We start from the raw sequence: 115,343 nt of genomic DNA, 5'->3' as shown, positions 1-115,343 counted from the left end.
GCCCTTGTCTGCAACAGCGTCCAGCTCAATCTCCTTGGCCTCTTCTATGAATGAGGATACGACCACGGGGTGTTTTTGGGAAACATTGGCAGCTAGTTTTAGGAAGCGGTGCAGCTCATCTTGGTTGGAGCAAACATTCATGGCGGCACCACTGAGTACATAGGATGGACGTACCAGGACAGGGTATCCTACCTCGTCTACAAATGCTGTGACGTCCTCCATGGTGGTGAGTTCGCGCCATGCCGGTTGGTTGATCCCCAGCTCGTCCAACATGGCTGAGAACTTGTGTCGATCCTCGCAGTGGTCGATATTGGTGGCTTGTGTGCCTAGGATAGGGATGCCTACTTGGTCCAGCTTGACGGCAAGGTTATTGGGGATCTGCCCTCCTGTGGAGAGTATGGTCCCAAAGGGTTGCTCAAGCTCCATGATGTCCTGTACACGCTCAAAGGTGAGCTCGTCGAAGTAGAGACGATCCGAGAGGTCGTAGTCGGTGGAGACGGTCTCGGGGTTGTAGTTGATCATGACGGACCTGTACCCCTCTTGGCGTATGGTCTGGAGTGCACTGACACCGCACCAATCAAACTCCACGGAGCTACCAATCCGGTAGGCACCGGAGCCAAGGACGACGACACTCTTGCCGTCTCGCTCAAAGGTGACATCGTGCTTTTGGCCGTCGTAGGTGAGGTAGAGGTAGTTGGTCTGTGCGGGGTACTCTGCGGCAAGTGTATCGATCTGTCGTACGACCGGAGTAATCCCCAGCTCTTTTCTCCTCCTCCGGACTTCTGCCTGGGCTTCGTCCAGATCATCCAGGGTGTGTTTGAAAATCGCACGTGCGATCTGGAAGTCGGAGAAGCCCTGTACTTTTGCCTGACGCATCAGGTCGGGTGTTATCTCGCTTATTTGGGACAAGGCTTCGAGGCTTTCGGCTGTCTCTACGATGTTGCGTAGCTTGTAGAGGAAGAATTTGTCGATCTTGGTTAGGTCGTGGATTTGATCCACGGTGTAGCCGGCTCGGAAGGCTTTGCTGATCACAAAAATACGATTGTCGGTAGGCTCTCGTAGAGCTTTGTCTATGTCGGGGATGACCAGCTCTTTGTTTTCGACAAATCCGTGCATGCCTTGGCCAATCATCCGGAGTCCTTTTTGGATTGCTTCCTCGATGGTGCGACCGATGGACATGATCTCGCCGACAGACTTCATGCTGGAGCCGATCTCTCGAGAGACGCCCTGAAACTTGCTGAGGTCCCATCTCGGAATCTTGCAGACTACGTAGTCCAGTGCCGGCTCAAAGAGAGCAGAGGTTGTCTGTGTCACGCTATTGTGCAGCTCGTGCAGACCATATCCCATACCGAGCTTTGCGGCCACAAAGGCAAGCGGGTATCCGGTTGCCTTGGAGGCGAGAGCCGAGGAGCGACTGAGGCGAGCGTTGACCTCGATGACCCGGTAGTCTTCGCTCTGGGTGTCAAGTGCGTATTGGACGTTGCACTCTCCCACAATACCGATGTGTCGGACGATACGTATAGCAATGTCTCGGAGTTTTTGGAATTCGGAGTTGGTAAGGGTCTGTGACGGTGCAATAACGATGCTCTCCCCGGTGTGTATACCCAGGGGGTCAAAGTTTTCCATGTTGCAGACGGTGATGCAGTTGTCGTAGGCATCTCGCACCACTTCGTACTCAATTTCTTTCCATCCCTTGAGGCTCTTTTCGACCAACACTTGTGGTGAGAAGGAGAAGGCTTTTTCGCACAGAGTGTTGAGCTCCTCTTCGTTGTCACAAAAGCCACTACCCATGCCCCCCAGTGCATAGGCGGCACGAATGATGACGGGGTAGCCTAGCTGCTTGGCGGCCCGTCTGGCGTGCTCGATATCCAAGCAGGCTTCGCTGGAGATGGTATGTACTCCGATTTCGTGCATTCGTTCGTTGAAGAGTTCGCGGTCTTCGGTGTCTTTGATTGCCTGAACGGGAGTCCCCAGCACTTCAATCCCGTATTTTTCAAAAATCCCCTTTTCGTACAATGCGACTCCGCAGTTGAGGGCCGTCTGTCCGCCAAAAGCGAGCATGATGCCATCGGGACGCTCTTTTTTGATGATCCGCTCAATGAAGTAGGGGGTTACGGGTAGGAAGTAAACGGTGTCGGCAATCCCCTCGGAGGTCTGTACTGTGGCGATGTTGGGGTTGACAAGTACGGTGTGGATCCCTTCTTCTTTGAGTGCTTTGAGAGCTTGTGATCCGGAGTAGTCAAACTCACCGGCTTCGCCGATTTTTAGTGCGCCGGAACCTAGTAGTAGGACTTTTTGGTATTTCTTGATATTCATGAGTTGAGGAGCTTGATGTAGTCGTCAAAAAAGAATTCTGTATCCATTGGGCCACCGTGGCACTCTGGGTGAAACTGTACCGCAAAGTACTTCCCGGACTCGTGTATGATGCCTTCGTTGGATCCGTCGTTTAGGTTTTCGAAATAGGGACGCCAGCCGGAAGGTAGGGTGTCACTGTCGACTGCAAAGCCGTGGTTTTGACTAGTGATGAAGCAATGATTGGTACCACATAGGCGTACCGGCTGATTGCTTGATCGGTGCCCAAATTTCATCTTTTTTACCTTGGCCCCTATTGCCAAGGCCATGATCTGGTTGCCCATGCAGATGCCTCCTATGGGCTTGATGCCTGCGTCAATGACTTGGCGTACACGGTCAATGAGTGTGGTACAGTGCATGGGATTGCCCGGACCATTGCTGATGAATACCCCATCATAGTCGAGGGTCGTGAAGTCGTAATCCCATGGTACTACAGTGAGGTCTACCTGGCGTTGGAGGAGCATCCGGATGATGTTTTCTTTGGCACCACAGTCCACCAGGACGACACGTTTGCCTCCCGGGTGGGGAAAGTGAAGCACCTCACGGGTAGAGACTTTTGCGACAAGATTTACTGTGTCGGGGTGAAAGAAGTCAACATCCCGGTCATCTACGATGATTTTCCCTACCATTGGCCCATGGTCGCGCAATTCTTTGGTGAGCTCTCTGGTGTCAATCCCGGAGAGTCCGACAACTCCGTGGCGTTTTAGTCCTTGGCTAAGGGACTCTACGGCATTCCAGTGGGAGTACGTGTCGGTGTAGTCGTGCACAATGAGCGCCAAGGGGTGTAGTGTGGGGCTCTCAAGGTAGAGGGGTAGGCCGGTGTCGGGATCTGCTTTTTCGGATGGCAGACCGTAGTTGCCAATGATGGGGTAGGTGCAGACAAGCATTTGACCCTCATATGATGGGTCAGAAAGCGACTCCGTATAGCCGGTCATGCTTGTATTAAACACCACTTCTCCACTTACGCATTTCTCGGTTTCTCCGAAGAGGACCCCTTCGTACACGCTTCCGTTTTGTAGGAGGAGCTTACCTTTCTTTTTCATGGTTATTAGTTTATGGTTGTGTTAGTATCTCTTTTTGGGGGTATAGTCCTGCTCAAAATAGTCGAGCAGGGCTTGGTTGACCAGGCGCACGCCTCCTCGTGTTGGGAAGTCGCCAGTAAAGTACCAGTCTCCGAGGTGGTGAGGAATTGCTTTGTGCAACCCCTCAATGCTCTGAAAGACTAGCTCGACGGGACAGCTGATGCCTTCGGGCTTCATGAGTTCTACCATCTTGACATTGAGATCCTCCACAGAAAATGGCTGGTAGACCTCTTTTACAAAGTTGGTTTCGTAGCACTCATCGGTGTTCATGGCGCATTTTGTCCGTTCGTATAGGTCGTTCAATCGCTCTTCCAGTCCTCTGTCCTGATGCAAAGCAATAGCTGCACGAAATGCCACAAACTCCTTCATCCGGCTCATATTGATCCCGTAATAGTCGGGGTAGCGAATCTGAGGACATGAGGATACGATTACGATCTTTTTGGGATGAAGGCGACTGAGAATCCCGATAATGCTCTCTTTGAGTGTCGTACCACGGACTATACTGTCATCAATGACGATCAGGTTGTCTACGTTCGGCTCGATAGTCCCATAGGTGATATCGTAGACGTGCTGGGCTAGATCCCGTCTCGTATCGTCCTCGGAGATGAATGTCCGGAGCTTGATGTCCTTGATGGCCACTTTTTCGAAGCGGACTCTTTTGCTCAGAATGTCTCGGATTTGTTCGTCCGTCAGATCTTTGTGGTTCCTCAGTTGATTGATCTTGATGCTGTTCATATAGTCCTCAAGACCATCAATCATACCAAAATATGCGACTTCGGCTGTGTTGGGGATGAAGGAGAATACGGAGTGCTCGAGGTCATCGCCTACCGCTTTCAAGATATTGGGTACGAGTTGTCTTCCCAGTGCTTTGCGCTCTTTGTAGATATCTTGGTCACTTCCTCTCGAGAAGTATATGCGCTCAAAGGAGCAAGCTTTCCGCTCTCTTGGTTCGCGGATTTGGCTGATACGTACTTCCTCACCTTGTCGACTCATCGACAGGGATTCGCCGGGCTCTAGTTCCGTGACACGATCGGCGGTGACATTCATGACGGTTTGGATCACCGGGCGCTCGGAGGCTACCACTACTATTTCGTCATCGTAGTAGTAAAAGGCAGGACGAATCCCCCACGGATCACGTGTGACGAACATTTCCCCGCTCCCGGTCATGCCACAGATTACATATCCTCCGTCCCAGAGTGGTGCGCAGTCTCGCAACGGTGCAGTGATGTCAATCCTCGACTCTATGTCGTTGGTGATATCCATTCCGGTTAGTCCGTTGGCTTTGCTCTCTCGGTATTTGTGCTCTATCTCTCGGTCTAGTCGGTGCCCCAGTTGCTCCAATAGTACTAGCATGTCCGACCGATCGCGCGGATGCTGTCCTTTGGAGACGATGTCGTCAAAGACCTCATTCATGTTGGTGAGGTTAAAGTTGCCACAGATTGCCAAGCTCTTTGCTCGCCAGTTGTCTCTTCGGAGTAGCGGGTGCACATACTGCAGTCCGCTTTTGCCGGTTGTACTGTAGCGTAGGTGCCCCATGTAGATTTCACCGGCAAAGGGCATGTACTTTTCGATCACCTCATCGGTCAGCTCTTCTGTTTTTAAAAAGTCATCGATCGTCCTTTTCACCATCGAAAAGTCCTCTGCGATGGCTGAGGTCCCCAGGGCACGTGCGCGAAAGAAATACTCCTTGCCCACCGGGGCATTCATCTTGAGCGAGATGAGTCCTGCCCCCTCTTGCCCACGGTTGTGCTGTTTTTCTAGGAGTAGATAGAGTTTGTTGAGTCCGTACTTCCAGGTCCCGTACTTTTGTCTGTAGTAGGAGAGGGGTTTGCGGAGACGAATCATGGCTACACCGCATTCGTGTTTGAGCTGTTCCATATCTTTCTGAGTCTTTGTGTTGTGAGTGAAAAAGCCAAGTAACATGCTGTTACCTGGCTTTTTGGGGGTTATTCGTTGCTGTCGTTTTCCTCTTCTTCAACAAAGAGTACCATACCTTTCTTCCGAAGGATAATGTACCACTTGACGAGCTTTCGGATATCGCTGTCATGGACCCGCTCCTGGTCATAGCTGGGCAAAACCTTGTCCATGAATGCTCGGAGTGTCTCATGGCTTTTGGCGATATCCTTCTCTTCCGGGATGGTATCACCGTATGCTTCGTGGATGCATTGAAAAACTTGTCCCAAGGGGAGGTCGCCTTCTTCTGTATACAGGGCTATCTCTGCCAGTGAGGAGACTTTTTCCCGGCCAAAGATAGGCACCTTGCGTCCTGTGGTGAGCTCCTCTACTATGTAGGGCATTTTGGCAAAGTTCACGATGCGGTACAGCCCGGGCTTGCCGGATATAGATATGATCTCTTTCAGCTTCATGAGTTTCGTGTTACCTGGTTATAGATAGTTTCTAGTTGAGTGATTATGGATTCTTTTTCGTTGTTGTATAGGTGGTAGTCTGCGTTTGTTTGGAGTAGGGTACGCTCTTCTGTCTGGAGACGATCTATTTGTGCAAAGTCCTTGTCGCTTAGGTCCGGATTGCGGCTCAGTACTCTCTCCATACGCTTGTTGTCATCGCATAGGACTGCTATTGTCCTAGTACAAAAGTGATAGAGTCCGGAGGTGAAGAGTAGGGCAGACTCTATCACCACAGTGGCGTATGGTTGTTGCTCTATCCAGTCGGTCAGGTGGGCGAAAAGGGCTGTGTGCACGATCTTTTCGATCCCCTCTTTGTCGGTTGCGAGGGCTTCTCGTAGCTTACACTTGTCCAGACTTCCATCCGGCCTAATCGGATCAAACCCTACAAGTGCCGTTATTTGTCGCCTTACGGTTGGCTCGTGGTATAGTTGCTTGGCTTGGTGGTCGCAGTCGTATGTGGGTACCTCCCACAGGACCTCTATGCACTTACGCACGAGGCTTTTGCCCGATCCTATAGCTCCGCAGAGGCCTATTACCTGTTTGCTATGGTCTCTCTTCGCCATTTTCTTCTTGCAGGATATAGCTGACTCGATCAGGATCAAGTTGTATGAGCTGTACCTCTTCCGGGAAGTTTTTCACCTTTACGGACAGGAGTTTTTGGTCCTGTGTCTTTATATCTCCCGCATCCACGTATAGTTGGATGTCCGGTAGCGCACTATCTCGTGCCGAGGTTTTGGCTATGAGGTAGGTGACCCTCACTTGCTCCGGTAGGAGGTGTAGGGTGTAGCCCGGCTTCAGCCCCTTTACGGCTATGTTTGTGGCGATAAATGTGCGACTGGTCAGCTCCTCTGTGGCCAGCGATACGATCACACTGTCCGGTTGCACGCGCGTATTTGCGGGAGGAATGAGGGCTATGGCAGTCCTTATTTTTCCGGGGTCTCCGATACGTACGGCCACCGTGTCTGTCCGGACGATGAGGTTGTGTGAGGCACTGAGTGAGTCTATTTGGCTTTTGGCGGCATAGAGCATGACCTTGTCGGGGGTCAGCTGTACCTCACCCACCAAGTTGAGGTTGGGCTTTTCTCCAAAGTCCACTTGGCTTGTGAAGATGACATCGGCCTCTGCACTGCTCAGGGGTTCGTAGGGGATCTTTAGGGTTGAGGGCTTGATGTTGACATTGAGGAGTGTATCGGTGAGTATGGCTTTGGCCATTGGCAGTATGTTGGTCAGTACCTGGCTCTTGAGCTGGCGGTCGGTGAGCTCCCAAGTCCCTCCATCGGTGTCGAGCGAGGAGGTGTTGACTATAGGGGTGTAGGTCGGAACCGATCGGAACAAGCTGTTCAATGTGTACCTCAATAGCCCAAATCCACTGCTGTGCAGCTCCACGGTCAAGTGCCTCGGGAATACCGTACTATCGGTAACCACATACTCGGCCGGCAGGGCAGGCCATTCTACCCGGACATCGACCTCCTTGGTGTAGCCTTGTGGGCTTGACAGTGCCAGCACAAACCACATGAGCGTCGACAGGAGAATGCACATCGCCAACCCCATCCAGCGTCTGCCACGCAGGATATAGGCCGTGAGTTTGCCCTCCTTCAGTATGTGCCTCAGCCCTCTCAATTTTAGATCCTATGGGTCTCCGTAGGCTCAGTCTCAGCCGGGGTTATCGGGTTGTTTTGTTGTCTGTGGGGATGGCATAAATGTTGCCAAAGTCAACCTTCATTTTCACCCCATCCCATACCTCTATGGTTACTTGGTTGGTTGTCGTATTGATCTCACGTACGATGCCGTAGATACCACCGCTAGTGATGATTTTGTCTCCGGGTTTCATCGCCTCGCGGGCCTTTTGTACCTCTTTTTGTCGCTTGGATTGTGGGCGGATCATGAAGAAGTAAAAGATGGCAATCATGAGGACGATCATGAGGATGTTCATCCAGCCTGCTCCGGGAGCTGTTGCTTGTAGTAGGGTCATTTTGTATTATCGTTGATGGTTATAGTTTAGTAGTTCTCTATTTACTGTTGGCTCTGTCAGTCGCCCAAGATCTTGCCGTCTGCCTTTAGGTCCTTGAATAGGTTGTGCAAGATCCCATTGATGTACTTGCTACTGATGGATGAGCTGTACACATGGGCTTGGTTGAGGTACTCGTTGATAATGATGGTCGTGGGAGTCTGTGGAAAGTAGAGTGCTTCTGCCAGTGCCATTTGGAGGATGATGGAGTCGATTCTGCTGATTCGGTCCGCATCCCAGTCTTTCAGGTACTTGGCTAGTAGCTCTCGCAGCTTGGTGCTGTTGTGGATGACTTTTGAAAACAACTCTGGGCCAAAGCTTTGATTGTCTTCATTGCTGTATTTCGGGCGGAGGCACTTGGTGTACTCTAGATCCTCCTCCATGGCGTTGAATGCTTTGGTGGCGAAGGTAAAGACAATGCCGATGTCATCGTTGAGGTAGATATTGTGTTCTTCCAGGCGTTCTCTGAAAGCGTCACTCATCTGGTACTCTTCTTTGTAGAGTTCTCTCCACCATTGTTTTACTGCTTCGAGGTTGGTCCAGCTCTCCGGCTCTTTTGTTGATTCGAGTGCTTGGGAGAGGACTCCGGTGTGGTACTCACTCAGCAGTGTGCTTGAGAATCCTTGTTCCTCATAGAGTTGCATGAATCTTTCGTCGGCGCGGATGATTGCCACCATGGGGTTATCCGCAATGTGCTTGAGGAGTGTGATCTTCTCTTCTTGTTTTCGGTACTTCTCCTCTTCTATGGCCAGCCGATCGTTGGCCGCATCGCTCAGAGCCAGCGGTAGTCCACACAGTGTGATGTATAGTCTGTATGATGCGTCTAGAGCATCCTCTAGGATCTGCAGAGCGCGTTGCTCGGTCATTTGCCCTGTAAAAGCGTAGTAGTTGTACAGAACCTGAAGTACTTTGATACGTATTAGCAGTCTATTGATCATATTTCCTCACACTCGGGTCTCCTATTTGTTTATTCTTTTTGGGCGATATTCACCTCGTACAAAGATACCATTTTCTCGCTACCCTTGCACTTTCGGAGCTCGTTTTCTCTCGGGGTGGGTGGATTGGAAATAACGGCTCTCTTTTGACCTATGGAAGGGCCGTAACAAAACCGCTTGTCCGAGCCTCTCTTTTTTCTTCTATCCGTCCAAGCGATCGCTTCTATCCGTGAAAAGTTTTGCTTCTATCCGTGAAACCGATCGCTTCTATCCGTGAAACTTTGGCCCCTCTGCAATTGCTTGGCTTTCTGTCGCTTGCAGAACTCTAAATTTGGCCCCCAAAAACAGGGCCGAATTGGTGGCGGTTGGGTGGATTTTCAGCCCCCTTTGGCGGGGTTGATGCGGAGGACCTCCTCGACAAGCTCGTGTACCATTTCTTTTAGCTCGTCGAGAAAGGTTTTGGGGCTGTATTTGTTTTGTTCGATCTGCCGTAGCTTGTATTCCCACTCTCCCGTGAGTTGTACGCTCTTGAGGAGTTCGTTTTGGATGGTGTGGATGAGGTTGATACCTAGCTCTGTAGGTACTAGACTTTTGCGTTGCTTGCGGACGTAGTCTCGTTGGAGGAGTGTCTGGATGATACTTGCTCGGGTGGAGGGGCGTCCGATCCCTTTTTGTTTCATGGCCTCGCGTAGGTCCTCGTTGTCTACGAGTTTGCCAGCTGTCTCCATGGCGTTGAGGAGGGTGCCCTCGGTGTATGGTTTGGGGGGTTGTGTTTGTTTCTCCAGTAGCTCGGGTTTGTGTGGTCCGTGCTCTCCGGGTACGAATGGGGGAAGGAGTGCCTTGTCTCCGGAGGGTTCGGCATCGTCGTCGTCCTGTTTGTTGTCGTTGCGGTAGACGAATCGCCATCCTTCGCTGGTTATGACCCGTCCCGAGGTCTTGAAGGAGTGTCCTGCTATATCTGCCATGACTGTGGTTTGCTCGTACTCCATGTCCGGGTAAAAGGCGGCTATGAATCGGCTGGTGATGAGGTCGTAGATGACTCCTTCTGAGACGGATAGGCCTTTGGCGAGCTCTCCGGTGGGGATGATGGCGTGGTGGTCGGTAATCTTTGAGTTGTCAAAGACTTTTTTGCTTTTGCGTATCTTTTTCTTGGCTATGGGATCGATGAGCTCCGGCACTCGTGCGTAGAGCTTATTCATGATATCCGGGATCTTGGGGTAGACGTCCTCCGGTAGGTAGGTGGTGTCGACGCGTGGATAGGTGACGAGCTTGCGTTCGTAGAGGTTTTGTAGGGTTTTCAGGGTGTCGTCGGCCGAGTAGCCGTATTTTTTGTTGACCTCTATCTGCAGACTGGTGAGATCAAAGAGTCGAGGTGGCCCTTCTTTGCCTTTTTTTTTCTCTACTTTGGTTACGGTTAGCTTCGCATCTTTGATTAGGTTGATGACAGCGGTGGCTGCTTCGATGTCGGTGTATCGTCCTTTTGTGGAGACAAAGGTGGCATCTCGGTACAGTGTTTTTATCTCCCAGTAGGGTTGGGGGCGAAAGTTTTGGATCTCCTCGTGACGATCTACGATGAGAGCCAGTGTCGGTGTCTGTACCCGTCCTATGGAGAGGATCTTGCCGAACTGCCCGGGGTGAAACTTGACTGTGTAGAGGCGCGTGGCGTTGATGCCAAGGAGCCAGTCACCCACGGCGCGTGTCATGCCGGCGTAGTACAGGTTGTCGTATTTTTCGGCCGGGTCTAGATTTGCAAATGCCTCTTTTATGGCTTCATTGGTCATGGATGAGAGCCATAGTCGCTTGACAGGGGCTGGATTCTTGGCGAGCTGCATGACCCACCTCTGGATGAGCTCTCCCTCTTGCCCGGCATCACCGCAATTGATGACCTCTTCTGCTTGGTGCATGAGGTTGCGGATGACTTCGAACTGTGCCCTGATCCCATCGTCGTTCTTGAGCTTGATCCCAAACTTTGGGGGAATCATGGGCAGGTGGACCAGCGACCATTTGCTCCATGCTGTGGTGTAGTCTTTGGGCTCTTTCAGTTCGCACAGATGTCCGTAGGTCCAAGTGACACAGTATCCGGCTCCTTCCATGTAGCCTTCACGCATATGCGTGGCCCCAATGACAGTGGCTATTTGTCGTGCCACTGATGGTTTCTCGGCGATGCACAGTTTCATTGTTCGTCTTTTGTTTTTGCTCCAAAAAAAAGGAGGTCGCTACTTGGACAATAGTGACCTCCATATTCTGTCCTGATCTGTATCAGAATGTCAAATGCCTATTTGTTGACGCAGCCGGTCTACACGCTCTGCACATTTTTCCTTGGCTTTGGCAAGCTCCTGGGCGTTGGTGGGGTTGGCGTGTACTTCTAGATAAAACTTGATCTTGGGCTCTGTCCCGGATGGGCGGATAGAGAGTTTTGTGCCATCTTCGGCTCGGTACTGTAGGACGTTGCTCGTCGTGGGCATCTCTAGGGTAAAGGTCTCACCCTCGTCGGTCAGGTACCCTTTTAGGTTGGAGTAGTCCAGTATCTCTACGACTCGTGATCCGGCAAGGTCTTTCAGCGGCTCGGACCTAAACTTGGTCATCATCTCCTCGATCTCCATGGCTCCGGTACGTCCGGGGCGGACTACCGATATGTTTTTTTCAAGCGAGTAGCCGTAGTCGAGGTAGATTTTGTCCAGCAACTGATAGAGGGTCAGCCCCTGCTCTTTGGCCCAGACGGAGATTTCGGCGAGTATCAGGCACGCTGAGGCGGAGTCTTTGTCTCTTACGAATGAATCCCAGAGGTATCCATAGCTCTCTTCTCCACCACCGAGGTATTCTTTTTTGCCTTCGTTTTTCCGAATGACGTCAGCTATCCACTTGAAGCCTGTGTAGGTGTCGTATAGCTGTACGTGGTTCTTTTCGGCAATGGTCCGAATCAGATCTGTGGTGACTATTGTCTTGACGAGGTATTGGTTTTCGGACAGTGTGTGTGCTTTTCTGCGCTGCTCGATCGCATAGTAGGCATAGAGTAGGCAGGTCTGGTTGCCATTGATGAGCACCCAGTTGCCATCATTGTCCTTGACTGCTGATCCTATACGGTCGGCATCGGGGTCACTTGCCAGTACTAGCTCTGCGCCTACTTGCTTGGCACGCTTTATGGCCAACTCGAGTGCAGCCGGTTCTTCGGGGTTGGGAGATACAACGGTCGGAAAGTCACCACTGACTACGTCTTGCTCAGGCACAGTGTAGAGGTTGGTGAACCCTGCTTCTCTGAAGAGCTTGGGGATTATCTGTCCGCCGGTGCCGTGTATAGGAGTATAGACGATCGGGAAGTCGTGGTGCTTTTTTATGAGCTCGGGGGACAACCGTGTCGCCAGGATGGCGGTGATGTAGTCTTCGTCCATTCGCTCATCCAGTGGGGTGATGAGGTCACTCGGACCATTTAGCCGCACCTCTTTCATTGAGCGGATCTTGTTGACCTCACTGATGACATTTTTGTCGTGTGGTGAGATCATCTGTGCTCCATCGTTCCAGTAGGCTTTGTATCCGTTGTATACCTTGGGGTTGTGTGAGGCTGTGATCATCACTCCGCTTTGGCATCCGAGTGTCCTGATGGCATAGGATACCATAGGTGTTGGACGTAGAGCGGAGTAGAGATAGACGTGGATACCATTAGCGGCAAAGACGTCTGCCGCTATGCGAGCAAAGTCTTTGCTGTTGTGCCGACAGTCATAGCCAATGGCAACTTTCAGTTCGGTCCCTGCTCCAAATTCTTTTTTGATGTAGTTGGCAAGTCCTTGTGTGGCTGTGGCTACGTTGTATTTATTCATGCGGTTGGTCCCGGGTCCCATGATACCGCGCATGCCACCGGTCCCAAACTCCAAGTCTTTGTAAAAAGCATCCACCAAAGGTGCCGGATCTGCAGAGTCGAGCATTTCCCTGACTTCTTGTTGGGTATCCTTGTCGTAGTCGTCCGTCAGCCATGCTTCGGCACGCTTGCGGATGTTTTGGAGTAGTTCTTCTGATAGTGCCATTGTATGATACGTTTATGCTTGTAGTGATACTGTACTCTGTGTACGCTAGTACCTCACAAAGGTAGTAAAAACCACTCTTACCCCCAAGTTTTACTCCCTGTTTTGGGAGTCGGAGATTGTATGGACCCGGCTATGCTTCGAGTCCTGTGCGTAGGATTTGGTTGATGTCTGAGGATAGCTGATCGACTCCCTCAGGAGTTTGGGGGTAGTCTGCCACATTTACTTCCGGGTAAAAGGTGAGGGTGAGAGGGTGCGGGGTAGGCCAGATGGCATCGCGACTAAGGGCTTCGTACCCTCCTTTGATGGTTACGGGCAGTACCGGGGTCTTTGTGTCGATCGCAATCCTAAAGGCCCCACGCTTTAGTTTCCTCATGGATCCGTCCATTGTGCGAGAGCCTTCGGGGAATATGATGATGCTGTAGCCGTCTTGGATGGCACGCTCTGAGGCAAGAACTACTTCTCGTGCCCCCATGGGGCTTTTGTGGTCTACAAAGACAAAGCCACACTTTTCGCAAGCCCAGCCTACGATTGGGATGTTTCGGATAGCTCCTTTCAGGACCCACTTGAAGGACTGACCAAAGTAGCCGTAGAGCAAAAAGATGTCCAAAGCACTGGTGTGGTTTGGGGTGACTACGTAGCACTTCCCTTGCTTGATGTTTTCTCGGCCGTTTACCTCTATGGGGCATTGGAGCAGTGCCAGGGTGATGCGACTCCAAATCATACCGGGGTACAGTGATCCAAACCTTTCTGCTCCAAGGAGAGAGGAGGCTGCAGCCGTCACTGCGCAGAGGACTGTCGCAACCAAAAACAGAGGGGTTACGAAAAGGATGTACAGCTTGTAGAGTGACTTTTTCATCGGATTCGGAGTGTAGTGGATAGGGTTATTTTACTAGGAAGCGTTTGATGCTCTGTTTTGGTGTTTTCTCAAACTCCTCTTCGCGCACCTCTATCTCTTGTATGCGTTCGTAGGCCGGTAGCATTTCGTTCAGTGTTGAGCGTATGCCTCTCAGGTGTTCGTCGATTGACTCTTTTGTCGTCAGTCCCTGTGTCTTGAAAAACTCCTCATCCAGTCTTACGACACCGACAAGGCGATTCCCATGTCGTTGGACCACGATCGACTCGGAGATACCGGGTAGCATATTGAGACGCTCTTCGATCTCTTCAGGGTAGATGTTTTGGCCGTTTGCCCCTAGGAGCATGGTCTTGATTCTTCCCTTTAGGTAGAGGTTGTGTTTTTTGTCCATGGCTCCGAGGTCTCCTGTGCGCAACCATCCGTCAGCACTAAATAGTTGCTGGGACTCCTCGGGGCGTTTGTAGTAGCCTTTGCAGACATTTTCACCTCGCACTTGCACCTCTCCGACCATCTGACCATCTATTTCTTGGGGTGAGGCGATGCGTACTTCGCAGATGCCTTCCAGGGGCTTGCCACAGGAGGTTGGGGTGTATCTGCTGGGGCGTTCGTAGGTGATGAGGGGGCCACACTCGGTCATGCCGTATCCCACGGTGTAGGGAAAGCGTATTTTGGTCAAAAACTTCCCGACTTCATCATTTAGTGGAGCCCCTCCGATGATGAATTGTGACAGATTACCCCCCATCGCTTCGATCAAGCCATCTTTGATCTTTTTGTAGATCAGTTGGTTGAGTCCGGGTATGCTTAGGGCGACTTTGGTCATGAGCTTGTTGAGCTTTGGCCGGAGGATATTCCGGTATATTTTTTCGATCACCAGCGGTACCGATAGGAGAAGCCTTGGGCGGACATCCCTAAAGGCTTTCAGTAGGATCTTGGGAGTGGGGGTCAGTCCCAGGATATACGAGTGGGCCCCGTCGGCCAGTGGCAGCAAAAAGTTGAAGGTACAGCTATAGGCGTGCGCATTGGGTAGAAAACAAAGGATGGGTTCGCCTCGGCCTAGGATCTTCTCTTGCTGAGCAAAGTGGAGGTTGGCCACAATGTTGTTGGAGGTCAAGATTACGCCCTTGCTGTAGCCGGTGGTTCCAGAGGTGTAGTTGATTAGGATGGTGTCGTTGTTGTCCATAGTCGGGTAGACTATGTCCTCTTTCCGAAACCCCATGGGGTAGTGCTCCGAGAAGAGTTGCTCTGCATCAAGTAGCTTGGCACTCTCTAGAGAGGTGAGGTCGGTGTAGGGCTTTAGTGTGTTGTAGTCGATGGCGCAGAGGACCTTGGGCATCTCTTCTTTGCACAGCTGATTGGCATGCCCCTTGTCCACAAAGACGGCTACGGAGTCACTGTGCTTGATGATGTTGCGGATGTCCTCTTGGTGAAAGTCCGGCAAGATGGGGACAATGACTGCCCCATAGGTGACCACTCCCATCCAGACTATGCACCACTCTGCCGAATCCTTGCCTATGATGGATACATGATCACCTTTTTGGATCCCCAGTCGGTCGAGCAATAGATGTACTTTGGCTATGCCTTTGGCAAACTCTGCATAGCTGTAGGTGCACCCGGAGCTGTAGTTGGTCATGGCCGGCAGTGACCAGTTGTCCCGAAAGCTGACTTGGTATATCTCGTTGAATGTTTGGTCCATCATGGCTGTTTATGCTTTTAGTTGTTGAGTTGGCTAGTATCTAAAAAAAAGATTTCACACTTTGTGTTTGTTTGAGCAAAAGTAACTATTTTCTTGCACATTCCCCAAAGATCTGTGCGGTGTTTGTCCGGCGGGATTGACTTTGGGAGCTTTGATAATCTCTGATCGGGAGTGGTTTTTCCCTTCCTGTTTTGTTCCTTGGTAGATGGCTCTTCAGGTGGACGGTCATGTCGTGCCAAAATTCACGGTTGTGATCGCACTCACTTTTCTCTATCCGTGAACCCTTTTGCTTCTATCCGTGAAAAGTTTCTCTTCTATCCGTGAAACCATTTGCTTCTATCCGTGAAAAAAACAGGGTGAGGTAATCTCGTGACACTCAATAGGGTAGGAGGACGTGCCTGGATAGGGGAAAAAGGTCGGACATCGTGGTCCAAAAAATACTTATCTTTGTTAGGACAAAGTCGAAATTTTATCCGAGCCACAATGCCCTATACAGACAAGCCACAGGAGGTGCTGAGAGCCATAGCACCTACTCAAAAGCCCTATCCCATCTATGTGTTGATGGGGGAGGAAGAGTACTTTACGGATCGGATAGAGCAGAAGATTTTGCGCACCTATATGCCGGAAGAGAGCGAGCGGGACTTCAACTACCGGCTGTTGTACGGGATGGATACTTCACCGGAGGAGATTGTGGCATCGTGTCGTCGCATTCCGCTTGGGGCTGAGCGGACGATCACGGTGGTGCGTGAGGCGCAGAACCTCATGCGCGGTACCGGAGACGGTGCCGGGAAGCAGCCACTAGATGCTTTGGTCCAGTTGGTCGATCATCCGGTTCCTTTTAGTGTCTTGGTTCTTTGTTTCAAGGGGCGTTCTCCGAGCCGACGCGCCAAGGTGCTCAAGGAGATCGAAAAGGTGGGGCTGGTGGTGAGCTCTCCAGCTGTCCGTGAATACAACTTGGATAACTACATACTGCCACTGGCACAGGAGTGCGGGCTCTCGCTCTCCATGGACGCTGTCCGTGCCATCCGTGAGCATATCGGAACGGATATCGGGCGTCTCAGTAGTGAGCTGGATAAGCTGGCTATGGCACTGGGACCTACGGAGCGACAACAGGTGACGACCGATATGGTCCTGAAATATACCGGGCTGAATAGGGAGTATTCTCCTTTTGACCTTAGGCGCGCCCTTGCGACCAAGGATGCAGGCAGAGCTATGGCCATAGCACGGTCGCTCGCAGAAGATGCCAAGCGGGTCCCGGTACAGGTGATTGTTCCGATCCTTTTTTCCTACTTCTCCAATCTGCTCATAGCCTTTTATGCCAGGAGCAAAAACCGGCAAGAGGTCATGAAGTATATTGGACTGGACAAGGAGTATCAAGTGAACGACTACATGCTGGGACTCCAAAACTACCGCCCTGGCAAGGTGTCTGCAATCATTACCTACCTACGCAAGATCGATGCTAGGAGCAAGGGTATGTACTCGGATGAGGGTGATCCGGATGCAATCCTCATCGACCTGGTCTTGATGATCCTAAACTAATCGTATGAAAGTCCTCTTTTTTATAACCAATAAATAAGTACCATGTCTACATCATCCAAACAATCCTCGGTGGTGACACATCCCTTGGCACAGTTTAAGTATTGTCCGAAGTGTGGCGGAACGGACTTTCGGATCATCAACGACAAGGCTCGTCGCTGTGATGCCTGTGACTTTACCTACTACTTCAATCCCTCTGCCGCTGTCGCATGCTTGGTGACCGACAAGATGCACAATATCTTGATCTCTGTCCGTGGCAAGGAACCGGCGCTAGGTACATATGACTTGCCGGGGGGCTTTGTGGATCTCAGCGAGTCGGCTGAGGAGGGAATGGCTCGCGAGCTACTCGAGGAGACCGGTATTCACTACTCTAGGGGAATGAATGAGGGGATTACTTCACCTCTCAAGTACCTTTTTAGCCTGCCAAATATCTATCCGTACTCGGGTTTTGAAGTCCATACATTGGACCTATTTTTTCACCTTGAACTGGAGACGGTCATGCCTTATGTGGGTGAGGGACAGGATGATGTGGCGGAGCTTGTGGCATTGCCGATAAAGCAATTGAGACCTGAGGACTTTGGGCTGGAGAGTATCCGTAATGCCGTGAGGCTGGTTTTGGCGGGCCACTATTTTTAGGCTATGACGACACCCCGTAGCTTTATCCTCCTCTGCCTATCGGTATCTCCATATGATCTGGCGATGGTTATGCCCCTTATCTATGATGCCGCTCAGCGTCAGTCGGGGTGTACTTTTGTGGCCGTGACCTCGCACAGCTTGGCCTATCTTTTTGTCGACCCTCCCGCCAATCTACAGGTGCTTTCGTATGATCGGCCGGGGCAGGGCGTTTGGCCGGTGGTGCGCGAACTGAAGCGGATTGCCCCCAAGGGCGTTGTGCTGGATCTTTTTCCCGGAAAAGCCTCCTGGACTATCCGAGGAGTGCTGTGGCTCCTCGGGTATCGTGTGACAAAGGCTCGTGGCTTGGCAAGCGTAAGGCGTAGAATCGAGAAGCAGTCACGAGTCTCCTCCGATGGCTCTACTCCCGGAATACACTTATTTTTCGCTCAGACGATGCGTCGTGTGGGGATGGATGTCGGTGCCGGTGCGATCCTTCTACGACCTCAGCCGACTAAGTGTGTGGGCATGGCGATGGGTAGGGATCCAAAAGGCCGACTCTGTCCATCGGATATGCAAATAAGAATCCTACGGGCTTTGCTTGTTGCGTTGCCGGAGTTTAGGGTTGTCTTTTATGCTTGTGCAGATAGCAAACTGCCGGAGGAGGGCTTGACGTCTGATGAGCGGAGCCGTATCGTGGTGTGCAGTGCGGTCGGAAGTGATGAGGAGATACACCACGTGGCTACCCTAGGATGTCTGATTGGTACAGACTGCCTCTCTTTGCAACTAGCGGCCATGGTCGGGGTGCCGGTAGTGGCCCTATATCTGGAGCCACAGCCTACTCTTGCTTGTAGGCCCTATCGTGTGCCTAGAGAAAACTGTATCGCTCTCCCCACGCTTGAGCCTGGACAATCGTCCGAAGCTCTCCCGTCTAGAGTGGTGGAGACAGTACGTCGAGCCCTTGCTAGGGAGTGAGCAAAGCTCCTATGTAGAGGTAGTAGGCGGGCACAGTGTCGGCCGTACCCCATAGCATGGGGACCCCTAGTAGCTCTGAGGCTGATCGCGAAAGGTCAAAACCCAACTGCTCCAGTGAGTGGCGTGCGTATGCCTTGTGTCTGCAGGGGCGTGGCGGTGTGGCTAGGCGTGTGCATTGCCCATCAGGGCATAAGTGGCACTTTCCCGGGAAGAAAGCTTCTGAGCCGGGGTGTTCTTTTTCTTTTGTCAGTAGGAGGGGGTCAACCCGCTTCCGAATGATCCGAGCCAATTGGTACGCTAGGTCATACTTTTCTGCCGCAGAATATCGTTTCTCCCTAAGGATGGTGGGCATCATCACTTGGAATCCGTACAGATGCACCATAGAGTAGGGTAGGAGGTGACGGATGGGATCAAACCCAAGAGGAGGACAGACCCACTGCTGACCGTAGTTGTGGCACGCTTTGCAGCAGTCGAGAAAGCGTGTGACGTCCTGAAACTCCGACTGATACCTGCTCAGGGCTATTGTGTGGGTGTGGTACTTGATGTCAAGCGACTCGAGTAGCCCTACCGGTCCTGTCTCTACACTCATTGTATCCTAAATAAAGATAGCCGAAGCGCACCGCATTTCAGGGTGTGCCTCGGCTATCATTGGTTTGGTTGAAAAAGGGTGTAAGCGCTTATTTGAGGTGAGGGTTGAGTGTGCCCCAATCTTTCACTTCAGGGATGAGCCCCATCTTGATCACTTGATCACGGAGATCTTTGAGGTGCTCATACGATGCGTCAAGCTCTGCAATCTCTTTTGCGGTACCCTTTACTTCTCCATAGTGTACACCGTTTTTGTCAATGGTGGTCTCCATAGCCATCATGATGTTTTGGTAGCGATCGTTCTTCACGAAGCAACCTGCCGGCCAACGGAATGCCTCTCCACCCATAGCCGCACGGATCATTTCGATAGAGCAGTATGCCGGGCTTTGGAATGAGGAGCGACCACGTAGCTTGATGATGTTGGCACCACCCTTGACCACTTTTTGGCGGATTTCAGCCCACTCCTCATCCGTAAGTTTGTCCGTTCCGATGAGGTCTGTGAGAGGTTTGCCATCTACCTTGGCAGTGGAAGCAAATACAGCCATTTGTTCACCGTGGCCACCATAGGTACGGGTGTTGGTCACTTCGCTTTGTTTGAGACCAAAGTGCTTGGCCAGCTCACTTTGCAGACGAATGCTATCCAGTGCTGCAAGTGTTGTTACGCGAGAAGGTTCGATGCCAGAGTGGATCAGGGTCACGAGACCGGTGATGTCAGCAGGGTTGAAAATAATGGTCACGTGCTTTACATCCGGGCAGTACTTCTTGATGTTGTCACCCAGCTCAGCAGCAATCTTGGCATTGCCGGCGAGTAGATCCTCGCGGGTCATCCCCTCTTTACGAGGTGCGCCACCGGAGGATACAATGTACTTGGCATCCTTGAAAGCCTCCTCGGGCTTGTCGGTGAAGGTGATGTTCATGCCCTCAAAGCCACAGTGTCTCAACTCCTCGACCACACCCTCCATTCCTGGTAGGTAAACATCGTATAGGCAGAGGTTGGGTGTTAGGCGCATCATGCATGCTGTCTGAGCCATATTGGAGCCAATCATTCCTCCGGCCCCAATGATCACTAGCTTTTCGTCTGTTAGAAAGTTCATAGGTTCTTATTTTTATTGAGGTTGAAAATAGTCATTTTCTTACCCACAAAGTTAATCAAGATCCAGGAGAATACATAATTATTTCTTTAGAAAATGGATCACTGAAATCAGTGGAATGTCTCTAGAGCTTGATCTGCCGGGAAGGGCAGTTGTATTGGACATTGTCCGAAATAAGATGAGGGTGTACCGAAACAGTTGTTGTCTCGGCACACCCTCTCTTGTCTAGATTATCGTCTGTGGAGTCGCCTCTGTAGACGATGCTGTGACTATTACTCAGCCGGAGTTTCCTCAGCTTGAGCGTTGCCTTCGGTTGCCTCTGCCTGTTCGGCCTCAGCTGCTTGACGGGCTTCTTCCTCTGCTGCTTTCTTTGCGGCTTCTTCTTCAGCCTTTTTTGCAGCAAGTTCTTCGGCACGTTTTTTGTTGGTCTCGCGCTCTGCTTCTAGGGCTTTTTTAGCTTCGTCACGCTTCTTAGCTTCGTCCTTGGAGTGGATTGCTTCTGTGGCAGCGTTTTTGTCCTTCAGCCATGCCTCAAAACGCTCCTTGGCCACTTCCTCTGTGAAAGCTCCTTTTCGGACACCACCTTGCAGGTGTTTCATGAGCATCACACCCTCCTTGCTGAGGATGCTACGTGCTGTATCGCTGGGCTGTGCACCCACGTTGACCCAATGCAGTGCGCGCTCAAAGTTGAGCTCCACAGTAGCGGGGTGGGTGTTGGGGTTGTAGGTTCCTAGCTTTTCGATGAAGCGACCATCACGTGGTGCACGACGATCGGTCACCACAATCTTGTAGAATGGATAGTGTCTGCGACCGTGTCTCTGGAGTCTGATAACTGTTGCCATGTTATTGTCTCTCTATTAGTAGTTTGATAAATAAAAAAGCTTGCGTCCCACGGTCTCTCCGTAGCGGTACACGACCTCAGGAGGTGAAACGCTTCGCAAAGGTACCACTTTATTTCCAAATAGACTGACTACGCCACTAAAAGATTATAGTCAATGCGGAGCCACATCAATCAATCCCACCAAAAGTACCAGACGGTAGACTCTCTCAGGGCTGCGGCTAAAGTGGTGAGGCTCCCCACGCCCTGGAAAACAATGTCGGAGCAATAGCTCGCCTGCTCCTCGGCGAGAGTGAAGTCGTCTTCGGTGACCGGATCGGGTACGTAGTACTCTATGGTGTCGTTTGATATTTTCGCGACAACAGCTCCGTACTGCTCGTACCAGTACTTGGCTACCGCCATATGCTCTTCCGCTGTCGGGCATTCATTCCATCCGCCCATCGGGAGGTAGGCAAAAACCTGCCACGGCTCTTTTACCGGGACTTCGACCAGCAAGAGCACTCCAGAGTCATCGTAGGTGAAGTGGTGATTTGCCTCAAAGTCATAGAGGTCTCCCACAACGTCGGACTCCCAGGAGCCATCTCGGCTGATCTCCTCTCTCAGCTCGTCCAGTCGTCTCCGGAGGATTTCCTTGCCACTATCGGGAGAAGACCGGAGGCACTCGGCTTGCCAGCTCCGAAATTCATCGTTGTCCATCCACTCCGACCACTCATCAAGGCGATCAAAGAACTCACCGGGCATAGCCTCTACCAGTACGGGACAAAACCCTTCGCGCCTGCCGCGCTCCAGCGAATCCAGCCAGAGTTGCTCGACTTCGTCGGCTGAGGCATCATCGGCGATGCGGTGGATGGTGCACCCGCTAAGCAGCGCCTCTATGCGAGACATGAACTCCTCGTCGGTAACCAACGGTTCAGTGTCTTCCTCGTGAAGCTTCAGATTATGGCAGGCCACCCTGTAGTTCTTTGCCAAGGTGAAGACCCGCCAGGCAAATACTCCGCAAATGATAGCGGTGGTATAGATCTGTCTGTGATCCATAACCCGGAAAACGAGAAGGGTGACTGCCAGTAGGAGCAGCGCGCCCCATAGGATCAGTTGGTTTCGCAATATACGACAAACCGTGTGCCAGTCGTTGGCTTGGATGCTTGCGTCAAGGTCGCCCCTCATCTTTTTCTCCAAGGTTTTGCGCCTGTATACCGAAACGAATAGAGCGATGAAGAAAACGGGGATGATGATGTTAATGAGTTGGGCTTGTTCCATGATCGGTGGTTTTTGCTGAGGATGATTGGTGGGTGGGAACAAAAAAAGGTCGCACGGCGCACGCCGAGCGACCTTTGGTGACCTCGGAGGGGCTCGAACCCTCGACCCACTGATTAAGAGTCAGTTGCTCTACCAACTGAGCTACGAAGTCATTCCTTTTCTGTTTTGCTCTGCAAAGGTACGCAAGAATATCGAAACTGCAAAGAATATTTGAGTTTTATTTTTCGATATCTGTCTAAGTCGTTCAGATAAAGTTTGTTATTCTCTCGTACTCTGCGACTCAGATATTGACACTCCTTTTTTGAGGGGCTTTGAATAATCCTGACAGCTTCTGTAGTTTTGACCCCGTTTTGGGACTGTTTTTTTTTGTTTCGTAAGCGGCAGAAGGTCTGTTGGTTGTGGGGCATGTTGAGTTTCACGGATAGAAGCGAAACTTTTCACGGATAGAAGCAAAAGGTTTCACGGATAGAAGCAAAAGCTTAGTTGGGGGTAAAAATTGATAGGATATGGTTGGGCTGATTTTTTTTTGCAATGATGGGTGGTTGGTTTTGGTCTGATTGGTTTTGGGTGCATGATGGCCGATTGAGGGGGGCTGACTCTTGTACAAGTTGTCTGTCTGAGGGCGAGGGAATCGTCAAAAATTGAGCAAAATATATAAGTGTTGTGAATTCGTGGTCCTAAAATTTGGTGGGTATTTGGATCTTTTCTAATTTAGCATCGTACTTACAGCTATGATGTACATCAATATGAAAAAAGATGAAATAACCACTGCCACTATCAACGACAAACAAGCGGGTTTCTTGGCCAGAGCATGGTATATGTATCGTGATGGTTTTCGGAATCTTAGCTCCTCTGCTCGTGCGCTCTGGGTGCTGATCTTCATCAAGCTCTTTGTGATGTTTGCTATCTTGCGCGCATTCTTTTTTCCCAATTATCTGAATAGCCATACTGCACCTGATGAGAGTAAGGGGGATTTTGTGGCTGAGCAATTTGTACAGAGAGTAACTGATCATAACTAACTACTAATCAAACAATACATCAAACTAAAAGCTATGTTTTTGAGCACACTAATTGGCTGGTCACGATTGCAGTTTGCAATGACAGCGATGTATCACTGGCTCTTTGTCCCGTTCACTCTGGGCGTGGGTCTGATCATGGCGATTGTTGAGACAAAGTACTACCGGACGGGGGATGACTTCTGGAAGGATACGGCTAAGTTTTGGCAAAAGATCTTTGGGATCAACTTTGCGGCTGGTATTGCTACCGGGCTTATCTTGGAGTTTCAGTTTGGGACCAATTGGTCCAACTACTCGTATTTTGTCGGAGATATCTTTGGTGCCCCGCTGGCTATCGAGGGTATTTTGGCCTTTTTCATGGAGGCGACATTCTTTGCGGTGATGTTTTTTGGGTGGGACAAGGTGTCCAAAAAGTTTCACTTGGCTTCGACTTGGCTTACTATCCTAGGTGCCACTATCTCTGCGTGGTGGATCTTGGTGGCCAATGCCTGGATGCAATATCCTGCCGGTATGCACTTCAACCCCGACTCTGTCCGCAACGAGATGGTGGACTTTTTGGCTGTGGCTTTTTCGCCCGTGGCTGTGGTCAAGTGGTTTCACTCGGTGATATCGAGCTGGGTATTGGGGTCCATCATGGTGATGGGGATCTGTGCCTACTATCTGCTGACTAAGAAGCGTCAGCGTTTTAGCCTCGAGAGTATCAAGATAGCCGCACAACTCGGCCTTGTGGGTATTGTCGTGACCATACTCACGGGTCACTTGAGTGCCAACCAAGTGGCGCTCTATCAGCCGATGAAGCTGGCCGCTATGGAGAACCATTGGGAGGGCCGTGAAGGGGCCTCGCTCAGCTTGTTTGGTATCCCCAATAAGTCTGCCGGTGATCTGGGTGATACCCAAAAGGAGGACTGGGTATTCAACGTCTCGTTGCCGGGCGTGCTGTCGATATTGTCTTTCAATGATGCCAATAGCTATGTCCCTGGTATCAATAACCTCATAAATGGAGGGTACACCATGCCTAATGGCGAGGTCGCACCATCGGCTCAGGAGCGGATAGAGCGTGGCAAGCTGGCGATCAATGCGCTGGCAGACTATCGTGAGGCACGTAAGTCCGGTGATGAAGCGCAGGCCGAGGAGGCGCGTAAGGTTTTGGACGAAAACTTTGCACACTTTGGCTACGGCTACATTGATCGTGTGGAGGATCTGATTCCCAGCATATCAATGCTTTACTTTAGCTTTAGGATCATGGTCGGGCTCTCTATCGTCTTTTTGCTCGTCTTTGCCTATGCTTTATTTGCACTCCGCAAGGGCAGTACCAAGCTTTCGGAGCAACGTTGGTTTAGCTGGGTGATGATTCTCAGCATGCCACTGGTGTACATTTGCTCACAGTGTGGCTGGATTGTCGCCGAAGTCGGCCGTCAGCCTTGGACGATACAGGATGTACTCCCGGTCAACGCCGCCATCTCCAACCTTGCCGCTGACTCGGTGAAGGTCACGTTTTTCATATTCATTGCGCTCTTTACGGCTATGCTCGTGGCGGAGCTGACAATCATGTGGAATGCCGTGAAGAAAGGACCAAAGACGGAGGAACGTCAAGCTAAATAACAACTATACACCGGACTAAACAGAATACACTATACTTATGGATACCTATGCTATACTACAGCACTACTGGTGGTTTCTCATCTCGTTGCTGGGTGGACTTCTCGTCTTTTTGCTCTTTGTCCAAGGCGGACAGACGTTCATCTTCTCCGACGGTAAGACGCCTTTGCAGCGCAGAATGATTGTCAACTCCACGGGCCGAAAGTGGGAGTTTACCTTTACTACGCTTGTGACCTTTGGCGGGGCTTTCTTTGCCTCTTTCCCTCTCTTTTACTCCACTAGCTTTGGGGGTGCGTATTGGGTGTGGATGCTGATCCTACTCTGCTTTGTGATACAGGCGGTTTCCTTTGAGTTCCAAAACAAGCTAGGCAATGTTTTTGGTCCAAAAACCTACCAGTCGGCACTGCTGATCAATGGTATACTTGGGCCGTTGTTGCTCGGTACTGCGGTGGCTACTTTTTACACCGGAGCCAACTTCTTGGTGGACAAAAGTGCGATTGCTGGATTTGGAGCAGGTACCAATGCTGTCAGCAGCTGGATGCCCTACCAAGGCATACAGCTGCACGGACTTGAGGCAGTGCTCAATCCGTGGAACTTGGTATTCGGTCTCGCTGTCCTTTTCCTTGCCCGCACTACAGCCCTCCTCTACTTCATCAACAACATTGTGGAGCCGGAGCTGAATGCCAGATTTCGGAAAAAACTCCTTCCGAATGCCCTGATATTCTTGGTTCTCTTCGTTGCTTTTGTAGGCTTTGTCCTGCTGAAAGATGGTTTTGCGGTCCATCCGGAGACCAAGGAGGTCTATATGGAGCCGTACAAATACCTCAATAATTTTATCGCTATGCCTTACCTGCTTGTGAGCTTCTTGGTGGGCGTGCTCTTGGTGCTTTTCGGAATCCTAAAGACTGTCTTTTCCAAGACCTACACGAGAGGTATCTGGTACCATGGTGTGGGGGTGGTCATTACGGTCACCACTTGTCTGCTGATCCTCGGTTGGGGCAATACCTGCTATTACCCCTCTCTGTACGACTTGCAGAGCTCGCTGACGATCGAAAATAGTGCCTCCACTGAGTACACGCTCAAGGTGATGGCCTACACCAGTCTGCTTATCCCCTTTGTGCTGGCCTACATTTTTTATGCGTGGCGCAAGCTGGATTTCCACAAGTTCGACAAGGAAGAGATGTCCCAAGGCAATCACTATTGATGGTTGCGAATGACTCTTCGGGGTCACTAATCCAAATGAGAGGGTGTGTCCAAGCTATGTTTGGACACACCCTCTCTGTTGATGGTCATCGGCTTTTCTCCGGCCACTTGTGACTAAAGTCTTTCGGTGGACTTTGTGCTACTTTTTTGGCCTTTTATCTCTTCTCCGCCGGTAATACCGCCTATAGAGGACCCATCCGGTAGCCAATGCCACGGTGAGGAGTAGGGCCGAAAGGAATATGTATAGAGGCTGGAGCGGACCGAGTATTTTTCCATACAGTCGGCCGACATGCAGCTCAAGTGCGGCATGCCAGAGTGAAATCCTACCGGGGCTTATCTCTGTGGGCATTGGGGGCATGGCGTCGGTTGCGTTCTCCGCATGGAGTTCACCTGAGGAGTAGCTATAGAATCGTTCTCTTCCGTCCGAGTCAATAGTGTAACCACTGATTGGGGCTCCAAAGATAGGCATGCCTTTTCGTCCGGATTCGGTGTAGACCTCGCCTGTCAGGGCATCGTAGACATGGCCTTTTTGCCGATCCCACCTGAATGCTCCACTGAACGACCCCACCACCCACAGTGAGTCACGGTCGCTCCACTCCCAGACATTGAGTCCCATGACACTGACCGGCGGAGTGTTGGTCAGTCGCCTGGGGGCTTTTCCAAACTGCTCCAGCGCATAAAATCCCCGTGAGGTTGATAGCAACCACTCTTTTGTGATGGGGTCTCGACGGATCATTCTCAGTTTGTTATTCCACGGGTTGGTGCTGTAAAGGTTTGTTCCCGGAATGGTCGGGACCTGTGCCTTGATGACTGTAATCATCAACGGAGGACGTAGAAATGCGCCCGTGATCGTCACAAAAAGTAACCCCCAAAAGCACCATTTGCCCCACCTATTGTGTTCTTTGATAAATTGCTTCCACACCTTTGCTTTCTTGGGGACAAAAGTGATCAAGATGCCGGTGATGGAGAGGAGGATGAGTGCCACTCCCATTAGGTCAACAGCCAGTCGCCCGATTGTCCCAAAGAATGCTCCGCTATGGATCTGCCAGATCGTGCTGAATAGTGATACCCGTGGTTCATAGTCGTCCGGAGCGGGAAGGTCTGTGAGCGTGGGGGACTCTTCTGAGGGAAAGATGCGGTACAGGTGGCTTCGGCTCAGTAAAATAAGGGTGTCGCCTTGCGTTTCCAGGTCCGCCAAGCGTTCGTTTTTGGGCGTGAGCTTCGGTTGTTTTGTCCACTCCTTTTTGCCGGCTTGCCACATGTATAGGTCGTATGCAGTGAGGGCATAGAGGTCGCCACGATTTGTCCGGACCACTCTTTGGACCGATCTCCTGTCGGCACCGGTGTCCAGACCATTGTTTCGGCTGTCGTAGCTTTTTAGCTGTGGGTCGTAAGCCCATACTCCGGTGGCTCCATAGATCCACTCCTCGTCCGGTGCCACCCGAATCTTCCCGGTGAGGCTGCCACCGCTCCAGGATTTATAGTGGTAGGCCTTGGGCAGCCAGGAGCGGGGAAGGTCAATGCCCGACACCAGGTCTCTGTGGTTTAGGACAATGCCGGATCCGGCAAAGCCCAGTACGAGTACGGTGATGACTAGGCAGATCCACTTGTGCCATCCTTTCAGGAGGGTGTATCGAGAGCGTTTCATCTTGGTTTTTCTATAAAAGAGTATCTCAGGTGCGATGCCGCACCTGAGATGCTGTCTGTCCTATTTCGTTTGGATTTTTTTAGTCAAGCTTAGTAGAGCCGTCGGGTTGGTAGACGTAGTCAAAGGAGACGATACCGCTCCTGCCACTGTCGTCTATGTAGCTAATCATCTTGACTTTGGCATATTTCCCATCGGCTGTCCGAATGATGAATATGTTGTCCGAGGGTGTGTATTTTGGGGGTGGGCCACTGAATCCGATCATTTTATTGAGCTCGGGGTTGCCGGATACTTCGGCCTTGATCACTCCGCCTTTCCAGCCCCATATGGAGATTGCTTTGTCCACGATGTAGCCTTCGGTGGGTGCTTCTTTCACTGCGGACAGTTTTGTCTGGTTGGTCATGAGGACCCCTCCTTTGCCTTTGCCGGATGTGCCACAGTTGGCACGGAAGTAAAACGAGTGGATCGCAATGTCCCAGTCGGTACGTTCCTTGAAGTTGGTTTCATCAATCCCCGGTACCTCTTTGCCGGTGGCGAAGCTGAAGTAGATCCAGTCTTTTCCTAGCTCACCTTTGCAACGTCGGCTCTGCGTGTAGGTTTTTTTGTCTTTTGAGGATGGTGCGTTTGGCTTGTTGTCTCCGCAGGAGACGATGGCCAGTGACAGCACCAGTGCACTGATCAGTGCGAGAATGCTTTTTGTTTTGTTCATCTCTTTAGTAGGTAATAGTGACAGTTGTTTTTACAGGTTGAAGTGGTAGGCCATGAAAAAGTTTCGACCTGGTCCGGCATAGGAGTTGAAGGAGACGACGTCCGCTTGGTAGTTGAGGATGTTGTCTACTCCTACGGTGAGTGTGCCCCACTTTGGGTGGGTATAGGCGATGGTCGATCGCATCAGAGTGTAGCCCGGTATGTTTATTCGGTAGGGGGTCTCTTTTTGGATGCCTTCGTCTTCGATGGTTGTCAGTCCGGCTAGGCTTTTCTTTCCCATTATTGAGGCACTGATGTTGAATGCCAGCCGGTGGTTGCCCCAGTCCTGTAGGTACTCTATTCGTCCGGTCCCGGAGATAGGTGTCTGGGAGGTGAGTCTCACTCCGTTGTGAAAGAATGGGTGCAGGTAGTGCGATGATAGGTAGATCTGTAGGGGCAGGCTGATGAGCGGTCTGATGCGCATTTGGAGTTGGGCTCCGGCTAGTGTGGCCTTGGAGATGTTGCGGTAGTGAAGCTCTTTTTGGTCTTCGGACCAGATACCCTCGATCTTATTGGTGAAGTGGTTGTAGTATCCCGAGAGCATCACATACAGTTGGGGATGTGTGTACTCTGTCGTCAGAGAGAGGTAGTGGTTGGACTCCGGCTTGAGCTGTTTGTTACCGTAGATCCAAAACATCCCGAGGTGGTCCCAGTCCATGTAGAGTTCTTTGATGCTTGGGGATCGGTAGCCACGGCCGTAGTTTAGCCGGATGGTAAAGGGTGATACCTTGTAGAGTAGGGCCACTTTTGGGGAGAGGTTGATGCCGTATCCCTTGTTGTAGTCTACCCTTAGCCCGCTGATCATGCTCAGTGAGACCCCCGGTATTTTCCAGTCATCTTGGACAAATAGTGCGTAGGCTCCCTGTGTTCGGGCTGCCAGTCCATCTTTGCTAAACTTATCTGCGTAGAGTACTTCCCGCAGGTATTCAGCTCCGGTGATCAGCTCATGGTCATTGCCGATGGACCATCTGTACGATATCTTGGGTTGGAGGACTGTGTGCGTGTAGACGAGCTCTTTTTGCATCTTTTTTTGCTCGAATACCGTATATCTACGGTATCGATCTCCGTGGATATTTGCCTCCCACGTGCCTCCGTCGGGTTGGGTGTATTTTGCAGAAAACTGTCCGGAGAGGTCTCGGTTGTACTCGTGCTTATTGTCTAGGTAGAGGTCATGTACGCGCTTGGAGTAGTAGCTTCCTCGTGCGGTCAGGGTCAGTGCCTTGATAGGGGTCCACGACAGGGTCTGCTTGGCGGTCATTGTGGTGAACCCGGATATGTTGGTCGGTGTGGAGCTTTTCTCCTTGGTGACCGTTTTGTTGAGCTCGGGGTAGTATGTGGTGGTGCCGGCTTTGTCGTAGATGTTGTAGGCATCTTTGGTCTGTATCGAGAGTGCGGTCTGGGTGCTCCAGCTTTTCTTTTTGTACCCGATGGTCAGTGCTCCGTCGGCATTGGGCCTGTCGGTGCTTGTCTTGTAGTATCGGTATTTGTCGTCGGGCTCTATCTGGGGGTAGTTTTTTTGAAACCTCGTCCCCCATCTCAGGTCCACTCCTAGGCTTAGTCGGTCGGTTGGCTTGCGTGTGATGATGTTGATCACACCGCCCATCGCTTGTGAGCCGTAGAGAGCCGACCCGGCGCCTTGTACGATCTCGATGCGTTCGATGTTGTTGAGGGTCAATCGGGTGTAGTCTATGTTGTTGCCGGACTCGCCGGCGATCCGCTCCCCATCGATCAAGAATAAAATGTGCTTGGCGCCAAGCCCTTGTAGGTTGATGCTCGTGCCAAATCCCACTTCGCTAAATGAGAGACCGGGTATCTCATCTTGGAGGAGTGACTTGATGTCCATCCAGCCTTGTCTCTCGATCTGTTTGCGTGAGATGACCTGCGTGAGTACCGGGGAGTCCGATATTTTTTTGGGGGTCCGAGTAGCCGTGACGACCACTTCGTCCAGCTCGTGATACATCATCAAACTGTCTTGCCCAAAGCCGCTTAGAGGTGCAAGACTGAGAAGGAAAAGAGCAAAGTGGTGAGCTTTCATGAGTTGTATCCCTTGTGTTTCCAATCAATGCACAAAGGTAAAACAACCTTGTCAGGCGGAAAATACCTAATTATTGTTGTTTTTGTTGTTTTTGGGCAGACTCTATTGACACAATCTAGGTAGATCTGTCGGGGATCTCTTGTTGCTTGCCTCTTTGGGGTGTCCTAATCGAGTCTCTTTCGCCTGTGACTGTAATTTTCTGAGCTTTTTTTAACGGGTCTTTGAGAATCCGATGAGGAAAATGTGCGTGCGATAGGTCGCCAAAAAGCCCTCTCCGGGAATGATTGAGAATCAGACGCTTGGAAAGGGCTTTGAGTTTCACGGATAGAAGCGAAACTTTTCACGGATAAAAGAATTCACTTCCTCGGATAGTCGTCATTTATCGGGTGACGGTTGGCTTGTTTTGTTTTTTGAAAAAACAACTCTTGTGGACTACTCAGGGTATGCCGTAGACGGTGGAGGGGGTGTGCTCTTGCTCGAGTATGGGCTTGAGTTGCTGCACGATATGTGGGTAGAGGTGGCTCACATCGTTTAGCTCTCCCGGGTCTGCGCTGAGGTTGTATAGCTCGTAGTGGGTCTTTTTGGGGGTGTTGGCTTGGAGTTGGATGAGCTTCCAGTCGCCACAGCGGGTGGCGCGCTTGCCACCCTCTTCCATGAACTCCCAGTAGAGGTATCGGTGTTGCTTTTGCTCTCCTTTTCCGGTGAGGGTCGGCATGAGGGATATCCCGTCGGTGTTGGGCGGGATGGCTTGGCCGGTCATTTCTGCAAGGGTAGGTAGGAAGTCCCAAAAAGCGGAGATGTGGTACGATACGGATCCGGGCTTGGTCACTTTGGGCCAGCAGACGATGAGTGGTGTCCGGATGCCTCCCTCGTATAGATCTCGCTTGGTACCTCGGTAGGGACCGTTGCTGTCAAAAAAGTAGGGATCGTGTCCGCCCTCCTTGTGTGCACCGTTGTCCGAGGTGAAGATGAATAGAGTGTTGTCCAACTGCCCATTTTTCCGTAGTCGGTCGATGAGTTTTTGGACATCACTGTCGATGCGAGACACCATAGCGGCGTAGGTGGAGCGCGGATGAGTCACGGGCTTGTACCCTCCGGTACTCTTGGGGGGTGCTTCCAAAAATTGGCCGTCGTAGGCTAGTCGCTCCTCCTCGGGAATGTCGAGGTCGGCATGAGGCAGTGCGGGGGTGAAGTATAGGAAAAAGGGCTTGTCCGTTGCTTTGCAGCGGTCGAGGTAGTCGAGGGCACGGCCTATCAGTAGATCTTGGGCAAAAGTATTGCCATCCAGCTTGACCAATGTATTGCCTTCGTGCAAAAACTCGGGGTAGTGCCGGTGTGCATTGAGTTGGCCCAGATAGCCAAAGAAGTAGTCGAAGCCCTGCTCTATGGGTGCGCCGGGGGTATTGGGGCCACCGAGACCCCACTTGCCGATGCATGCAGTGTGGTAGCCGGCTTGCTTTAGGAGCTCTGCGAGGGTAAACTCTTCGGCGGCCAAGGGTTGGTCGTAGGTATGTCCATCGGGGTTGGGGGTGTCTTTGTTGCCTCGGATGTAGGCATGTCCTGTGTGTTTGCCGGTGAGGAGGGATCCCCTGGATGGCGCGCTGACTGTACAGCCTGCATAGTGCTGTGTGAAGGTCATCCCCTCTTGGGCAAGGCGGTCGATGGCGGGTGTCTTGATGTAGCGTTGTCCATAGACACCGAGGTCTCCTATGCCGAGGTCGTCGACCATGAAAAAGACGATGTTCGGGTGGTCTTGGGCCGCTAGCTCACCGCTGATGGGTGCCAGGGTGCCGAGTAGTAGGAGTGCTTTGGAGGTGGTCACGGTTCTTGTTGTTGGTTAGGTCAGTTTGGTCGGAAGTTTGTCTATAGTCCCATACATGCGGTAGTTCCATATGTTGTGGGGATCTGAGGGCCGGTTGATCTGCTCCGCTTGTGGGTCGACCTCGGATCCGTATCCGGCTAGGACGCACCAATCTTGTAGGGGGAGGATGAGTAGGCGCGAGGGCATATGCCGTAGTGCGCGTACCAGCCCGGCCGGAGTGAGTTCCTGCTCAAACCCATAGAGTGTGGCAAGCTCTTTTCGTTGCTCGGGCTCCAGTCCGGACCACCATCCTCTGAGGCTTGGCATGTCGTGTGTGGAGGTGGTGAGTACACTGAGCGGAGCTAGATCTTTCGGAAGGACGTAGGTGGATCCTGTCTTTTTGGGCATGCGAATCACTTCGAGAGTGGCGAGCTCCAGGGCTTTTAGGACTTCGTGTATGGTGTGAGGTAGTACGCCTAGGTCTTCGGCACAAATGAGCATGTTGGTGGTATCGAGTACGCCCAAGAGTCGTCTATAGGCGGTGCTTCGCCATAGGTTTTCGTTTCGGCTCCGGTAGTAGTCATCGCAGAGGATATGCAGTGACTGCTTGTCCTCGTCGGTCAGGGTCTGGTAGCCGGTCTGTAGCTGTGGAGATGGGGTAGGGTGATAGAGGCCAAGAGGGTCTTTGGTGAAAAAGGAGTGTAGCCCTCCAACGGTCTCCCGGGGGTAGCCGATTCCGGGTACATAGTAGCCATCGCCGGAGTGACCGCTGTCGGTGGGGATGCTCCAGATCCTGAAAAAACCGAGGATATGATCTACCCGGATCATGCTCATGTACTCCTGCATGGCTGAGAAGCGTCGCCTCCACCAGATGTAGCCTTTTTGGGCAATAGCGTCCCAGTCGTAGGTGGGGAAGCCCCAGTTTTGCCCATTTGCCGCAAAGCCATCGGGCGGGGATCCGGCATTTCGATCCGAGTGAAAGTACTCGGGGTGTTGCCACATGTCGACGCTGTTGCGACCGACTCCTATGGGTAAGTCGCCCTTGAGTGCGATGCCGGCCTTTTTGGCGTAGTCGTGCAGCTCTCGAAGTTGTCGGTAGAGGTAGTACTGTGTGTAAGCGTAGGGGAGTAGATCGGGATCTGAGGTGAGGTCGTCCTTGTGGGTCTCCGAGTAGGTGCTGTACTTGGGGTAGTCCTTTACCTGCTTGCCGGGGTGGCTGTCACGGATGAAGCAAAACCGACAATAGGGTAATAGGTCTTCGTGGTATTTTTTGCAGAAAGCATGGAAGTCGGGATCGTCATTTCCATTGTTTCGGATCCACTCTGCCAAACACTCTCGGATGACCTCTAGTTTTAGCTCTAGTGTGGGTAGGTAGTCAACTGCCGGAAGTGCATTGAGGGCTTTGGCTTGTTTTTCCCACTGCTTGCGTTTCTTTTGGGGCAGATAATAGGGTAGCCGTCGTACATCCATGTAGATGGGATGGATGCCGAAGGTGGTGATGGCGTTGTAGGGGTAGGTGTCGTCCGTGGTACCTGTAAATATGGTGTCGTAGATGGGAAGTAGCTGATAGATTTGCTGGCCTACTTTTTTGAGCCAGTGCACAAACTCAACCGCATCTCCCAAGTCTCCCACACCGTAGGAGCGGTCGGTGCGCAGCGAAAACATGGGTAGGACTGTCCCCTCTATCTGCTTGACTTTGGGAGGCTCTATGCCCGGAAAGAGAGGAGGAATTTCGGAGACAATATCCAGAGAGTCGCCGGCGGGTGTGTGGTGGCGATTTTCGCCCGACTCCCAGAGGAGGGTCCCGTCCGACTGTCGGAGTACCAACTTGTATTGGAATGGCACATCGTGACAGATCTCTACGAGGTATCCGCTCCGTGTCAGCGTCAGCGAAACAGCTTTTTGGGGATCCCATGCGCCGAAGTCCGGGTGCTCTCCGCATAATAAAAGGTCACCCGGAAGTGGGTACTCGGTCCTAAAGAGGAGGGATTTTTGCTTCTTGGTAGGTGCCGAAAACATACGGACAGAGCTGAGGTCGGTGAGCCCCATGAGCGATGCAAGGGGCTGAGCCATAAATCGGTGCATCGGCGATGGATCACACCATAGATCGTGGATGCAAACCCGGCTTGAGTGATCGGTAGAGGCGCCGTGTAGACGAAGTGCATGTCGCCGGAGTGGCTCTGACCTGAGGATTGTGTCACCGTCTTGTACGGTGTAGGTGTATCTTAGCTCAATCTGACGGCAAAACTTTAGCTCGACTGTTGTCTGCCATACTCCCGGCCGGATCTGTGACAAGTCTGATGTGAAAGTCTCTGTGTCGTCGCTCGTGCTTTCGCCCGACACTACCAGATGCGACGAAGGGTCGGTATGGTAGGGTATTGTGAATGTGACGGAGAGTGCCCTGCTACTGTCGGTGTCGTAAGGGTCATCAAAGAGGCTCCGCATCATAGGCTCTTTTTGGATCATTGGATGGTCGTGCGTTCTTGTCTTATTGGTTGTCGATCACTACACGTAGCTTGCCAAAGTCTACGCCAAAGCTCACATCCATCTCTCGTCCATATCGGATCAGTTCATCGTCCGGGTGTACCAGCCTGAGTTTTCCGCTGACTTCGGAGAGCGGGATATGGGTCATTTTCCCATTTTTCAGACTCACCATCACACCAAATATCTTGTTGGTGATGAGCTGGGTGGCGTATGCTCCCATCCTGGTGCATAGGTTTCGGTCGTGAGAGGAGGGTGCCCCTCCTCTCTGTACATAGCCCAGTACGGTTGTGCGACTGTCAATTCCTTTTTCTTGGCGCAGCCAGTGTGACAAAAAGCTGCTGGCAGAGTCCTCAGTAGTCTCCTGCCCCTCAAAGTGTATCCCCTCTGCGACGACGATAATCGCATATGACTTGCCATCCTCATATCTGGCTTGGATGTCATTGGCGACAACCTCCAGATCGCAACCGAGCTCCGGAAGCAGGATGACGTCTGCTCCACTGGCCATCCCGGCATGTAGTGCTATCCATCCGGCCTCGTGTCCCATCACCTCCACGATGATCACCCGTTTGTGGCTCTGTGCGGTGCTGTGGATCCTGTCGATGAGTTCGGTGGCTACCCCGACAGCTGTGTCAAAGCCAAAGGTGATGTCGGTCCCCCAGACATCGTTGTCGATAGTTTTGGGTACGCCAATCACATTGAATCCTAGCTCCGCCACCGTTGCGGCAGTCTTTTGCGTGCCATTTCCTCCGATGCAGACCAGAGCTTCCAGCTCGAGATCGTCCCAGGCCCTTCGCAGTTCGTTGACCGCATTCTCGTCTTTCAGAAGTGCTTTTCTGAAAGGTTTGTCCCGACTGCTGCCCAAGATAGTCCCTCCTCGGCTGAGTAGGCTGGATAGGTTGTCCATGTTGAGGGGTATATATCGATGCTCGGTAATCCCTGTGAAGCCGTCTATGAAGCCCAGCACCTCCATGTCGTGAGCGACGAGAGCGGTTTTTCCGATGGCTCGGATGACGGCATTGATTCCGGGTGCGTCGCCTCCGGATGAAACAATTCCGATTCTCTTCTTTTTCATGTTGTCGGTCTCTTTTTACAAGTAAGTATTTCTCGCTTTCCCCCGGGTGGTCCCGGTGTCCGCTCTACCCTAAAGCCTACCCCTTCCAACCTCCTTCTGACGCCCCCCTTTGCACAGTACGTACTTAGCCGTCCGTTGTCTGTTGTTGCGTTGGCCAGTCGTTGGAGTTGCGTTTCGCTCCAAAGCAAAGGAGCCTTGTCCGGTGCAAATGCGTCCATGTAGAGCACGTCGGATAATGGTAGGTCCGCCTGTAGAATATCCTCATCATGCTTGTATATTCTGAATTGATCTGTCACCTCGTACTCTTTGTTCCAGCTCGCCCGGTGCAGCTTCTGCATCAGTTTCCACTCGTCCTGAGGTAGGTTTTTCTCAAAAAGTTGCCCGACTAGCTCCTGCTCCAGTGGATGAATCTCATAGGTGTGGTAGCAGATTTTGCAATCAAGTGGTTGGGCTAGGATAGTGAGCAGAGCATTGAGACCGGTCCCAAACCCCACCTCAAGGATCGTGATCTGTCGTTTCCTCTCCTCTTCGTGGTACTTTAGGAGACCGTTGCGGACAAAGACGTGCATGCTTTCTGTGCGAGCACCGTATACAGAGTGATAGTGTTCGTCCAGGTCGGGGAGGTAGAGGGTTCGACTACCATCGGCTGTCTCCTCTACTTGGGGAGCTATGATCTCATTCTTGCTCAAACCTGATCTCCTTGAATGTGTAGCTGCGCAACTCTCCGGATAGGTCATCTTTCACCACCAGCCTGCCATCCGGCTCTACGTGCGTCAGGGTCCCTCGAAATCGGGTCCCGTCCGGTAGACTGTAGAGTCTTCCGGGCTCGTTGAGGCGATAGAGGTGTCGGTGGTATTGAGCTCGGTAGACCTCTACAGATTGGGGCAGACGATCGGCCATGGACCGGATGGTCATTGCCAATTCGTCGGTGAAGCGGTTGACATCTTGCTCTCTGCCACTTTCTAGTCGGAGTGAGGTCGCCGGCAGAGGATAGTGCCAAAAGCTCTCTTGGTTGATGTTCACTCCTATTCCCGCAATGGAGTAGACCAGTCGGGAGCCTTCAAACTCGTTTTCAATCAATATCCCGGCTATTTTTCGATCTCCGACTAGGATGTCATTTGGCCACTTGACTTTCACCTCTTGGTGATCCAAGCTTTTTTCCACCATATCGCGTACGGCAAGTGCCACGAGGATGCTTAGGTCGTAGTTTTTGGAGCAAGGATTGGTTTGTAGGTCGGGGCGTAGCAATATGGACAGGGTCATGTTTTTCTTGGGTTCGCTTTCCCAAGAATTGCCTTTTTGGCCTCTTCCCTGGGTTTGCTCATCAGCTGTGACCGTGGTGTAGGTGCTGAGCGATGGGTCCTTTTGGACCAATTCTCGCAAATAGCTGTTGGTCGACAGTACGCTCTCTAGATGTATTCGATTCATTGCCTTGCCTGTCGACGTTTTCGGTAATAAAAGGCCAAAATTGCTCCTATGGCTATTGTTGCCAGCAGGGCACTTGCTCCTCGGGAGATCGCCTCTGTGATCCTCAGGGACTGGGGGTGAAAGGAGAGTACGACTTGGTGTTTGCCGGCAGGTACTGCAAGCGCACGCAGTAGGTAATCGGCTCGGAGGAGCTTTGCGTCCACACCATCTATCGTGGCTGTCCACCCATGTGGGTAGTAGATTTCGGAGAATACAACCAAGCCATCTCCACTGTTTTCGGTGGTGTACCGTATCTCATTGGGTTGGTAGTGTGTCAGTGTGACATTGCTCAGACTGTCACGGTAGATCTGTGCCGGTGCTTGAGTGTCAAATGGAGGTGCCACTATCGCAATATCATTGAGGGGGGTCTCCTTGAGTGCCAAAAACTCCTCGTCCGCTGAGGCGACCTGCTTTAGACCGCTTACGAACCAAGCATCCCCATACACCTCATTGTCGACAATCAGCTTGACTCCGTGCACACTGTCCGGTAGGATGTAGTACTTGGTGTTGAGAGCTCGTAGGACGTTGGGGTCCATCTTGCTTAGGTAACCATCGATGAGGTCTTGGTAGCGTTGGAGCTTGGCTGCGTGGTATCCACCTATGGATCTATGGTTGTATGAGGTCGTCGCATCGTTGAAGGTGTTGACCGCTAGGTTCATCACACGATACTGCGTGGTATCTTTCAGGATTAGGTCATCGACCGGTGTCTTTTGTTGTACCCGTGCGGTTATTTGCCGCTTGGGGAGGTACTTTGCATCGTTGAGGTAGCGCTTGTCTACGGTCCACAGATCCACTAGGCAGAGGAGGGTCACTAGTGCCACTGTCCATTGTGCGGAGATCTTTTGCTTTATGAAAAGGTAGAGGATTGCGACCCCGGCTGAGATGACTATGGCACTTCTCAGAGCATCGGCCCTAAAGATTCCTTTCCTGACCTCCTCCAGACTGTCCAGCAGTGGTGACAGCTGAGGCATCTGTGCACGGTATTGATTAAAAGCGGCCAACTCCATTTTGCTAAAAAAGCTCCCACCAAGTGAGGGCAACAACCACATAATGAGCGAAACGCCCAGGGTGAGCAGAAGTGCCGTGATGGTAGCCCACTTCTTTTCCCTCAACACATTGGGAGCTTGTAGGATCTGTGCCAGAGCCCAAATAGCAAATAGAGGTATGGTCAGCTCGGCAACCACGAGGATTGAGGATGGGGTCCTAAACTTATTGTACAGCGGAATGTGGTCTATGAAAAACTCTGTAAGGCCCATCAGGTTATGTCCCCACGAGAGCATGACAGTCAGTACAGTCACCACGATCATAGCCCACTGCATCGTCCCCCGGCAGGTGAGGAATCCAAAGAGAGCCAAGGCCAGTACAAATGCCCCGACGTATACCGGGCCGGCCGTAAATGGTTGATCCCCCCAGTATCTATTTTGTTGAGCCACAAAGGCAACACTTTGAGCCGGAGCGCCGTGCGTGGTGGCTTCGGCCACTCCGATCTGTCCGGAGGCCCCCCCCTTGGCATCCGGTATCAAAAAGGTCAGCATCTCATCGATCCCGTAGCTCCATTGGGTGATGTATTGCTTGTCCAGACCATTGTTGGACACCCCCTCGCCACTTAGTACGGTAGTCTGCTTGCCACCTCTCATAGTCTCCTGCTGGTACTCCCAAGTATGGTAGAGAGTGCTTCCATTGATAAGGATGCCCAGTATCCCGCCAAGTGCTATGGTTGCGGTAGCCTTCACAAACGACTGCCATGCTCGTCGCCGATAAGCCTCCACAGCCCATGCCCCCACCATTGCAATCATCAAGAAAGCAAAGTAGTAGCTCATCTGGATATGGTTGGAGTAGATCTGCAACGCAGTAAAAAAGGCCATGACCAATCCTCCGGTCACGTACCTCTCTCGGTGAAAAGCATAGACCATTCCCGCCAGGGTGGGGGGAATATAGGCCAGGGCCAAAAGCTTCCAGATATGTCCGGCATCGATTAGGATCAAAAAGTAGCTCGAGAAAGCCCACATCACAGCCCCCAGCACACTGAGCATACGTCGTGTGCCCCAGCTACGCATGAAGATGTACCCACCTAGCAGTAGCATGAAGATCAAGTAGGTGTCGCCGGGCATAAGGTTGAGTGGCCACTGCAAGCGGTAAACCTCTCCTGCTGTACGTAGAGGGACAATGGACGGATAGCTCGGGGAGATCTGGTAGGTAGGCATGCCTCCAAAAAGGCTACCGGTCCATCTAGAGACTTCTCCTGTGGTCTCCATCATTTGCTTGGCATCACGACCGGTGCCAGCCGCAGCGGCACCATCCATCTGGAAAAGCATGCGACCCTCAAAGGCCGCAGGGTAAAAGTAGGCAAAGCTGAGGGCTACGAATAGAGCCACGATGCCAAGCGTCTGCACCCACGACTTGTTGTACCATGGGAGCTGTATGTTTTCCGAAGTGTTGTTTTCTGATTTGGTCATCTTTGGAGGCTTCGTTTTTGTCCAAAAAGCGATGGTATGCAGTTTGTAAAGATACTTAGGACAAACTTACACATTTTTGTTCTCTCCTCTTCCGGTCCTATACATGGAGGTCCAGAGGATTTTCAGGCTCCATTGGTGCATGATCGTTGCACACGAAAATCTTTAAAACGGAGCCTCAAAACCTCATAAGTCGTAATGTATGTAAAACCCTAATCCATCAACCTATGAATGCTGTGAAAATATCCGACAAAGAGATGGTTGCTCCGAGTGGGGGCTAACTAGTGTAGTGCGAAGAAAAAATATATACTGCTCGACGACTTTGTAAAAGCCGGCAAGCAGTATGAACGGTGAGCGAAGTGACCGATACGCAAAAGCAACTACCGCTGTAGTGTGGAGACATACTCCAGCACATCTACCAAGTTCTGCTTGAGTTGCGCAACCTCGACTTCCAGGTTTTTGACCCGGTTGTCCAAAGATTCATCACGGCTGGGCCTTTCCTGTGCATTTGCAAGCATAGGACCATTGCCGGTGACTAGCCATTCAACGTTGAGGATGGGGTATTCATACGCTATGCTTAGTGCCATTCGGTATTTTAGGAGCTCAGCACCTTTTTTGTAAAAGTAGGCACCGCTTGAGCTGTTGGCAAAGCCCAAAGACTTCCAAAACTCCGTGCTTGACTCTACAATGGAGCGTTCGACCAAAAGACTTATTGCCATCTTTATTCGCTCGGAATAGTTTTTCAGGTCTAATGTTTCATATTTATACATAACAAAGTAGTTTGATTGTTACTAGTTAATCTTAATGGGTAGGCAAAGGTAATAATTTATTTCGATACATTGAATTTTAGATTGTATGTGTGTAACTTTTGTCGGTTCCTAGAAATATTGAGCCCCCAAAAAGAATATGATCTAGCCTGTATAAAAGAAAGCTCCGCCAAGCTGACAGAGCGTAGAGACTGACTATGGTAACAAGAAGTCAATCCTTAAATAAAATAATGAAGATAGAAATCTCAGAAAAAGCGCGCAACAAGCAACCTGTTTCTTTTTATCCAATCTGGGCGCTTGCTTCTATCCGTGAAAAGTTTTGCTTCTATCCGTGAAACCGATCGCTTCTATCCGTGAAACTCACTGTCGCCAAAACCGGCTCATGATCAGCTATATACGACATACCCTCCAAGGGTACGCTCCGAGCGGCCTACCCGGAGCATGATCCGGGGGAGCCTCAGCGTCTTTGCTTTTTGACGCTGAGGCTCATCGGAGATGGCATCAGCCATTGATGATAATATTGATGAAAATATAGGCCGGTATTGCCGCTATCAGCAGGCTGTCAATTCGGTCCAATATGCCACCATGACCGGGCAGTATATTCCCGGAGTCCTTTACGGCGCATGCTCGCTTGATGTAGCTCTCAAAAAGATCACCCCAAGTGGCAAATACGGAGATCAGCAAGGAGAGGGTGACCCAGTTGAATAAGTTGGTGACAAAATAAAAGAGGTGGTAAAAGACAAAAGCGGCAAGCACTGAGAGCACGACGCCTCCCACTGCCCCCTCGATAGTCTTTTTGGGCGAAATTCTAGGCCACAAAGGGCGTTTGCCCATGAGTGTTCCGACAGCATAGGCTCCGGTGTCGTTGAGCCACACAAAGGTGAAGATCGGTAGCAACCAAAAAGTGTGGGCCATCCGTATGGGCTGCCCATCAACATCGAAAACAAGGTAGTGGTCAACGCAGAGCAACATCAGTAATGCCATCGGGATGGCGATATACATGTGTGAGAAAAATGCAAACGCCATCTCCCGAATCGGGTCAGGACGATTGCGATACATCTCGCCGATCAAATAAAAGAGACAGTAGGCAATATAGGGCAATAGCGCAATCACGGCGTCACGATAGCTAGCCGTAGTGGAGACACTCATATAGACCGTGTGAAAAATAAGACCGGCCATGAGAGAGTGTAGGATTTTGAGGATCAGAGTATAGTTGTTGACACGAGTAATGGTCTGAAACTCATAGCAGGCAATAGCGGTAAAGCCAAAAAACACGACACCCAAAACCGCCACCGAGTCGGTAAGGATACCGAATAAGATAAGCGATACATAAGCCACGCCTGTGATCAGTCGTGCCAAGAGTCCGGAAATCTTCTTTCGTTTCTTCATTTATTTGTCTGTATAATCTCTATTTTCGGATAACAAAATCAACTATCAAGGGACGGTGATCGCTACAACCTCTCGTCTGTGGAATCTTGGAGCCAATGGCTTTCAAAGCTCCGCCATAGAAGAGGTGGTCGATACGAAATGCCAGTGGAGGCTCATTGTAGGTGACCCCGATGCCACAGCCGGTGCTTGCAAAAGCATCGGAGCGAGTGTCACGCAGCTGGTGATAGGTATAGGACATCGGCGTGTCATTCAGGTCCCCCAGTACTATGGTAGATTGGGGTGTATATTTGGTCTCGGCACTTTCGGTGTCACTCCGCACTTTGCGGGCAGCTCCACTGCGTTGGTTGAGCATCGGCCCCAAGCGATGCTTGATCTCCAAGAACTGCCCGGGTATATCCCTAAGCCTAAGCGCTCTGATGTAGTCCTTGAATCTTTTTTTCTCTCTATGACCCAGACTGTAGCTTTCCATATGGTTGTTGACCAACAACAACGTTAGGTCATTGTCTAGGCGAAGCAAGTAGATATGTGAGCCATTGCGATAGGAGTCGTAATATATGGACTCGTCCTCTGCTATCGTGTAGCGCGAAAGGATAGTGAGACCTTTTTGGGCGATCGAATGGATATAGGGGTACTCGGCACCAAACACCTGCTTGAGCATACGCCTGTTTTTTTGCTCATTCATAGAGAAACGTCCCTCCTGCAGACAGACAATATCCGGGCTGTAGTGCTGTATCACATCGGCTACTCTGGGTCTGCCGGTGATCGGATCACACTCACGAAACTCCATGACATTGTAGGTCATGACCCTGAGGTCACGATCTTTGGAAAGGCCGGACCCTGTGTTGATAGGACAATAGGAGCGAATATAGCCCCAAGAAAAGATCAAAAGCAACACATGTACGCCCAGCAATACCCACTTACGATACAGCACCAAGAGGATCAGCAGTGCAAGGGCAAAAATGAGTAGGATGGGGAATGCAAGGTTTAGGAAAGCCGGAATCTGAGTGCGGGTGGGAGCGACAAACGGCGCAAGCATAGCTCCGATATACAGGGGCAAAAAGACAGCGTAGATCGTCCACAAGAATCCACTCCCTATGTATGCCAAAATCTTTTTGAGCAAAGCACCCATTCTCATTATATCAGTTCGCTAACTGTCTGTTTTGCCCAATAGTATCATGCGCTCCTCGTCCGTCAGAGACGCATATCCGGAGTGTCGCAATTTCCGGAGGATCCCCTGTGACTTTTGGACCATTTGCTCCTTCCGAATCACCGGTAGAGCCATGAGCCCAACAAGATACCCCCCGATATGCGCCAAAAAACCAGGGTTGCTCGCCAGAAGAGCATAGCCGACATCACCGATGGCAACGAGGACGAATAGTAGGCGGACCACCTGCGCATCAAGTGAGAGCTTTTGACCGGACCGGACGAAGAGGAGGTGCGGAAAAAGGGAGCAGATCCCGGCCGATGCTCCGGCAAGCTCCGCTGTGTGCCTACCGATCACACCATAGGTGAGCGTAAAGAAAAGCCCACCCACACAGATGGCAACAGACACGATGAGGTAAAAAAGTCGCACCGAGAGTCCACTGTATAGAGTCGCCAAGGTCAGCAATACCAGAGAAGTGATGAGGTGGGTGGCGGACTGATGTACCAAGCCATAGGTAAAAAGGGACCACGGCCTTGCGACAACACTATGCAGGTCACTAGTCAGGACAAAACAATCCGGCAGATACCCTTTCGTGAAGTACACGACCGTCAACACCAAGGCAACCGCCAAAAGCCAACCGAGGGAAAGGATAGAGGTAGACTTCAGGGCCTGTGATTCAGAACTCTTGCCATGCATCTTTGCTACGCTCTCTACGCCTCCACAAAAGTATAAGCACAATCCCGAAAAGCATCCCCCCAAGGTGGGCAAAGTGTGCCACTCCATCCGCCGGAGCACGGACCCCGGCATAGAGCTCGATCAAACCATAGCCTAGGACAACCCACTTGGCCTTGACCGGTATCGGGATGAACATGATGAAAAGGGGTATGTTCGGAAAAAGCATCCCAAATGCCAACAGTATGCCAAATATGGCACCACTCGCTCCAATAGTGATCATGTGATCTGCGTAGTAGTGAAGTGTCACCGGATCAGCGGTCAAGTACCATACCAACTGCTGGACCAACCCCGCACCAATACCGGTCAGGAGATAGTAGATCAAGAAACGCTTTTGCCCCCAGACACGCTCCAGCATACCGCCAAACATGAAGAGGGCAAACATGTTGAAAAACAAGTGCCCAAATCCACTCGGGTCATGCAGAAACATATAGGTCACCATCTGATAAAAGGCAAAGCTGTCTGAGCCTATGTAGTGCATCCCGAAGAGATCAACCAAGTTGATCCCAATTCTCGGCAATATCCACTCCCCCAATAGGACAATGACATTGAGCGAGATAATATTGCGTGTAGCAGTGGGCACGGAGTCCCAGAGACCTATTCTCATTCCTTATTTCTTTTGGGTTCTTCTTTTCATCTGTCAGATACAAAGATACAAAAAGTGCCGGCACTCCTATCGTTCGTCTAGTCAAAGTCATCCCTATGCACTTCCAAACTATTTTTCCCGGCCGAAAAACTTGAAATCACTATGTGATTTATTCAAATCACTAAGTGATTTCTTCGCGTCACAGTGTGATTTGAAGAAATCACATAGTGATTTTATCTTTTCCTTGGACATGCGCACCTTTTTCTCCGACCTCGTCGGCTTTTTCTACGAGTTGGCTAATAATGTTGTGCGCTCAAGCAGAAAGGATCAGGCACAAAAAAAAGTGTGCCAAAACTGCTGTTTTGACACACCTCGTTCCTCTCTTGACACAGAGGCGATAGGCTATATATCCGGTGGATTAGCCCAAGAACCCAAGCAGGATACCGGCCGCTACTGCGGAACCTATCACGCCGGCCACGTTTGGCCCCATGGCGTGCATGAGTAGGTAGTTGGTGGGGTCGTACTTGAGCCCTTCCACTTGGGAAATCCGAGCGGAGTCGGGGACTGCTGACACACCTGCATTCCCGATAAGAGGGTTGATTTTGTTGCCCTCTTTCAAGAATAGATTCATGAACTTCACAAACAATATACCCGAGACGGTCGCGATCATGAAGGATAGTGCACCGATGCCAAAGACTTTGAGCGAGTCAACAGTCAAAAACTCTGTTGCTTGAGTGGATGCCCCGACTGTCACTCCGAGTAGGATGGTGACAATATCGATCAGTGGTCCCTTGGCTGTATCTGCCAGGCGTCGGGTGACTCCGCTTTCCTTGATTAGGTTGCCAAAGAAAAGCATTCCGAGCAGTGGTAGACCCGAGGGGACAATGAACGCAGTGAGCAGCAACCCGATGATGGGGAAAATAACCTTCTCTTTTTTGGAGACAGCTCTAGGCTTTTTCATGCGGATCAAGCGCTCCTTTTTGGTCGTCAGGAGTCGCATGAAAGGCGGTTGGATGACCGGAACCAGGGCCATGTATGAGTATGCCGATACGGCAATGGCACCCATCAGACTCGGAGCGAGCTTGCTTGATAGGAAAATTGCGGTAGGACCGTCGGCACCACCAATGATGCCAATCGCACCGGCTTGGTTGGGGGCAAATCCGGAGAGTACCGCAATGATGTATGCTCCGAAGATTCCGAACTGTGCGGCCGCCCCTATGAGGATCAGCTTTGGGTTGGAAATCAGTGCCGAAAAGTCGGTCATGGCACCAATTCCCAAAAAGATCAGAGGCGGGTACCATCCTTGTCGCACACCCTGGTAGAGGATGTTGAAAACGGAGTTTTCTTCATAAATCCCCACCTGAAACCCGGCTTCGGTGTCAAAGGGAATGTTGCCTATCAGCATGCCAAATCCGATGGGAATAAGAAGCATTGGCTCAAACTCGTACTTGACTGCCAGATAGATGAAGAATAGTCCGACCAAAATCATGATGATGTGTCCTAGCTCGGCATTGGCAAAGCCGGTATAGGACATGAACTCCATAAGGGCGTCCTTGATGAATTGGCTAATAGAGTGTTCCATAAAAATGGTTGAGGGTTAGCTGTTTTCTTTTTGATGAAGTCTTGGAGATATGGTCAGGCTCCACATTAGCCAATTGTGATCAGAGGATCGCCTTCTTGGACTGAGTCTCCTTTGGCGACATTGATGGCAGTGACTGTACCGTCACGATCGGCTTTGATGTCATTTTCCATCTTCATGGCCTCTAGGACAATGATCTTTTGTCCTTTTTTCACTGCGTCACCTTGGTTGACTAGGACTGATATGATCACGCCTGGGAGTGGAGAGATTACGGCTTTGGCTGATCCTGTGCCGGTTGCCACTGATGCGGGTGCCGGTGTGGGCGTGGCTTGGGGTTTGGGATCATTGCGCACTTCAGGTGCGGGTGCGGCGGTCTCTCTCGGGGCTGTGGGTGCCGGCTGAACTGTGGGTGTCACGGGTGCCGGACGATCTAGCGTTACCTCATAGTCCTTGCCATTGACTTCGACAGAAGCGTTGTTGCCGTCAATGTTTTTGATCACTACATCGTACTTGTTGCCGTTGATGGTATAAGAAAACTTCTTCATGGTCGTTGGGTTTATTCTTGATAGGTTGATTTCGATACGTTTTGGGGGATTACCTCTTGTTGGGTCGCTGTGGAGTCTGTCGCATCATATTGGCTTTTTTCGCCCAGTTGGTGGACCTCTTGTTGTCCATGATCTGGATCATTCCTGAGTTTTTATTGTCTAGGAGGCCGGATTGGTAGAGGGCTAGGGCGATGGCCACTTGCTCGGAGTCGTCTTCGGTGTCGTGTAGAGCCATCGCTATTGCGGCATAGACTTCCTCCGGTTTTGATGAGGTGGCGCGGAGCTTGCTCTCCTTTATCGGCTCGGCACTGCCTGCCGGCTTTGCCTCTTTTTTGGAGAAAAAGTTGCCGGTCCACTTGAATGCAAAAAAGAGGATAGTCAAGGCCACGAATACGGTCATGACGGCGATCAGGGTCATTACCAAGCCGTAGGGGTCGTAGGCTTGAAAGTTTTTGATGTTTTCGTTGCCGTGAAAGTAGTCATTCAGCTCATCCGGAGTGGCACTTGTGGTCATCCGGAAGTCTCCCTTGCCATCAGGGATGCGGGCATAGCTGACATCTGCGTCCATGGGTGGAACGGTCAGTTGATCAATCAGCGTGACCCCGTCTTCTTCGTACAGATATATAGTGTTGGTCGTGGTGGGATCCAGAGTCATGTCTACGTGATGGACTCCCTGTTTTGCTTTGCCATCAAGGAAGATGACAAAAGTCTGGTAGGGGGGGACAATGGATTTTCGCGATCCTATCCGGACTGGATACTTGGTGGGCTGGCTTGGATCGTCTGAGAGGAATACTCCTCCTACATTGACCGTTGCGGCAGATGGGTTGTATAGCTCGATCCATGCTGACCTGGTGCCACATTCGTCCACATATCCGGTTTGGTTGTCCAGAAGCACTTCGTTGATTCGGATTGCATTCTGTGCCAACGCTTCTGTGGTGCCCAGCACAAAGATTGCCATTAGCACCGATAGGATTGCCCACTTATTGCATTTTTGTGGTTCGTTTTTATGCATAGGGAGTGTGGCTTATAGGGGTAGGTTGTCGTGCTTTTTGACGGGCATTTTGTCTTGCTTTGTCGCAAGTTCGCGGAGTGATCGAATGATTCTGAAGCGTGTGTTCTCCGGCTCTATGACGTCGTCTATATACCCGTAGGATGCGGCGACATAGGGGTTTGCAAAAAGCTCTCGATACTCTTCTTCCTTTTCGGCCGCCGCCTTTTGTGGATCCTCTGCCGCTGCCACTTCTTTTGCGAAAATGACACTTACGGCTCCGCTGGCACCCATTACGGCAATTTCTGCTGTCGGCCAAGCATAGTTGACATCACTGTTGAGGTGTTTGGACCCCATCACGATATAGGCGCCACCGTAGGCCTTGCGTAGAATAATCGTAATCTTGGGCACTGTCGCCTCTCCATAGGCGTATAGGAGTTTGGCTCCATGAGTGATTACGCCGTTGTACTCCTGTCCTGTCCCCGGAAGGAAGCCTGGGACATCTACCAGTGTGACAATCGGGATATTGAAAGCATCGCAGAAGCGTACAAAGCGTGCTCCTTTTCGGGAGGCGTTCACATCCAGGACACCGGCTTTTGATCGTGGTTGATTGGCTACTATACCTACGGTCTCACCGTCGAATCGTGCAAATCCGACTATGATATTGGTCGCAAAGTCACGATGCACCTCCAAAAACTCGCCATTGTCCACCAGTGCCGAGATGATCTCATACATGTCGTACGCCTTGTTGGGGTTGTCGGGTATGATCTCGTTGAGGATCTGCTCAGCGCGGTCTATAGGGTCGTTGCACTCTACTCGCGGGGTTGTCTCCAGATTGTTGGAGGGCAGGTAGCTGAGGAGCTTCCGGATAAGTGTGATGGCCTCGGCATCGTTTTGGGCCGAAAAGTGGGCTACGCCACTCTTGGAAGTGTGTACCGATGCACCACCCAGATCCTCTGTTGAGACATCCTCATTGGTGACCGACTTGACGACCTTGGGACCGGTCAGAAACATGTAGCTGGTCCCGGCCACCATGATATTGAAGTCCGTAAGTGCTGGAGAGTAGACGGCACCTCCTGCACATGGGCCAAAGATTCCCGATATCTGGGGAATAACTCCGGAGGCCATTATGTTGCGCTGAAAGATTTCGCCATATCCGCTGAGTGCGTTCACCCCCTCCTGGATACGGGCTCCACCGGAGTCGTTGATCCCAATTACCGGTGCCCCCATTTTCATAGCGCGCTCCATGACCCTGCAGATCTTCATGGCATGCATCTCTCCCAAGGATCCGGCATTGCTTGTGAAGTCCTGTGCATATACATATACCAATCGGCCATCGATAGTGCCACTGCCGGTGACCACACCGTCTCCCAGTATGCCTTTTTTGTCTATTCCGAAGTTGGTGTTGCGAATCTTTACGAACATCTCCATCTCCTCAAAGGTCCCTTCGTCCAAGAGGAGGTTGATCCGCTCACGTGCGGTGAGTTTTCCTTTGGCGTGCTGTTGGTCTATCCTTTTTTCGCCACCGCCTATTCTTGCTTGCTCCCTGAGGGCTTGTAGCTCATCTGTTTTTCTTCGTTGTTCACTACTCATATTGGTATTATACGTGCTGAGTTGAATAATCTTTGGGTCGTAAGTTCACAAAACTCTCCCTCTCCGCTGTGGTTGTGCCGGAGCGGATGGGAGAGGGAGTGCTATGCTTGTGTGCAGAGATGGATCACTTGTCCCCTTTGCAACACAGTTCGGTAAGTATTCGGTGTGTGGACTTGGGGTGTAAAAAGGCAATGTCCAGCCCCTCTGCCCCGCGTCGAGGATGCTCGTCAATGAGCTGTATCCCCTTAGACTCCACATCTCGAAGGGCCTCCTCTGTATCCGGTACTGCAAAGGCCAAGTGATGTATGCCTTCGCCATGCTTTTCGATAAACTTAGCGATCGTGCTATCGGGGCTGGTTGGCTCCAGTAGCTCGATCTTGGTGTCCGTGTTGCCCACTCTGAAAAAAGCGGTTTTAACCTTTTGGTCCGCTACTTCCTCCACGGCATAGCACTTCATGCCTAGCACATCTTCAAAGTAAGGCTTGGCCTCCTCAATACTCTTTACAGCAATTCCGAGGTGTTCAATGTGTGTAATGTTCATGACGTTTTGTGCGAATAGGGTTAGTGTTAAGTTAGTAAAGCGGTATTCCTATTCCCCTACAAATATAGTTTTTTTACCGAAAAGTTGAAAGCAAGGCAAATCTGAGACAATGATCCCTGACTACAAGCATGGATGAGCGTATTGCCATTGTTTCAACCCTCGTGATGGCTACCGGGCTCTATTTTGACCTAGATCGAAAGCCTCCTTGTCCGAACTCCACCATTTCCCTATCCGTCTAAGCGATTGCTTCTATCCGTGAAACCAAACGCTTCTATCCGTGAAACAGATTTCTTCTATCCGTGAAAAAAACAGCTCCTCACAACCGGTTGGTTTTCTGTGGTTTACAGAGGACAAAAAACAAGTAGATTTTACACCCGTGTATTTGATGGTCAACATATTGATAATCAGAGAAAAGGGAAAAATAAAACATTGGATGAGTGAGTGATTGATTGGGCGCCAAAGGGGAGTGGAACTTCGTGCAACATTCTTTTCTCTTCAGACGAAGATATTTCCCGGTTTTTTGTTATTTTGTCGTCGTGTTCATGTTTAGTTTTACAAACATCATTGACGAAAAAGAAGATATGCGTTGCTTAGCTTTTGGTTTGTTTTCTCTCTTGTTGTTCCTAGGTATGCCCACCACCGTGTCCGGTGAGCCAGGGACACCTATGCTGAATAGTGGGACCGTAGACTCTCTGGAGTGGCGCGACCCCATGGCTTGTGATACTTCTATGCTACAAGGGGGTGTCGACTATGCCCTCTCCGATGCCCCGTATCTGCGTATTCCGCACAAGTGGCTTGACGCGAAGTTTGGACACGAGGGGGAGGTGGCAAGCGGACTGTCGGTGGAGTTTTATTCTGCCTCTCCACGTATGGTGGTCGAGGTCGTTTACAGTAGGTCTCACGACTTGCCATCTTTGCCAAAGCTACAGCTAGACTTGTACAGTACCGACTGCCATGGATCTACGGTCTTTGTCCCCTGTGCGGACTATGCCAATCATGATCGGACAATGACTGTGGGGTACGACAATCTCACCTACCAAAACACCCACCGTTTCGGGAATCGCTACCGCCTCTACCTCCCATCGGGAGTCACTATTGAGTCGGTACGGATCGGCACGTGCCAAGGGACACCATTTGAGTGGGTGCCGCCGCGTCTCGAAACCCCCATCATAGTCTCCGGTGTGTTTGCCAATGACCGACAGTCTCCATCTGATGCTTTGGCACCTTTTGTCCAAAAAACACTGGACTACTCTACCGTGGACCTTACAGTATCCACCCCTTTGGCACTTGACAGTCTACTGATCGCACAAATATCGGATCGGAAAGCTCGGCTATATATTCTCGGCTTCACAGACAAAAAAGAGTGCGGTATGACTACTGACCAGATCATAAGGAGGGTGCGACAGATGCGCGAGAGGACCGAGACCCCTATATTGCTCGCAGAGGGTACGTCGTCTACAAAGTCCTCTCTACAGGCGCAGCGTGAGGCATACCGTAGACTGGTCGAGGAGGGGATCAAGAGCCTATATTATAGCACGGGCGATTACATCATCCCGGATATTGTCTCCGCACTGAATATCAAGACGGATTGGGTCTGCGCACCCATTACTCAAGCCAGAGACATGGCAAGCTATACGTGGGAAAAACGACACAATCAAGTGATCGAACGAAATAGGACATTCGATCCCGAAGTTTTGGTGATCGGCAACTCGATCATGAACTATTGGTCCGGCAGACCTGCAGCAAAGCACCACCGTGGAGATGACTCCTGGAGCTCACTTTTTGGACAGAGACGTGTGACCAATATGGGTTTTGGTTGGGATCGTATAGAAAATCTCAACTGGCGAATTATGCACGGTGAACTGGATGACTGTGCGCCATCGCACATCTTCCTCATGATCGGTACCAACAATATATCCGTGCATGACCCTGTCGAACACATAGCACAAGGGATTGTGGAGACGGTCGGCCTGATCCGGACCAAACAACCCCAAGCCAAGCTACACCTGATGACCCTGACTCCGCGACGCGGCCAAGAGGCGATCGTGCGAGAAGTCAATAGGCGAGTAGGGGATTTGCTGAAAGGAAATAAGAAGGTGGACTACATCAATATCTATGACGTACTCACGATACCCAACAGCGGTGGCGTGATCAACGAAGCACTCTTTAGAGATGGGCTCCACCCCAACGCAGAAGGCTACCGTCTCATCGCTGACCGCATATCTGAGGCTGTGGGTAAACTCTAAGTGATGTCCTCATAAACAACGAAAAACCGTTTTAAGAGGCTTGTAGCCAACTTAAAACGGTTTTTCATTCTATCATGCAAAGTAGCCCCGACGGGAATCGAACCCATATCAAAAGTTTAGGAAACTTCCGTTCTATCCGTTGAACTACGAGGCCAAGCAGTATCCGCAGATACTTTGCAAAGATAGTAAAAACAATCCTTATTTGGTAGGGTCGGCCAAAAACGTCTCCCCTGGCTAATTCGCAGTCCGATATTTTGAAGAGTTGTACAAAATGAAATGGGTGGTTTTGGGCCTTGGTAACATCTACTCTGCCAGCAACAGCTCCATTAGCTTAGAGGCTGAGTAGGCAACGGGGGTACCCGGACCAAAAATAGCGGCTACACCGGCCTTGTACAAGAAGTCGTAGTCCTGAGCGGGGATTACGCCTCCGGCCGTAACAATGATATCGCTACGTCCAAGCTTCTCCAGCTCCTTGATGACAGCAGGTATAAGCGTCTTGTGACCGGCTGCCAGCGAAGAGACCCCCATGGCGTCGACGTCATTCTCTACCGCTTGCCTTGCCGCCTCCTCCGGAGTCTGAAAAAGTGGTCCCATATCTACATCAAATCCACAGTCCGCATAGCCGGTGGCAACGACCTTTGCTCCTCGATCATGGCCGTCTTGTCCCATCTTTGCGATCATGATTCGGGGCTGCCGACCATTTTTCTTTGCAAATTCTTCCACTAGTTGACATGCTTTTTTGAAGTCTGGATCATTCATGGTTTCACTCGAATATACACCGGAAATTGTCTGAATAACAGCTTTGTATCGTCCCACAACGACTTCACAGGCATCAGAGATTTCTCCGAGTGTTGCCCTCACTTTGGCTGCTTTTACGGACAACTCGAGGAGATTTCCACTTTTGTTTTTGACAGCCTCTGTCAGGTCTGCCAGTGCTTTTTTTACTGCTTCTTCGTCACGATGGGCTCGGAGTTCCTTGAGCGACTCCACTTGCTGATTTAGTACCGCTGTGTTGTCTACCTCCAGGATGTCGATAGGGTCTTCGTGCTCGAGGCGATACTTGTTGATGCCGATGATCGTCTGCTTACCCGAGTCGATCCGTGCTTGTGTGCGAGCAGCGGCTTCCTCGATACGCATCTTGGGGAGTCCGGTCTCGATGGCCTTGGCCATTCCCCCCATCTCCTCTATCTCTAGGATATGGGCCCAGGCCTTGTGTGCCAACTCATGTGTCAGGGTCTCGATATAATAGGATCCGGCCCATGGATCTACTTGGCGTGTTATCTGTGTTTCGTTTTGGATATAGATCTGCGTATTTCGGGCAATACGTGCAGAAAAGTCGGTGGGCAATGCGATGGCCTCGTCCAGAGCATTGGTGTGTAGCGACTGGGTATGACCAAGTGCCGCAGCCATGGCTTCTATACAGGTCCGCCCTACGTTGTTGAATGGGTCTTGCTCTGTCAGCGACCACCCCGAGGTTTGGGAGTGGGTACGCAACATCATGGACTTGGGGTTCTTTGCCCCATAGTGCTTGGTTATCTTTGCCCACAGCATCCTGGCAGCACGCATCTTGGCAATCTCCATAAAGTGATTCATGCCGATGGCCCAAAAGAACGACAGTCGTGGGGCAAACTTATCAATATCAATGCCGGCCTTGATTCCAGCCCTAAGATACTCCATGCCATCCGCAAGAGTATAGGCCATCTCAATATCTGCTGTCGCTCCTGCCTCCTGCATGTGGTAGCCGGATATTGATATGGAGTTGAACTTGGGCATATTCTGCGAAGTGTACTCAAAGATATCAGCAATGATCCGCATCGAAAACTCGGGAGGATAGATATACGTATTGCGCACCATGAACTCCTTGAGGATATCGTTTTGGATCGTGCCGGCCATCTCTTCCAGCTTGGCACCTTGTTCCAGTCCGGCGACAATATAAAAAGCCAGGACCGGTAGTACTGCACCGTTCATCGTCATGGATACCGACATCTTGTTGAGCGGAATCCCGTCGAAGAGGACTTTCATGTTTTCTTCCGAACAAATAGACACCCCGGCTTTGCCGACATCGCCTAGGACACGGGGGTTGTCCGGGTCGTAGCCACGGTGAGTGGGGAGGTCAAAAGCGACAGAGAGCCCCTTTTGTCCCGAAGCCAGGTTTCGACGGTAAAAGGCGTTTGATTCCTCAGCTGTGGAAAATCCTGCATATTGACGAATGGTCCATGGTCGCATCGCATACATCGTGCTGTACGGACCGCGCAAAAAAGGCTCAACCCCGGCGGCATAGTGCAGGTGCTCCAAGTCCTTGAGGTCCTCACGAGTATAGGCACCCTTGACATGGATCAGCTCTGGGGTTTCCCAGTCGTATCGGATATTGTTTTTTTGCTCAAATTCATCTACAGAGAGTGCATGGGCTTCCCGTCCTTTTTCGATATCTATATCCTTATAGTTTGGTTTCACTGTATTCATTGCCTTCACTTCGTTTGCACCCCTAGGAGTTGGTTAAACATTTGCAGTGTCTCAAGCACATTCACTTTCACATGTATAAAGTACTCGATCCCCTCTTTTTTGAGGTCGTCCATACATGGCGGCGCACCGGCGATCACCAGAGGGATACGTCCCTTCAGTGCTCGAAAAGCTTGTGGCCCATACTCCGCATACTCGTCGTCACTAGAACAGAGAACCACCAAGTCTGCTTTTGCGACAATCGCGGCCTCCACTCCCTCCTCGATGGTTTCAAATCCAAGGTTATCTATCAATTGATACCCAGCACAAGCGAAGAAATTGGACGAGAATTGTGATCTGGCCAACCTCATAGCCAAGTTCCCTATAGTGAGCATGAATACTTTCGGAGTGCTCTGTGAACATTCGGTACCCATCCTGAGGTTCTCAAAGTCTGAGGCACCACGTCTAAAGTCCAGTGGGGTGACATCTACCGCCTTTCGGCTAAGGTTTTTACATCCTTGGATCTTCTCTGCCCCTGCTTTTTCGCTAAAGTTGGGGAAGATATTGGTCCCCAGTAGGTTTTCTCGTCTTGTGGCCACAGCTTTGTGTCGCTCGATATTGGATGCGTTTATGCTCTCTTGTATCACACCTTTGCTTGCTAGCTCGTAAAAGCCCCCCTGCTCATCTACTTCCAAGAAAAGCTTCCACGCCTGTTTTCCTACTGCATCAGTCAAGTGTTCCACATAGTATGAGCCTCCGGCCGGGTCCACCACCTTGTCAAAATGGCTTTCTTCGAGCAACAAGAGTTGTTGGTTCCGAGCGATTCGCTCCCCAAAATCGCTATACTCATTGGTATAGGCTACATCAAAAGGCACCACAGTCATTGAGTGTACGCCTGCTATGGCGGCACTCATCGTTTCGGTCTGGGTCCTCAGTAAGTTTACGTAGGAGTCGTAAACGGTTTTGTTCCACATGCTGTTCTCCACATGTACCGGAGCTTTCATGCTCTCTTCCGGTGCAGATGGATCATTGGCTTTCACGATCATAGCCCATAGCCAGCGGACAGCCCTAAACTTCGCCATCTCGATGAAGTAATTGGAGCCGACACCCATATCAAACCTGATCCGCTTGGCAACATCTGACACAGGTACTTGTACATCCTCGCTAAATCTCGACAGGATATCCGCTCCTGCAGCCAGTGCATACCCCAGCTCTTGGTATATATAGGCACCTGCGTTCACAAAGTCTATACTTTGCACAGTGAAGCAGGTAAACTGCTTCAGTGGTTTCACGGCTTTCAGGAGTGCCACTCCGGTCTCATACCATGGCTCCCAAAGCTCACCTCGTATCATTAGTCGGCGAAATGGGTTGTAGTTGATCGATCCCCGTACGCGCTCAAGAGGTACTTGCATGGTCTCCAAAGCCTCTACCACAGACTCTGCCATCCGGACAGCATATCGGACACATGAGTAGAAGTTGATTTCGAGTCTCCCTAGGTCAACACCCTCCAGAACCTGCTCTACCGACTTGGCATTCACCCAGTCATCCTCAAAGTGCAGCCCAACGGCGGTTACTCCATGGTCCATTAATTTCTTGATTTTTTCATTCACCTGAGAGAGGTGACCATTCACCACAATTTCCTGTCGAACCAACCATGTATTGTTGGTCTTGATACCTCTGACATAGGGAAACTCTCCAGGGAGAGTGTTCGGCACAGAAAGGTCTTTCACATCTTCTTCGCGATAGAATGGCATAAGGTCAAAGCCCTCTTTCGTGCGCCAAACTAGTTTTTTCTCAAAGGGAACACCCTTGAGGTCGGCTGTCACCGTTTCCATCCACTGTTCGGTGGACACGGGGGGAAACTCTGTGAATAGTTTTTCTCTCTTTTCTTTCATAATCAGTATTTACATGTGTTTGTCCAAAAAACACCGGCACGCCTATATTCCATAGATTAGGAATAGGAGAACCAACATAAGGGGTTAGTCAAAGAATTTTTGTACTCTTACGACAAGGACTACCTGCACTCATTCCCAATCCCTTTCCGGATGAGTTGCAACTAGCTTGTGTTACAAAATTGCAGAAAATTATTGATTCTTCAAAAGACCCAATCCACAGCCGGCATCCGGCTCTTGGATCGAAGGGGAAAAAGGCTAGTCAACCATACGTAGACCGTCCTCGGCTATTGCTTGCCTGTACCCGTCGGATTTGCTCCAGGAACCGCGAGTAAAGTCGGGGATGCTGACCGGGATACTTCCTCCCTCTATCGACTGTTTGCTCAGAGGGACAACACAGCACCACTCAGCCAAGTCATATACGTCCATGTCCAGCGGCAGACCATGTCTCAGACAGTAGATCAGGCGATAGTCCATGATGTAGTTCATGCCCCCGCGGTAGTCATACCGAGCCGCCTTGTCGCCTAGGTCACGTAAAAATGGGTGACGAAACTCCTGTAGCAGAGTCTCCTGTTGCTCTTGGCTCAGCCACTCGTGTGGAGAGAATGGCTCACCGGACACTAGGGCGGTGCCCGACACTCCCCTAGGTACGGAGCTCAGTGAGTAGAGTGGCACCGGGTATTTGGTGGCATATCCTTTGGTACCGGCGACGTTGTATTGGCGCGAGTAGGGGCGTGGAGTGGCCACATCGTGGTGGATGAGGATGCTCTTTCCCTTGGCGGTACGGAGGATCGTGTAGGTGTGCTGGCCGTTGCAAAATCCGGAGGCATCCTCTCCTCTTGCCGCCAAAAGCCTAGGAATGGAGACGGGATCCGAGTCCATCGATACAAGCTGAGTCAGTCGGTCACCGCGGTGTATGTCCAATATCTGACAAGCCGGGCCCATCCCATGAGTGGGGTAGACATCGCCCCTGTTTTTCCGATTATACTCCAGCCTCCAGTTTCCATCGTATTGTTGCCAGATATCCTCAAGCAGGTGTATGTAGCCCCCCTCGGCATAGAGGATATCCCCTAGCACCCCATGGTGGGCCATATTCAGCGTATTTAGCTCAAAGGCATCATAGACACAGTTCTCGAGCATCATGCAGTGACGTCGTGTCCGCTCCGCAGTATCCACAAGGGCCCATATATCACTCATCTCAAAAGCGGAGGGCACCTCTATGGCCACATGCTTGCCTTGTCGCATGGCGTAGGTCGCCATCTCGGCATGGGACTGCCACTTCATGACTATATAGATCAGATCCAGATCGTTCCTTGTCACAAGTTCCCTCCAAACATCGGCACTGCCTGAGTAGCCTTCCGCCTCGGGCCTTCCGTTGCTTCTTAGTACCGCTTGCGCTTTTTGGACACGCTCCTCGTGTAGATCGCATAGGGCTACAACCTCAGCTCCCTCTATGTGGCAAAATCGCTCGACTGCCTTGGGGCCTCTCATGCCGAGTCCGATGATCCCTATCCGGACCCTATCCATAGGAGAGTCGGCATAACCAATCATATCTATCTGGTCAATGGGGCGCTGTGAAAAATCGGCAGATTGCATACTAAAAAACTAATGGATGGATCAATCACAAAAAGGGGCAATGTGGATCCCCTATTCGGCGACAGAAATCGGTAGTCTCGGCAACCGGAGAACTGCAGACAATGCAGTTCAATCGCAAAAACCGAACTTCCGGACGCACAAAGGTGCCCAAAAAGAAGAAGACCCCAAAAAGAACACGCTCAGAAAATACACATGTCCTGAAAAAAGTACCACTTCCACCGGTTGTCCGGCGGAAATGTCTGCGTTTGTCTCTCCTGCGTTTGTCTCTCCTGCGTTTGTCTCCCAACTGTATGCTAGGTTCGAAGAGTAGAAAAAGCAGTTTGTGACTATCTGCGTTTTTTCAAAGTGCTAAAATTTGGATCTGAAAATAAGTCCGAAAAGTAGAGTTTCGGAAAATTGATTAGCTACTTGGTAGGTGTGCTTTTGGTGCGGTGGGCATAGTGACAAGTGATGGGGTGTTCGTGGGACGTATTTTGGCAGTTTGTCTTTGATTGAATGTGAGAAAAAATAGCTAACTTTGATTTAGCAGTTACAACTAAACACCTAATACCTTTAACTTTGCATGGTTATGGAGAATAAAGCGACACGCCTGGAAGGGGACTTGCTAGGCGAGAAAGAGATACCGAATGACAGACTATATGGCGTACAGACACTTCGTGCGCTTGAGAATTTTAGGTTCTCTCCTTTTCGGCTCAATCACTACCCTTTCTTTGTGGAGGCAATGGCTATCACGAAGCAGGCGGCGGCTATCGCCAACTATCGGATTGGCATACTTCCGGAAAAGATCTACAAGGCCATAACTCAGGCCTGTGAGGAGATACGCAGAGGAGAGCATCATGAGGACTTTTTGGTCGATATGATCCAAGGTGGTGCCGGCACCTCCACCAATATGAATGCCAATGAGGTCATCACCAACCGTGCCCTTCAGATCATGGGCAAAGAGCCGGGCGACTACAAGTCTATATCGCCCAATGACCACACTAATATGTCTCAGTCGACCAATGATGCGTACCCTACGTTCATACATCTGGGGCTCTACCGCACATATGTAGAGATGGTACCTCACCTCCAAAAGCTAATCGATGCTTTTTTGGTGAAGGGTGTTGAGTTCAAGGATGATATCAAGATGGGGCGTACTCAGCTACAAGATGCTGTCCCCATGACATTAGGGCAGACATTCAATGGCTTTGCCTCTATCCTAAAGGACGAGCTACCCAACCTCAAGCAGGCAGCAGATCAGCTCCTATCCGTCAATATGGGGGCGACAGCTATCGGTACCGGTATCTGCTCCGAACCGGAGTATCGTGAGGCCGTGACCCAAGCACTTGGACAACTCACCGGATGGGCCATCACCTCGGCAGAGGACCTCATCGGAGCCACATCCGACACCTCGCATCTCATCGGATTTTCACAAGCTCTTAAACGTTTGGCTGTCAAGCTCAGCAAGATATCCAACGACCTCCGACTGCTCTCCAGCGGACCTCGTGCCGGACTGTGTGAGATCAACCTACCTGCTCGTCAGCCCGGCTCCAGTATCATGCCCGGAAAGGTCAATCCTGTCATCCCCGAGGTGATAACACAGGTGGCCATGAAGGTGATCGGAAACGATGTCTGTGTTACGATGGCCGGTGAGGCTTCTCAGCTGGAGCTCAACGCCATGGAGCCTATCATGGCGCAGTGTTGCTTTGAGAGTGCGGAGTATATGATCACGGCTCTCGATACGTTGCGCGAACTATGTGTGGTCGGTATCACGGCCAACCCTCAGGTCGGGGTGGATGAGGTGCACAATAGCTTGAGCATCGTCACGGCTCTCAATCCATACATTGGCTATAAAAACTCCACCAAGATCGCCAAGGAGGCTGTTGCAACAGGGAAGAGCATTGTGCAGGTGGTGTTGGAGAAAGGAATCCTATCAAAGGAGCAACTGGATCTGATACTCAAGCCGGAAAATCTGATTCGGCCGGTGAACCTTGATGTCCGACCGCTCAAGGATATGGAGTAGTCTCTTCCGAAATCACAGTTGTAGGAATACAATAGAGAGGGTGTACCGAAAACGATATTTCGGTGCACCCTCTGCTGTTTGTTCGTGGATCTTATCGGAGAGGCTTGGGCCCTTCTCTAAGAATCTCAAAAGGGGTGACGGTACAGTCTATGATTGCGCTTTCTTGGCGTCCGCCCTCTCCGCCATCAACGACAAGCGCCACTTTTTCTCGATAAAGTTCGTGGATAAGGCTGGGGTCAAAGCCATACGCTATGTCCAGGTTTTCCGGAAGTGCCGGTAGAGAAAATCCGGTAAGCGGGGAGCCATAGAAGCTGATCAGGTCTCGGATAAAGGCATGCTGGGGAATGCGTATCCCCACTTCATTTCGTTTGCGATAGATACGGGGCAGCTTGCCTGTGGTGGAGAGGATGAATGTAAAGGGGCCGGGGGTGTTGTCTTTGATAAGCTGAAAGGCATCGTCGGAGATGCGAGCGTAGTTGCTGGCTTGTGAGAGGTCCGAGCAGAGTATTGAGAAGCGTGCCTTGTCGGGTGCAATACCCTTGAGGTGTGCCAGTGCGTCGATGGCCGATGCGCTGAGAGCATCGCAACAGATGGTGTATACCGTGTCTGTCGGTAGGATCAGGAGCTTGCCCGCCTGCAGTAGGTCGCTACACTGGGATAGCAAAAATGGTGCTGTGGTTGCGTTGTCGTAGTACTTGAGTATCATAGTGGTTTTGAGGGTTAGTAGGTGGTTGTGCCTATGAGAAATACGGCGGGCCTTTTGTGGAAGGTCATGTCGCTTATCTTTTTCCGCCAGTCTTTTATGGTCATTTGGTGTACCTCCTCTGTCTCAGTCGTGAGGTCTACGGCAATGCAGAGCCGGACGGAGGACGGTAGGAGCTCGGTGAGCTCTTTTAGGAGTTGGTCGTTGCGGTAGGGTGCTTCGATAAAGAGGTGCGTCTCGCCGCTCTTGAGTGTAGAGGCCGCCAAAGTGCGCAGGAGGTCTCGACGCCGATCTTTGTCGTAGGGTAGATAGCCGTGAAAGGAAAAGTGCTGTCCGCAGAAGCCACTGGACATTAGGGCTAGGAGCAGAGACGACGGACCGACCAGCGGGACTACTCTGATGCCTTGTTCGTAGCAGTCAGCGACTATCCCGGCACCGGGATCTGCGATACCGGGGCAACCGGCTTCGCTCATAAAGCCTACATCTGTGCCACTTCGGAGCTTTTCGAAAACCGTTTCTCGTGGATAGCTGTATCCGTCATGCTTATTTACCTCGTAGATAGCCATCGAGCGGATATCTTTTTCCGGCAGGATGGACCTAATGTACTGCCGTGCGGTGCGAGCGTTTTCGACTAGCAGGGTGTCCAGCCGATCAATGAGGTCAATATTGTACTGGGGTTGGTACTTATCCGGACCAACCATGCCCAGTGATATGGGGATCATATAGAGGGTGCCGGTCATCGATTCAAAAGTCTAGTAGGGTGTATGTTGATCGGACTTCTTGGATGCTGTTTTGCTCTTGCATGTGCCACCACTCTCTACGTATTGGGTGGAGGCCGACACGTGCCATGAGGTTGTGAAAGTAGTGCCTGTTTTGTTGCGCTTCTTCGGTGATAAGTCCGCGCCGAACCAAGGTCTCTTCCTTGCCGATATGGGCCGTCTCACCGAAGTGATCTACAGGGCTGCCCATGTCGACAGGCTTGTCCAGAGTCTTGTCATAGAGGCTGAGGTCTACGGCTACTCCGTAGTTGTGTCGTCCGCCACCGTTGTTGGGTGAGGCGACATACCTCTGGCTTGGAGTGCCTTTTACGGTACTCCACATCTTGCGCTGTATGCTCAGTGGACGTGCGGCATCGTAAATGATGAGGCAGTACCGATCCCCTTTTTCTTTTTCCAGCAGAGCTTGTGCCTGTGCTAGCTTTTGGGCAAAGTGGGGCATGAGGTACGCTTCGTCAAAGTCTCCGTACACATCTGTGTGCATGAAGTTGTCGGTGCCGGAGTACATGAGTTGTATGCGGATGTTGGGGGCCAGATCGGTTACTTTCACCAGCCCGGCCTCTAGCATTTTTTTCTCCCAGGATTGAGCGAATACTGCCGGGACGAGTAGGGGGTGAGCCAAGAAAAACAGCAGAAGAAGAGGCCGTAGCCTATTCTTCCACTGTCGTTGTGTACACAGTATGGTGTCTGTAAGCATTGTTTAGCTGTTCATGGATGCCAAAAACTCGACATTGTCGACCGTGTTGCGCATGTTTTTGAGGATAAGCTCCATTGCTTCCACAGAGGTCATTTCGGCCATTTGTCTGCGGAGTACCCACATGCGGTTGAGTACCTCTTTGTCTTGAAGGAGGTCGTCTCGGCGTGTGCTTGATGCCATGAGGTCGATGGCCGGGTAGATGCGTTTGTTGGAGAGCTTGCGATCGAGCTGCAACTCCATATTGCCTGTCCCCTTGAATTCCTCAAAGATGACATCATCCATCTTGGAGCCTGTCTCCAAGAGTGCGGTGGCCAGTATGGTGAGGCTACCTCCATCCTCGATGTTTCGGGCGGCACCAAAGAAACGCTTGGGCTTTTGGAGTGCGTTGGCATCGACACCACCGGATAGGACTTTGCCCGATGCCGGCTGGACGGTGTTGTAGGCACGTGCCAAGCGTGTGATAGAGTCCAGTAGGATGACTACATCGTGTCCACACTCCACTAGGCGTTTGGCTTTTTGGAGGACGATATCTGCGATTTTGACGTGTTGCTCGGCCGGCTCGTCGAAGGTGGAGGCGATGACTTCGGCATCAACGTTTCGAGACATATCGGTCACCTCCTCCGGTCGCTCATCGATCAGTAGGATGATCATGTATACCTCGGGGTGGTTGTAGGCAATAGCGTTGGCTATATCCTTGAGGAGCATGGTCTTACCGGTTTTCGGCTGGGCGACGATCAGTCCTCTTTGTCCCTTTCCGATGGGGGAGAAAAGGTCCACGATGCGGACTGCGGTCTTGTCAAAAACCTTGGTGCTACCGGGGCACTCAAGCTTGAACTTCTCGGTCGGAAACAGTGGGGTGAGGTGGTCAAAGGAGACTCTGTCTCTCACCTGTTGGGGGTCGCATCCATTGAGCTTGACAAGTCGTTTCATTGGGAAAAACTTGTCCCGATCTTTGGGGAGCGCAATGATGGCTTCGAGGACATCTCCGGTTTTTAGCCCGTAGCTACGGATCTGGTTTTGTGAGACGTACACGTCGTCCGGTGATGCGAGGTAATTGTAGTCACTGGAGCGGATGAACCCATACCCATCGGGTAGAATCTCGAGTACACCGGTACACTTTAGCTTGTCTCCAAAGTCGTAGAGTGGCTGTTGTTGCTTGCGTTGTTGTTGTTGCTGTTGCTGCTGCTGTTGTTGCTGTGGGTGTTGTGCGTGTTGTTGCTTTCCTCGTGGGTGCTCCTGTTGTTTGGGCTCCTGTTTTTGCGCTTTGGGTTCTTCCGGCTTCTCCTCTGCTTTGTTTTTCTTGGAGGAGATCATGCCCATCATGTCCGTGAGTACGGTGTTGTTGGCATTTTTGTTGACGAATACTTGTTGTTGCTTTTCTTCGTTGCCCTTTTCTTGGCTTGTCACCGGAGCTTCTTCGTGAGCCGGTCCGTCAGGGGTGTTGTCCGGCTGGATTTTTTGGATGGAGGGCTTTGTCTTTTTCTCTTTCTCTTGGCTCTCCTCTGCTTTGGCATTTTTTCTGGGACGCCCTCTTTTCTTTTTCGTTTCGGGTTGGGGCTCTGTGTTGTCCTCTGCTGTTGTTTCTGCTTTTTGCTTGCGGGGCTTTTGTGCCGTTGCTTTTTTTGCCGGTTTTTTATCCTCTTTGTTGGAGGCTTTGTCTCCTCTGTCCTCTTCTTTTTCGTCTGAGTTTTTGGTTGGCTTGAATTTTTGAGACAAGAGCACTGCTTGCTTGTCGAGGATGGCATAGACGGCATCTTTTTGGTCCATCTTTGCGGTGCCGCTTATTTGCAGTTCATCGGCCACTTTCGTCAGCTCTTCGTGAGTCATGTCGTTGAGCTCCGATATAGTGTAAGTTTTTGCCATATATTTTTTGATGGATGTTGGTGGTTGAATGTTTTTCTAAATTGACTTGATGGGAGATCCGGATGGGTGTAGCTCTAGTCCCGATGTCGCTTTCCCGTTGCCCTTTTGGGCGAGGAGACCGCCTCTCGTTTGAGGTGTTGGAGGCTGTCTGGATTGTGAGTGGAGTGTTTGCTTGCACGAAAAAAAGAGCCTGGCGACCGTTGATGGCTCGGGTGCAAAGAGTGTGTTGCTGGGTGTGTTGAGCTTGATTTTTTCTCGAAGTGATTTGGCAAGGGGGAGACAAATGCCACGGCCAAGCATCCTAGAATCTTCAGATCGGGTGCGGTATTTACTAAATGGGTGGGCAGTGATGGATTCGAACCACCGTAGGCGAAAGCCAGCTGAGTTACAGTCAGCCCCATTTGTCCACTCTGGTAACTGCCCTTGGTATTGGCACCCGTTGTGATTGCCTTGTGTAGATTTGCCTCTTTCCCCCGTGTTGGTGACGCAAAGTTAGTGAAAACAATCAATACTGACAAATCCGAAGTGTCTCCTCAGTTCGGCAGATTGTGGTTCGAGCCGGGGAGCTCGTGATGGACTTCTTTTTTCCTCTTGGAGAAAAAGCCGGCAGGGTTGGAGAAAAAGTTGCTTATCTCCAGGGAAAAGATAAAATCACAATGTGATTTCTTCAAATCACACTGTGACGCGAATAAATCACTATGTGATTTGAACAAATCACATAGTGATTTCAAGTTTTTCGGCCGGGAAAAATAGTTTGGAAGTACATAGGGAGGATTTTTTTAACCCTGTTCTTTGGGTTTCGGTTGCTGATGTCGGGTGATATATCCAACGGCAAAGGGTGAGAAATCGTAAGAAATCTCACCCTTTGTCTTTTTGCCTCTGTCGGGGCTTGCGGTATCCGGAGGTGTGCGCTCTAATTACTCAGAGAGGGCCATTAGCTTGAGTGCGGTGATGGCTGCTTCTACGCCTTTGTTGCCGTGCTTGCCTCCTGATCTGTCTGTCGCCTGCTCCATGGTGTCTGTTGTCAGCACTCCAAAAACCACGGGGACTTTTCCTTCTCTGTTTAGGGCACCGAGGTTGACTGATACGGCCTGGGATATGTAGTCGAAGTGTGGGGTCTCTCCACGTACGATGCACCCTAGCGCAATGATGCAGTCGGGCTTGGTGGCGAGGTCGTGGATCAATCGTGCGCAACCATAGATGAGCTCAAAGCTACCGGATACTCGGTAGGTCGTGAGGTCTTCGGGGGCTACGTCGTACTTGAGTAGGGTGTCGTAGGCTCCTTGCAGGAGTGGCTCGGTGATGGAGGAGTTCCATTCACTGACGACTAGTGCCACTCGTTTGTTTTTGCCTGAGGGTACGTGTTGTGGATCGTATATGCTGAGGTTTGTTGTTGCCATGTTGTAGGGTCTGAATAAATAGGGGGCTTATTTGTCCTGTCACGGGTGCCAAAGTTAGCAAAGATTTCGGACAATACGTCTCCCCCTGCTGTCTGATGTGTCTGTGCCGGCAATTGTGTCCGATGGGTCTTCTTTTGGCAACCGTATTGCATTTCTATGGGTGAACGGCGTTAGCCGATAAGTGGAAATACAAAAGTAAAACGATAAGAACATACAGATTATGAGACAGCGTAACACATTTTCAGACTTTTTGGATTCATTCTTTAGTAATGAGTACTATCCTTACCTTAGCAACACAGCTCACACCGTGTCGGGCTCCAAGCCGGCGATGAATGTGCTGGAGACGGATGATGCGTACCGTATTGAGCTGGCTACTCCCGGACTATGCAAGGAAGATATCACCATCAAGCTGGATGAGGATGAAAACTTGGTCATCGCTTTTGACAAGAGAGAGGAGAAGGAGGATACCCCTGAGCCTGAGTCGAAGGTGGAGAGTAAGGAGGTGGTGTCTGCTCACAAGCCGGTTGTCCGGTATCTCCGTCGGGAAATCTTTCACCAAAACTTTGTCCAAAAGCTTGGGTTGCCTGAGGATGCCAATCGGGAGAAAATATCGGCATCTATGGAGAATGGTCTGCTCCTTGTCGAGATTCCGAAGATCAAAGAGGAGGAGCGCGCAAAGCTGGAGCGCAGTATTGATATAAGGTAAGCCACCGACACGGTGTGGCTATCACTCAACGGGGTGGTGTCCTATAGGCGTGAGCGTATGGGGCGCCACCCTTTTTTTGTGCTGTTTTTGGAGGAGGGGAAGGTTAGTCCTGTGTGGGTGTTGCTTCGTAGACGACTGAGCCACTGCCGGGGTCGATGTGTATGGGGTGGTACTCATCGCAGAGGATGTGGAGGGCCTGGGTGAGCTCCTGTGTGGTGAGGGCGGGGAAGTGCTCGCTGAGGGCTTGGATGGTTGTGGTGCCACAGGTCTTTACCATGTCTTCTATGGAGTCGACGATCCTGTACGTGAGGCCTTTTGGCGGGTGAGACAGGCAGAGATCGCAGTATCCGCAGGGTAGTGGAGCTTTTTGGCCAAAGTACTCCATCAAGACTTTGGCTCTGCAGTCGTTGTCTTGGTCGATGTACTCCATCATCTTGTCCAAGCGTTTTTTGTCTCGCTTGATCTTGTCATCGTATGCGCTTTTGGGGATGACTACCTGTTGTGGGGAGGTGCGATCTTCGAGCATTCGGATGAAGTTGGAGCGTTTGCCGGGTCGGTAGTCGATGATGTGCCAGCGATTGAGGTTTTTGAGCAGGGAGTACAGTTGCTCGGGGCTTAGTCTGAGTCGTTTGCTGATTTGGTACTCGTCGATGGTGGCGTACTCGGTGAAGACGCCTGTGTACTCTCGGAGAATGACTTCGACTACGTCATCGTAGATCTGTTCGGCATCCGAAAACATGTAGTACAGCTCGTTGCGACCGACAGTGAAGCGAAGGGCGCTTGCTTTTTGATGATCCTCAAGGTACTCCATGTAGCCGGATAGGTAGAGGATACTGAGTGCCGCCTTGACTGTCTGCACTTGGTGTCTAAAGACGTGGGCAAAGTCGTATATGTCGAACTCGAAGTACCGGCCAACTCCGGTGCCGGCTGCAATCTCAAAGTAGTTGCAGAGGTCTTGGTAGATCTGCTTGATCGTCTCAATGGGTGGATACTGTCGGTCGATGAGCTTGTAGAGGATTTCATCATCGTCCGGGGCATACAGTAGCACGGCATAGGCGCGTCGGTTGTCTCGCCCGGCCCGGCCTGCCTCTTGGTAATAACTCTCCGGTGCGATGGGCGGGTAGGGGTGGAGTACAAGGCGGACATCCGGCTTGTTGATACCCATCCCAAATGCGGTCGTGCAGACCATTATTCTCGTGAGGTTGTTTTGCCAGTCTTGTTGCCGTTGTTTTTTTTCTTTTGGGGTGAGTCCGGCGTGGTAATAGGTAGCGCTGAAGCCAAAGTTTTGTAGCATTTCGGCGATCTTGACACTCTGCTTGCGTGTCCGAACGTATAGGAGGGCACTCCCCTGTACGCTGGATAGAATGTGATGAATGGTGCGAGGCTTGTCGGCTGTGCGACGAACGACGTAGGAGAGCTCACGTCGGTAGAAGTTTTTGCGAAAGATCCGGTGTCCTTCTCTGAATTTTAGGGAGCGCTGTATGTCGCCAACCACCTCCGGAGTGGCTGTCGCGGTCAGGGCGAGTATCGGTGTCTCCGGTAGGTGCCGACGTATGTCGGCTATACTCAGGTAGTCGGGCCTAAAGTCGTAGCCCCACTGGCTGATACAGTGGCATTCGTCGACGACTATCATGGAGATGTCCAGTGCTGAGAGTCGCTGTAGGAAAAAATCACTCCGGAGTCGTTCCGGTGAGACGTACAGTAGCTTGTAGTCTCCATACACGGCTGTGTCGAGAGCATTGGTCATCTGGGCGCGTGTCATCCCGGAGTGTAGAGCGGTGCCACGTATCCTGACTTTGCTCAAATCCTCAACCTGGTCCATCATCAATGCGACAAGCGGGGAGATGACAAGGGCAATCCCCTCGAGCATGAGTGCCGGCACCTGAAATGTGATGGACTTTCCTCCCCCTGTGGGCATCAGAGCCAGTGTGTCGCGTCCCTCTAGGATCGAGGCAATGATCTCCTCTTGCATCGGCCTGAACCTCGTGTAGCCCCAGTGCTCCTGCAGGACTTCTAGCGCTGATTGGTCTGTGCAGCGTCTCATTGCTCCTTTTTGTGGATGTGTATGTCCTTGATGTTGAGTTGTGTGCTTCGGGTGCGTGCTTTGCTTACCTCATCTATGGTATATAGGATGTCAAAGGTCACCTCTTCTTCGCTGAGGAGTGGCAAAAGCTCGGCTTGCTCATAGGCTATGGCTTCGAATATGGGTAGCTTGTTGGGCATGCTTAGGACGAGCCTGAGGTGTGACTGCCTGAACCCTGTGACGCGGGGTGGAGTCACGCAGGTAACGTTTTGTGTGAAAAAGATGGGCTTTTCGTTGCCGGGGCCAAAGGGCTCCAACCAACGGAGTTGTTTGCGTAGCTGAGGGGTAATCTCTTTGAGCTCGATTGCGGCATCAACATTGTACTTTGGTCGCAGTGATCCGGCGGTGATTGATTGATCGGCCAGTTCGTTGGCTCTTTGGATGAACTTGTGGAGGTTTTTCTTTTTTATCGTCAGCCCGGCCGCATGTGTGTGCCCGCCAAAGCTCTCAAAAAGATCGGCGCACTGCTCGATTAAGGAGTAGACGTCAAAGTTTTCGATACTTCTTGCGGAGCCTGAGACTTGATTTTGCTGGGTGTCGGACAGCACGATCGCCGGACGATTGTAGCGCTCCGATAGTCGGGAGGCCACGATTCCGATCACCCCATTGTGCCATGAGGGGTCGTACACGATGATGATCTTGCGATCTTCCATGTCTGTGAAGCTCTCTACGATCTCGTTGGCCTCTCTGGTGATAGAGTGGTCTAGCTCGCGCCGTTGGTTGTTGTATTCATCTATATGGTGGCTGAGTGCTCGTGCGTCTTTGAGGGATCTTGAGAGCAGTAGGTCTACGGACTCCCGTCCACTCTGGATGCGTCCCGAGGCGTTGAGGCGTGGCCCGATCTTGAAAATAATGTCTTGGGTGTCCAAGTGTCGGTTTTTGAGCCCACTGATGTCAATGATCCCCTTGAGTCCCGGAGATGGATTCTGGTTGAGTTTTCGGAGACCATAGTGTGCCAATACCCTGTTTTCCCCTGTCACCGGGACAAAGTCGGCGGCGATGCTTACGGCTACAAGGTCCAAAAGGTCCATGAGCGAACGGATATTGATCCCATTGCTCATGGCAAAAGCCTGCATGAACTTGAACCCCACTCCGCAGCCACATAGGTAGCGAAAAGGGTAGGTGGAGTCGGGTAGCTTGGGGTTGAGGTTGGCGATGGTATTGGGGAGCTTGTCTCCCGGCTTGTGGTGGTCGCAAACAATCAGGTCCACGCCCTTGGTGGCGGCATACTCCACTACATCATACGACTTGATCCCGGTGTCAAGTGCGATCAGGAGGGAGTAGCCCTCATCTTCGGCAAAGTCTACCCCCATCTTGGATATTCCACTTCCCTCTTCGTTTCGGTCCGGGATGTAGTACCCAATGTTTCGAGTGAACAGTCGCAAGTACTTGTACACAAGCGTCACGGCTGTCGTACCGTCCACATCGTAGTCCCCATAGACCAATATCCCCTCTTTGTTGCCAATTGCATGGTTGAGACGCTTCACCGCCTTGTCCATATCGTTCATCAAAAATGGGTCATGCAACTGATTGAGGGACGGACGCAAAAATTGATCGACTGCCTCTGCTGTGCAGATGCCACGCTGATAGAGGATCTCACCGATTATTGGCAATAAGTTTGCTTGCTCTGCCAGCTCGTGAGACTTTGCGCGATCGTCTTCGCTTAGTGTATTGGTATGCCAGTCGTGGCTCATAATGGGGTGCTGTATTAAAGTGTTGTCGCTGACCTGTCCCCCTTCGTTCCCCACAAATATACCTTTATGTTGTGAGAAATCGCACCTTTGCAGGCCGACTGACTAGGTTGGGGCGAACTGATGAGGTCCGACAGGCTCGTTCGGACCTTTCTTCAGTGTCTTGCGATGCTTATCCACCGTGAGACTACGGTTTCTCTCCGTTGAAACTACAGTTTCTTCCCGTTGAAACTACAGTCTCACTGGATAGGACCTGGATTTTGTCCATGTGCTGAGCCCAGTAGGTGCTGACTTATTACGAGACGCTTTAGGGTGCGGTTGCGGGGCGTCTCCGGCTTGATCTAGGAACGGCGGTATTGTTTTTGCATCGGTTTGCTCTGATTATTTGCTCGCAAATGTGATGCAAATAGGAGCTGAATGATCCCCCGTACTACCAAAACAGATTGTTTTGGCCAAAAGAAAAAGGTGCTAAAGTGCTTGTATCTACACTTTAACACCTCTTGTGGTCCGGCTTGGGCTTGAACCAAGGACTCCCTGATTATGAGTCAGGTGCTCTAACCAACTGAGCTACAGGACCGTTTGCGGATCGTTTGAGGCTTTTGGAGCCTTGGCGTTCCCACTTGTGAGTGCAAAGTTACAAAAAAAAGTCGGACAAACAAGCGGAAAGGTCAGACCATTTCGGACTTGTGCGTTGGCTCAAGAGTGCATGTTTGTTTTCGTGGCGACTGCCTTGGCGGATCGTTGGTTAGGTGTCTTGATCAGAGGTCGGGGAAGAAGATGGGGTAATTTGGTATCTTTGTGTCAGAGGGAGGTGCGAATGAGGTGCTTGTAGATTGCACCAAGTTGGTTGTTTTGTAAAAGCTAATTAAGGATGTAAATATTATGAGTAAACTAGTCGGTAATCTGATTCCTAATACATTTTTTATCACCAAAGGCAGCGGGGAGTCGGACTTGGAGCTTCATGCAGGGTCGTATCATATGGCTCTCTATGATGCCGGTATTTCAGACTTCAATATCATGGTCTATTCATCGGTTTTGCCAGCGACTGCAAGGTTGGTGACGATGGATGAGATCGATTTGCCACCTTTTGGCTCTGAGCTGAAGACTATTATGGCTGTCTCGCATGGTACGCAGGATGAGTTTGTCTCTGCCGGTGTCGTGTATGCGTGGATGTACAAGGATGAGAATTTTGACGAAAAGATTGGTGGACTGGTTTGTGAGGTGAGTGGCCGCTACCGTATTGAGGAGTTGGAGGCTCGTCTGCAACGGGTGATAACTGATCTTCACGAAAAGACCTATTCGCAGTATTATCTTGGTGAGCTCAATTTTGTTACTGAGGGTATCACTATTGAGAAACGGTACGGAACGGCTTTGGCCGGCCTTTGCTTTATGGACTTTGTCCTCCCAGAGGTCAAGGAGGCCGAGTGACCGGGGCTGAAGAATGATGTCCGTGCAGTCCTACATGACGTTTGCTGTCGTTGGCAGTGGTAATGTGGCGTCTCACTTGGCTACCGCCCTATGTCGGTCAGGAGCAGAGTGTGTGGCTGTTTTTAGCAGGACCTTGGACCATGCTGAGTTGCTCTCTACGAGACTTGGCACAGTCGCCACCTCTGATTTGCTTGAGTTCTTTGGACTGGTTGCGAGTGTGGATGTTGTTTTCCTTGCTGTTGCGGACAATGCCATACCGCTGGTCGTTGAGTCGGTGCCTTCGGACTTTTCTCCGGTCGTCTTGAGTACTTCGGGAAGTACGCCAATCTCTGTGCTGGGTAGTATCCCGCATCATGGAGTCTTGTATCCTATGCAGACTTTTTCCAAGGGGCGCGAGGTCGTGATGGCCGAAGTGCCTTTTTTTGTCGAGTATGGTGATGAGCATGTCGCCAAAGTGGTGCAAGAGGTTGCAAGGCGTCTTGGGACGAAGAGTGTCTCTGAACTGTCGAGTGAAAATCGCATGCGTATGCATATGTCGGCTGTTTTTGGCTGTAATTTCGTAAACCATATGTATGCTTTGGCAGAGAAGTGCCTGGAGGGGACAGGTGTGCCTTTTTCGGCTCTTGCACCATTGCTCGAAGAGACACTTCGAAAGGCACTTGGAGACTCACCGGTTCGTGTCCAGACGGGGCCTGCTGTCCGAAATGATACGCAGACTCTGGAGCGACACATGCAGTTGTTGGAAAATCAACCGCAGTTGCGCCGGCTGTATAAAATTCTATCCGATTCTATTTATGAGCAAAGTAGCTAAGGACCTATCCGGTATACGAGCAGTCCTTTTTGACGTTGATGGGGTGCTCTCTCATCAGACGATAGCCATTGATCCTCAAGGGGAGCCGATCCGTACCACCAATGTGCGGGATGGCTATGCGATAGCCAATGCCAAAAAGCAAGGACTCACTCTGGGTATTATCACCGGAGGTAGAGGCGAGAGGACCAAGCACCGTTATGCCTCACTGGGGATAGAGTATATCTATATGTGGGCGAATATCAAGCTTCCTTATCTGCATGAGTTTTGTGAGGAGACTGGGATTGCTCTAGAGGAGATTGTCTATTGTGGAGATGATATCCCGGATATTCCGGTAATGGAGGTGGTAGGAGTCGCTGTTGCCCCTGCTGATGCCGCTCCGGAGGTGAAGGCCATTGCCGACTATATTTGTTCGGCCGAGGGCGGTGATGGTGTTGCTCGGGAAATCCTTGAGGAGGTACTCAAGGCAAAAGGGCTTTGGATGACCGATGACAAGTCTTTTGGATGGTAGCACCAATCACTAAATGCCTCAATGGCACTCGTGTAGTCCTTGGATCCCAGTCCCCAAGAAGAGTTGAACTGATCCATAAGCTAGGACTCGACTATGTCGTTTTACCCTCATGCGTGGATGAGGGACATACAGATGGGTTGGCACCGAATGAGGTGCCTTTGGTATTGGCTGAGCGAAAGGCCAAGGCTCTTCTTGAACAAATCAATAAAGATGACCTGCTGATCACTGCAGATACAGTTGTCGCATTGGGAGACGAGGTCTTGGAGAAGCCACATACTTTGCAGGAAGCAAAGCTTTTCCTCCGACGACTCTCCGGACAGTGGCACTCTGTGCATACTGCTTTCGTTCTGCATTATCGTGGACTATGCTATCACGAGGTGGTCACTACAGATGTCCGTATGGCTCCTTTGTCGGAGGACGAGATCGACTATTATGTGTCGGAGTATCTGGTTATGGACAAGGCCGGTGGCTACGGGATACAGGATTGGATAGGTCATGCCGCAGTATTGGAGATACGGGGATGCTATAATAATGTGGTGGGATTACCTACAGCACATCTTTACCAAGCCCTAAAAGAAATACTGCTCCGCTCCCAAGGGGACTAGCTCTATAGAGCCTTTGATGATGAATTTTTGGTAAAATAAGTGTTAAAAGGCCTACCTGCGGGATTATTTAAGCGATTTTCATGAGTTTTCTTCTTGAAACGCTTGTAGAATCAATAAAATGGTTTATATTTGAGGTGCAGTTCATTGTCATGCGTTGATTTGCAACCGCTTGACGGACAGGTTTACATCGATCATAGTTTTTACTTATATTAATTCACTAAACAACCATAGATTATGAATAAGACTGAATTCGCAGCGGCTGTTGCCGAGAAAACCGGTTTTACCAAGGTTGATGCCAAACAAGCGGTTGATGCCTTTGTAGATGTGATCACCGAGACCTTGAAGAAAGGTGAGGAGGTGCGTTTGCTAGGCTTTGGCACATTCTCTGTATCAGAGCGTGCTGCTCGCATGGCTACTGACCCTCGTAACCCAGGCAAAAAGATCAAGGTTGCGGCCCACAAGGTGGTTAAGTTCAAACCAGGTGCCGCTCTCAATCTTCGTAAAAAATAAATAATATTGCGCCGTTCTCTTCTCCTGTGTCGCTACACGGTGACGGGGGTAAGGAGAGAGGCGTGGGTTGTTTTGATCAGCTTCCACATAGCTGTCGTGCCACGTGTCGTGGTGGAATGCGAGGAAATGTGGAACCTTATCGTGAGACAACAAAAAAGTATGGGCCCGGAGGTTTAGACTTCTAGGGCCATCTTTTTTGTATTCCATCTTCCGAAGAAATGGAGTCATCCCTACTCACTATGCACAGCAGACTAAAATAGAACAAAAACACTTATGACTAAAAAAACTTTTGAGTACCAACCTATGTTCCCGGTGAAGCCGGATCATACAGAGTACTACTTACTCACCAAGGACTATGTTCACACCACTGAGTTTGAGGGCAAGAAAATAGTCAAGGTAGACTACGAGGGGCTTCGCCTGCTAGCTAGGCAGGCATTTCATGATGTCTCTTTTTTCCTGCGTACCGAGCATCAAAAGAAACTGGTCGATATCCTCAATGACCCCGAGGCCAGTGACAACGACAAGTATGTTGCTCTGACTTTTTTGCGAAATGCCGAAGTCAGTGCCAAGGGTAAGTTGCCGTTTTGCCAGGATACGGGTACTGCGATAGTCTTGGGCTATAAGGGACAACAAGTGTGGACCGACTTTGATGACTATGAAGCTATTTCAAATGGTGTTTTTGATACCTACCAGGAGGATAATCTACGGTATTCGCAGAACGCACCGCTCACAATGTATGATGAGGTCAATACCGGTACGAATCTTCCGGCTCAGATAGACCTATTTCATGAACAAGGGGATGAGTACCACTTCTTGTGTATGGCAAAAGGGGGTGGCTCCGCCAACAAGACGTTCTTCTCTCCTCAGACCAAAACACTCCTGAATCCTGATTCCCTTCTTCCTTATCTCGTAGATAAGATTCGCCATCTCGGGACAGCGGCATGTCCTCCCTACCACATTGGGGTGGTGATTGGCGGTACCTCGCCTGAGCAGAACCTCAAGGTCATGAAATTGGCCACTGCGCGGTATTATGATGGCTTGCCCGACTGTGGCAATGAGCTGGGGCATGCTTTCAGGGACAAGGACTTGGAGCAAGCTCTACTCGAGGAGACTCGAAAGTTTGGCCTAGGCGCACAGTTTGGAGGTAAGTATTTTGCGCATGATGTACGGGTTATTCGCTTGCCTCGTCATGGGGCCTCTGTATTTGTCAGCTTGGGCGTAAGTTGCTCTGCCGACCGTAATATCAAGGCAAAGATCAATAGTGAGGGTATTTGGCTCGAAAAACTAGAGACCCATCCTGCTCGCCTGATTCCGGAGCAATACCGTGAGGGTCTGGAGGGCAAGACGGTAAAGGTTGATCTTGATCGTCCTATGAGTGAGATCCTCAAGCAGCTAGACCAGTATCCGGTATCCACTCGTTTGTCTCTCAGCGGTACCATCATTGTTGGTCGTGATATTGCACATGCCCGTCTGAAAGCGTTGCTGGATTCCGGTAAAGATCTACCTGATTACATCAAGGATCACCCCATCTATTATGCAGGTCCGGCCAAAACCCCAAAAGGGATGCCCTCAGGCTCCTTTGGCCCGACCACGGCAAGTCGTATGGACCCCTATGTGGACCTCTTTCAGAGCCATGGTGGTAGCATGATCATGATAGCCAAGGGTAATAGAGGTGATATCGTGACGGAGTCATGCAAGAAGCACGGTGGTTTTTACCTAGGAAGTATAGGTGGACCGGCCGCCATCCTGGCCCAAAACTCCATCAAGGAGGTAGAGTTGCTGGAGTACCCTGAGCTTGGTATGGAGGCAATTTGGAAAATCCGTGTGGAGGACTTCCCGGCCTTTATCTTGGTGGATAATAAGGGTAATGACTTTTTCAAGCAACTCTGAAACAAGAGGACACTTCTCTCCCCTAAACGGTGTGCAGAATAGGTCCCGTGACACCATGGAGAGTAGGTGATCTTCAGATTGGAAAATACGGATACGGTGCGACTCTGACTGAGTTGCACCGTATCTTTTTGTTCTCAACCTTGTTGTCCCTGAAAACTAGTGTCCGAGCAGTCTTTTCGCATACATAGCCCCCCATTATGGCTATCTTGCTTGATTATGCGTGGAGAGGGATATTGGGTATGTTGCGAAGGATTGTGTAAAGGACAATCAGAGCTAGGAGGCTTAGGATTACCCGCTTGCTATTGAGCCGATTTCTCCACTTGAGTAGCGTTGGTGAGAGGTGATAGGTATGGCCTAGCGCGAATAGTGCGAGGATGTAGGGAATGGACAAGACCATCAGGGGGTTCGCATTCATGGCTTTGCCGAACTGTAGATTGAGTAGATAGTGTATAGCACGCTGGGAGCCACATCCGGGGCATTGCAACCCGGTGACTGTAAAAAACGGGCACTTTGGGAAAAGGATGAAGTCTTGGGGATTAAATGTCTTATAGATGATAATGAGTACAATGAAGATGAACCCTAAGCTTGCAAGTCGTACTGTCTTGAAGTGTCTTGTATTTGTTCGCATTCGTCTTGAATTTCACTGATTTATGGATTGTGAAAATATCAATGGTCAATCAGTGGATCTATTTGTGTGGATTAGACCAAAACTAATGCCAGCATAAGAATGAAATAACAGCACCACACTCCAATTGCCACAAAAAAGCTGATTATTGTCCACCTTTTTGCATCGGCTGAGGCTTGTTCGGCAGCACTATAGTTGCCCTTGTCGTAGAGGGATTCTACTCGGGTGGCATTTACTATACCGACAATACCGAAGGGCAAACAGCAAAACAGTGTGGCGAGGATCGACTCTACCAACCATGTCTTGGGTGGGTAGGTGGGGCCGGTGACGTTTTGGCTGTCACCGGTGGATGCAGAGTGTGGGGCTTGTGGAGGAGTAGGTGGGATTACCTCTTTTAGGTCCGCTACGTACTGAGCTTGCTGCCATTGCGCCATCCCTTCTGCCCATACGAGTACCTCCTTTGTGATTCCTACTCCCTTGAGCTCGTCGAGGGTTAGTGGCCCTTGTTGTTCACCATTTTTGATGTAGTAATATTTCTTTTCCATTTTGGCCTTTATGTATTTGTATTATCGGTATATGAATTTTTTCAATGCTCCTCAGGACAAAGTCACCTAGTTGCTCCACGCATGAGATATGCCGGTCAAAACAGTCTTTTTGATACTTGTTCTCAGAGTCGTTTTAACCAGTGTTATATAAGTGGTTTTGCAAATGTAACAGCTATTCTTGGTAAACACAATACTAGGCATAGGAATCCATTTTTAGTGACCTCCTAGAGGACAAACAAGGAGATTAATAAAATGCCCCACTTTTTAGACCTTAATTCCGGCTCTATTTTGGTGCTTTGCAAATAACAGAGATTCAGCGGATTGCAAAGCCCCCCTTTTTTCACGGATAGAAGCGATCTGTTTCACGGATAGAAGCAAAACCCTTCACGGCTGGAAGCATTCGGACGGGTGGAAACGAATGGTTTGGCCGTAGAAGAATGAAAGTTGTTGATCCTGATGCTTTTACCTCTCTTGGCTTATTTTTTTTGAGTAAAAGTGAGCAGGACGGATCCAATCCCATCGGTGGGTTGTCCGTCCTGCTTATTTTGTCCGGTGGTGTGAGTATTACTCTTCCACGAAGGTATATTTTGCCGGGTAGTCAGCTAATGGGTACTTTGCAGAGTTGCCATCTTTCATTGTATTGTAGGCTTCGGTAAAGTACTCCTTTGGTATCATGTCGTAAACATACAGGGTAAGGGTCCTTTTTCCGTCCGCTTGCTTCCCTACTTGGAGCCCGACAACTCCCGGTCTGATGGTCCTGAAGTTGGGCGAAATGTTTTCGTTGATTCCGTTGATGGTGAATTCCACAAGGTGGTCTCCATTGCCCTCCTGAGTGATGAATTCTCTGCTAAATACGGCAGTGGTCGTACTCTGTGTAAAGTAGTGCTTGAGGCTGCTTTTGAGCTCAAAAAGGAAGTTGTAGGTCGTATCGTTGACTTTTTGGACCTTGAGGAAGTCTCCGTCCTCTCCATTGATGGGCGGGTACTTAGCGTCTTCCATCCAAGAAAAATCATCTAGGTTGAAGCTCTTGTACTTCCAGGTACCGGATGCATCTTGAGGTTCTATGGTCACGATGCATTTGCTGTCTAGTTCGTCGATAGCTATTCCGGCTCGGGGAATAATCTTGAGGCAGATTTTGTTGTGGTTGGGGTCGTATTTGAGGCGATCAAGTAGCAGAGTTGTGCTCCTGTTTCTTTTTTTGACGATGGGATTGTCTGTCGTACGGATCTTGAAGTGTTCGCCCTCTATAGCAGTGCTTTGCTCGGGGTCTACTTTTACTTGGATCTCAAGGTCGCTTGTGGCTCGGAACCAGCCTCCTTTGATGTCTTTCAGCTGTATCGGTATGAACCCGGTACGGTTCATGGTTGCTCGTCTTTCTCCAAATACGGCGATTGGGCTTCCTCCAAATACGATTGTCAGGTAGTTGATGAGTCCTTCTCGATAGCCATTGGGTACTTCTGTGATGGAGAGCAGCATATCGGTGTTGCTCTTTTGGTGGCTGTTGTTGGTGATCCGGATTGTTGCGCTTGTTTTGTCCTGTGAGAATGTGAGGACTTCCGGTGTGGCGATGTACTCATCGTTGCCCAATGGTCCGTTCAGCTCGTATCTGACCTTTACTTCTGATTTTGGAGCGACTTGTAGCTTGACGGGGATTTCGAGGGCATCTCCTACCTTGGAGATGGTGTATGAGATTTGATCTCCAGCAAAGTTTACCTGCGGACGAGGATCTATATGGTTGCGGTCGATCTTTTGACAGCTACCACATAGGATGCAGATTAGAGTGGAGATCAAGAGTAGGTTGTCGGTTTTCATAGGCGTCATGGTTACTTGGTGTTTTCGTCGTATTCCCTCTTGATTTGGTTGACGATCTCGGCCTCTTGGTCGGTCAATGCCGGTGGATTGGGCAACTTGATGCTTACGTTGTTGGAGCTTTCGATTGCAGGAGGTAGCTCATTGACACGTATGCAAGCCGTGACTCCCAGTGCAATGATTAGAGTCAGTATGATGAGTTGGGCGTTTTCTTTTATCTTTTTCATGGTCGGTGTCTTGTGTCCTATAGGTTTTAGGCTTTGGGCATACCTATGGTGTATTCGGCATACCCTTCGTTTTGGATAAGGGTTGGCTGATGGATGATGTCCTCAGGGGGAATCGGGAAGCAGTACATGAACTTTTTTGTGGTGTACTTGGCACCGTTGTAGGCTTTCCAAAACTCGGGACTGCCGTTTCGTTTTAGCTCAAAGAAGCGATCTCCTTCCATAAAGAACTCTTTGTGTCGCTCCGCCAGTATAGCGCGAATAAGCGGGGTGAGAGGCTTGCCTGTCGCATCTTCTGTGATGAGCTCGTCACTCCAGCTGTCGGGGAGGTTTTGCATGGTCAGGGGTTGTACTCCGGTGAGGCGCGCCGCTCTCAGTGCATTGAGCATCTTGAGAGCTTGCTCGTTTTGCCCCAAGTGGTAGTGGGCTTCGGTCGCCATCAGGTGCACCTCGGCTATTCTAAAGCCTGGGAAAACGCTTTTTTTCGCGATTCGTTTTTTATCTACAGATAGCTTGTATCGTATGTCCTTGTCGCGATCTGCTGATGGAAAAAGATTGACGAACCGAACGGATACCGGTATCTTTTTGAGTTCCTCAAATCGCTCCGTCTCCTGTGAGGACGTGGACATTTGTAGGACTTTGATGAGGACATTGCCTTTTTGGGATACTGAGCTAAGCATCTCCTTGTAGGCATCGCCCGACAAAAGCGAGTATTTGTCCAGTAGTGGTTGCGCAGTGGTGAGGACCTTGTCCCACTGTTCGGTCCAAAAGTAGAGTCGCACTAGGATACCACGTGTCACGTCTTCGGTAAAGAGAAAGTCTGCATTGTCGACATGATAGGTGAGCGCTTTGGTGAGGTCTTGCTCAATACTTTGTGCTACTGCTTGGACTGTGGTGCGAGGTGGACGAGCTTCCATATCAAACTCTTTGATCAGGGGTACTCCGGGTTGCTCCTCACCTGCCTTGAATGCCGGACTGTAGAGCCTCAGAAGCTGTAGGTAGGCAAGGCCACGCATCGTATATGCAGTGCCGAAGGCATTTCTGGAGAGATCGGTCCCATCGTTCGGCATGCCGGCGAGTACAATGTTGCAGTCTCGTATGATCTCGTAGAGTTGTTTGAAGTAGGTCGTGGTGTTGCCCCCTTGTTGGGAGAATCCCACCCACTGGTTGAGACCTACTGTGTTGCCTTTCGTCAGGGCAGACTCAAAGTCATCGGCGAATAGATCCCAGCTGAGTGTCTGAGAGGCACTGAAGATGAGCGGTTGGTTGTCTCCTTTGTCGATTTTGTTGAGACGTGTGTGCAGTATTGCCATGTGCTCCTCGACAGTCGTGGGGATTGTGAGGTCATAGGGCTTCACGTCTAGATACTTTTTGCATGAGGTTAGTCCGAGAAGGAGTATACCTAGTATTGTGAGTGTTTTTTTTGAGGTCATCATAGGCTGAGTGATAGTCCGAGGGTAAAGGTCCTAGGGATGGGATAGACGGCTCCCGGTGTCTCGGGGTCGATCCCGGGATAGTTGGTGATGATCAGGAGGTTATTTGCCTGCATGGTTGCGGATAGACTCTGAAGTCCGATCCGCTTCACCCACGGTTGGTCAAAGGTGTAGGTGGCGTAGAGGCTTCCTAGTTTTAGGTAGCTCAGGGCTTCGAGCCGAGAGGCTTTAGTGATACTCCTTGCGGTGACCATGTACTGGTCTAGCCCCATATAGGGTCCGTAGCGGTCTATGATCCTGGGGTTGCCATCAACGATTGGGTTTTCGGGGGTCCATCGGTATGCCGAGGACTTTTGGGTATTGAGGTGGTAGCTGTAGAGGTCGTTGACATAGTGTGGAATTGACTCCTTGGCTCCACTGCCCCTGCTGACGTCTTCGTAGCTGACCGGGGGGACTACTTCGTTGACCATATATCCTCCAGCAGAGAATGTCCCGCCAAGACCTGCGGTGAACTTTTTGTACGACACACTGAGGGAGTAGCCTCCGTTGAGGGGCTGTGAGTAGGTACCGATGTAGTATCGGTAGTTGTTGGCGTCTCTTCGGCCTCGTGGGGTATCCACATCAGCTCCCGGGCGTATCCGGTAGGTATATAGTCCAAGTGTGGGGTCGATGCCAATTACTTTTCCCGAAAAAATGGATCCGAGGGGATATCCCACAAAGTTTTCGGAAGTGTAGTTGGGGTTGGGGTCATCAAAGGCGGTCAGCTTGTTGTAGTTGATCCCCATGTTGGTGCTGGCATGAATACGCCAATCGTCATCTTGGTAGGGGGTGCCACTGATGGTGACTTCGATTCCTCGATTGATGATTGCCGAGGTATTGTAGTTCTGTGTCCCATACCCTGTGGTGGAGACTACAGCTACGGACGATACAGCGTCTGTGGTGTATCGGTCGTAGGCCTCAATGGATACCTGTAGTCGGCTTGAAAAAAGACCTAGGTCCATCCCGACTTTTGCATCTCTAGTCTTTTCCCACCTGAGTTTGGGGTTGGGGGGTGTCGCTATTTGCCCCATGCGGTAGGAGCCGTGTGTTGTGGTCCTCAATGTCGGCAGGTAGCGCATGACTAGCTGTGGGTGTACACTCCTATTGACCCTACCGGTGTACCCTCCAGCGAGCCGTATGGTGAGCTGAGAAAGGTAGGGCTGTAGCCTTTTCATGAAAGCTTCCTCATCGGCATTCCAAGCAAGCCCGATCGATCCGGTAGGATTGAATTGCTCTTTGCTACCAAAGTTGTTGGACCCATCTGTGCGTGCAGTCAGACTGACTACATACCGGCCACGATAGGAGTAGTCGGCTGATAGGTAAAAGGAGGCAAAGGTGTTTTCCAATCTTGATTGCCCCGATAGAGCATCCATGATGGTGGCCATCTTTTTTAGGTCAGCCTCCTTGTCCGCTCCTGCATCGAGTAGGAGGGGAGTGGATGAGTTGCCGGTTTTTGGGTCGTAGCCGTATCGCTTTTCGTAAATGCTTTTGGCGTACTGCGAACGGATCTCTGCACCGATGAGTGAACTCAGGACGTGGTGATGGTTGAAGGTCTGAAAGTAGTTGACCTGACCACGCAACATATAGCTCAGACTGCTGGAGGCACGCTGAGTGATCGACCCATACATCCGTTTGCTGGCGTTGTTTTTTTCGTTTTCAAATGGGCGGTCCTCAAACGCTGCTTGTGTCTCTTCGCCAAGGATATTGTCCGACATGGTGTTGGAATAACCGATGGCGACAATCCCATTGAACGAAAGATGGTCCGTGATGTTGTAGTTGAGATTTCCTCTGATGTTGCCACGTAGATCTTTTGACTCCGAGCTGCTTTTCTCCATTTCTCGGAATATGTTGAATCCATTGGGGCTGATTGATTTGTAGGACTTGTAGTCGTTGTTGCCCGAAAGGGAGTTCCAGGTTGCATCCGGCCGGTACTCCCCATTGTCCATATATGGGCGTTCGTACGGATTTGCAAAATAGGCGTATCGGAATGGATCTGTTTGCCCTCCGTAGCTGTGGGCATTGCTGTGCGAAAGGTCGGAGGAGAGTGAGAGCTTTAGCTTGTCTGTTGGCGTGTTATCCAGTTTGAGGCTAAAGGTGATTGACTCTGCATCGGTCCTTTTTACCAGTCCGTTGTTTTTGTTGTAGCTGAGAGAGGAGTAGTACTTGTTTTTGGCACTTCCTCCGCTGATGGATACATAGTGGGTGTGCGAGAGGGAGGACCTGAATAGTTCTCTAAACCAATCCGTGGAGGGGCCGTTGCCAATCTCCTCTATTGCCTTCTCCCTCTGCTCAGGTGTCATGTGTTGGTATTCACCCAGTCCTTTTCGGATCGCTCCTACCACACCTATGGCCGGGAAGTATGGGTGCTGAGACTCGATCAGTGGCTTTGAAAACTCATCCCAAAGTTCTTTCTCAAAGTTGATTTTTTCTCTTGCGGTCATCAGGTTGGCATCTCTGGGAGGAGCGGCCGTGAGCGTAAGGTTGGAGGAGTAGTTGAGCCGGATGCGGCCTTCGCTACCCCGCTTTGTTGTTACCACGATCACACCACCGGCGGCTTGTGAGCCATATATGGCTGTGGCGGATGCATCCTTGAGAATGGATATACTTTCGATATCCCCAGGTGGAATGCTCCCTAGTCCGTTCATGAAAATGTCGCTAAAGTCTCCCGCCTTTAGCTGAGGCTTGTTTGGAGTATTGGGTATGGCATTTTGCATAGGCACACCATCGATCACCCACAGGGGCTCGGTGTTTCCGGTGATTGAGTTGGTGCCACGTATCTTTATTGATCCTGTCTCTCCGGGTTTGCCACTAATCGCCTTGACATCCACTCCGGCTACCTGACCTTTTAGCAATAGGTCTACCGATGCCGTGGGTGGCTGAAACTTGATGTCCTCAGCTTTGATGACCGAGACGGATCCGGTAGTTCTTTTTTTCGTGGTTGTCGCATATCCGGTCGAGACCACTTCGCCAAGTATTTCGGCATTTTCTCGCATCACAATATCTCGTGCAATGTCCTCTGTCACGGTCATCGTGATGGTTTTCATCCCGGTGAAGCTGATGGTCACCTTGCTTCCTTTTGCCACCGTGATTGTGGCATGCCCGTCAAGATCTGTAATAGCTCCTTTCGTAGCTCCTACAACCTTTACGACAGCGCCGGTCAGTGGTGTTCCGGTGTTGTCTAGGATCCGGAGCCGAAGCGTGTGCTGTGCCACTTGTGCCAGCACTTCGGGAACCATAGCCCCATCAATGACCGGAGCCACCAAGAGCACGCTGAGCAATAAAATCAGTCTTTTCATTTACTTGGTTGTTTATTTGTGAAGTATGATGTCTGTATGTCTCTCGTCAATCCCCAACAAGTTTTTCAAAAAAAAGTACTTGATCTTGTTGAAGTAGTATGGGCTGTCCAGTTCGTGGCTTTTGCCAGGCAGTACGACCATCTCAAAGTTTTTCCCGGCCTTGATCAGTGCATCTGCCATCCTCAGAGTGTTGGAGGGCGGTACATTCTTGTCCTCGTCTCCTGTCATGAGTAGCAGTGGCCCACTTAGGCGATTCGCCAGCTCTACCGTTGTGGGTATCCGGGTCCTAAAGGAGACCGATCCGTCCGGGCGGTGGATCTCTTGTACCCCATGGAAGCTCTCTCCCCACCACCGTATGTAGATGTTGTTGTCGTAGTTGCCACTGGCGGCCACGCAGGCTTTGTAGAAGTCGGGGTAGGTGAGCATTGCTGTCAGTGCCTGAAATCCTCCGCCCGAGTGTCCATAGATACCGACCCTCTCTAGGTCAATGAATGGATACTTGTCAGCCAGTTGTTCCAGTGCAAACTTGTTGTCTTCCAGTGGATAGTCTCTCAGATTTCCGTGCCCGTAGGTATAGAAGTCGTGCCCCCTATATGGAGAGGACCCACGGGATGGTACTTGTACGACAATAAATCCAAGCTCGGCCAATGACTGGTTAGCATTCTCGTCAAGCGTGAACTCCAGTGGCATCAAGTCTGTCTGTGGCCCTGGGTAGACGTAGGAGATTACGGGGTATTTCTTGGATGGATCGAGGTCGGACGGGGTGTACATGATACCATATAGATAGGTTTCGTCGTCTTTTGCCAAGCATGAGAAAAGTGTGGGTTTTACCCAGCCTGCCTCTAGTGCGTCCTGCTCAGAAAGGCGGTAGATTTCTTTTGGAGTGGAGATAGTCGGCCTGAGTCTCATGATGCTGTAGCTCGGTGGTAGATCCATGCGTGAGCACTTGAGCAAGCCATAGTCCCCACCATCGGACAGGGTGAGGTCGTATGCTCCATCGTTGCCCGTGATTGCCTTTTCTCCTTGTCCATTCATTGGTACAATGAAGTACCGCTTGTAGTATGGATTGTCCGCTTGTTTTCCACCGTACCCCTCCATGATGAAGTCCTTCTCGCGCATCTGTACCACTCGACCGGCTACGAGTGCCGGATCGTGTGTGAGTTGTCGGAGTAGCTTCCCTGTGGTGTCGTAGAGGTAGTATTTGCCATAGCCATCGCGATCGCTCCACCATAGGATTTGGCCACCGCTGAGTATTTGGTAGTCAAAAAGCACTAGGTTGTAGATGGGCTTTGCCTCCTCGCTGATCAGTGTGTACACCTGACCATCGGGCAGGTTGACCTTGCAGAGTTCTATCCGATCCTTGGGACGTGAAGTGCGTAGCAGATAGAGTACACTATCCGAGCGAAAGGGGGCCAAGCTGACCTCTTGGTCTGCAAAGTGCTCGATTGGGAGGTACTGGCCACGTTGTGTCTTTCGGTTGTAGCAAAAGAGGCTCTGCCGTGGGGCATTTGATTCGCCGGGCATTGGCATCTGAAAAGTCTCCACCCTTGGTCGCCCTTTGGTGATTGAGTGAATAAGACCTATAGGCTTACCGGCCTCTTCTTTTGTCACCAGTTGTACATACACGTCTCCGCACCAAAATCCCGCCGCCGGTCGGATCCTATCTCCATTGCGTATGGTAGTCCGAGTCGGATCCCAGCCCTCCACCGGTACTGTGTCTCGTTCGCTTTTCTTGCAGAGTAGGAGGCGATCTCCTCTTTGGAGCATGGTCAGCTCGCCATCGGTTGTGGTGTTGGTGTATCGGTCGGCAGGGTCGGTGGTGTCGAACCTGGTGACCGCCGGATAGCTCCTCGTGCTTTTGGATAGCCGGCCACTCCTCCGATTGTACTCCAGCACGTTTCCACCGTACTTCAGTAGGATCCGCCTAAAGTTGCGATCCAGCGGATGGACGTTGTACAGCCTAAAGTCTCCCTTATCCAGCTCCTTGCCGGTAATGGCACGATAGTCGGTGGCAAATGTGTCCAGGTCCTTGATCAAAAGCTCCGACCGACCGCTCTTGGTGTTGACCAGATAGTGATCCACTCGGCCCGAGTGACGGACGTGGTAGTACATATATGGTGTGCCATTGATCCATCGAGGATGGATATAGCTGTCGGGCATGACCGCTTTTACACGGGGCGCAGACTTGGCCTCGACCCTATCCCAGTCTACGAGTTGCGCCTCCAAGGGGAGCGTCAGTAGTATGAGCGATACTGCACCGACAAGGACTCTACCGATTTGTGACATTGTGAAAAAAACCTTTGTTTAGCTTGTAGCAAAGATAGTTTCTTTTTTTTAATATCTAGACTACTTTGTCTTCCAATTTGTTGTGATTCTCTCATTTTCTTGTCAAATTCATTTTCGCTCGTCCGTAAACAAGGGGTGCCCAAGTCCAATTGTGTGAATGCTTGGGCTTTACGAAACAAAAACGGCATTCCAACGGTCCGCCTTGCCCATTTTACCCCGCCGACACCGCACCTGCACTATTTGCTCCTTTTGTGAAATGACAGAGGTTTTCCCTAAATTTGTCCCGTTGCTAATCACTTAGAACAGAGAAAAACTATGGCATACGGATTACTAAAAGGGAAGAGAGGGATTATCTTTGGCGCACTCAATGAGCACTCCATCGCCTGGAAGGTCGCTGAGCGCGTCTGCGCAGAAGGTGCAAAAATCACCCTCTCCAATACTGCCGTGGCACTGCGTATGGGCCAACTCGATGCGCTAGCCGAAAAAGTCGGGGCCGAGGTGATTCCCGCCGATGCCACCTCTGTTGAGGACCTTGCCAAGGTCTTTGAGCGGAGTAGGGAGGTACTAGGGGGCAAGATTGACTTTGTGCTGCACTCCATCGGCATGAGCCCCAACGTCCGCAAAAACATCCCCTACACCGAGCTAAACTACGGCTATCTATCCAAGACACTAGATATCTCGGCCATCTCTTTTCACAAAATGCTCTCAGTGGCCTATCAGCAAGACGCCCTCAGCGAGGGGGCTTCCGTTTTGGCCCTCTCGTATATTGCCGCCGAGCGTGCATTCGTCGGGTACAGCGATATGGCTGATGCCAAAAGCCTGCTCCAGAGCATCGTCCGGAGCTTCGGACTTATCTACGGCAAAGAAAAAGGAGTCCGCATCAATACCATCTCGCAGTCACCCACACCTACGACTGCAGGCAGTGGCGTGAGTGGCATGGAGCGACTGAGGCACTTCGCCGAGAAGATGTCTCCCCTTGGCAACGCATCGGCAGAGGATTGCGCCGACTACTGCGTCACCCTCTTCTCCGACCTCACACGCAAGATAACCATGCAAAACCTCTACAGCGATGGGGGCTTTTCGAGTGTCGGCATGAGTGTGGATGCCCTTGAGCAGTATGTCGGATCTGAATATACCCCCATGGACGGTGCACTCTGAGAGAACCCCGCAACAAAGCAAAACAATCAAATCATAAAAATAAACAGAAGAAACTATGAGAAAAGTACTATACATGCTGGCAACAGCACTATGCCTGACACTGGCAACAAACGCCAACGCACAAGACAAAAAAGCCGTCATCAACCTCCCGGTGACTGAGTACGACTTTGGCACCATAAAAGAGGCAGACGGAAAGGTGAGCCACGTCTTTGAGATCAAAAACGTAGGCAACGCACCATTGGTCCTGACACGTGTGATGAGCCCATGCGGGTGCACCGTGCCATCCTACAGCAAGGAGCCCGTGGCACCCGGCAAAAGCACCAAGCTGACCGTAACCTACGACCCGGCCGGCCGTATCTATCCTTTTGTCAAGACGATATCTATCTACAGCAACGGTAAGGAAGGCCCGGAGGTCATCACTATCAAAGGCGAAGTAGTCCGCTGATCCCGCTATGAGGCGAAAAAGAGTGACCCCCCTCGGTCTCTGGCAAATCGCTCAGAGCAAGATGAAGCCTATTCATCTTGATGAGGTCGCACGCTACGCCAAGTACTTCAGCGAGCAGTCTTTTGGGAAAAAGTTGAGAATCGTCGGACGATCCCTTGGCGAAAACATCCTGTTGCCTGTCCTGAGGACCTACTTTGTCCTAAAGTCGCCCCAGACCTCAACGAAAGAAAAACTGTTTTTGCTGGGAGCGCTTGGCTACTTTATCCTCCCACTGGACCTCATTCCGGACTTTCTGCCCGGACTTTTGGGCTTCACCGATGACCTAGTCGTCATCACGCTAGTGCTCAAGCACCTGAAGGACTCCCTGACACCGGAGATTGAGCAAAAAGCACATCAAGCCTACCGCCGTATCATCAGGCCCTGTGCCGGCAAAAGCCCCATGACTGACTAGAGCCTACCGCAGGCCAAAATGCCATACAGCCTGCCGTAATTCAATAGAAGTGGAGGGTGTGAAAAGGTCAATCCTTTTTGCACCCTCCACTCTTTTTGAACTCCTCCCCCCCATACATACAAGAAAAAAGCCTCCTCCGACATCCCTTTTTTCCTTGGAGAAAAACTCGACAAGGTCGGAGGAAAAGATGGCCTTGTCCTATGAAAAGATTGTTTTGTCCTATGAAAAAGATAAAATCACTATGTGATTTCTTCAAATCACACTGTGACGCGAATAAATCACTAAGTGATTTGAATAAATCACATAGTGATTTTGAGTTTTCCATCTGGAAAAAATAGTTTGGAAGTACATAGCGTGGACTTTATAACCCTTGAGGTGGACTTTGGAACCAGCCCCGAGTACAAAAGAAGTTTCCTCGGAGGAGACCGGTGTCTTCCCCGAGGAAACTTCTTTTCAGTAGAGGCTGTGGGGCCTCCTATGATCTGCCGGAGAGGGTCAGAAGCTGAGTGTGACGGTCGTGGCAAGAGAGTGCCGGACTTCCCGCATTGCCCCACCTGTGACGCTTGGGAGTTTGGTGCCGGGTAGTGCGGGGTAGGGATAGACTCCTTCTTTTCGGATGCCACATACGTATGCCAGATCCACGGTCAGGCTCCCGACGCGGACCCCGACCCCGGCAGATGCGGTTTGGTAGTTGCGTGCCAGTGTGTAGTCGAGGATTATGCCGGAGGCACTGTACTCGCTTTGGATGGTATTGCCACTACCGGGCTTGATTGCTCGGTCCTTGATACCACTCCCGGTGTAGCTGTAGCCGGATCTCAGGGTGAGCCAGTCGAGAGGTTTTAGCTCGAGACCAATGCTGTGGCGCAACTGGGGGCCAAAGTATTGGTTGTTTAGCCGAGTGACATCCTCGAGTGCGTCATGGGAGTTTTCACCCGGGAGCATGTACTTGGCACTCCCAAGGTTTCGGTAGGTGAGATCGTAGGTGATCATGCCGTACTGATCCAAAAAGACCATGCCACTGAGCGTGAGCTTGCCCGGTAGCCACATTTCGTAGTCGGAGGTGAAGTCTCCTCCGGTGTCATAGACGAATGTCTTGTCTTTGGGCTCCTCGAGCAGATCGTTGTAGTAGGAGGCGGAGGCACTGTAGGTCTCGGTGTAGCGGGCGTATTGAGGGAGGAGGTAAGAGATGCCCACTCGCCCGTAGTCGCCGATTGCGAAGAGGGCTCCCAGGTTTAGCCCGATGGTCCTGCCGGTGACGTTTAGGTTGTTGTCGTACGTGATACCCTGCCTGTTTTGTTTGTGTTCGTTTTTGAAAAAGAAGTCTTCGGAATACTCGGAGTGACGTCGGTAGGTACTCCCGGTGGATCGCAGTGTGGCCCCAAAGAAGTAGCGGTCGTCGTAGCCGATCCCGAGGTTGAGGTCCAGAGAGTTTTTGCCACCGGTCTCTTTTACCGTCAGTTTGGAGACTTGTGGTAGTAGAAAGATCTGGTCGCTTTGCTCCGCCTCTTTTTCCCAGACCCAGGTGTTTGGCCGGTAAAATTCTTTGGGTTTTCCACCGATATTTCCCTCAATGAGGCCGGCATTGAGTCCCAAGACGATGCTTTGGTTGAGGGGCTGGAGTCGTGGGTCGTACGTGTTGGTGTGCTTGTAGCGGTCGAATGGTAGGCCACTCTGCATTGCTTTTATGGTCAAGTAGTCGGTGATGCTGGAGGCGGGGCGGGGCATCAGTAGGGTGTAGTTGCGCTTGTGGTTGTAGTCTTTGTTGTAGATGAGTCCCCAGTTGATACGCAAAGGCTGATCGGAAAACTCCACACCGGACCCGATGTAGGCGAGGTGGTTGAAGTCGGAGAAGCCGTAGGTGGAGGTGTGGTTTTTCGCCACCTCCTTGTTTCGGAAGTCGACAGAGTTGCTGCCGAATCCCCCATCAAGACCCAGGGAAAATGCGCCTTGGTAGTAGAGTGCACTGCCGGCTGGGTTGATCCATATAGCTGTGGGGTCTGCCCCGAGTGCTCCTACGGCATCGCTCATGGCTCTTGCTCGTGCTGTCCCGTGGATGCCCTCCAGGCTGTTGCGATAGCCATCGGAGGGGGCTTGCGCTTGTGCTTCGATAAGTGGTAGCGATCCTAGGAGCAGGGTCGCCAAAAATAGTTGATATCCTTTAGTCATGGTTAGGTCCTTTCGTTTGTAGTTAGCTGATGAGCAAGGAGGCTCCGGGTCTGACCCCGGAGTCGTCTTGCATCCCGGTGGGGGGCTGGTGCGGTGTCCCTTTTGGTGAGGAAGGTCCGCACACTCCACCTATCACCGACGGCGTCCTCCGGATCCGTAGGTCCCGGTGTTGTTGGTGTTGGTAGTCCTTGTCGGGGTGGATCGTGTGACAGAGCCGCCACTGTCGGTCGATCGTGTGGGGGTGTAGCTGCGTGTGGGGGTGTAGCTTTCGTTCCAGCGCGAGTTGGTACGTGTCTCATAGCTGTCGTAGCGTCCTCCTCTGCTGTCGTAGTTGCCTCTGCTGTAATCGGGGACAGTGGCTGTGGCTCGTGTGCGTACAGCGCGTTCGGTCCGTCCTAGGCTGCCACCGTATTGTTCAAAGTCCTGTGAGTAGCGTCCGGAGGCACGCCCGTAGGCATTGTATCTTCGCTCTACGCGTGTGGACGGGTAGTTGCTGCCGTCGTAGTAGCCCTGTAGGTAGCCTCGGTCGTAGCTGTGGTAGGGAGTGTCCCAACCATAATAGGAGTAGCCCCATCCTCCACCATAGTACCTCGGGCTATACCAGCCGTCGTAGTACCATGGGTCGTACCAGCCACCATAGTATCTCGGGCCATACCAGCCACTGTACCAGGGGTCATACCAGCCACCGTAGCACCAGGGATTGTACCAGCGGCTATATCTCCACGACGCTCCATAGTAGGGATAGGTGTTGATCTGGATATTCACTCCGTTTTGCCAGTCTCTGCCGTAGTAGGAGTTGGTCCAGGGATCGTAGTCCATGTCGTCCAAGATATAGACACGATCCACATTGTTGAGGACAATGGAGTTGCCTGAGTTTTCGCCAAATCTCCGCAGACGCTGAGTGTACTTGCCTCCTTTCGGGCGAGCGGTGGTGCCCTCCAGTTCATCTAGATTGTCCTCCATTTGCTCGACCGTGACTTTCATACCTCGTCGGTTGTACCAGTCGCTGATCTTTTCTTGTTCGGACTGTAGTTTTTCGTACTCAGCCTTTTGTTGCTCTCTTTGCTTTTGGAGGCGGGCAGATCGTTCGGCCCTTGCCTTTTTCTCCTGCATACGATACTCTCGTGCCTTGGAGGGGGTCAGGTAAGCGTTGTCTTGCGCACTTGCCATCTGTCCGAAGAGGAGCAGTACCACAGTGAGTATGCTGGTCGATATAGTCCATCTGAGTGTTTTCATATCTTTTATTCCTCCTAGTTTTTCATGTATGTGTCCATCTTCTCAAGTGAAAGGTACGCAAATATTCTTGAAGTCCTGTGTTTGTAGTGTTTTTTAGGAGGAAAGTTTGCGTTTTTGCCTTTTTTTGTTTTTGGATTCTCTGTGGATTGGACCTGATCTCTCTCTTCCGCAACTGTTTCATTCGCCATCTCTGTCTACTCCTCCAGTTAATTGTGCCAATAACTAAAAAATGGTAGATTTGCGTTGCTATAAGAGAAGGGTAATTCTTGGTCTTTCGACCGCTGGGAATCTCCCCTCTGTTTTTTTTTGAAAAAAGTGCGTTGGGCATGACTTCACTTGCTCGCTAGTGTCTGCAGGGTCCTATGATATGAGAAATGTCTCGGACGTACGCTCTTGTAGCTGTTGTTAGGAAAAAAAGAAAGCGCAACATCGGTCTCGGACCGAATATTTTATTACTATTATTTTTGATTTATGGATTGGTTACAGGAGCTTTTCCTCGGTACCGGAGTGGCACACTCGTTGATCTTGATTGCCTTGACGGTTGCTTTAGGGATAATGCTCGGAAAGATTAAGGTTTTTGGCATCTCTCTTGGTGCAACGTTCATCCTATTTGTGGGCATCTTCTTTGGAGAGATGGGCATGTCCTTGGACCCACACCTGATGCACTTCTGCAAAGAATTCGGCCTGATACTTTTCGTCTACTCTATAGGACTTCAGGTGGGGCCGAGCTTTTTCTCAAACTTCAAAAAGGAGGGGATGACCCTCAATATGCTTGCGGTCTTGGTCGTGGGCTTGGGTGCACTGATCACAGTGATACTCTACGAGGTTACCGGCTTGCCTATCCAGACCCTTGTGGGAATCATGAGCGGTGCCATCACAAACACCCCCGGACTCGGTGCGGCTCAGCAAGCATTTACCGATATCAAAGGGGTGGACGACCCATCTATCGCTCAGGGCTACGCCGTAGCCTATCCTTTGGGTGTGATCGGTATCATCCTGACCATTATTTTGATCCGGGTGATTGCCCGAGTCAACCTCAGAACGGAGGAGGAGCGCCTTGCGGAAGCAGCCGGTGACTCGGAGGTAACCACTGTCCCCCTCTCTGTGGAGATAGAGAATCCGGCACTGAATGGTGCCAAAGTGTCGGATCTGGCACACACGCTTGAGGGACGCAGGTTCGTGGTCTCTCATATATGGAAAAAAGAGTCCAATGAAGTCAGCACAGTGGATGCAGACACGATGCTAATGACCGGTGACCGTATCTTCGTGATCATCCATAAAGATGACGTGGAGCCCTTTACGATGACCGTGGGACATGAGGTCGTGATGGATCGCAAGCAGTGGACGCCAAAAGACTCCAAGTACATCAGCTGCAAGCTACTGGTGAGCAACAAGCAGATCACCGGCAAGCAACTGCAGCAACTCAATCTGCGTGCGATCTATGGGGTCAATGTGACGCGTATCACTCGATCCGGTATGGATATCGTAGCCGCACCGGGGTTGAGACTCCAGTATGGAGACAAGCTGACAGTGGTGGGAAGCGACTCCGCTATCCAGAAAGTGACTGACCTGATCGGCAACTCCGAAAAACACCTACATGAGCCCAATCTGTCAAGTATCTTTATCGGAATAGCTCTCGGTATTTTCTTCGGTTCTGTGCCGATAATGTTCCCGGGCATTCCACAGCCTATCAAGCTCGGTATGGCTGGAGGACCACTGATTGTGGCGATCTTGATGTCTGCATACGGGTACAACCACTTGGTCAGCTACACGACGCTTTCGGCCAACCTGATGTTGCGCGAGGTGGGGCTTTCCCTCTTCTTGGCCTGTGTGGGTATAGGTGCAGGAAATGGCTTCTTGGATACAATGATACACCAAGGTGGGCTCGCTTGGGTCTGCTACAGCATGATGATCACCATGCTACCCATACTTATTGCTGGGTTGATTGGTCGCTTTGTCTTCAAGATAGACTACTTCACACTAGCCGGTATGATCGCCGGTAGTACGACCGACCCCCCTGCACTGGGCTATGCCAATACCCTGTCCGACACAGACGCTTCTTCGGTAGGATATGCCACAGTCTATCCTCTGACGATGTTTTTGAGAGTGGTCACTGCGCAACTCATGATCATATTCTTGCTATAAATTGTGTCGGGTTCGCCAAATTTTTGGCATCTTGGTCAAAGTAATTTGTTCACCAAAACCTAAAAGAAGAAAACCAATATGGCAAAGTACAGTGCAGTGGAAATCAACCAAAGGCTTGCCCGACTGGGGCGAGTTGTCGGCGAACCGACCATGAATGGCGGAGTAAAGGCTGCCAGAATCCTAATGGGTGTCAACCTTGTCGTAGGATTTGCTATCGGCTATGCGGTAGCCACACTCTGCAATAGCCGAACACACTAACGTTCGTTTTTACGAAGAATAAAGAGAGAGGGTGTGCCGAAACAGCGATTTCGGCACACCCTTTTTGTTGTCTTCTTTTTTCAAAAATCAGCTTTCCTTTTACCCTCTGAAAAGGTATGATTTTTGCCTGCTTGTAATCTCCAGGTGAACAGCCATCTACAGACGTCCTGTTTTTTACGGATAGAAGCGTTTGGTTTCACGGATAGAAGCGTTTGGTTTCACGGATAGAAGTAAATGCTTAGACAGATAGAAGTGAAAAATAGCCCGAAGTTTTCAACGCTTTTGTACCGGTTTTTGTCGTGTTTGTATGACCTTTAGTTCTAGCAAGGTGTACTTGGATTATCCTAGCGCTTTGTAACCTTGGCGGAAGTAGTCTCTGTGGTAGTCGCTCGGTCGGAGAATTTCGTTTTCGCGACAGACGAGGTCTAGATCTAGGGCCACTTCGTCCTCTCCGTGGACTCTTCCGGCTTGTTTTTCAATACCTTTTAGTTCAAGTTGGAGGGCTTGTGGTTCTTTGTCGGAGTGTAGCTCCGCAACCGTATTGAGGTACTTGCGCTCTGTTCCCTTGGTGTCTATGGTGTAGTAAAATGGAGCCAGTCGTATTTTTTTGCCGTAATGGTCGGTGAGAAGCTTCCTTATTTTGTACTCGGAGTTGAGCAGGGTACTTCCTACGCCGATGTAGTAGCGTGGGGTGAGTTTGCGTGGAAGCATGATGGCAAGCATGACTCCTCTGATGAGTAAGTAGGTGACGAATGCAAACCAGAGTGCATTGTTGGGGTCTTGGAATGGCAGGGTGAGGTTCAGCGCAAAAAAGACACCCACTGCGACAAACATGCTGATCATCATTTGCCTAGTGGCAGTGAGTCCGACATAGACACCATCCATGAGGAATGCGAGGAAGCCTGTGAGTGGCAGGAGATAGACCCAATCAATGTAATGCAGAGCAAGGTGCCGAGCATCGGGAAGGTCCGTGAGGAAATATATAAAGTGTCTGCCTCCTAGATAGTAGATGAGCGCCACAAGTAGTGCCAGCCCCAATCCCCATACCATGAGTATGCGTATGGCTTGGAGGAGCTTGGTGCGATCTTTCCTGCCATAGGCTTGTCCGACAATAGCCTCGGCGGCATAGGCAAACCCATCAATGAAGTAACTAAAAATGGTGGAAAATTGTAGGAGCAGAGCGTTGGCCGACAAGGTCAGTGTCCCCATCCGGGTACCGGCTGCTGTGAAGTAAAAGGCGACAAAGGCCAAAAGCATTGTCCGGATTAGGATGTGAACGTTTGTGCTAAAGTACTTCCGGATTCCGACCTTTAGTTCCGTCCATGAGGTCGGAAGTGTGGCTTTTTGTCCTCTCAGGAAAAGCCCATACGCACCGGCCAATAGGAGCAATGCACCAAGCCACTGTGCTACCACAGTCCCAATGGCAATCCCCACGATCCCGTAGTTGTACACGATTACGAGAAGTGCCGACATCAGGATGTTGGTGATGTTGGTGATGATGCTTACGATCATAGGGTACCAGGTGTTTTGCATCCCAATGATCCAGCCATTGAGGGCATAAGTGCCTAGGATTGCCGGTGCTCCCCAGATGACAATTTGGAAATACTGTGTGGCATAGCCAACAACCTGTGGATCGGGTTGGAGCACCCCTAGTAATACCTCGAGTGCATGCGAGCGTAGAGCCAGTATGAGGAGGCCGAATGATAGGGCGATGCCCAGTGACTGGGCTAGATTGCGCCCCATGGCACTCTTGTCCTCGGCTCCGTTGGCCTGAGCCGTTAGGCCGGTAGTCCCCATCCGGAGGAAACTGAAGTTCCAATAAATGAGGTTGAAGATCGTAGAAGCGACAGAGACACCACCTATCGCGCCAATATCACTGAGGTGTCCGGCCAACGCCAAGTCAATGATCCCCAGCAGTGGTACGGTGATGTTGCTGAGAATATTGGGTAGCGCAAGCTTGAGGAGCCTTTTGTTCAGGACTTCTATTTGTGTGGACATGCCGGCTTTTCTAGCAGTGAGCTGTCGCCATAGCTGAGGAAGCGATAGTTGTGCGTGAGAGCGTACTGGTATATTTTTCGCCAATCCTCACCAACAAGTGCAGCGACCAGTAGGAGTAGTGTAGAGTGTGGCTGATGAAAATTTGTCACCAGCTTGTCGACCAAGCGGTACCGAAACCCCGGCTCTATGATCAATTGGGTCGAGCCGACCACATCTTCCCCATTGTCCAGTGCTTTTAGTGCCTCCAATAGGGTTAGATCCTCGTAGGACACGCTGTAGGGTGCCCACTGTCGGACGTAGTAGGGGTTGTCTGTCTTGCGAAGGACATTTGCCCCCATGTAGTACAAACTCTCGAGAGTGCGGGTAGAGGTTGTACCAATGGCCGTAATGGATTTCCGGGCTTCCACTTGTCGTATGATGGTCCGGAGTGTCTCTGAGGGGACGTGGACCACCTCGGAGTGCATCTCGTGACCTCCCATGGTTTCACTCTTGACGGGTTTGAATGTCCCAGCCCCGACATGCAATGTCACTTTGGCAGTCCGGATGCCTTTGCCCTCCATCTCCTTGAGGACCCTTTGGGTGAAGTGTAGTCCGGCCGTCGGTGCGGCGACCGACCCTTCGTGCTTTGCATAAACAGTTTGGTAAGTCTGTAGATCGCTCTCTTCTGTTGACCTATGCAGATAGGGCGGGATCGGCAGTTCGCCAATACTCTCCAGTATTTCTCCAAAGGTGAGGTCTGTATCCCAGCAAAATTTTATGTACTGAGAAGATGTCGTGTCGTTGGGCAGACGTTCTGCGCGAAGTATGGTGCCATCAGGGAGGGTGCGGCTGAGGGTCTGCTCTTTCCACCTGCGAGCGTTGCCGACCATACAGTGCCAAGTCGTCTCTCGTTTGCTGCTAAGTGCCTGCTCGTATACATTCGGAACAATGGGATCAAGGCAAAAAATCTCTATACGACTGCCGGTCTCTCGATAAAATGTGAGTCGGGCTTGGATCACTTTTGTGTCGTTCATCACGACAAGCGTGTCTGCAGGAAGTAGTGAGGGAAGGTCAATGAAGTGATGCGTGTCTATGTCGCCATTTGCGTAGTGGAGCAAAAGACTGGAGTCTCGATGCTCCAGTGGATATTTGGCGATCTTGTCTTCCGGAAGGTGGTAAGTGTAGTCTGAGATTTTTATGTCCTTGTAGTCCATGAAATGGCCGAGTTTATTTTTTGGATAGGTTCTTTCGGTGTGCTTCTTTCTGATGAGCCACGGCTTGTTTTCGGGCTATGGCTTTTTGTTCCAGCGCTGTCAGTTTGCTCGTATTGCCTAGTTTTGCCTGTAGTTCAAAAAGGTAGTCGCGTTGCTGTGCTGCGGAGACAAAGTCGAGTGCCTTTGCAGCGGACTCCATGGCGGCTCTTGTGCTTATGATCTGCTCCTCCAGTGTCTGTGCGTCCATGAGGTCCAGGCTTTTTTCCGCCGCCCTTATCTTCTCTTGCTCAATCTTGTATTCTCGAGGCTTCGGAGCTTGTAGGTCTCTGCTTGGTCCTGTCAGGTCCAGTATGGAGGCACTCTTTTTGATGATCTGCTTGGGGGTGATGCCATGGGCCTTGTTGTAGGCCAGTTGCTTGGTGCGTCTTCGCTCCGTCTCATCGATCGTCAGTTGCATGCTGGCGGTTATTTGATCTGCGTAAAAGATGACGAGCCCGTTCAGATTCCTTGCGGCTCTCCCTGCTGTCTGGGTGAGTGAGCGGTGGTTGCGCAAAAAGCCCTCCTTATCTGCATCAAGGATAGCCACAAGCGACACCTCCGGTAGATCCAATCCCTCTCGCAACAAATTCACCCCCACGAGGACATCAAATTCTCCGGCACGTAGTGACTCCATGATCTCAACTCGCCGGATTGTAACAACCTCGCTATGGATATACTCGGTCTTGATTCCCATCTCTGCCAGATGCTCTGCCAGCTCTTCGGCCATCCGCTTGGTCAGGGTGGTCACGAGCGTCCGTTCGTTCAGCTCTATCCGTTTTTGGATCTCTTCCACCAGGTCGTCGATCTGGTTTTTGGTCGGGCGGACCTCTATCCTTGGGTCCGGCAATCCTGTCGGGCGTATGATCTGCTCTACGATGACCCCGCCACTTTGCTCCAGCTCATAGTCTGCCGGAGTCGCGCTGACGTATATGACATTATTGGTGAGCCTTTCAAACTCTCCAAACTTTAGTGGTCGGTTGTCAATCGCAGCTGGCAACCTAAAGCCATAATTCACCAAGTTTGTCTTTCTCTTGAAATCGCCTCCATACATACCTCTCACCTGAGGGATCGTGACGTGACTCTCATCAATGACCATCAGGTAGTCCTCCGGAAAGTAGTCCAGTAGACAGAAAGGACGTTCGCCGGGACTTCGTCCGTCAAAGTATCTGGAATAGTTTTCAATGCCGGAGCAATAGCCCACCTCTTGGAGCATCGCCAAATCGTTATTGACCCTTTCGCTGAGGCGTTCGGCTTCTGCGACCTGTCCCAGTTTGAAAAAATAGGCAGTCTGTTGCTCGAGATCGTACTTGATCATCTCGACGGCACGCGCTGTCTGCTCCTTTGTCGTGACAAAAAGATTGGCAGGATAGATATGAACCTCGTCCAGCTTGTCTGTGACCTTGTAGGTGAGGGGTTCAAAAGCGGATATGCGATCAATCTCGTCATCCCAAAACTCAACACGATAGGCCACTCCCTCATAGCCCTCAACGGCCGGAAAGATATCCAAGGTATCTCCTTTTACCCGAAAGGTGCCGGGCCTAAAGTCGGAGTTGCTGTTGATGTAGTACGCATTGACTAGTTCTCGCAAGAGATCGTCGCGGTCAATGCGTTTGCCACAAGTGATGACGACTCGCTTGGAGGCAAAGTCGGAAGGATTGCCCATACCATAGATGCAGGAGACGGAGGCGACAACTATCACGTCCGAACGCCCGGATAGCAAGGATGCGGTTGTTTTTAGCCTAAGCTTCTCGATCTCATCGTTGATGGCCATGTCTTTTTCGATATACATGTCGGAGCTCGGGATGTATGCCTCGGGCTGGTAGTAGTCGTAGTATGAGACAAAGTACTCGACCGCATTGTGCGGAAAGAAGCTCTTGAACTCCCCATACAGCTGCGCCGCCAAGGTCTTGTTGTGACTCAGGACAAGGGTGGGGCGATCGATTTGTTGGATCACATTTGCCACCGTGAAAGTCTTGCCGGATCCCGTTACTCCCAGAAGTGTCTGGTGCTTCTGACCTTGACGGATGCCATGCACAAGTTGTTGGATCGCTTCCGGCTGGTCACCGGTGGGTTGGTATGATGATATGAGATCGAAATTCATGGTACTACCTTATCGCACAAAGTTACCAATTGTTTTACCGTCTGAAAAGGTGTGGACAAACCGAGAATCCGCAAATCTCTAAACACCAATCCTCTGCCTATTTGAGCAAAAAAAGATACCTTTGCAACCTAGTTGTCCAAAACTCCGCGATAGGTCATCATTCAGGCTCTGGGATGGGGCATGGCACTAGAGGAACGTAAACATGCATTACAAAGTCAGGTGAGCTGCCGGTGAGGTCGCTTACCCCAACTCTCAGAGAAGAACGACTATGGAAAACGATCTTCACGGTAATAGTCTGAAGGCCGTCGGAACTTTTCTCTCCGCCTATGCGATACATATGATGGGCTGTGGCGTGCACACCTCCCGTGTCGTGCGCTGTACGCGACGTATAGGCAAGCGCTTTGGCTATACCGTCGTGACGATGATGGTACAAAAAGGGGTCCTAATCAAGCTGTACGATCCCAAGACCAATACACACTTTGCTATTGAGGACTCAATTCCCTCGCTGCCTATCAGCTTTGAGTACAATGCCCGCTTGAGTGCTTTGAGCTGGGAGGTGGTCGATGAGCAGCTATCCTTGGACGAGGTACGTGAGCGGTATGAGCAGATCTTGGCTGAACCTCGTACCCATCCACTCTTTGTACTAATCATGGTGGGGCTAGCAAATGCTTCGTTTTGCCGACTTTTTGGAGGTGATCTGCCGGCCATGGGTATCGTATTTTGGGCTACGATCGTGGGCTTTATCTGCAAGCAAAAGTTGATCCAGGAGCATGTAAACCACTACATAGCCTTTATGACGTCGGCCTTTGTGGCCTCTCTCTGTACGAGTATCTCTCTGATCTTCAATACGGACAGTGAGATTGCTCTGACGACGAGTGTACTCTATTTGGTGCCCGGGGTACCACTTATCAATGGGGTGATAGATATCGTGGAGGGGTACGTCCAAACGGGCTTCTCTAGGCTTGTGGAGGCGTTTTTGTTGATCGGTTGTATCGGGTGGGGCTTTTCGATCACGCTCTTTATCTTTAGGAGTAGCTTGCTATGATGATTGTGGATATCCTTCTCGATGGTTTTTTTGCGGCGATTGCGGCGATGGGCTTTGGCGCTATCTCCGACCCTCCGCTGAGGGCTTATGGCAGTATTGCTATACTGGCCGCTGTGGGGCATGCGCTACGTTTCGTCCTGATGACGGTGGGTGGGCTAAATATCGCTATCGGCTCCCTTTGTGCTTCGCTGACGATTGGTTTTGGGGCACTATGGCTGGGCAAGCGTATACGTACACCGATCACGGTCCTCTCGATCCCGGCCCTCCTCCCGATGATCCCCGGGAAGTATGCGTACAATATGTTTTTTGCGCAGATCATGTTCCTCCAAAATCTAGATAACATTGAGGGGCAGCAAAAGTATATGGAGATGTTTTTTTTCAATAGCATTGTGGCCATCACGGTTATCTTTGTCCTAGCCGCAGGAGCCACACTCCCCATCCTCCTTTTTCCCCAGCGGACCTTCTCCCTAACACGTAAGAAATAATAGGCAAAGTCTGATCTCATGAATACCTTTTGGAATACAATCGCCAAGTACAATGTGGCAACCTGGCCGATACAGCTACTCCTAGTCCTATGTGCCATCGGAGTCTTTTTCCTGCTGGCGAATCGTCCCTCGCGTAGCAGTACGATCATTGCCAAGTCCTATCTGATACTCCTATATACGTGGATCGCTGTGGCCTACTACGCTGTCTACTGTGCAGAGCGTAGCTACTCCACGCTACTGAGCATATACTGGGGGATTCTGGCTCTGGCGTGGGTAAAGGACCTTTTGGAAAACGATACGCAGTTTGTCCTACGAGATAAGTTCAAGCCTTTTGGGTCCTTCGTCCTCCTACTTCCGCTGATGTACCCCTTGGCCTCGATCTCTAGAGGTCTCTCCTTCCCCTACATCACCACACCGGTGATGCCTTGCACAGTGGCTATCTATACGATCGCACTGCTCTTGCTTTTTACAAGACGGGTCAATATATTTATCGTCCTGCTGCTGCTCAACTGGGCTATGGTGGGAGTGACAAAGACTTGGTTTTTTGGGATACCGGAGGACTTCATCTTGGTCCTCACAGCCATACCAGCCCTCTATATCTTCTTCCGTGAGTACTTCGCTCTGGATCTACACCAAGACAGTAAGCCTCGGGCGAAGTACATCAATGCACTCCTGATCTTGGTCTGCATAGGGGTCTGCATCGCCCTATGCAAGGCGCTCTTCGCCCAAATATCCTGCTAATGTTGCCGTGATGGGGTGAGAGGAAAAAGGAGGAAGTGAAAGGGAAGGTCGTCCTTCCGAAATAGGGGCTGTGATCAGCCCCTATTTTTTCTGTCTTTATCCGATTGGAATTTCTTTCAAAGCACGATCTATTGTCTTATCCTACCTACCGTATGAAACTGTAGTTTCTACCGCATGAAACTGTAGTCTTCCCCCATTGTTATTATTGTACAAAAAGAGAGTAGACCGTAGGATCGGGTCTACTCTCCTTTTGCACAGGTTGTATGGTGTCGGTGCGACTCTTAGCGTTCCTTTAGGAGGTATATAAGTACGGGAAAGTGGTCGCTGTACCCATTGATGAATGTGTTGCCATCAAAAGTGCGATGTGGGTACCCTTTTCGCTTACCTTCCTTGGTGTGAAGGAATGGACGATTGAATAGGTCCACCTTCCAGTAGGTGAGTGTTTTGTAGTGATCGGACAAAAGTGGCTCCGATATTGCTATTTGGTCAAAGAGGTTCCACTTGTTTTTGTAGACCAGGGTACCTATTCCTTTGGAGAATGGCTCCCATGTTGTGTTGAAAAACCCTTGTTGGGGCACCTCGTTTTTGTGCTTCTTGGCGGCAAGTACTTTGGCCATGCTGGAGTTGTCTGGGTCGTCGTTCATATCCCCCATGACTATTATTTTGGCTCTGGGGTTGAGGTTGTATAGTGAGTCGGCAATGTGGCAAGTCAGCTCGGCTGCCTTTTCACGCAAATGGTTTGACTTGGCTCCACCATACCGAGACGGCCAGTGGCAGACAATAATGTGTACCTCTTCACCGGCTATTTTGCCACTCACCAGTAGTTGGTCTCTTGTTCGAAATGTGGGGTTTTCGTCAAGGGTGGGGTAGCGATGGCTACGGTGGTTGGTGACAGTAAATAGAGCTGGGTTGTAGAGTAGGGCGACATCGATGCCTCGACGGTCAGGCGAGTCCTCGTGGACTACCTGCAGTCCCATCTCTGCGACAACCGGTCGTCTGACCAAGTCCTCTAGTACGCGACGGTTTTCGACCTCTGCCACCCCAACCACTGCCGGTCCCATGGGAGTGTGTTCGCGCCCAAGACGGCTCAAGACCAGTGCGATGTTGTCCAGCTTCTTTTCGTACTTCGGCTCCGTCCAGTTGTAGGGCCCGTCCGGTAGGAAGTCGTTGTCGCCTTTGTTATTGGGGTCATCATCGCAGTCAAAAAGGTTCTCAACATTGTAGAACGCAATGGCATAGCTATTATACTGCTTGCCTATCTGAGGCGCCAAGCCCCGCTTGGCGCCCCCACACCCCGCAAGGAGTAGTAGGGTCGCCAAGATGGCATGGCTGAAAAATGTGTGTCGGTTCATAGTTGTCGATTATTCAAACTTGATGTCGTCAATGTAGACGTTGTATTCTCCATTGGAGCCATACTTGAAGGCAATAATTTTGGTTTCTGCCGAAGAGTTAAGCTCGACGCCTGCCACGTCCAGTGTGATCAGGACCCACTTATCTCCAGTGTCGATCTTGCCCTTGTAGTCGTTGACAAACTGTTCGTTGCGAGTGGACTTGCCTTTGGGGATAAGTTTGGATACAGTGACGTCGCCCAGGTTGTAGCCCACAAACTTGCCATCCGGGTGGTAGACGTTTATGGAGATGGATTTGCCGGTTGCTTTTCCTTTTAGGTAAAAGGAGATGGTCTTTATTGTCTTTTCTTTGCCGGCCGGTATTTTGCTGCCGTTCACACTGAAGAAGTATTTATTGTCAGGCACTTTCCCGGTTAGGTGAAGAGCTTTGGTGCCGTTGACACCTGTCCCGGCAACGACTTCGGAAAATTTCAGCCCAAAATTTCCGGTAGCTTTTTTGAATGCGACCTCATCCTCAAAGTCAGCTCCGGGGAATAGTAGGGTGGCACTTGCCGATTGTTTGTCGGCGGCTCCCGGAGTTGATGGCTGTGCCGGTGTGTTGTCTCCTGTACTGCCACCCGTGTTGCCACTGTCCGGGGTGTTGGGCGTTGGTTTTCCGGGTCGGAAGTTGCGGAGGTCGGATTTCGTGCGGATGAGGAGCTGATAGTTTTTATTGTACTTGCTGAGAATACCGATGACTGTCCCAATCCCGTCCGGTATTTTGTCGTTGGCAAAGTTTGAGTAGCCACTGTTGCGGACCAGTAGGCTTTGTCCACTGCCATCGTATAGGTTGCGATCGGAGGTTTCTTCCTTGACGGCAAAGATTTGGCCGACTTCCTTCCACGCGACATCACTGAGCTCTACGACCTGGCCAATCATGCTGTCGTTGATTCCGGCGATGGTGGTACGGATCGGGACCACCTTGGCGGGATCCGGGTATTCGTGCAGGGTTGTTATCTTCTTTAGTAGCTCTGCAGCGATGCGTGTCTTTTTGGGGTCTGCCTTTTCGACATAGCCAATCTGCTGGACGCCCCCATAGACATTGATGGATAGTCCTTTTAGGTTGATGAAGAGTTCTTGCCCCACTTGGTAGTCTGCAAAAATGGAGCTTTGGTCGACAGCTATTGGCATACCACCAGTCTTGTCTTGTACGTAGAGGGTCTTGTAGATGTTGCCGGACTCATCGTTTCCGCAGACGACGGCCCTAAGGATGTATTCGCTCTCGATCAGGACTGGAGCATTTTGCTTGGCGTGGCTGTACTTTTTCTTGAGCTCGGCTATGGTGATGTTGGATTGTAGCCCATTGGCCTTTGGCTCCTGGAGCAGTGGCTGGTCATACTTGCGCTGACAACCTACTATGGCGAAAAGAAGCCCTATGGATAGAAGTATGTTTTTTAGTTTCATATCTGGTGTTTAGAATTGGTAGCTGGCGTTGATAAAGAAGTTGATACCCTGCATGTAAAAATGCTTGTTCCCAAAGTTTTCCGGATAGTGGAAGTTGATGCGCCCCTGCTCGTACCCTCCGGTGCGGATGTTGCGATTGTTGAGGAGGTTTTGCACCGAGGCATTTAGATTGATCTGCTGCCTGCCGGGGAGGTATATAATCTTCCCGACACTGAGATCCACTGTGCAGTCGCTTCTGAAACGCTCCTGGGTGGTCATTCGTCTAAATGCATCAAAGCTTTTTTGCGCTTCGGCACGTCCCGGTCCCTCTGGTAGGCGCTCGATGGCTGACTGTGTGAGTACACCGGTGTAGTTGGAGGCTAGGCGTCGAATAGGTGCCGGGTTAATGTAGTTCATCCCAAACCCATTTACGTTGAGGCTCAAAAACCAGTAGTTGATGAAATAGTTGACACCAACTGTCCCCAGTACTTGTGGCACGCCACCGATGTAGAGGTCTTTCATGAGAGCAACCTCCTGACGGTTGACGATGCTACCATTGGTGGAGTTCATGACCCCCATAGGATTATTGGCATAGTAGTACTGAGCGGCGGTCCCGATGAAGTCAAAGTTGAGATCCGAGGTCGGTGCCCAGTTGATCCCCAGCTCCACTCCTCTGTGGGTCTTTTGGAGATCATACAGGGTATGGAAGACAAAGGTACGCTGCACGTCATTATAGTAGGCAACCTTGTCCATATCGTCCCAGAACTTTGTGTAGAATAAACTAACCCGCCCCGTTACTTTTGGTGTTGAGAAGGTGTAGTTGAGGTCAATGTTGCTGTTTTTGGTCGTTTTGGTCATCGGTGCCACATTGTCTGTGATATCCGGGGAGACGTATAGGTCGTACGCCAGAGGTGGACGACTCTGTACGCTCGCATTGGCACTGAGGAGGTGGTGTCCGTTGATCTTATAGGTCAGCCCTGCTTTGGCATCAAAGGTGATGAAGGTATGTAGCTTCCCTTTTCCATACGAGGAGTCGGGGTAACGACCATTACGCATGAGACCGTTTCGTTGGACCGTGTTGAGTGCTATGCGTGCACCGTAGTAAAAGTCTAGATAGTGGTAGGTATGTTCTTGCTGAACCCACGCATCCACATTGTGTAGAGCATAGCGGTAGTCGTAGCCAAATACATCACCCTTGTAGACTCGCCTATCGGGGCGGTTGAGGTCATTTTGGATGGTTGTCTTGTCGCCTGGAAAGTCTCGCTCGGCAAACTTGTCCACATCGAGTAGAGAGTTGGCACCGAGGAGGTCATCTACAGTCTTGAACTGACGTGACAGTGAGTACTTGTACCCGACACCGGCCGTGAGCTTGATGTGGTCTGTGAGGTGGGTGTTGTAGGTAGAGTTGAAAGCGGTCTCAAAAAGGTCGCTTCGTCGCTCTTCCACCATATACACAGCAGAACCGTTTCCCGAGAGGTTGTTCAGGTGATTAACCTCGTAGAGGTGCTTCCAGTCGATCTGTGACAGTTGTCCACTCTTCCATAGGTACGAGTAGTACTTTTGCATAAAAGGTTGCCCCTTGAAGTAGTTGGGCAGGTAGCGATAGTAGTCGGGGCGTGGGTCTGCACCGTTGTACCAGTTGAGTCCGGTCCGGCCATACCTATTGTAGTGAATACCCAGTCCTGTCGTCCATGAGGTTTCCTTGTTGGGCTCCCATACATAGGAGAGCACGGCTGTAGGGTCCCAGCTCTTGACTACACGTGCGTTGCGCTTCTGTCCGTTTTGCCATCCCCAGTTGGGGTTGTAGGTATTGCAGCCGACCAGATCCAGTGCTTGCTGTACCGATGAGCCTTGCTGTGCACGCTCTACAGGCGAGCCAAATGTAATGAAGCTGAGACTGTGCTTGCCCTTGTCCCATTGTTTCTCCAGCCCGAGGGCATAGGAGATGTTTTTGTAAAAAGTGCCTTCGACCACACCCTCATGAGCATATCGCCCACCGAGTAGGACGGTAAGCGCCCAACCATTATCCAGCAGGCCTGTGCTGTAGCTACCCATTCCACGGAGGTAGTAGTTGCGGTTGGCACCGGAGAGGGTTATCTTGGCACCGCGACGGTAGGTAGAGGGTCGCATGTTGATGTTTTCGGATCCGCCAATGTCGCCAAATGAAAAGTCGGAAGCCCCAAGGTAGTTGATCCGGTTACCATTGCGGGTAATATCGTTGAGTGCGCCGATGGAGGAGTAGTTGAAGACTCCTCTTATCTGCTCGTTGAAGTTGACACCATTGATGTACCGCTGTTCGTATCTGCTGTCGTATCCACGAGTGCGGTGGCGAAACTGCGATAGCTGGTATCCGGATCCCTTGAGGTACACGTCATTTGATACTATTACCGAGGTGCTGACAGCCTGTGTATCTCCGGATTCGTTGAGTTCGAGGTCATTGACCACACCGACATACGACTGATAGTCGTTGAGACGGGAGGAAAATAGTGGTAGGTCTCCCAGATCGAGTGTTCCGCTATTGGGTATCTCTGTTTTTATTTCCAGGGAGACAAAGCCTGCCGAGGTGATCAGTAGAGTTTCCTGACCGCTCAAGAGATTGTTGGCTTGGAAGCGTCCATGGAGATCAGTCGTAAGGACACGGTTGGATCTCTGTAGGGTGACCGTTGCACCGATCAGAGGAGTACCATTGCCTTCGGTTGTTATGACACGCCCCGTCAATGAGCCGGTCGACTGCCCATATGCACCGGTCAAAAAGGTACAAGTGAGTAGCAAGCCCAATATTCGGGTTGTCCATTGGTTGAGCCACATAATAAAATTAGTCTTGTGTGAAATAAGAAATGGGGCAAACACAGGAGCTGGTTTGCACCACTCTGTGTTTGCCTCAAAATAGTCTATATCCTTGTTCCAAATGTTTGGAAATGATTTTTGTTCATCCGTTACTCAAAGGTGATGTCATCGATCATCAGGTCATAAGCGGACGCTTTGCCGACACGGAGAGTAAAGATGTTGTTGTGCTTGTCTTGTCCCATTTCAAAGCTACTAGTGTCTAGGATAATCTTTGTCCAGTTCCCATTCGTGTTGATCACCCCTGTGTAGACATTGTTTTTGTTCCCATCGACCGGATTCACAACCACCTCGGTTGTCCCGATGTCTTTGACACTGTAGGATTTTATATTCTTATTCTTGTCGGACAGTTGTACCACAATGGATTTGGAGGCGCTGGTCCCCTTGACAAAGAAGGTCACTTTTGAGATATGCTTTCCTTCGATGTTTGCCGGGTCAGTGACGGTGAATACCACATCATTTCCTGTCCGTGTACCGGATAGTTTCAGTGCCTTGCCGTTTCTGCCCCCATCGACTTGGGTTGCAAAGTCCGTTTTCAGGGCGTATGATTTTGTTGCCTTGACGGAGTTGGTAAAGGCATCCCAATCCTCAAAGTCAGATCCCGGGAAAAGAGGGCTTCCGGCTTGTGGTTGTTCGGGTTGTCCGGGTTGTGGGGTTGCACCACCAGGCGTTTCTTCTGAGCTGCCGGTGCCTGGATTGGTTGTGTCATCCAAGGGGAGCTCAATAGTCCCATGGTCTGTGATACCCTCGGTCCAGGGGTTGATGTTGGTCGAGGCTATCTTCAGTTCTGTGCCTTTGGGTCCGACTTCAAACTTGAGGCTGTACTTATAGCCCGATTTCAGTTCCACCGGAGTTGCCAGAGTGTGTGTCGCTTCCTTATTGTTGACTTTGAAAGTGATTTTCTCCAGGTTTTGTCCGGGTATGAGGATCATTTGGATCTTGCCATTTTTTAGTGTGGCTGTCACCGTACCTGTGGTGCTGCCCGGTGTGATGGCATCTGTGGCGATGTTGTAGGAGCCATCAGTCTTGAGTCCGGCGACTGTTGCGGTCACGGCGTTGAGGTTTTCTCCGATGACGCTCAGGTCCAGCAGTGCCAGCTTGTGATCAAAGGTCATCTGAGCCTCTTTGGTCTGTGCCGTGATGTTGCCGACCTTGCCCCGGAGTAGATCAATCTTGGCCAGGTTGGTCTGGTCGGCCACATTCAGAGCATAGACCATATCTTGGCCTACATTTTGTCCGAATGGGTAGTAGGCAACAATGTCAGCAGTCTCTGCTCCCTCGAGTGTGATTCCACCATCGGCACCTACAAATTTTCCAGTGGCATCAGCAGTGGTGTACTTGAGGTTGGCTTTGGTGCCAAAAAGGGTGTTGCTCCCTGGTTGCAGGGCAAAAACCCCAAGAGCATCGCCACTCTCCCAAGTGTCATTGGTCATCCGCAGGGTGTTGATTGATGCGTTGATGCTAAAGCTCCCATCTCGCTCTAGGAGAGGATTCAGTACGTCATGTGCACCCGAACGACAGCAGCCGCTCAGTAGGATGGTAGCACCGGCCACGACCGTGGTGGCTAAAAACCTTGTTGCTTGTTTCATACTCAACGAAAGTTTGATTTTGGTTAGTTATTGTCTGGTTATTTTTTCCAATAGTCGGGATCCACTTGGCTCTTGACCTCATCTGCAATGCTAGGATCCAAGTGGGTGAAGAAGGTGAAGCCTAGCTCCTTTTCAAGTGACTTCACGGGCACCATGAAGTCGACCCAGTTCTTTTTGCCTTTGGTGTTGGGGATCCTTACCCCCATGCTGTGCCATTTGCCATCTTTTTTGTCTTTGGACAGGATGACTTTGTAGGTATATGTCGGTACGGGGATTCTTTTTTCACCGTCTATATCCGTTACGGTTTTTACATCTTCCTTGGGAAGTATCGGCCCACAGACGATATATAGTGTGTCGACCCTAGGATCACTTTGGGCAAGATCCTGCGCTCGTTTCTCAAGGTTTTGCCACACACCGGAGTTTTGACTTTGGTCTTGTGGCACCATGTTTGTGAAATAAAAGGTGGTTTTGTTCAGCTCACTTGTGGCAATTCGATCCGCACTTGCCATCATGTGCCCCCTTGAGTACCCTGTTCGGTACGTTTTTGTGAGATTGACTTGCCATTTGTTGGCCAGTTTGGGATCCCAGTTCCAATCATTGGTACGCTCTCCTCGTTTTGGCAACATACATGACTTGTATAGTGGATAGGCCACAAAGAGAGGCTGATAACTGTCTTTGGAGAAGTAGATGGTGTAGTTTCTTCTTTTGCCCTCACCGCCGGGGGTTGTGTAGTTGTCACCAAAGAGCCTGTCCTCTGCCATGTGCATGATGAGCTCGGTATTACCGTGATTGCGAGTAGGTATGGGTATCTCGGCATAGGCCGCTCTCTTGGTCGGGTCTGCCGGTGGAGTGGGGGTGTCACCCTCGGAATCCGGGTAGAGAGGGATTGGGTCACCGTTGGGTATTTTGCTTTCGTCCACAGTTGCCTCTACGGTGAGGTCAGTCCCTTTTGTTGCGGTGATCTCGGCATGGAAAGTGTACTTTTTACCCTTCTCTATCCGTGCGGCTTTGGGGGTGAAGGTCACCTTTCTGCTCCCGATTGAGAAGGTGATGCGTGCATCGCCTAGGTCTGTGCCGGGGAGCAAAAATAGGGTCCTGATCGCCTGGGTGGTTGTGGAGGTCCGAGCTACATAGGCCTTGATGGAGGCTTTGTCCTGACCGAGTACGAATGTCCCGGTGGGTATGTCGTACACAGCAGAGGTGGTGAGTCCATCCAGTGCCACGCTTAGCTTGGAGAGATCGATTTTGGTATTTGTTGTCTTTATCGAAAAGACGGCTTGAGCCATTTCGTGGCCAAAGATCAGGTTGGCTGTCCGGCTGCCGGTATTTAGCGGTGACTCCGTTTTGCCTCTCAGTAGGTCCAATTTGGAGGGATTGCTTTGGTCCGATAGGTCTATATTCAGTGTATAGCTTCCTGCTTCGGGGCTAAAGGGGTAGTAGGCCACTACGTCGGCATCTCCGCTCTCGGAGAGTGTTATCCCCTGTCCTGAGGCCGTGAATCGCCCATCACCATCTGCTGTGGTGTACCGAGCATTGTCCACAGTCCCGTAGCGAGTGGTTGCACCGAGTATTTGCCCATGGCGCACCGCAAAAACCCCGATAGCATCCCCTTTGTCCCACACTGTCTCGTGAGCGCGAAGTCCGTCTATGCTTGCCAGTATCTCGATAGAAGTGCTGTCGTTTCCAGGCTGATTATTGTTCGTTTCTATTGATCCACATCCCAAAAAAGTGGCTATGCCAAAGAGTAAGCCCAAGTGAAAAACTCCTTGGGTGCAACGGTTTGTAGTTGAGGACTTGTTCATTCTTAGTCTTAGAATATAGGATTTTGATTCTTCGTACTGGACTCCAAAGTTAATGAAATGTGAGGGATAGAAAAAATGGTGAATGGAGACAGGTGTGATATCCGGGGTTTGCTCACGTTCTCGAATCAATTTGCTTTGCCTTTTCGGCCAGTGGTGCGTGCTGGTTTTATCTCTCAAAGACTTTTGGCTGAAAACAATCGTATTTTTTTTCGGCCATTCCTTTTTTCTAAAACACTAAATATGGGTGCAAAAAAAATCTTCTATCCGTCTAGGTGATCGCTTCTATCCGTCTAGGTGATCGCTTCTATCCGTGAAACAGATCGCTTCTATCCGTTAAAAAAAACAGCCTCTTGTAACCAGTTGGTTTTCTGTTGTTTGTAAGGACGTGGATTTGGACCACAAAATAGGTGCTCCTCAGTCGTTTTTTTGGGGAAATTATGATAAATGTGCGAGATGAGCATTTCGTGCAACACCCCTAAGATAGAAAGCTTGCTAAATTTTGCTACCTTTGCAAGGTTAATTTAAAATACCCAATAATAACGATGAATAAAGTAAGCTACGCACTCGGTCTGAGTATCGGCAACAACTTCCGCAACGCAGGTATTCATGAGTTGAATACCGAGGACTTTGTCCGCGCCCTCAATAGTGTGCTGAATGATGAAGAGCCGGAGATAAGCTACGATGATGCCAAGCAGGTCGTAAACGAGTACTTCGCACAACTACAGGAGGATCGCTATGAGAATAACCGTGCGGCCGGAGCGGAGTACCAGATGATCAATGGACAACGTGAGGGGGTGACGACTCTGGCGTCGGGTGTACAATATAGTGTACTCAAGCATGGCAATGGTCCCAAGCCCACCGCCAATGACACCGTGAAGTGCCACTATGAAGGTTCGCTCATCAATGGCACGGTATTTGATAGCTCTATCAAGCGAGGAGAGCCGGCCACGTTTCCGGTCAATGGGGTAATTAAAGGCTGGCAGGAAGTGCTCCAACTGATGAGCGTGGGTGATAAGTGGCGCGTGGTCATTCCCTACCAATATGCCTATGGCGAACATGGCGCAGGTCAGGCTATTGAGCCCTATAGCACTCTAGTCTTTGATATTGAGCTCCTCGGGATAGAATAAAAACAACTAATAACAACTAATAAAAACAGAACTATGAAGAAAATAGGACTAACACTATTGGCTGCTACAGCCACTTCTCTGGGTGTGATGATCTTGAGCTCATGTGGAGGCAAGACGGGTACATCCAAACTCAAAACAAGTGCCGACAGTGCCGCCTATGCAGTAGGTATGGTCAATGGATTTGGCATGGGTGAGGGGATTGCAAACCTCCCCGGTGACAAGCTGGATCTGGATATGATTGTCGCAGCACTTCGTGATGGTGTCAAAGGTGATACATCCGTGATGCATCCCAGAGACGCTCAAGCATTTTTGCAGTCTTATTTCATGAAGGCTCAGCAAAAGCAGGATGAAGAAAACCGCACCAAGGGTGAGAAGTTTTTGGAGGAAAACAAGACCAAAGAAGGCGTCCAGACCACAGCCAGTGGCCTTCAGTACAAAGTGACTGAGGAGGGAACCGGTGTGATCCCAAGCGCAACCGATACCGTGGTGGTAAACTACAAGGGTACACTCCTGAGCGGTGAGGTGTTTGACTCCTCGTATGATCGTGGCGAACCGGCTGAGTTCCCCCTCAATGGTGTAATCCCCGGATGGACTGAGGGACTGCAACTGATGAAGGAGGGAAGCAAGTTCACTCTATGGATCCCGGCTGAGCTGGCCTATGGCCCTCGTCCTCTGAATCGTGATGGCGGCTATCAGACCCTCATATTTGAGTGCGAGCTGATGAAGGTAAAGCCTGCGGTTGCAAAAAATGAGAAATAAGCCAAGCTAATTGGGTGACTCAATCCAAGCTAGGGGGTGTGTCAAAACTGCGGTTTTGGCACACCCTTTCTTTCTAGCCTTCGGTCAGTCCGGTTTTGAGACAGGAGAGATAGGAGAGTTGCACTCTCCTTGTTTCTCTCTTTTGTTTTGGGAAGTTTCGGTACATTTGTATGAAGTATATATATTGTGCAAAAATAGATTGTATGATGAGGAAAAATGTAGGCATACTCTGTCTTTTGCTCGGGTTGTCGTTGTTTTGGGGATGTGGAGAAAAACAAAAAAAGAATCCTCTCGGAGCTACGGGGGCACCATCTTCTCTGATGGTGGTGTTGCCTGACGGCATGGATAGCGGTGCAATCAGAGACAGTATCGCCGGTGCCTTTGCGCGCCCCGTCTTTGTTTTGCCACAGAAGGAGCCGATGCAGGACTTGATGTATACTACTGCCGGCAACTTTTCAGCAATGTTCCGATCGTTGCGCAACATCCTCTTTGTCAGTATTGACCCCAAAAGGTACACCCAGCCATCGGTGAGTATCGTCCGTGATCAGTACGCTGATGGACAATTATTGATCCATGCCAAGTCGGAGAGCCTAGACTCTTTTTATCGGCTCCTACGCGTGCGCGGTGCACAGCTGAGCAAGTATATCTATGAAGAGGAGATCAAGCGGTGGGAGTCTGTCTTGAAGCAAACTTACTCGAGCCCTTTTGCCGGGCTGGTGGAGCAGAAGATTCAAGGGTATACGGTGAATGTACCGGTGGAGATGAAGTACAGCCATGAGGGAGAGGACTTTGTGTGGGCCTCCAATATGGATGGCAAGCGTCGTCTAGACTTCCTCGTCTACACTTTTCCATACTCGGACGAAAACACATTTACTCTTGACTACCTTATCCATAAGCGGGACTCTGTTTTGGCGCAAAATGTTACGGGACAGTACGATGGATCCTATATCACCACGGAGAAGCGTGTGCCACCTGCCTTTCGTGGATTTGAGTATAAGGGGGGCTATCGAGCAGAGATCAGAGGCTTGTGGGCAATGGTCAATGATATGATGGGTGGTCCTTTTGTCCTGCATGCGATGCTTGATGCCTCTCAAAAGCGAGTGGTAGTCGCCGAGGCACTGGTCTATGCACCGGCTACGAAAAAGCGAAACCTGATGTTGCTCAATGAGGCGGCACTTTTCACTTTGCGTCCGGTCGGATCAGATTTTGACACCCATACTTTTCCCGAAGAAGAATGATGAGGAACAACGTATTCAAGATAGGTATCACCCACGGTGACTACAATGGCGTGGGCTATGAAGTGTTACTCAGGACACTGTCCGATGAACGGATGCTGGAGCATTTTATACCGGTGGTGTATGGTGTACAGGAGATACTGGAGTACTATGAGAACCTATTGTCGATTGACCTTCCCGTAAAAATGAGGGTTGTCGGCAATGCCGGTGAGGCGACTTCCGGTACTCTCAATCTTGTCTCGCTTTCAACAAATGGTGCTGTCCCGGAGGTGACCCCGGGTGTGCCCACACAAGCCGCCGGTGCTCTGGCCGTCCTTGCCCTACAGAGGGCAAGGGAGGATGTGATGGCCGGTCGTATAGATGCAGTAGTCACGGCTCCTATCAACAAGGACATGGCTAGGAGTCGAGACTTTGAATATCCCGGGCACACGGAGTATTTTGCGGCACCATTTCCGGAAGCTCGTCCTCTAATGCTGTTTCGGATGGCGGGACTGCCGGTGGTCGGACTTGTGACTACGCACCTCCCCCTGCGAATGGTGCCTGAGACAATTACGGAGGAGCTCCTAGAGGACTATCTCTTGAGACTGGAGACAGCATTGAGTGTGGACTTCTGTATTCAGAAACCACGGATAGCCGTAGTGGGGCTCAATCCCCATGCCGGCGAAAATGGACTTTTGGGAAGAGAAGAGGAGCGAGTGATCGCGCCGGTCATCCAGCGGTTGTTTGAAAATGGGATGCTTGTCTTTGGACCATATGCCAGTGATGGACTGTGGGGTAGTGGAGCATACCGTCGCTTTGATGCCATTGTGTCGATGTATCACGATCAGGGGCTGATCCCATTCAAACTCCTCGGAATGAGTGGTGGAGTCAATGTTACCTCCGGACTGCCAATACTCAGGACCTCCCCCGACCATGGTACTGCGTATGATATAGCCGGAAAGGGTATTGCTGATCCAGCTTCGTTCAGGGCATCAATTTTTGAGGCTATAGATATCTTGAGAAATAGAGCTCTGCACGCGGAACTTACCTCCAATCCGCTTGTCGATAGATATACAAGTGGAAGAGAAGAACGTGGTCGAAACTAAACAGAAAGGTGGTGTCACTTTTTAGCTAAACAATGGAGCAGTAGGATGAAGTATTTGCTGATAGTCAACCCCAACTCCGGCCCTAGGCGATTTTCGTATAGGAGTGTGGAGAAAATCGTAGATGCCATCCAGCAGGCAGGGCACTCTGTCGAACCACGTCTCACGGAATATGCCGGGCATGGATTTGAGTTGGCCCAAGCCGCACTTGATCAAGACTATGATGTGGTGGTGGCATGTGGTGGTGATGGTACAGTGAATGAGGTCGGTGAAGCTCTCAGAGGGACTTCGAAGCCACTTGGTATCCTTCCGCGGGGATCCGGAAATGGTTTGGCACGTGAATTGTGCATCCCAATGTCTATGGATAAGGCATTGGAGGTTTTGTTGCGCAACGACCAAGTGCGCATCGATACATGTGTGGCGAATGGAGAGCCGTTCTTTACGACTTGTGGAATAGGATTTGATGGAAAGGTGTCCGATGACTTTGCAAGCTCGGAAAGGCGTGGCATAGCCAATTATGTGGCCGACTCGGTCAACTCCTACTTTGGCTATCAGCCAGCAGACGTACTGATCAATATCGATGGGGTGGAAAAGAGTGCACGAGCGTTCCTCGTAACTGTGGCTAATGCCAGCCAATATGGCAACAATGCATTCATAGCACCAAATGCAAGTATGAGAGATGGAGTGCTGGATGTGACGATCATCAAAAATTTCCCGAAAGTAGAGGGAGGACGGATAGCCTATCAACTTTTCTCCGGAGATCTGTCGGACAATGAATACACCAAGATGTATCGCGGGAAGAGAATCAAAATATCAACCTATGAGCCCGCATTGTACCACATTGATGGAGAGCCAAGAGGAGCAGTGACCAACTTGGAAATAGAGGTGGTGCCCAATAGCCTGACTGTGTGTGCCGGAAAGGATAGTGACAGAGCCAGAAATA

General features: G+C 50.8%; 92 protein-coding genes, 4 tRNA genes and 1 pseudogene (2 of these 97 cut by a window edge). 30 read left to right on the top strand and 67 right to left on the bottom strand.

Features of this window, described 5'->3' with window-relative positions; all coding sequences use genetic code 11:
- From carB to AC1EK1_RS00675, 12 genes are all read right to left on the bottom strand, one after another.
- Positions 1 to 2,316: the 5' portion of a carbamoyl-phosphate synthase (glutamine-hydrolyzing) large subunit gene (gene carB / locus AC1EK1_RS00730; protein ID WP_480305140.1), read on the bottom strand. 906 nt of this gene lie to the left of the window's left edge; the window shows 2,316 of its 3,222 coding nt (coding positions 1–2,316); its start codon is at positions 2,314 to 2,316; its stop codon lies beyond the left edge, outside the window.
- Positions 2,313 to 3,395 carry a glutamine-hydrolyzing carbamoyl-phosphate synthase small subunit gene (gene carA / locus AC1EK1_RS00725; RefSeq protein ID WP_480305139.1) on the bottom strand — a complete coding sequence of 361 codons (1,083 nt, stop codon included), beginning with the start codon at positions 3,393 to 3,395 and terminating at the stop codon, positions 2,313 to 2,315. Before carA ends, carB begins: the two co-directional genes overlap by 4 nt.
- Positions 3,396 to 3,416: 21 nt before the next feature.
- The gene (locus AC1EK1_RS00720) at positions 3,417 to 5,312 is read right to left on the bottom strand and encodes an amidophosphoribosyltransferase (RefSeq protein ID WP_480305138.1); all 1,896 of its coding nucleotides are present in this window, start codon (positions 5,310 to 5,312) and stop codon (positions 3,417 to 3,419) included.
- Between the two features lie 68 nt (positions 5,313 to 5,380).
- Entirely contained in the window at positions 5,381 to 5,800 is a 420-nt protein-coding gene (locus AC1EK1_RS00715) for a DUF5606 family protein (protein WP_480305137.1), read from the bottom strand.
- Positions 5,797 to 6,402 (bottom strand): dephospho-CoA kinase, encoded by a 606-nt coding sequence (gene coaE, locus AC1EK1_RS00710; protein ID WP_480305136.1) that lies wholly within the window; start codon positions 6,400 to 6,402, stop codon positions 5,797 to 5,799. Before coaE ends, AC1EK1_RS00715 begins: the two co-directional genes overlap by 4 nt.
- The gene (locus AC1EK1_RS00705; protein WP_480305135.1) at positions 6,383 to 7,459 is read right to left on the bottom strand and encodes a YbbR-like domain-containing protein; all 1,077 of its coding nucleotides are present in this window, start codon (positions 7,457 to 7,459) and stop codon (positions 6,383 to 6,385) included. The genes coaE and AC1EK1_RS00705 overlap by 20 nt, the downstream gene beginning before the upstream one ends.
- A 43-nt stretch (positions 7,460 to 7,502) precedes the next feature.
- Complete coding sequence (gene yajC / locus AC1EK1_RS00700; protein WP_480305134.1) at positions 7,503 to 7,811, bottom strand: preprotein translocase subunit YajC; 309 nt, start codon at positions 7,809 to 7,811, stop codon at positions 7,503 to 7,505.
- A gap of 56 nt (positions 7,812 to 7,867) precedes the next feature.
- Positions 7,868 to 8,785: a transcription antitermination factor NusB gene (locus AC1EK1_RS00695; RefSeq protein WP_480305133.1), complete on the bottom strand. Its 918-nt coding sequence runs from the start codon at positions 8,783 to 8,785 to the stop codon at positions 7,868 to 7,870.
- 374 nt (positions 8,786 to 9,159) lie between these two features.
- On the bottom strand, positions 9,160 to 10,959 hold the full coding sequence (locus tag AC1EK1_RS00690) for a DNA topoisomerase 3 (RefSeq protein WP_480305132.1): 1,800 nt from the start codon (positions 10,957 to 10,959) through the stop codon (positions 9,160 to 9,162).
- 90 nt (positions 10,960 to 11,049) lie between these two features.
- Complete coding sequence (locus tag AC1EK1_RS00685; RefSeq protein WP_480305131.1) at positions 11,050 to 12,801, bottom strand: phospho-sugar mutase; 1,752 nt, start codon at positions 12,799 to 12,801, stop codon at positions 11,050 to 11,052.
- Between the two features lie 130 nt (positions 12,802 to 12,931).
- Complete coding sequence (locus tag AC1EK1_RS00680; protein WP_480305130.1) at positions 12,932 to 13,657, bottom strand: lysophospholipid acyltransferase family protein; 726 nt, start codon at positions 13,655 to 13,657, stop codon at positions 12,932 to 12,934.
- A 25-nt stretch (positions 13,658 to 13,682) separates the two neighbouring features.
- A complete protein-coding gene (locus AC1EK1_RS00675) occupies positions 13,683 to 15,350 on the bottom strand; it encodes an AMP-binding protein (protein WP_480305129.1) in 1,668 nt (555 codons plus the stop codon).
- Positions 15,351 to 15,830: 480 nt separating this feature from the next.
- On the opposite strand from AC1EK1_RS00675, the gene holA reads away from it, so the two are divergent.
- The 3 genes from holA to AC1EK1_RS00660 are packed head-to-tail and all read left to right on the top strand — an operon-like array spanning position 15,831 to position 18,470.
- Positions 15,831 to 16,886 (top strand): DNA polymerase III subunit delta, encoded by a 1,056-nt coding sequence (holA, locus tag AC1EK1_RS00670; RefSeq protein WP_480305128.1) that lies wholly within the window; start codon positions 15,831 to 15,833, stop codon positions 16,884 to 16,886.
- A 42-nt stretch (positions 16,887 to 16,928) separates the two neighbouring features.
- Positions 16,929 to 17,519 carry an NUDIX hydrolase gene (locus tag AC1EK1_RS00665; RefSeq protein ID WP_480305127.1) on the top strand — a complete coding sequence of 197 codons (591 nt, stop codon included), beginning with the start codon at positions 16,929 to 16,931 and terminating at the stop codon, positions 17,517 to 17,519.
- Positions 17,520 to 17,522: 3 nt separating this feature from the next.
- A complete protein-coding gene (locus AC1EK1_RS00660; protein ID WP_480305125.1) occupies positions 17,523 to 18,470 on the top strand; it encodes a hypothetical protein in 948 nt (315 codons plus the stop codon).
- On the opposite strand, the gene AC1EK1_RS00655 is transcribed toward AC1EK1_RS00660, so the two are convergent.
- The 5 genes from AC1EK1_RS00655 to AC1EK1_RS00635 all read right to left on the bottom strand — a co-directional run bounded on the left by AC1EK1_RS00655 (position 18,460) and on the right by AC1EK1_RS00635 (position 22,392).
- Entirely contained in the window at positions 18,460 to 19,059 is a 600-nt protein-coding gene (locus AC1EK1_RS00655) for a DUF2284 domain-containing protein (protein WP_480305123.1), read from the bottom strand. The two genes, AC1EK1_RS00660 and AC1EK1_RS00655, sit on opposite strands and share 11 nt — an antisense overlap.
- Before the next feature lie 88 nt (positions 19,060 to 19,147).
- Positions 19,148 to 20,149: a malate dehydrogenase gene (locus AC1EK1_RS00650; protein ID WP_480305122.1), complete on the bottom strand. Its 1,002-nt coding sequence runs from the start codon at positions 20,147 to 20,149 to the stop codon at positions 19,148 to 19,150.
- Positions 20,150 to 20,418: 269 nt separating this feature from the next.
- The gene (locus AC1EK1_RS00645) at positions 20,419 to 20,988 is read right to left on the bottom strand and encodes a 30S ribosomal protein S16 (protein ID WP_480305120.1); all 570 of its coding nucleotides are present in this window, start codon (positions 20,986 to 20,988) and stop codon (positions 20,419 to 20,421) included.
- A gap of 170 nt (positions 20,989 to 21,158) precedes the next feature.
- On the bottom strand, positions 21,159 to 22,241 hold the full coding sequence (locus AC1EK1_RS00640) for a DUF4253 domain-containing protein (protein WP_480305119.1): 1,083 nt from the start codon (positions 22,239 to 22,241) through the stop codon (positions 21,159 to 21,161).
- A gap of 75 nt (positions 22,242 to 22,316) precedes the next feature.
- Positions 22,317 to 22,392, bottom strand: a tRNA-Lys gene (locus tag AC1EK1_RS00635).
- Positions 22,393 to 22,972: 580 nt separating this feature from the next.
- Between AC1EK1_RS00635 and AC1EK1_RS00630 the strand changes: the two genes are divergently transcribed.
- The 3 genes from AC1EK1_RS00630 to AC1EK1_RS00620 are packed head-to-tail and all read left to right on the top strand — an operon-like array spanning position 22,973 to position 26,060.
- Positions 22,973 to 23,260: a DUF4492 domain-containing protein gene (locus AC1EK1_RS00630; RefSeq protein WP_480305118.1), complete on the top strand. Its 288-nt coding sequence runs from the start codon at positions 22,973 to 22,975 to the stop codon at positions 23,258 to 23,260.
- A 33-nt stretch (positions 23,261 to 23,293) separates the two neighbouring features.
- Positions 23,294 to 24,859 carry a cytochrome ubiquinol oxidase subunit I gene (locus AC1EK1_RS00625; protein ID WP_480305117.1) on the top strand — a complete coding sequence of 522 codons (1,566 nt, stop codon included), beginning with the start codon at positions 23,294 to 23,296 and terminating at the stop codon, positions 24,857 to 24,859.
- A 37-nt stretch (positions 24,860 to 24,896) separates the two neighbouring features.
- Positions 24,897 to 26,060 carry a cytochrome d ubiquinol oxidase subunit II gene (locus AC1EK1_RS00620; RefSeq protein WP_480305116.1) on the top strand — a complete coding sequence of 388 codons (1,164 nt, stop codon included), beginning with the start codon at positions 24,897 to 24,899 and terminating at the stop codon, positions 26,058 to 26,060.
- Positions 26,061 to 26,198: 138 nt separating this feature from the next.
- Here the strand turns inward: AC1EK1_RS00620 and AC1EK1_RS00615 are convergent, their stop codons facing one another.
- From AC1EK1_RS00615 to mce, 19 genes are all read right to left on the bottom strand, one after another.
- Positions 26,199 to 27,707, bottom strand: coding sequence for a PepSY-associated TM helix domain-containing protein (locus AC1EK1_RS00615; RefSeq protein ID WP_480305115.1), 1,509 nt, complete (start codon positions 27,705 to 27,707; stop codon positions 26,199 to 26,201).
- A 79-nt stretch (positions 27,708 to 27,786) separates the two neighbouring features.
- A complete protein-coding gene (locus AC1EK1_RS00610; RefSeq protein ID WP_480305114.1) occupies positions 27,787 to 28,413 on the bottom strand; it encodes an HmuY family protein in 627 nt (208 codons plus the stop codon).
- Between the two features lie 30 nt (positions 28,414 to 28,443).
- Positions 28,444 to 30,414 (bottom strand): TonB-dependent receptor plug domain-containing protein, encoded by a 1,971-nt coding sequence (locus tag AC1EK1_RS00605; protein ID WP_480305113.1) that lies wholly within the window; start codon positions 30,412 to 30,414, stop codon positions 28,444 to 28,446.
- A gap of 508 nt (positions 30,415 to 30,922) precedes the next feature.
- Complete coding sequence (locus AC1EK1_RS00600) at positions 30,923 to 32,308, bottom strand: arylsulfatase (protein WP_480305112.1); 1,386 nt, start codon at positions 32,306 to 32,308, stop codon at positions 30,923 to 30,925.
- Positions 32,309 to 32,323: 15 nt separating this feature from the next.
- Entirely contained in the window at positions 32,324 to 34,753 is a 2,430-nt protein-coding gene (locus AC1EK1_RS00595) for a 4-alpha-glucanotransferase (RefSeq protein ID WP_480305111.1), read from the bottom strand.
- 22 nt (positions 34,754 to 34,775) lie between these two features.
- On the bottom strand, positions 34,776 to 35,843 hold the full coding sequence (locus AC1EK1_RS00590) for a 6-phosphofructokinase (protein WP_480305110.1): 1,068 nt from the start codon (positions 35,841 to 35,843) through the stop codon (positions 34,776 to 34,778).
- The gene (mnmC2, locus tag AC1EK1_RS00585) at positions 35,840 to 36,532 is read right to left on the bottom strand and encodes a tRNA (5-methylaminomethyl-2-thiouridine)(34)-methyltransferase MnmC2 (protein WP_480305109.1); all 693 of its coding nucleotides are present in this window, start codon (positions 36,530 to 36,532) and stop codon (positions 35,840 to 35,842) included. The genes AC1EK1_RS00590 and mnmC2 overlap by 4 nt, the downstream gene beginning before the upstream one ends.
- Complete coding sequence (locus AC1EK1_RS00580; protein ID WP_480305108.1) at positions 36,519 to 37,271, bottom strand: biotin--[acetyl-CoA-carboxylase] ligase; 753 nt, start codon at positions 37,269 to 37,271, stop codon at positions 36,519 to 36,521. The genes mnmC2 and AC1EK1_RS00580 overlap by 14 nt, the downstream gene beginning before the upstream one ends.
- Positions 37,268 to 39,766, bottom strand: a complete 2,499-nt coding sequence (locus AC1EK1_RS00575) for a YfhO family protein (protein ID WP_480305107.1) — start codon at positions 39,764 to 39,766, stop codon at positions 37,268 to 37,270. Before AC1EK1_RS00575 ends, AC1EK1_RS00580 begins: the two co-directional genes overlap by 4 nt.
- A gap of 377 nt (positions 39,767 to 40,143) precedes the next feature.
- Positions 40,144 to 40,482, bottom strand: a complete 339-nt coding sequence (locus tag AC1EK1_RS00570; RefSeq protein ID WP_480307219.1) for a hypothetical protein — start codon at positions 40,480 to 40,482, stop codon at positions 40,144 to 40,146.
- A gap of 549 nt (positions 40,483 to 41,031) precedes the next feature.
- Positions 41,032 to 41,919 (bottom strand): phosphatidate cytidylyltransferase, encoded by an 888-nt coding sequence (locus tag AC1EK1_RS00565; protein WP_480305105.1) that lies wholly within the window; start codon positions 41,917 to 41,919, stop codon positions 41,032 to 41,034.
- Between the two features lie 19 nt (positions 41,920 to 41,938).
- Positions 41,939 to 43,024: an endonuclease/exonuclease/phosphatase family protein gene (locus AC1EK1_RS00560; RefSeq protein WP_480305104.1), complete on the bottom strand. Its 1,086-nt coding sequence runs from the start codon at positions 43,022 to 43,024 to the stop codon at positions 41,939 to 41,941.
- A 42-nt stretch (positions 43,025 to 43,066) separates the two neighbouring features.
- Positions 43,067 to 43,759, bottom strand: a complete 693-nt coding sequence (locus AC1EK1_RS00555; protein WP_480305103.1) for a rhomboid family intramembrane serine protease — start codon at positions 43,757 to 43,759, stop codon at positions 43,067 to 43,069.
- Positions 43,740 to 44,402 carry a rhomboid family intramembrane serine protease gene (locus tag AC1EK1_RS00550; protein ID WP_480305102.1) on the bottom strand — a complete coding sequence of 221 codons (663 nt, stop codon included), beginning with the start codon at positions 44,400 to 44,402 and terminating at the stop codon, positions 43,740 to 43,742. The genes AC1EK1_RS00555 and AC1EK1_RS00550 overlap by 20 nt, the downstream gene beginning before the upstream one ends.
- A 397-nt stretch (positions 44,403 to 44,799) precedes the next feature.
- Positions 44,800 to 45,963: a sodium ion-translocating decarboxylase subunit beta gene (locus tag AC1EK1_RS00545; RefSeq protein ID WP_480305101.1), complete on the bottom strand. Its 1,164-nt coding sequence runs from the start codon at positions 45,961 to 45,963 to the stop codon at positions 44,800 to 44,802.
- Between the two features lie 65 nt (positions 45,964 to 46,028).
- Entirely contained in the window at positions 46,029 to 46,505 is a 477-nt protein-coding gene (locus tag AC1EK1_RS00540; RefSeq protein WP_480305100.1) for a biotin/lipoyl-containing protein, read from the bottom strand.
- A gap of 49 nt (positions 46,506 to 46,554) precedes the next feature.
- Positions 46,555 to 47,517: an OadG family transporter subunit gene (locus AC1EK1_RS00535; RefSeq protein ID WP_480305099.1), complete on the bottom strand. Its 963-nt coding sequence runs from the start codon at positions 47,515 to 47,517 to the stop codon at positions 46,555 to 46,557.
- Positions 47,518 to 47,529: 12 nt separating this feature from the next.
- A complete protein-coding gene (locus AC1EK1_RS00530; protein WP_480305098.1) occupies positions 47,530 to 49,086 on the bottom strand; it encodes an acyl-CoA carboxylase subunit beta in 1,557 nt (518 codons plus the stop codon).
- A 124-nt stretch (positions 49,087 to 49,210) separates the two neighbouring features.
- Positions 49,211 to 49,627, bottom strand: coding sequence for a methylmalonyl-CoA epimerase (gene mce, locus AC1EK1_RS00525; protein WP_480305097.1), 417 nt, complete (start codon positions 49,625 to 49,627; stop codon positions 49,211 to 49,213).
- A 665-nt stretch (positions 49,628 to 50,292) separates the two neighbouring features.
- Between mce and AC1EK1_RS00520 the strand changes: the two genes are divergently transcribed.
- Entirely contained in the window at positions 50,293 to 51,873 is a 1,581-nt protein-coding gene (locus tag AC1EK1_RS00520) for a GDSL-type esterase/lipase family protein (RefSeq protein ID WP_480307220.1), read from the top strand.
- Positions 51,874 to 51,955: 82 nt separating this feature from the next.
- Here the strand turns inward: AC1EK1_RS00520 and AC1EK1_RS00515 are convergent.
- The 4 genes from AC1EK1_RS00515 to AC1EK1_RS00500 form a co-directional block, all read right to left on the bottom strand.
- Positions 51,956 to 52,027 (bottom strand) — tRNA-Arg (locus tag AC1EK1_RS00515).
- Between the two features lie 149 nt (positions 52,028 to 52,176).
- Positions 52,177 to 54,327 (bottom strand): methylmalonyl-CoA mutase, encoded by a 2,151-nt coding sequence (gene scpA, locus AC1EK1_RS00510; protein ID WP_480305095.1) that lies wholly within the window; start codon positions 54,325 to 54,327, stop codon positions 52,177 to 52,179.
- Between the two features lie 14 nt (positions 54,328 to 54,341).
- The gene (gene mutA / locus AC1EK1_RS00505; RefSeq protein ID WP_480305094.1) at positions 54,342 to 56,207 is read right to left on the bottom strand and encodes a methylmalonyl-CoA mutase small subunit; all 1,866 of its coding nucleotides are present in this window, start codon (positions 56,205 to 56,207) and stop codon (positions 54,342 to 54,344) included.
- A 255-nt stretch (positions 56,208 to 56,462) separates the two neighbouring features.
- Positions 56,463 to 57,755, bottom strand: coding sequence for a Gfo/Idh/MocA family protein (locus AC1EK1_RS00500; protein ID WP_480305093.1), 1,293 nt, complete (start codon positions 57,753 to 57,755; stop codon positions 56,463 to 56,465).
- 61 nt (positions 57,756 to 57,816) lie between these two features.
- Between AC1EK1_RS00500 and AC1EK1_RS00495 the strand changes: the two genes are divergently transcribed.
- Both AC1EK1_RS00495 and AC1EK1_RS00490 read left to right on the top strand, forming a co-directional pair.
- On the top strand, positions 57,817 to 58,110 hold the full coding sequence (locus AC1EK1_RS00495) for a hypothetical protein (protein WP_480305092.1): 294 nt from the start codon (positions 57,817 to 57,819) through the stop codon (positions 58,108 to 58,110).
- 258 nt (positions 58,111 to 58,368) lie between these two features.
- Positions 58,369 to 59,802, top strand: coding sequence for an aspartate ammonia-lyase (locus tag AC1EK1_RS00490; RefSeq protein ID WP_480305090.1), 1,434 nt, complete (start codon positions 58,369 to 58,371; stop codon positions 59,800 to 59,802).
- Between the two features lie 91 nt (positions 59,803 to 59,893).
- Here the strand turns inward: AC1EK1_RS00490 and AC1EK1_RS00485 are convergent, their stop codons facing one another.
- The 6 genes from AC1EK1_RS00485 to ribH form a co-directional block, all read right to left on the bottom strand.
- Complete coding sequence (locus tag AC1EK1_RS00485; RefSeq protein ID WP_480305089.1) at positions 59,894 to 60,508, bottom strand: L-threonylcarbamoyladenylate synthase; 615 nt, start codon at positions 60,506 to 60,508, stop codon at positions 59,894 to 59,896.
- Between the two features lie 14 nt (positions 60,509 to 60,522).
- The gene (locus AC1EK1_RS00480; protein WP_480305088.1) at positions 60,523 to 61,245 is read right to left on the bottom strand and encodes an SAM-dependent methyltransferase; all 723 of its coding nucleotides are present in this window, start codon (positions 61,243 to 61,245) and stop codon (positions 60,523 to 60,525) included.
- Between the two features lie 4 nt (positions 61,246 to 61,249).
- The gene (locus AC1EK1_RS00475; RefSeq protein ID WP_480305087.1) at positions 61,250 to 61,978 is read right to left on the bottom strand and encodes a M15 family metallopeptidase; all 729 of its coding nucleotides are present in this window, start codon (positions 61,976 to 61,978) and stop codon (positions 61,250 to 61,252) included.
- 3 nt (positions 61,979 to 61,981) lie between these two features.
- Positions 61,982 to 63,841, bottom strand: a complete 1,860-nt coding sequence (gene rho / locus AC1EK1_RS00470; protein ID WP_480305086.1) for a transcription termination factor Rho — start codon at positions 63,839 to 63,841, stop codon at positions 61,982 to 61,984.
- Positions 63,842 to 64,181: 340 nt separating this feature from the next.
- A tRNA-Tyr gene (locus AC1EK1_RS00465) sits at positions 64,182 to 64,264 on the bottom strand.
- A 494-nt stretch (positions 64,265 to 64,758) separates the two neighbouring features.
- Positions 64,759 to 65,241, bottom strand: coding sequence for a 6,7-dimethyl-8-ribityllumazine synthase (ribH, locus tag AC1EK1_RS00460; protein ID WP_480305085.1), 483 nt, complete (start codon positions 65,239 to 65,241; stop codon positions 64,759 to 64,761).
- Positions 65,242 to 65,461: 220 nt separating this feature from the next.
- Here ribH and AC1EK1_RS00455 point away from each other — a divergent pair, with 220 nt between their 5' ends.
- Complete coding sequence (locus AC1EK1_RS00455; protein ID WP_480305084.1) at positions 65,462 to 65,947, top strand: Hsp20/alpha crystallin family protein; 486 nt, start codon at positions 65,462 to 65,464, stop codon at positions 65,945 to 65,947.
- 103 nt (positions 65,948 to 66,050) lie between these two features.
- Here AC1EK1_RS00455 and AC1EK1_RS00450 read toward each other — a convergent pair whose 3' ends face one another.
- The 3 genes from AC1EK1_RS00450 to AC1EK1_RS00440 all read right to left on the bottom strand — a co-directional run bounded on the left by AC1EK1_RS00450 (position 66,051) and on the right by AC1EK1_RS00440 (position 70,298).
- Positions 66,051 to 67,991, bottom strand: coding sequence for a RecQ family ATP-dependent DNA helicase (locus tag AC1EK1_RS00450; RefSeq protein ID WP_480305083.1), 1,941 nt, complete (start codon positions 67,989 to 67,991; stop codon positions 66,051 to 66,053).
- Positions 67,988 to 69,724 (bottom strand): single-stranded-DNA-specific exonuclease RecJ, encoded by a 1,737-nt coding sequence (recJ, locus tag AC1EK1_RS00445; protein ID WP_480305082.1) that lies wholly within the window; start codon positions 69,722 to 69,724, stop codon positions 67,988 to 67,990. The genes AC1EK1_RS00450 and recJ overlap by 4 nt, the downstream gene beginning before the upstream one ends.
- 500 nt (positions 69,725 to 70,224) lie before the next feature.
- Positions 70,225 to 70,298, bottom strand: a tRNA-Ile gene (locus AC1EK1_RS00440).
- Positions 70,299 to 70,603: 305 nt separating this feature from the next.
- On the opposite strand from AC1EK1_RS00440, the gene AC1EK1_RS00435 reads away from it, so the two are divergent.
- The 7 genes and pseudogenes from AC1EK1_RS00435 (at position 70,604) to AC1EK1_RS00405 (ending at position 75,473) form a co-directional block, all read left to right on the top strand.
- Complete coding sequence (locus tag AC1EK1_RS00435; RefSeq protein ID WP_480305081.1) at positions 70,604 to 71,149, top strand: pyruvoyl-dependent arginine decarboxylase; 546 nt, start codon at positions 70,604 to 70,606, stop codon at positions 71,147 to 71,149.
- A gap of 13 nt (positions 71,150 to 71,162) precedes the next feature.
- Positions 71,163 to 71,387: pseudogene (locus AC1EK1_RS00430) on the top strand (NAD(P)-binding domain-containing protein); the annotation flags it as partial.
- Between the two features lie 132 nt (positions 71,388 to 71,519).
- Positions 71,520 to 71,960, top strand: coding sequence for a DUF2520 domain-containing protein (locus AC1EK1_RS00425; RefSeq protein WP_480305273.1), 441 nt, complete (start codon positions 71,520 to 71,522; stop codon positions 71,958 to 71,960).
- A complete protein-coding gene (locus AC1EK1_RS00420; protein ID WP_480305080.1) occupies positions 71,944 to 72,468 on the top strand; it encodes a KdsC family phosphatase in 525 nt (174 codons plus the stop codon). Before AC1EK1_RS00425 ends, AC1EK1_RS00420 begins: the two co-directional genes overlap by 17 nt.
- The gene (locus AC1EK1_RS00415; protein WP_480305078.1) at positions 72,462 to 73,073 is read left to right on the top strand and encodes a Maf family protein; all 612 of its coding nucleotides are present in this window, start codon (positions 72,462 to 72,464) and stop codon (positions 73,071 to 73,073) included. The genes AC1EK1_RS00420 and AC1EK1_RS00415 overlap by 7 nt, the downstream gene beginning before the upstream one ends.
- Before the next feature lie 234 nt (positions 73,074 to 73,307).
- A complete protein-coding gene (locus tag AC1EK1_RS00410) occupies positions 73,308 to 73,583 on the top strand; it encodes an HU family DNA-binding protein (RefSeq protein ID WP_480305076.1) in 276 nt (91 codons plus the stop codon).
- Positions 73,584 to 73,856: 273 nt separating this feature from the next.
- Entirely contained in the window at positions 73,857 to 75,473 is a 1,617-nt protein-coding gene (locus AC1EK1_RS00405; RefSeq protein WP_480305075.1) for a fumarate hydratase, read from the top strand.
- Positions 75,474 to 75,687: 214 nt separating this feature from the next.
- Here the strand turns inward: AC1EK1_RS00405 and AC1EK1_RS00400 are convergent, their stop codons facing one another.
- The 7 genes from AC1EK1_RS00400 to AC1EK1_RS00370 form a co-directional block, all read right to left on the bottom strand.
- Positions 75,688 to 76,101 carry a DUF2752 domain-containing protein gene (locus AC1EK1_RS00400; protein WP_480305074.1) on the bottom strand — a complete coding sequence of 138 codons (414 nt, stop codon included), beginning with the start codon at positions 76,099 to 76,101 and terminating at the stop codon, positions 75,688 to 75,690.
- 71 nt (positions 76,102 to 76,172) lie between these two features.
- Positions 76,173 to 76,643, bottom strand: a complete 471-nt coding sequence (locus tag AC1EK1_RS00395; RefSeq protein ID WP_480305073.1) for a CD225/dispanin family protein — start codon at positions 76,641 to 76,643, stop codon at positions 76,173 to 76,175.
- Positions 76,644 to 77,207: 564 nt separating this feature from the next.
- The gene (locus tag AC1EK1_RS00390; protein ID WP_480305072.1) at positions 77,208 to 78,464 is read right to left on the bottom strand and encodes a hypothetical protein; all 1,257 of its coding nucleotides are present in this window, start codon (positions 78,462 to 78,464) and stop codon (positions 77,208 to 77,210) included.
- A 2-nt stretch (positions 78,465 to 78,466) separates the two neighbouring features.
- Complete coding sequence (locus AC1EK1_RS00385) at positions 78,467 to 78,679, bottom strand: hypothetical protein (protein ID WP_480305071.1); 213 nt, start codon at positions 78,677 to 78,679, stop codon at positions 78,467 to 78,469.
- A 26-nt stretch (positions 78,680 to 78,705) separates the two neighbouring features.
- Entirely contained in the window at positions 78,706 to 80,112 is a 1,407-nt protein-coding gene (locus AC1EK1_RS00380) for a RagB/SusD family nutrient uptake outer membrane protein (protein ID WP_480305070.1), read from the bottom strand.
- Positions 80,109 to 83,444: a SusC/RagA family TonB-linked outer membrane protein gene (locus AC1EK1_RS00375; protein ID WP_480305069.1), complete on the bottom strand. Its 3,336-nt coding sequence runs from the start codon at positions 83,442 to 83,444 to the stop codon at positions 80,109 to 80,111. The genes AC1EK1_RS00380 and AC1EK1_RS00375 overlap by 4 nt, the downstream gene beginning before the upstream one ends.
- A gap of 12 nt (positions 83,445 to 83,456) precedes the next feature.
- Positions 83,457 to 85,730, bottom strand: a complete 2,274-nt coding sequence (locus AC1EK1_RS00370) for a S9 family peptidase (RefSeq protein WP_480305068.1) — start codon at positions 85,728 to 85,730, stop codon at positions 83,457 to 83,459.
- Positions 85,731 to 86,045: 315 nt separating this feature from the next.
- Here AC1EK1_RS00370 and AC1EK1_RS00365 point away from each other — a divergent pair, with 315 nt between their 5' ends.
- From AC1EK1_RS00365 to AC1EK1_RS00355, 3 genes are read left to right on the top strand one after another with little or no spacing between them, the layout of a single operon-like run.
- Positions 86,046 to 86,888, top strand: coding sequence for an enoyl-ACP reductase FabI (locus tag AC1EK1_RS00365; protein ID WP_480305067.1), 843 nt, complete (start codon positions 86,046 to 86,048; stop codon positions 86,886 to 86,888).
- Between the two features lie 55 nt (positions 86,889 to 86,943).
- A complete protein-coding gene (locus tag AC1EK1_RS00360; protein WP_480305065.1) occupies positions 86,944 to 87,333 on the top strand; it encodes a DUF1573 domain-containing protein in 390 nt (129 codons plus the stop codon).
- A gap of 7 nt (positions 87,334 to 87,340) precedes the next feature.
- Positions 87,341 to 87,784, top strand: a complete 444-nt coding sequence (locus tag AC1EK1_RS00355; protein ID WP_480305063.1) for a YkvA family protein — start codon at positions 87,341 to 87,343, stop codon at positions 87,782 to 87,784.
- Between the two features lie 495 nt (positions 87,785 to 88,279).
- On the opposite strand, the gene AC1EK1_RS00350 is transcribed toward AC1EK1_RS00355, so the two are convergent.
- From AC1EK1_RS00350 to AC1EK1_RS00340, 3 genes are all read right to left on the bottom strand, one after another.
- Positions 88,280 to 89,950, bottom strand: a complete 1,671-nt coding sequence (locus AC1EK1_RS00350) for a hypothetical protein (protein ID WP_480305062.1) — start codon at positions 89,948 to 89,950, stop codon at positions 88,280 to 88,282.
- Positions 89,951 to 90,082: 132 nt separating this feature from the next.
- Complete coding sequence (locus AC1EK1_RS00345) at positions 90,083 to 91,186, bottom strand: coiled-coil domain-containing protein (RefSeq protein ID WP_480305061.1); 1,104 nt, start codon at positions 91,184 to 91,186, stop codon at positions 90,083 to 90,085.
- A gap of 14 nt (positions 91,187 to 91,200) precedes the next feature.
- Positions 91,201 to 91,374: a hypothetical protein gene (locus AC1EK1_RS00340; protein ID WP_480305060.1), complete on the bottom strand. Its 174-nt coding sequence runs from the start codon at positions 91,372 to 91,374 to the stop codon at positions 91,201 to 91,203.
- Positions 91,375 to 91,657: 283 nt separating this feature from the next.
- Here AC1EK1_RS00340 and AC1EK1_RS00335 point away from each other — a divergent pair, with 283 nt between their 5' ends.
- The gene (locus AC1EK1_RS00335; protein WP_480305059.1) at positions 91,658 to 93,331 is read left to right on the top strand and encodes a putative transporter; all 1,674 of its coding nucleotides are present in this window, start codon (positions 91,658 to 91,660) and stop codon (positions 93,329 to 93,331) included.
- Positions 93,332 to 93,409: 78 nt separating this feature from the next.
- Complete coding sequence (locus AC1EK1_RS00330; protein ID WP_480305058.1) at positions 93,410 to 93,589, top strand: hypothetical protein; 180 nt, start codon at positions 93,410 to 93,412, stop codon at positions 93,587 to 93,589.
- Positions 93,590 to 93,928: 339 nt separating this feature from the next.
- Here the strand turns inward: AC1EK1_RS00330 and AC1EK1_RS00325 are convergent, their stop codons facing one another.
- Genes AC1EK1_RS00325 through uvrB form a run of 3 tightly spaced genes read right to left on the bottom strand, consistent with a single transcriptional unit; the run spans position 93,929 to position 98,920 of the window.
- Positions 93,929 to 95,587, bottom strand: coding sequence for an MATE family efflux transporter (locus AC1EK1_RS00325; RefSeq protein WP_480305057.1), 1,659 nt, complete (start codon positions 95,585 to 95,587; stop codon positions 93,929 to 93,931).
- On the bottom strand, positions 95,572 to 96,780 hold the full coding sequence (locus tag AC1EK1_RS00320; protein WP_480305056.1) for an S-adenosylmethionine:tRNA ribosyltransferase-isomerase: 1,209 nt from the start codon (positions 96,778 to 96,780) through the stop codon (positions 95,572 to 95,574). Before AC1EK1_RS00320 ends, AC1EK1_RS00325 begins: the two co-directional genes overlap by 16 nt.
- A gap of 13 nt (positions 96,781 to 96,793) precedes the next feature.
- Positions 96,794 to 98,920 carry an excinuclease ABC subunit UvrB gene (gene uvrB / locus AC1EK1_RS00315; protein WP_480305055.1) on the bottom strand — a complete coding sequence of 709 codons (2,127 nt, stop codon included), beginning with the start codon at positions 98,918 to 98,920 and terminating at the stop codon, positions 96,794 to 96,796.
- A gap of 268 nt (positions 98,921 to 99,188) precedes the next feature.
- Here uvrB and AC1EK1_RS00310 point away from each other — a divergent pair, with 268 nt between their 5' ends.
- From AC1EK1_RS00310 to AC1EK1_RS00300, 3 genes are read left to right on the top strand one after another with little or no spacing between them, the layout of a single operon-like run.
- Positions 99,189 to 99,965, top strand: coding sequence for a threonine/serine exporter family protein (locus AC1EK1_RS00310; protein ID WP_480305054.1), 777 nt, complete (start codon positions 99,189 to 99,191; stop codon positions 99,963 to 99,965).
- Positions 99,962 to 100,450 carry a threonine/serine exporter family protein gene (locus AC1EK1_RS00305; RefSeq protein WP_480305053.1) on the top strand — a complete coding sequence of 163 codons (489 nt, stop codon included), beginning with the start codon at positions 99,962 to 99,964 and terminating at the stop codon, positions 100,448 to 100,450. Before AC1EK1_RS00310 ends, AC1EK1_RS00305 begins: the two co-directional genes overlap by 4 nt.
- A gap of 18 nt (positions 100,451 to 100,468) precedes the next feature.
- Positions 100,469 to 101,191 (top strand): DUF6064 family protein, encoded by a 723-nt coding sequence (locus tag AC1EK1_RS00300; RefSeq protein ID WP_480305052.1) that lies wholly within the window; start codon positions 100,469 to 100,471, stop codon positions 101,189 to 101,191.
- A gap of 281 nt (positions 101,192 to 101,472) precedes the next feature.
- Here AC1EK1_RS00300 and AC1EK1_RS00295 read toward each other — a convergent pair whose 3' ends face one another.
- From AC1EK1_RS00295 to AC1EK1_RS00275, 5 genes are all read right to left on the bottom strand, one after another.
- On the bottom strand, positions 101,473 to 102,543 hold the full coding sequence (locus AC1EK1_RS00295) for an endonuclease/exonuclease/phosphatase family protein (protein WP_480305051.1): 1,071 nt from the start codon (positions 102,541 to 102,543) through the stop codon (positions 101,473 to 101,475).
- 9 nt (positions 102,544 to 102,552) lie between these two features.
- Positions 102,553 to 103,983: a DUF5689 domain-containing protein gene (locus AC1EK1_RS00290; protein ID WP_480305050.1), complete on the bottom strand. Its 1,431-nt coding sequence runs from the start codon at positions 103,981 to 103,983 to the stop codon at positions 102,553 to 102,555.
- A 9-nt stretch (positions 103,984 to 103,992) separates the two neighbouring features.
- On the bottom strand, positions 103,993 to 106,770 hold the full coding sequence (locus AC1EK1_RS00285) for a carboxypeptidase-like regulatory domain-containing protein (RefSeq protein ID WP_480305049.1): 2,778 nt from the start codon (positions 106,768 to 106,770) through the stop codon (positions 103,993 to 103,995).
- Between the two features lie 128 nt (positions 106,771 to 106,898).
- Positions 106,899 to 108,395 (bottom strand): fimbrillin family protein, encoded by a 1,497-nt coding sequence (locus tag AC1EK1_RS00280; protein WP_480305048.1) that lies wholly within the window; start codon positions 108,393 to 108,395, stop codon positions 106,899 to 106,901.
- A gap of 38 nt (positions 108,396 to 108,433) precedes the next feature.
- Positions 108,434 to 110,197, bottom strand: a complete 1,764-nt coding sequence (locus tag AC1EK1_RS00275) for a DNA/RNA non-specific endonuclease (protein WP_480305047.1) — start codon at positions 110,195 to 110,197, stop codon at positions 108,434 to 108,436.
- Between the two features lie 542 nt (positions 110,198 to 110,739).
- Here AC1EK1_RS00275 and bamJ (AC1EK1_RS00270) point away from each other — a divergent pair.
- The 5 genes from bamJ (AC1EK1_RS00270) to AC1EK1_RS00250 form a co-directional block, all read left to right on the top strand.
- Positions 110,740 to 111,324 (top strand): BamJ family beta-barrel-assembly machinery protein, encoded by a 585-nt coding sequence (gene bamJ, locus AC1EK1_RS00270; RefSeq protein ID WP_480305045.1) that lies wholly within the window; start codon positions 110,740 to 110,742, stop codon positions 111,322 to 111,324.
- Between the two features lie 33 nt (positions 111,325 to 111,357).
- Positions 111,358 to 112,083 carry a BamJ family beta-barrel-assembly machinery protein gene (gene bamJ / locus AC1EK1_RS00265; RefSeq protein ID WP_480305043.1) on the top strand — a complete coding sequence of 242 codons (726 nt, stop codon included), beginning with the start codon at positions 111,358 to 111,360 and terminating at the stop codon, positions 112,081 to 112,083.
- Positions 112,084 to 112,286: 203 nt separating this feature from the next.
- Positions 112,287 to 113,321: a DUF4837 family protein gene (locus AC1EK1_RS00260; RefSeq protein ID WP_480305042.1), complete on the top strand. Its 1,035-nt coding sequence runs from the start codon at positions 112,287 to 112,289 to the stop codon at positions 113,319 to 113,321.
- Complete coding sequence (pdxA, locus tag AC1EK1_RS00255; RefSeq protein ID WP_480305041.1) at positions 113,318 to 114,403, top strand: 4-hydroxythreonine-4-phosphate dehydrogenase PdxA; 1,086 nt, start codon at positions 113,318 to 113,320, stop codon at positions 114,401 to 114,403. The genes AC1EK1_RS00260 and pdxA overlap by 4 nt, the downstream gene beginning before the upstream one ends.
- Before the next feature lie 45 nt (positions 114,404 to 114,448).
- Positions 114,449 to 115,343 carry the 5' portion of a diacylglycerol/lipid kinase family protein gene (locus tag AC1EK1_RS00250; RefSeq protein ID WP_480305040.1) on the top strand. 89 nt of this gene lie beyond the right edge of the window, so the window shows 895 of its 984 coding nt (coding positions 1–895); the start codon lies at positions 114,449 to 114,451; the stop codon falls past the right edge of the window.

This window comes from Porphyromonas sp. C0026D3 (genome assembly GCF_056590775.1).
Note: the sequence above shows the minus strand (reverse complement) of the source record. Positions and strands in the feature narration are given on the sequence as shown.

What these genes read in the sequence shown, in the direction of transcription:
- carA (WP_480305139.1), bottom strand. Translation starts at nt 3,395, where the DNA reads ATGAAAAAGAAAGGTAAGCTCCTCCTACAAAACGGAAGCGTGTACGAA.
- AC1EK1_RS00720 (WP_480305138.1), bottom strand. Translation starts at nt 5,312, where the DNA reads ATGGAACAGCTCAAACACGAATGCGGTGTAGCCATGATTCGTCTCCGC.
- AC1EK1_RS00715 (WP_480305137.1), bottom strand. Translation starts at nt 5,800, where the DNA reads ATGAAGCTGAAAGAGATCATATCTATATCCGGCAAGCCCGGGCTGTAC.
- coaE (WP_480305136.1), bottom strand. Translation starts at nt 6,402, where the DNA reads ATGGCGAAGAGAGACCATAGCAAACAGGTAATAGGCCTCTGCGGAGCT.
- yajC (WP_480305134.1), bottom strand. Translation starts at nt 7,811, where the DNA reads ATGACCCTACTACAAGCAACAGCTCCCGGAGCAGGCTGGATGAACATC.
- AC1EK1_RS00695 (WP_480305133.1), bottom strand. Translation starts at nt 8,785, where the DNA reads ATGATCAATAGACTGCTAATACGTATCAAAGTACTTCAGGTTCTGTAC.
- AC1EK1_RS00690 (WP_480305132.1), bottom strand. Translation starts at nt 10,959, where the DNA reads ATGAAACTGTGCATCGCCGAGAAACCATCAGTGGCACGACAAATAGCC.
- AC1EK1_RS00685 (WP_480305131.1), bottom strand. Translation starts at nt 12,801, where the DNA reads ATGGCACTATCAGAAGAACTACTCCAAAACATCCGCAAGCGTGCCGAA.
- AC1EK1_RS00680 (WP_480305130.1), bottom strand. Translation starts at nt 13,657, where the DNA reads ATGAAAAAGTCACTCTACAAGCTGTACATCCTTTTCGTAACCCCTCTG.
- AC1EK1_RS00675 (WP_480305129.1), bottom strand. Translation starts at nt 15,350, where the DNA reads ATGATGGACCAAACATTCAACGAGATATACCAAGTCAGCTTTCGGGAC.
- holA (WP_480305128.1), top strand. Translation starts at nt 15,831, where the DNA reads ATGCCCTATACAGACAAGCCACAGGAGGTGCTGAGAGCCATAGCACCT.
- AC1EK1_RS00665 (WP_480305127.1), top strand. Translation starts at nt 16,929, where the DNA reads ATGTCTACATCATCCAAACAATCCTCGGTGGTGACACATCCCTTGGCA.
- AC1EK1_RS00660 (WP_480305125.1), top strand. Translation starts at nt 17,523, where the DNA reads ATGACGACACCCCGTAGCTTTATCCTCCTCTGCCTATCGGTATCTCCA.
- AC1EK1_RS00655 (WP_480305123.1), bottom strand. Translation starts at nt 19,059, where the DNA reads ATGAGTGTAGAGACAGGACCGGTAGGGCTACTCGAGTCGCTTGACATC.
- AC1EK1_RS00650 (WP_480305122.1), bottom strand. Translation starts at nt 20,149, where the DNA reads ATGAACTTTCTAACAGACGAAAAGCTAGTGATCATTGGGGCCGGAGGA.
- AC1EK1_RS00645 (WP_480305120.1), bottom strand. Translation starts at nt 20,988, where the DNA reads ATGGCAACAGTTATCAGACTCCAGAGACACGGTCGCAGACACTATCCA.
- AC1EK1_RS00640 (WP_480305119.1), bottom strand. Translation starts at nt 22,241, where the DNA reads ATGGAACAAGCCCAACTCATTAACATCATCATCCCCGTTTTCTTCATC.
- AC1EK1_RS00630 (WP_480305118.1), top strand. Translation starts at nt 22,973, where the DNA reads ATGATGTACATCAATATGAAAAAAGATGAAATAACCACTGCCACTATC.
- AC1EK1_RS00625 (WP_480305117.1), top strand. Translation starts at nt 23,294, where the DNA reads ATGTTTTTGAGCACACTAATTGGCTGGTCACGATTGCAGTTTGCAATG.
- AC1EK1_RS00620 (WP_480305116.1), top strand. Translation starts at nt 24,897, where the DNA reads ATGGATACCTATGCTATACTACAGCACTACTGGTGGTTTCTCATCTCG.
- AC1EK1_RS00615 (WP_480305115.1), bottom strand. Translation starts at nt 27,707, where the DNA reads ATGAAACGCTCTCGATACACCCTCCTGAAAGGATGGCACAAGTGGATC.
- AC1EK1_RS00610 (WP_480305114.1), bottom strand. Translation starts at nt 28,413, where the DNA reads ATGAACAAAACAAAAAGCATTCTCGCACTGATCAGTGCACTGGTGCTG.
- AC1EK1_RS00605 (WP_480305113.1), bottom strand. Translation starts at nt 30,414, where the DNA reads ATGATGTATCACGAGCTGGACGAAGTGGTCGTCACGGCTACTCGGACC.
- AC1EK1_RS00595 (WP_480305111.1), bottom strand. Translation starts at nt 34,753, where the DNA reads ATGATCCAAAAAGAGCCTATGATGCGGAGCCTCTTTGATGACCCTTAC.
- AC1EK1_RS00590 (WP_480305110.1), bottom strand. Translation starts at nt 35,843, where the DNA reads ATGAAAAAGAAGAGAATCGGAATTGTTTCATCCGGAGGCGACGCACCC.
- AC1EK1_RS00580 (WP_480305108.1), bottom strand. Translation starts at nt 37,271, where the DNA reads ATGAATCGAATACATCTAGAGAGCGTACTGTCGACCAACAGCTATTTG.
- AC1EK1_RS00575 (WP_480305107.1), bottom strand. Translation starts at nt 39,766, where the DNA reads ATGACCAAATCAGAAAACAACACTTCGGAAAACATACAGCTCCCATGG.
- AC1EK1_RS00570 (WP_480307219.1), bottom strand. Translation starts at nt 40,482, where the DNA reads ATGGCAATAAGTCTTTTGGTCGAACGCTCCATTGTAGAGTCAAGCACG.
- AC1EK1_RS00565 (WP_480305105.1), bottom strand. Translation starts at nt 41,919, where the DNA reads ATGAAGAAACGAAAGAAGATTTCCGGACTCTTGGCACGACTGATCACA.
- AC1EK1_RS00555 (WP_480305103.1), bottom strand. Translation starts at nt 43,759, where the DNA reads ATGCATGGCAAGAGTTCTGAATCACAGGCCCTGAAGTCTACCTCTATC.
- AC1EK1_RS00550 (WP_480305102.1), bottom strand. Translation starts at nt 44,402, where the DNA reads ATGAGAATAGGTCTCTGGGACTCCGTGCCCACTGCTACACGCAATATT.
- AC1EK1_RS00545 (WP_480305101.1), bottom strand. Translation starts at nt 45,963, where the DNA reads ATGGAACACTCTATTAGCCAATTCATCAAGGACGCCCTTATGGAGTTC.
- AC1EK1_RS00540 (WP_480305100.1), bottom strand. Translation starts at nt 46,505, where the DNA reads ATGAAGAAGTTTTCTTATACCATCAACGGCAACAAGTACGATGTAGTG.
- AC1EK1_RS00535 (WP_480305099.1), bottom strand. Translation starts at nt 47,517, where the DNA reads ATGCATAAAAACGAACCACAAAAATGCAATAAGTGGGCAATCCTATCG.
- AC1EK1_RS00530 (WP_480305098.1), bottom strand. Translation starts at nt 49,086, where the DNA reads ATGAGTAGTGAACAACGAAGAAAAACAGATGAGCTACAAGCCCTCAGG.
- mce (WP_480305097.1), bottom strand. Translation starts at nt 49,627, where the DNA reads ATGAACATTACACACATTGAACACCTCGGAATTGCTGTAAAGAGTATT.
- AC1EK1_RS00520 (WP_480307220.1), top strand. Translation starts at nt 50,293, where the DNA reads ATGCTGAATAGTGGGACCGTAGACTCTCTGGAGTGGCGCGACCCCATG.
- mutA (WP_480305094.1), bottom strand. Translation starts at nt 56,207, where the DNA reads ATGAAAGAAAAGAGAGAAAAACTATTCACAGAGTTTCCCCCCGTGTCC.
- AC1EK1_RS00500 (WP_480305093.1), bottom strand. Translation starts at nt 57,755, where the DNA reads ATGATTGGTTATGCCGACTCTCCTATGGATAGGGTCCGGATAGGGATC.
- AC1EK1_RS00495 (WP_480305092.1), top strand. Translation starts at nt 57,817, where the DNA reads ATGGATCAATCACAAAAAGGGGCAATGTGGATCCCCTATTCGGCGACA.
- AC1EK1_RS00490 (WP_480305090.1), top strand. Translation starts at nt 58,369, where the DNA reads ATGGAGAATAAAGCGACACGCCTGGAAGGGGACTTGCTAGGCGAGAAA.
- AC1EK1_RS00485 (WP_480305089.1), bottom strand. Translation starts at nt 60,508, where the DNA reads ATGATACTCAAGTACTACGACAACGCAACCACAGCACCATTTTTGCTA.
- AC1EK1_RS00480 (WP_480305088.1), bottom strand. Translation starts at nt 61,245, where the DNA reads ATGACCGGCACCCTCTATATGATCCCCATATCACTGGGCATGGTTGGT.
- AC1EK1_RS00475 (WP_480305087.1), bottom strand. Translation starts at nt 61,978, where the DNA reads ATGCTTACAGACACCATACTGTGTACACAACGACAGTGGAAGAATAGG.
- rho (WP_480305086.1), bottom strand. Translation starts at nt 63,841, where the DNA reads ATGGCAAAAACTTACACTATATCGGAGCTCAACGACATGACTCACGAA.
- ribH (WP_480305085.1), bottom strand. Translation starts at nt 65,241, where the DNA reads ATGGCAACAACAAACCTCAGCATATACGATCCACAACACGTACCCTCA.
- AC1EK1_RS00455 (WP_480305084.1), top strand. Translation starts at nt 65,462, where the DNA reads ATGAGACAGCGTAACACATTTTCAGACTTTTTGGATTCATTCTTTAGT.
- AC1EK1_RS00450 (WP_480305083.1), bottom strand. Translation starts at nt 67,991, where the DNA reads ATGAGACGCTGCACAGACCAATCAGCGCTAGAAGTCCTGCAGGAGCAC.
- recJ (WP_480305082.1), bottom strand. Translation starts at nt 69,724, where the DNA reads ATGAGCCACGACTGGCATACCAATACACTAAGCGAAGACGATCGCGCA.
- AC1EK1_RS00435 (WP_480305081.1), top strand. Translation starts at nt 70,604, where the DNA reads ATGAGTAAACTAGTCGGTAATCTGATTCCTAATACATTTTTTATCACC.
- AC1EK1_RS00425 (WP_480305273.1), top strand. Translation starts at nt 71,520, where the DNA reads ATGCAGACTTTTTCCAAGGGGCGCGAGGTCGTGATGGCCGAAGTGCCT.
- AC1EK1_RS00420 (WP_480305080.1), top strand. Translation starts at nt 71,944, where the DNA reads ATGAGCAAAGTAGCTAAGGACCTATCCGGTATACGAGCAGTCCTTTTT.
- AC1EK1_RS00415 (WP_480305078.1), top strand. Translation starts at nt 72,462, where the DNA reads ATGGTAGCACCAATCACTAAATGCCTCAATGGCACTCGTGTAGTCCTT.
- AC1EK1_RS00410 (WP_480305076.1), top strand. Translation starts at nt 73,308, where the DNA reads ATGAATAAGACTGAATTCGCAGCGGCTGTTGCCGAGAAAACCGGTTTT.
- AC1EK1_RS00405 (WP_480305075.1), top strand. Translation starts at nt 73,857, where the DNA reads ATGACTAAAAAAACTTTTGAGTACCAACCTATGTTCCCGGTGAAGCCG.
- AC1EK1_RS00400 (WP_480305074.1), bottom strand. Translation starts at nt 76,101, where the DNA reads ATGCGAACAAATACAAGACACTTCAAGACAGTACGACTTGCAAGCTTA.
- AC1EK1_RS00395 (WP_480305073.1), bottom strand. Translation starts at nt 76,643, where the DNA reads ATGGAAAAGAAATATTACTACATCAAAAATGGTGAACAACAAGGGCCA.
- AC1EK1_RS00390 (WP_480305072.1), bottom strand. Translation starts at nt 78,464, where the DNA reads ATGACGCCTATGAAAACCGACAACCTACTCTTGATCTCCACTCTAATC.
- AC1EK1_RS00385 (WP_480305071.1), bottom strand. Translation starts at nt 78,679, where the DNA reads ATGAAAAAGATAAAAGAAAACGCCCAACTCATCATACTGACTCTAATC.
- AC1EK1_RS00380 (WP_480305070.1), bottom strand. Translation starts at nt 80,112, where the DNA reads ATGATGACCTCAAAAAAAACACTCACAATACTAGGTATACTCCTTCTC.
- AC1EK1_RS00375 (WP_480305069.1), bottom strand. Translation starts at nt 83,444, where the DNA reads ATGAAAAGACTGATTTTATTGCTCAGCGTGCTCTTGGTGGCTCCGGTC.
- AC1EK1_RS00370 (WP_480305068.1), bottom strand. Translation starts at nt 85,730, where the DNA reads ATGTCACAAATCGGTAGAGTCCTTGTCGGTGCAGTATCGCTCATACTA.
- AC1EK1_RS00365 (WP_480305067.1), top strand. Translation starts at nt 86,046, where the DNA reads ATGGCATACGGATTACTAAAAGGGAAGAGAGGGATTATCTTTGGCGCA.
- AC1EK1_RS00360 (WP_480305065.1), top strand. Translation starts at nt 86,944, where the DNA reads ATGAGAAAAGTACTATACATGCTGGCAACAGCACTATGCCTGACACTG.
- AC1EK1_RS00355 (WP_480305063.1), top strand. Translation starts at nt 87,341, where the DNA reads ATGAGGCGAAAAAGAGTGACCCCCCTCGGTCTCTGGCAAATCGCTCAG.
- AC1EK1_RS00350 (WP_480305062.1), bottom strand. Translation starts at nt 89,950, where the DNA reads ATGACTAAAGGATATCAACTATTTTTGGCGACCCTGCTCCTAGGATCG.
- AC1EK1_RS00345 (WP_480305061.1), bottom strand. Translation starts at nt 91,186, where the DNA reads ATGAAAACACTCAGATGGACTATATCGACCAGCATACTCACTGTGGTA.
- AC1EK1_RS00340 (WP_480305060.1), bottom strand. Translation starts at nt 91,374, where the DNA reads ATGGCGAATGAAACAGTTGCGGAAGAGAGAGATCAGGTCCAATCCACA.
- AC1EK1_RS00335 (WP_480305059.1), top strand. Translation starts at nt 91,658, where the DNA reads ATGGATTGGTTACAGGAGCTTTTCCTCGGTACCGGAGTGGCACACTCG.
- AC1EK1_RS00330 (WP_480305058.1), top strand. Translation starts at nt 93,410, where the DNA reads ATGGCAAAGTACAGTGCAGTGGAAATCAACCAAAGGCTTGCCCGACTG.
- AC1EK1_RS00325 (WP_480305057.1), bottom strand. Translation starts at nt 95,587, where the DNA reads ATGTCCACACAAATAGAAGTCCTGAACAAAAGGCTCCTCAAGCTTGCG.
- AC1EK1_RS00320 (WP_480305056.1), bottom strand. Translation starts at nt 96,780, where the DNA reads ATGGACTACAAGGACATAAAAATCTCAGACTACACTTACCACCTTCCG.
- uvrB (WP_480305055.1), bottom strand. Translation starts at nt 98,920, where the DNA reads ATGAATTTCGATCTCATATCATCATACCAACCCACCGGTGACCAGCCG.
- AC1EK1_RS00310 (WP_480305054.1), top strand. Translation starts at nt 99,189, where the DNA reads ATGGAAAACGATCTTCACGGTAATAGTCTGAAGGCCGTCGGAACTTTT.
- AC1EK1_RS00305 (WP_480305053.1), top strand. Translation starts at nt 99,962, where the DNA reads ATGATGATTGTGGATATCCTTCTCGATGGTTTTTTTGCGGCGATTGCG.
- AC1EK1_RS00300 (WP_480305052.1), top strand. Translation starts at nt 100,469, where the DNA reads ATGAATACCTTTTGGAATACAATCGCCAAGTACAATGTGGCAACCTGG.
- AC1EK1_RS00295 (WP_480305051.1), bottom strand. Translation starts at nt 102,543, where the DNA reads ATGAACCGACACACATTTTTCAGCCATGCCATCTTGGCGACCCTACTA.
- AC1EK1_RS00290 (WP_480305050.1), bottom strand. Translation starts at nt 103,983, where the DNA reads ATGAAACTAAAAAACATACTTCTATCCATAGGGCTTCTTTTCGCCATA.
- AC1EK1_RS00285 (WP_480305049.1), bottom strand. Translation starts at nt 106,770, where the DNA reads ATGTGGCTCAACCAATGGACAACCCGAATATTGGGCTTGCTACTCACT.
- AC1EK1_RS00280 (WP_480305048.1), bottom strand. Translation starts at nt 108,395, where the DNA reads ATGAAACAAGCAACAAGGTTTTTAGCCACCACGGTCGTGGCCGGTGCT.
- AC1EK1_RS00275 (WP_480305047.1), bottom strand. Translation starts at nt 110,197, where the DNA reads ATGAACAAGTCCTCAACTACAAACCGTTGCACCCAAGGAGTTTTTCAC.
- bamJ (WP_480305045.1), top strand. Translation starts at nt 110,740, where the DNA reads ATGAATAAAGTAAGCTACGCACTCGGTCTGAGTATCGGCAACAACTTC.
- bamJ (WP_480305043.1), top strand. Translation starts at nt 111,358, where the DNA reads ATGAAGAAAATAGGACTAACACTATTGGCTGCTACAGCCACTTCTCTG.
- AC1EK1_RS00260 (WP_480305042.1), top strand. Translation starts at nt 112,287, where the DNA reads ATGATGAGGAAAAATGTAGGCATACTCTGTCTTTTGCTCGGGTTGTCG.
- pdxA (WP_480305041.1), top strand. Translation starts at nt 113,318, where the DNA reads ATGATGAGGAACAACGTATTCAAGATAGGTATCACCCACGGTGACTAC.